The 115,343-nt window shown below is 63.5% G+C and carries 97 protein-coding genes (1 of these 97 running past the window's edge); 67 read left to right on the top strand and 30 right to left on the bottom strand.

From position 1 onward, the window contains the following. The 5 genes from WH303_RS12745 to WH303_RS12725 all read right to left on the bottom strand — a co-directional run. On the bottom strand, positions 1-342 hold the 5' end (the start) of the coding sequence (locus WH303_RS12745) for a P-loop NTPase fold protein (RefSeq protein ID WP_339518906.1). It extends 1,407 nt beyond the left edge of the window; only the first 342 of its 1,749 coding nucleotides appear in the window; it begins with the start codon at positions 340-342; its stop codon lies beyond the left edge, outside the window. Positions 343-369: 27 nt separating this feature from the next. Continuing rightward, positions 370-1,173: a hypothetical protein gene (locus WH303_RS12740; protein ID WP_339518904.1), complete on the bottom strand. Its 804-nt coding sequence runs from the start codon at positions 1,171-1,173 to the stop codon at positions 370-372. A 22-nt stretch (positions 1,174-1,195) separates the two neighbouring features. Continuing rightward, positions 1,196-1,588, bottom strand: coding sequence for a VOC family protein (locus tag WH303_RS12735; protein WP_339518902.1), 393 nt, complete (start codon positions 1,586-1,588; stop codon positions 1,196-1,198). 139 nt (positions 1,589-1,727) lie between these two features. Further along, complete coding sequence (locus WH303_RS12730; RefSeq protein WP_339518901.1) at positions 1,728-2,789, bottom strand: hypothetical protein; 1,062 nt, start codon at positions 2,787-2,789, stop codon at positions 1,728-1,730. 105 nt (positions 2,790-2,894) lie between these two features. Continuing rightward, a complete protein-coding gene (locus WH303_RS12725) occupies positions 2,895-3,395 on the bottom strand; it encodes a helix-turn-helix domain-containing protein (protein ID WP_339518899.1) in 501 nt (166 codons plus the stop codon). Positions 3,396-3,529: 134 nt separating this feature from the next. Here WH303_RS12725 and WH303_RS12720 point away from each other — a divergent pair, with 134 nt between their 5' ends. The 17 genes from WH303_RS12720 to WH303_RS12645 all read left to right on the top strand — a co-directional run bounded on the left by WH303_RS12720 (position 3,530) and on the right by WH303_RS12645 (position 18,910). Next, a complete protein-coding gene (locus WH303_RS12720) occupies positions 3,530-4,300 on the top strand; it encodes a BRO-N domain-containing protein (RefSeq protein WP_339518897.1) in 771 nt (256 codons plus the stop codon). Further along, a complete protein-coding gene (locus WH303_RS12715; protein ID WP_339518895.1) occupies positions 4,297-4,590 on the top strand; it encodes a helix-turn-helix domain-containing protein in 294 nt (97 codons plus the stop codon). Before WH303_RS12720 ends, WH303_RS12715 begins: the two co-directional genes overlap by 4 nt. Beyond that, complete coding sequence (locus WH303_RS12710) at positions 4,571-5,056, top strand: hypothetical protein (RefSeq protein ID WP_339518893.1); 486 nt, start codon at positions 4,571-4,573, stop codon at positions 5,054-5,056. Before WH303_RS12715 ends, WH303_RS12710 begins: the two co-directional genes overlap by 20 nt. A 158-nt stretch (positions 5,057-5,214) precedes the next feature. After that, positions 5,215-5,463, top strand: coding sequence for a hypothetical protein (locus WH303_RS12705; RefSeq protein WP_339518891.1), 249 nt, complete (start codon positions 5,215-5,217; stop codon positions 5,461-5,463). Next, entirely contained in the window at positions 5,463-6,032 is a 570-nt protein-coding gene (locus WH303_RS12700; protein WP_339518889.1) for a hypothetical protein, read from the top strand. The genes WH303_RS12705 and WH303_RS12700 overlap by 1 nt, the downstream gene beginning before the upstream one ends. Next, a complete protein-coding gene (locus WH303_RS12695) occupies positions 6,025-6,477 on the top strand; it encodes a hypothetical protein (RefSeq protein WP_339518887.1) in 453 nt (150 codons plus the stop codon). The genes WH303_RS12700 and WH303_RS12695 overlap by 8 nt, the downstream gene beginning before the upstream one ends. Before the next feature lie 930 nt (positions 6,478-7,407). Continuing rightward, the gene (locus tag WH303_RS23740; RefSeq protein ID WP_445228281.1) at positions 7,408-7,698 is read left to right on the top strand and encodes a zinc ribbon domain-containing protein; all 291 of its coding nucleotides are present in this window, start codon (positions 7,408-7,410) and stop codon (positions 7,696-7,698) included. 80 nt (positions 7,699-7,778) lie between these two features. Next, positions 7,779-13,109: a tape measure protein gene (locus WH303_RS12690; RefSeq protein ID WP_339518885.1), complete on the top strand. Its 5,331-nt coding sequence runs from the start codon at positions 7,779-7,781 to the stop codon at positions 13,107-13,109. Positions 13,110-13,120: 11 nt separating this feature from the next. After that, entirely contained in the window at positions 13,121-14,053 is a 933-nt protein-coding gene (locus WH303_RS12685) for a hypothetical protein (RefSeq protein WP_339518883.1), read from the top strand. Positions 14,054-14,109: 56 nt separating this feature from the next. Beyond that, positions 14,110-15,171 (top strand): hypothetical protein, encoded by a 1,062-nt coding sequence (locus WH303_RS12680; protein WP_339518881.1) that lies wholly within the window; start codon positions 14,110-14,112, stop codon positions 15,169-15,171. Positions 15,172-15,183: 12 nt separating this feature from the next. Next, positions 15,184-15,510: a hypothetical protein gene (locus tag WH303_RS12675; RefSeq protein WP_339518879.1), complete on the top strand. Its 327-nt coding sequence runs from the start codon at positions 15,184-15,186 to the stop codon at positions 15,508-15,510. 1 nt (position 15,511) lies between these two features. Next, positions 15,512-16,207 carry a hypothetical protein gene (locus WH303_RS12670; RefSeq protein ID WP_339518878.1) on the top strand — a complete coding sequence of 232 codons (696 nt, stop codon included), beginning with the start codon at positions 15,512-15,514 and terminating at the stop codon, positions 16,205-16,207. 8 nt (positions 16,208-16,215) lie between these two features. Next, the gene (locus tag WH303_RS12665; protein ID WP_339518877.1) at positions 16,216-16,758 is read left to right on the top strand and encodes a hypothetical protein; all 543 of its coding nucleotides are present in this window, start codon (positions 16,216-16,218) and stop codon (positions 16,756-16,758) included. A gap of 64 nt (positions 16,759-16,822) precedes the next feature. After that, complete coding sequence (locus tag WH303_RS12660; RefSeq protein WP_339518875.1) at positions 16,823-17,065, top strand: hypothetical protein; 243 nt, start codon at positions 16,823-16,825, stop codon at positions 17,063-17,065. Further along, positions 17,062-17,607, top strand: a complete 546-nt coding sequence (locus WH303_RS12655; RefSeq protein WP_339518874.1) for a lysozyme — start codon at positions 17,062-17,064, stop codon at positions 17,605-17,607. The genes WH303_RS12660 and WH303_RS12655 overlap by 4 nt, the downstream gene beginning before the upstream one ends. After that, positions 17,604-18,137, top strand: a complete 534-nt coding sequence (locus tag WH303_RS12650; RefSeq protein ID WP_339518873.1) for a hypothetical protein — start codon at positions 17,604-17,606, stop codon at positions 18,135-18,137. The genes WH303_RS12655 and WH303_RS12650 overlap by 4 nt, the downstream gene beginning before the upstream one ends. 116 nt (positions 18,138-18,253) lie before the next feature. After that, positions 18,254-18,910 carry an SOS response-associated peptidase gene (locus WH303_RS12645; protein WP_339518871.1) on the top strand — a complete coding sequence of 219 codons (657 nt, stop codon included), beginning with the start codon at positions 18,254-18,256 and terminating at the stop codon, positions 18,908-18,910. Here the strand turns inward: WH303_RS12645 and WH303_RS12640 are convergent. Further along, positions 18,907-19,107 carry a hypothetical protein gene (locus WH303_RS12640; RefSeq protein WP_339518869.1) on the bottom strand — a complete coding sequence of 67 codons (201 nt, stop codon included), beginning with the start codon at positions 19,105-19,107 and terminating at the stop codon, positions 18,907-18,909. The genes WH303_RS12645 and WH303_RS12640 overlap by 4 nt on opposite strands. A 47-nt stretch (positions 19,108-19,154) precedes the next feature. Here WH303_RS12640 and WH303_RS12635 point away from each other — a divergent pair, with 47 nt between their 5' ends. After that, positions 19,155-19,649: a hypothetical protein gene (locus WH303_RS12635; protein WP_339518867.1), complete on the top strand. Its 495-nt coding sequence runs from the start codon at positions 19,155-19,157 to the stop codon at positions 19,647-19,649. A 246-nt stretch (positions 19,650-19,895) separates the two neighbouring features. Here WH303_RS12635 and WH303_RS12630 read toward each other — a convergent pair whose 3' ends face one another. After that, the gene (locus WH303_RS12630; RefSeq protein WP_339518865.1) at positions 19,896-20,342 is read right to left on the bottom strand and encodes a helix-hairpin-helix domain-containing protein; all 447 of its coding nucleotides are present in this window, start codon (positions 20,340-20,342) and stop codon (positions 19,896-19,898) included. 129 nt (positions 20,343-20,471) lie between these two features. Beyond that, the gene (locus WH303_RS12625) at positions 20,472-21,572 is read right to left on the bottom strand and encodes a helix-turn-helix domain-containing protein (RefSeq protein ID WP_339518864.1); all 1,101 of its coding nucleotides are present in this window, start codon (positions 21,570-21,572) and stop codon (positions 20,472-20,474) included. A 626-nt stretch (positions 21,573-22,198) separates the two neighbouring features. On the opposite strand from WH303_RS12625, the gene WH303_RS12620 reads away from it, so the two are divergent. The 13 genes from WH303_RS12620 (at position 22,199) to WH303_RS12560 (ending at position 34,896) form a co-directional block, all read left to right on the top strand. Further along, positions 22,199-22,534: a hypothetical protein gene (locus WH303_RS12620; RefSeq protein ID WP_021027438.1), complete on the top strand. Its 336-nt coding sequence runs from the start codon at positions 22,199-22,201 to the stop codon at positions 22,532-22,534. Between the two features lie 334 nt (positions 22,535-22,868). Then, positions 22,869-24,668, top strand: coding sequence for a hypothetical protein (locus WH303_RS12615; protein WP_339518862.1), 1,800 nt, complete (start codon positions 22,869-22,871; stop codon positions 24,666-24,668). After that, entirely contained in the window at positions 24,668-25,741 is a 1,074-nt protein-coding gene (locus WH303_RS12610) for a hypothetical protein (protein WP_339518861.1), read from the top strand. The genes WH303_RS12615 and WH303_RS12610 overlap by 1 nt, the downstream gene beginning before the upstream one ends. 2 nt (positions 25,742-25,743) lie before the next feature. After that, positions 25,744-26,520 (top strand): hypothetical protein, encoded by a 777-nt coding sequence (locus tag WH303_RS12605; protein ID WP_339518860.1) that lies wholly within the window; start codon positions 25,744-25,746, stop codon positions 26,518-26,520. Positions 26,521-26,531: 11 nt separating this feature from the next. Beyond that, positions 26,532-26,741, top strand: coding sequence for a hypothetical protein (locus WH303_RS12600; RefSeq protein WP_312987518.1), 210 nt, complete (start codon positions 26,532-26,534; stop codon positions 26,739-26,741). Beyond that, a complete protein-coding gene (gene cpaB / locus WH303_RS12595) occupies positions 26,735-27,751 on the top strand; it encodes a Flp pilus assembly protein CpaB (protein WP_182345174.1) in 1,017 nt (338 codons plus the stop codon). Before WH303_RS12600 ends, cpaB begins: the two co-directional genes overlap by 7 nt. 159 nt (positions 27,752-27,910) lie before the next feature. Next, on the top strand, positions 27,911-29,503 hold the full coding sequence (locus tag WH303_RS12590) for a type II and III secretion system protein family protein (RefSeq protein WP_339518858.1): 1,593 nt from the start codon (positions 27,911-27,913) through the stop codon (positions 29,501-29,503). Between the two features lie 30 nt (positions 29,504-29,533). Continuing rightward, positions 29,534-31,201, top strand: a complete 1,668-nt coding sequence (locus WH303_RS12585; protein WP_312987521.1) for an ATPase, T2SS/T4P/T4SS family — start codon at positions 29,534-29,536, stop codon at positions 31,199-31,201. Further along, a complete protein-coding gene (locus WH303_RS12580) occupies positions 31,198-32,055 on the top strand; it encodes a type II secretion system F family protein (RefSeq protein WP_021027430.1) in 858 nt (285 codons plus the stop codon). Before WH303_RS12585 ends, WH303_RS12580 begins: the two co-directional genes overlap by 4 nt. A 3-nt stretch (positions 32,056-32,058) precedes the next feature. Further along, on the top strand, positions 32,059-32,946 hold the full coding sequence (locus WH303_RS12575; protein WP_021027429.1) for a type II secretion system F family protein: 888 nt from the start codon (positions 32,059-32,061) through the stop codon (positions 32,944-32,946). 11 nt (positions 32,947-32,957) lie between these two features. Further along, positions 32,958-33,266, top strand: coding sequence for a DUF192 domain-containing protein (locus WH303_RS12570; protein WP_232539557.1), 309 nt, complete (start codon positions 32,958-32,960; stop codon positions 33,264-33,266). A gap of 12 nt (positions 33,267-33,278) precedes the next feature. Next, entirely contained in the window at positions 33,279-34,448 is a 1,170-nt protein-coding gene (locus WH303_RS12565; protein ID WP_339518854.1) for a TadE family protein, read from the top strand. Beyond that, entirely contained in the window at positions 34,435-34,896 is a 462-nt protein-coding gene (locus tag WH303_RS12560; RefSeq protein ID WP_339518852.1) for a hypothetical protein, read from the top strand. The genes WH303_RS12565 and WH303_RS12560 overlap by 14 nt, the downstream gene beginning before the upstream one ends. 3 nt (positions 34,897-34,899) lie before the next feature. Here WH303_RS12560 and WH303_RS12555 read toward each other — a convergent pair whose 3' ends face one another. From WH303_RS12555 to WH303_RS12520, 8 genes are read right to left on the bottom strand one after another with little or no spacing between them, the layout of a single operon-like run. After that, positions 34,900-35,337 (bottom strand): hypothetical protein, encoded by a 438-nt coding sequence (locus WH303_RS12555; protein ID WP_339518850.1) that lies wholly within the window; start codon positions 35,335-35,337, stop codon positions 34,900-34,902. 35 nt (positions 35,338-35,372) lie between these two features. Next, positions 35,373-36,536, bottom strand: coding sequence for an NADH:flavin oxidoreductase/NADH oxidase (locus WH303_RS12550; RefSeq protein ID WP_339518848.1), 1,164 nt, complete (start codon positions 36,534-36,536; stop codon positions 35,373-35,375). Positions 36,537-36,547: 11 nt separating this feature from the next. Continuing rightward, positions 36,548-37,780, bottom strand: coding sequence for an ABC transporter substrate-binding protein (locus WH303_RS12545; protein ID WP_339518847.1), 1,233 nt, complete (start codon positions 37,778-37,780; stop codon positions 36,548-36,550). Positions 37,781-37,795: 15 nt separating this feature from the next. Then, positions 37,796-38,821 (bottom strand): Bug family tripartite tricarboxylate transporter substrate binding protein, encoded by a 1,026-nt coding sequence (locus WH303_RS12540; RefSeq protein ID WP_339518846.1) that lies wholly within the window; start codon positions 38,819-38,821, stop codon positions 37,796-37,798. Between the two features lie 60 nt (positions 38,822-38,881). Beyond that, on the bottom strand, positions 38,882-39,619 hold the full coding sequence (locus tag WH303_RS12535) for an SDR family oxidoreductase (protein ID WP_339518845.1): 738 nt from the start codon (positions 39,617-39,619) through the stop codon (positions 38,882-38,884). After that, positions 39,616-40,791, bottom strand: coding sequence for an acyl-CoA dehydrogenase family protein (locus WH303_RS12530; protein ID WP_339518843.1), 1,176 nt, complete (start codon positions 40,789-40,791; stop codon positions 39,616-39,618). Before WH303_RS12530 ends, WH303_RS12535 begins: the two co-directional genes overlap by 4 nt. Beyond that, positions 40,788-42,485: an AMP-binding protein gene (locus WH303_RS12525; RefSeq protein ID WP_339518842.1), complete on the bottom strand. Its 1,698-nt coding sequence runs from the start codon at positions 42,483-42,485 to the stop codon at positions 40,788-40,790. The genes WH303_RS12530 and WH303_RS12525 overlap by 4 nt, the downstream gene beginning before the upstream one ends. Positions 42,486-42,494: 9 nt before the next feature. Continuing rightward, complete coding sequence (locus tag WH303_RS12520; RefSeq protein ID WP_339518841.1) at positions 42,495-43,577, bottom strand: cyclase family protein; 1,083 nt, start codon at positions 43,575-43,577, stop codon at positions 42,495-42,497. Between the two features lie 136 nt (positions 43,578-43,713). Between WH303_RS12520 and WH303_RS12515 the strand changes: the two genes are divergently transcribed. Further along, entirely contained in the window at positions 43,714-44,511 is a 798-nt protein-coding gene (locus WH303_RS12515) for an IclR family transcriptional regulator (RefSeq protein ID WP_339518839.1), read from the top strand. Here the strand turns inward: WH303_RS12515 and WH303_RS12510 are convergent. Further along, the gene (locus WH303_RS12510; protein WP_339518837.1) at positions 44,508-45,503 is read right to left on the bottom strand and encodes a LysR family transcriptional regulator; all 996 of its coding nucleotides are present in this window, start codon (positions 45,501-45,503) and stop codon (positions 44,508-44,510) included. The genes WH303_RS12515 and WH303_RS12510 overlap by 4 nt on opposite strands. 149 nt (positions 45,504-45,652) lie before the next feature. Between WH303_RS12510 and WH303_RS12505 the strand changes: the two genes are divergently transcribed. From WH303_RS12505 to WH303_RS12465, 9 genes are all read left to right on the top strand, one after another. Next, the gene (locus WH303_RS12505; protein ID WP_339518836.1) at positions 45,653-46,849 is read left to right on the top strand and encodes a (R)-mandelonitrile lyase; all 1,197 of its coding nucleotides are present in this window, start codon (positions 45,653-45,655) and stop codon (positions 46,847-46,849) included. Further along, positions 46,846-47,907: an alpha/beta hydrolase gene (locus tag WH303_RS12500; RefSeq protein ID WP_339518834.1), complete on the top strand. Its 1,062-nt coding sequence runs from the start codon at positions 46,846-46,848 to the stop codon at positions 47,905-47,907. Before WH303_RS12505 ends, WH303_RS12500 begins: the two co-directional genes overlap by 4 nt. A 123-nt stretch (positions 47,908-48,030) precedes the next feature. After that, a complete protein-coding gene (locus WH303_RS12495) occupies positions 48,031-49,038 on the top strand; it encodes an alpha/beta hydrolase (RefSeq protein ID WP_339518832.1) in 1,008 nt (335 codons plus the stop codon). Next, positions 49,038-49,622 carry a flavodoxin gene (locus WH303_RS12490; RefSeq protein ID WP_339518830.1) on the top strand — a complete coding sequence of 195 codons (585 nt, stop codon included), beginning with the start codon at positions 49,038-49,040 and terminating at the stop codon, positions 49,620-49,622. The genes WH303_RS12495 and WH303_RS12490 overlap by 1 nt, the downstream gene beginning before the upstream one ends. A 121-nt stretch (positions 49,623-49,743) precedes the next feature. Continuing rightward, complete coding sequence (locus WH303_RS12485; protein WP_339518828.1) at positions 49,744-50,835, top strand: TerB family tellurite resistance protein; 1,092 nt, start codon at positions 49,744-49,746, stop codon at positions 50,833-50,835. Between the two features lie 520 nt (positions 50,836-51,355). Beyond that, positions 51,356-61,906 (top strand): beta strand repeat-containing protein, encoded by a 10,551-nt coding sequence (locus tag WH303_RS12480; protein ID WP_339518825.1) that lies wholly within the window; start codon positions 51,356-51,358, stop codon positions 61,904-61,906. 705 nt (positions 61,907-62,611) lie between these two features. Continuing rightward, positions 62,612-66,238 (top strand): choice-of-anchor P family protein, encoded by a 3,627-nt coding sequence (locus tag WH303_RS12475; protein WP_339518823.1) that lies wholly within the window; start codon positions 62,612-62,614, stop codon positions 66,236-66,238. A gap of 542 nt (positions 66,239-66,780) precedes the next feature. After that, positions 66,781-67,416 (top strand): DUF6806 family protein, encoded by a 636-nt coding sequence (locus tag WH303_RS12470; RefSeq protein WP_312987545.1) that lies wholly within the window; start codon positions 66,781-66,783, stop codon positions 67,414-67,416. An 83-nt stretch (positions 67,417-67,499) separates the two neighbouring features. After that, complete coding sequence (locus WH303_RS12465; protein ID WP_021027753.1) at positions 67,500-68,048, top strand: YgjP-like metallopeptidase domain-containing protein; 549 nt, start codon at positions 67,500-67,502, stop codon at positions 68,046-68,048. Here WH303_RS12465 and murI read toward each other — a convergent pair whose 3' ends face one another. Both murI and WH303_RS12455 read right to left on the bottom strand, forming a co-directional pair. Then, entirely contained in the window at positions 68,049-68,900 is an 852-nt protein-coding gene (murI, locus tag WH303_RS12460) for a glutamate racemase (RefSeq protein WP_339518820.1), read from the bottom strand. Positions 68,901-68,966: 66 nt separating this feature from the next. Beyond that, the gene (locus WH303_RS12455) at positions 68,967-69,341 is read right to left on the bottom strand and encodes a hypothetical protein (protein ID WP_339518819.1); all 375 of its coding nucleotides are present in this window, start codon (positions 69,339-69,341) and stop codon (positions 68,967-68,969) included. Between the two features lie 223 nt (positions 69,342-69,564). Between WH303_RS12455 and WH303_RS12450 the strand changes: the two genes are divergently transcribed. Both WH303_RS12450 and WH303_RS12445 read left to right on the top strand, forming a co-directional pair. Further along, positions 69,565-70,269 carry a YebC/PmpR family DNA-binding transcriptional regulator gene (locus WH303_RS12450; protein ID WP_021027751.1) on the top strand — a complete coding sequence of 235 codons (705 nt, stop codon included), beginning with the start codon at positions 69,565-69,567 and terminating at the stop codon, positions 70,267-70,269. Positions 70,270-70,447: 178 nt separating this feature from the next. Next, positions 70,448-70,726: a PsiF family protein gene (locus WH303_RS12445; RefSeq protein ID WP_021027750.1), complete on the top strand. Its 279-nt coding sequence runs from the start codon at positions 70,448-70,450 to the stop codon at positions 70,724-70,726. A gap of 129 nt (positions 70,727-70,855) precedes the next feature. Here WH303_RS12445 and WH303_RS12440 read toward each other — a convergent pair whose 3' ends face one another. Then, positions 70,856-71,878: a porin gene (locus WH303_RS12440; RefSeq protein WP_339518817.1), complete on the bottom strand. Its 1,023-nt coding sequence runs from the start codon at positions 71,876-71,878 to the stop codon at positions 70,856-70,858. A 306-nt stretch (positions 71,879-72,184) separates the two neighbouring features. On the opposite strand from WH303_RS12440, the gene WH303_RS12435 reads away from it, so the two are divergent. The 10 genes from WH303_RS12435 (at position 72,185) to WH303_RS12390 (ending at position 84,576) form a co-directional block, all read left to right on the top strand. After that, positions 72,185-72,802: a Crp/Fnr family transcriptional regulator gene (locus WH303_RS12435; RefSeq protein WP_312990429.1), complete on the top strand. Its 618-nt coding sequence runs from the start codon at positions 72,185-72,187 to the stop codon at positions 72,800-72,802. Between the two features lie 204 nt (positions 72,803-73,006). Beyond that, positions 73,007-75,073: a sensor domain-containing diguanylate cyclase gene (locus WH303_RS12430; RefSeq protein WP_339518814.1), complete on the top strand. Its 2,067-nt coding sequence runs from the start codon at positions 73,007-73,009 to the stop codon at positions 75,071-75,073. 144 nt (positions 75,074-75,217) lie between these two features. Further along, entirely contained in the window at positions 75,218-76,165 is a 948-nt protein-coding gene (locus tag WH303_RS12425) for a LysR family transcriptional regulator (RefSeq protein ID WP_021027746.1), read from the top strand. A gap of 62 nt (positions 76,166-76,227) precedes the next feature. Next, positions 76,228-77,820 carry an ABC transporter ATP-binding protein gene (locus tag WH303_RS12420; protein ID WP_339518812.1) on the top strand — a complete coding sequence of 531 codons (1,593 nt, stop codon included), beginning with the start codon at positions 76,228-76,230 and terminating at the stop codon, positions 77,818-77,820. Then, positions 77,813-78,895 carry an ABC transporter permease gene (locus tag WH303_RS12415; protein ID WP_021027744.1) on the top strand — a complete coding sequence of 361 codons (1,083 nt, stop codon included), beginning with the start codon at positions 77,813-77,815 and terminating at the stop codon, positions 78,893-78,895. The genes WH303_RS12420 and WH303_RS12415 overlap by 8 nt, the downstream gene beginning before the upstream one ends. Next, the gene (locus tag WH303_RS12410; RefSeq protein ID WP_312988682.1) at positions 78,895-79,815 is read left to right on the top strand and encodes an ABC transporter permease; all 921 of its coding nucleotides are present in this window, start codon (positions 78,895-78,897) and stop codon (positions 79,813-79,815) included. The genes WH303_RS12415 and WH303_RS12410 overlap by 1 nt, the downstream gene beginning before the upstream one ends. A gap of 78 nt (positions 79,816-79,893) precedes the next feature. Continuing rightward, positions 79,894-81,042, top strand: coding sequence for a BMP family ABC transporter substrate-binding protein (locus WH303_RS12405; RefSeq protein ID WP_339518810.1), 1,149 nt, complete (start codon positions 79,894-79,896; stop codon positions 81,040-81,042). Positions 81,043-81,264: 222 nt separating this feature from the next. After that, positions 81,265-82,413, top strand: a complete 1,149-nt coding sequence (locus WH303_RS12400) for a BMP family ABC transporter substrate-binding protein (protein ID WP_021027741.1) — start codon at positions 81,265-81,267, stop codon at positions 82,411-82,413. Between the two features lie 122 nt (positions 82,414-82,535). Continuing rightward, positions 82,536-83,525, top strand: coding sequence for an aromatic ring-hydroxylating dioxygenase subunit alpha (locus WH303_RS12395; RefSeq protein ID WP_339518808.1), 990 nt, complete (start codon positions 82,536-82,538; stop codon positions 83,523-83,525). Between the two features lies 1 nt (position 83,526). After that, positions 83,527-84,576 (top strand): adenosine deaminase, encoded by a 1,050-nt coding sequence (locus WH303_RS12390; protein WP_339518807.1) that lies wholly within the window; start codon positions 83,527-83,529, stop codon positions 84,574-84,576. A 53-nt stretch (positions 84,577-84,629) separates the two neighbouring features. On the opposite strand, the gene WH303_RS12385 is transcribed toward WH303_RS12390, so the two are convergent. Then, complete coding sequence (locus WH303_RS12385; RefSeq protein ID WP_133857827.1) at positions 84,630-85,094, bottom strand: HIT family protein; 465 nt, start codon at positions 85,092-85,094, stop codon at positions 84,630-84,632. Positions 85,095-85,379: 285 nt separating this feature from the next. Between WH303_RS12385 and guaD the strand changes: the two genes are divergently transcribed. The 4 genes from guaD to WH303_RS12365 all read left to right on the top strand — a co-directional run bounded on the left by guaD (position 85,380) and on the right by WH303_RS12365 (position 90,091). Further along, complete coding sequence (gene guaD / locus WH303_RS12380) at positions 85,380-86,681, top strand: guanine deaminase (RefSeq protein ID WP_339518805.1); 1,302 nt, start codon at positions 85,380-85,382, stop codon at positions 86,679-86,681. 104 nt (positions 86,682-86,785) lie between these two features. Then, the gene (gene dcd / locus WH303_RS12375; RefSeq protein WP_021027736.1) at positions 86,786-87,352 is read left to right on the top strand and encodes a dCTP deaminase; all 567 of its coding nucleotides are present in this window, start codon (positions 86,786-86,788) and stop codon (positions 87,350-87,352) included. 223 nt (positions 87,353-87,575) lie between these two features. After that, positions 87,576-88,454 (top strand): KPN_02809 family neutral zinc metallopeptidase, encoded by an 879-nt coding sequence (gene ypfJ, locus WH303_RS12370; RefSeq protein WP_116924863.1) that lies wholly within the window; start codon positions 87,576-87,578, stop codon positions 88,452-88,454. A 185-nt stretch (positions 88,455-88,639) separates the two neighbouring features. Beyond that, positions 88,640-90,091, top strand: a complete 1,452-nt coding sequence (locus WH303_RS12365) for a DEAD/DEAH box helicase (RefSeq protein ID WP_260719043.1) — start codon at positions 88,640-88,642, stop codon at positions 90,089-90,091. A gap of 52 nt (positions 90,092-90,143) precedes the next feature. Here the strand turns inward: WH303_RS12365 and WH303_RS12360 are convergent, their stop codons facing one another. Continuing rightward, positions 90,144-90,986 (bottom strand): symmetrical bis(5'-nucleosyl)-tetraphosphatase, encoded by an 843-nt coding sequence (locus WH303_RS12360; RefSeq protein ID WP_339518802.1) that lies wholly within the window; start codon positions 90,984-90,986, stop codon positions 90,144-90,146. Between the two features lie 41 nt (positions 90,987-91,027). On the opposite strand from WH303_RS12360, the gene WH303_RS12355 reads away from it, so the two are divergent. From WH303_RS12355 to WH303_RS12335, 5 genes are all read left to right on the top strand, one after another. Beyond that, on the top strand, positions 91,028-92,320 hold the full coding sequence (locus WH303_RS12355; protein ID WP_339518800.1) for a hemolysin family protein: 1,293 nt from the start codon (positions 91,028-91,030) through the stop codon (positions 92,318-92,320). Positions 92,321-92,441: 121 nt separating this feature from the next. Next, on the top strand, positions 92,442-92,729 hold the full coding sequence (locus WH303_RS12350; protein ID WP_021027731.1) for an H-NS histone family protein: 288 nt from the start codon (positions 92,442-92,444) through the stop codon (positions 92,727-92,729). A gap of 502 nt (positions 92,730-93,231) precedes the next feature. Then, on the top strand, positions 93,232-96,156 hold the full coding sequence (locus WH303_RS12345) for an aconitate hydratase (protein ID WP_339518799.1): 2,925 nt from the start codon (positions 93,232-93,234) through the stop codon (positions 96,154-96,156). Between the two features lie 158 nt (positions 96,157-96,314). Then, positions 96,315-99,173: a putative bifunctional diguanylate cyclase/phosphodiesterase gene (locus WH303_RS12340; protein WP_339518798.1), complete on the top strand. Its 2,859-nt coding sequence runs from the start codon at positions 96,315-96,317 to the stop codon at positions 99,171-99,173. A gap of 89 nt (positions 99,174-99,262) precedes the next feature. Further along, positions 99,263-100,471 (top strand): FAD-dependent monooxygenase, encoded by a 1,209-nt coding sequence (locus tag WH303_RS12335; RefSeq protein WP_339518797.1) that lies wholly within the window; start codon positions 99,263-99,265, stop codon positions 100,469-100,471. 36 nt (positions 100,472-100,507) lie between these two features. Here the strand turns inward: WH303_RS12335 and WH303_RS12330 are convergent, their stop codons facing one another. Further along, a complete protein-coding gene (locus WH303_RS12330) occupies positions 100,508-101,782 on the bottom strand; it encodes an MFS transporter (RefSeq protein ID WP_312988668.1) in 1,275 nt (424 codons plus the stop codon). 301 nt (positions 101,783-102,083) lie between these two features. Then, a complete protein-coding gene (gene kynA, locus WH303_RS12325) occupies positions 102,084-102,944 on the bottom strand; it encodes a tryptophan 2,3-dioxygenase (RefSeq protein WP_339518794.1) in 861 nt (286 codons plus the stop codon). Between the two features lie 107 nt (positions 102,945-103,051). Here kynA and ada point away from each other — a divergent pair, with 107 nt between their 5' ends. The 3 genes from ada (at position 103,052) to WH303_RS12310 (ending at position 106,049) form a co-directional block, all read left to right on the top strand. Further along, positions 103,052-104,224, top strand: coding sequence for a bifunctional DNA-binding transcriptional regulator/O6-methylguanine-DNA methyltransferase Ada (gene ada, locus WH303_RS12320; protein ID WP_339518793.1), 1,173 nt, complete (start codon positions 103,052-103,054; stop codon positions 104,222-104,224). Then, positions 104,217-105,041: a 2OG-Fe(II) oxygenase gene (locus WH303_RS12315; RefSeq protein WP_339518792.1), complete on the top strand. Its 825-nt coding sequence runs from the start codon at positions 104,217-104,219 to the stop codon at positions 105,039-105,041. The genes ada and WH303_RS12315 overlap by 8 nt, the downstream gene beginning before the upstream one ends. An 87-nt stretch (positions 105,042-105,128) precedes the next feature. Beyond that, positions 105,129-106,049: a DNA-3-methyladenine glycosylase 2 gene (locus WH303_RS12310; protein WP_339518790.1), complete on the top strand. Its 921-nt coding sequence runs from the start codon at positions 105,129-105,131 to the stop codon at positions 106,047-106,049. Here the strand turns inward: WH303_RS12310 and WH303_RS12305 are convergent. Next, positions 106,043-107,581, bottom strand: coding sequence for an MFS transporter (locus tag WH303_RS12305; protein WP_339518789.1), 1,539 nt, complete (start codon positions 107,579-107,581; stop codon positions 106,043-106,045). The two genes, WH303_RS12310 and WH303_RS12305, sit on opposite strands and share 7 nt — an antisense overlap. Positions 107,582-107,687: 106 nt before the next feature. Between WH303_RS12305 and WH303_RS12300 the strand changes: the two genes are divergently transcribed. Beyond that, complete coding sequence (locus WH303_RS12300; protein ID WP_339518787.1) at positions 107,688-108,596, top strand: LysR substrate-binding domain-containing protein; 909 nt, start codon at positions 107,688-107,690, stop codon at positions 108,594-108,596. Positions 108,597-108,623: 27 nt separating this feature from the next. Here WH303_RS12300 and WH303_RS12295 read toward each other — a convergent pair whose 3' ends face one another. Then, complete coding sequence (locus WH303_RS12295; protein ID WP_339518786.1) at positions 108,624-109,205, bottom strand: helix-turn-helix domain-containing protein; 582 nt, start codon at positions 109,203-109,205, stop codon at positions 108,624-108,626. A gap of 66 nt (positions 109,206-109,271) precedes the next feature. Between WH303_RS12295 and WH303_RS12290 the strand changes: the two genes are divergently transcribed. Beyond that, positions 109,272-110,702 (top strand): L-lactate permease, encoded by a 1,431-nt coding sequence (locus WH303_RS12290; protein WP_339518784.1) that lies wholly within the window; start codon positions 109,272-109,274, stop codon positions 110,700-110,702. Here WH303_RS12290 and WH303_RS12285 read toward each other — a convergent pair. The 4 genes from WH303_RS12285 to WH303_RS12270 all read right to left on the bottom strand — a co-directional run bounded on the left by WH303_RS12285 (position 110,677) and on the right by WH303_RS12270 (position 114,858). Next, a complete protein-coding gene (locus WH303_RS12285; protein WP_339518783.1) occupies positions 110,677-111,378 on the bottom strand; it encodes a 3'-5' exonuclease in 702 nt (233 codons plus the stop codon). The genes WH303_RS12290 and WH303_RS12285 overlap by 26 nt on opposite strands. A 30-nt stretch (positions 111,379-111,408) precedes the next feature. Then, positions 111,409-112,725, bottom strand: a complete 1,317-nt coding sequence (gene kynU, locus WH303_RS12280; protein ID WP_339518782.1) for a kynureninase — start codon at positions 112,723-112,725, stop codon at positions 111,409-111,411. Between the two features lie 73 nt (positions 112,726-112,798). Then, positions 112,799-113,476, bottom strand: a complete 678-nt coding sequence (gene kynB, locus WH303_RS12275) for an arylformamidase (protein WP_339518781.1) — start codon at positions 113,474-113,476, stop codon at positions 112,799-112,801. Positions 113,477-113,490: 14 nt separating this feature from the next. Continuing rightward, positions 113,491-114,858, bottom strand: a complete 1,368-nt coding sequence (locus WH303_RS12270; RefSeq protein WP_021027717.1) for an amino acid permease — start codon at positions 114,856-114,858, stop codon at positions 113,491-113,493. Positions 114,859-115,343: the final 485 nt, after the last annotated feature.

Here is a 115,343-nt window from a genome sequence, read left to right as displayed (position 1 = left end):
ACCTTTTGTTTTTACTGTTGTGGGTTGTAGCCATGGTGCAAGGTTTAAAAGACGAGTTGATTCTGAATATGTCTTTTCAAATTCTTTCTTCAATCTGTCCTCGCTCGTAATCAATCTGCCTGCTTGGAATATTGAAGCGCGCACTTCAGATAGCGATGATTTGCCAAATAAAGAAATATAGCTATAAGCCACTTGCTTAATCTGATTCTCATCTTTTCGGTTGCTGAAGTAATTTGACCAGAAATAAGTTTTTCCTACTCCCCATCCTCCCCGAATTACCAGTACTCTATCATCTCCGTTTAAGAATGCATCTAAAGCTTCAGTGACTTTTGAAGGTGTCATTTTTATCTGTTGGGTAATAATGAAAAGTCAGATTTTTTTGAACTGACCTGTCCAGCGCGGGAAGTTCTCAGCTCTGGGTACAAGTCCATTGTCCATAACACTTCGCCAGTCTGGACTGACAATATATGGCCTTTTGCTGCAGCCAAAGAGACTATGTTCTGTATCCACCAGTCGTTTGGCTCTCGCCGAGAGGTCGATGCTGAGCGTAACTGAGAAATAAATTACTTGGTCGAGGTATTCGCCTAAAGCCTCGATAGACGTTTTGTAAGTGGCGTCTGTGATGCCATTCGTCTGGGGAAGTCCGAAGTAGAGGGCCAATACGTCGGGCTCTTGCATTCGTGGTTCTATTTTCTTTATTGCTTCGAATCTAGTGTCTATGGCACTTTTGTATCGACTTATGCTGTCGATCAACTCCGAAACGGCTGATATTTCCCTGCCTGTTGCAAAGATCTTTGATACTATGATATTTTCAAGAGGAAGTACCGAAGGGCTGAATGATGGCAGATTTTCCAGGTTGAGTTCAAATTGCCATCTGTCAGATTCCAGTAAGTGTAATACTGGTCGTTCGCTTAAGTAGTCTGAAAGTTGCTGGTCATAGTCACGGCATAGCGGAAGGATATGCTGGTTTTTTAAACCAAGTGCAGAATTTGCAATCTGCATTGCCAGTAGCGTTGCAGCATTCAAGTGCTTCAGGTCTTGCTGAACATCTTTGTGACGCAGCGATCTCATCGCAATATATTGAGCGCCCCACGCTCCTCCAGCCGAGCCAAAAAAGCCACCAATTAGAGCGACGCCTAAATTGGAGTTAAAAAATTCAGCGAGGTCAAACATGGCAGTAGAGGGATTAGCGTTATCAGTTAGTTATAGGTGTACACAGCTCTACTAGCGTCCCATCAGGACAGCGGGCATAAGCGACAGTTTGGCCCCAAGGTTTCACCTCCGGCTCTTTGATGGATTTGGCGCCGGCGGCTATCGCAGTCTCGAACGCGGAATGAACATCGGAGGTTGTGAATGCAATCTCTACACCGAGAGGCAAGAGTGAGTCACTTGCTGCTACATAGCCTTTGGGAAGGTTGGCGTGGCCCAGTTCGTGCGACGCGAAGGCGAGGGTGGTTTCACCCGTGACCAGTTCGCCATAGTCGCCAGACTCGTGCAGGAACTTTCGTTGGAGCCCGAACGCCTTCTCAAAAAACTCCAGCGACTTGGAAACCTGCGGGACGTAGATGATGGTGTAGCTGAGCTTCATTTCTTGTGTGTGGAGCATGCCTATTTTTTGACAGAGGGCTTAGAGGTTCCAGATTCCTTTACCGCTTCGATCTTGGGCTACTGGCTAGCTTCAGCAATTTTGAAGAGCTCGAGGCGCTCAGTCAAGTCGCGGAGGAGAGTTAATGCATCGGCGGACTCTCATTAGACTCTTTTTCTCCTAACGGCGTATCTCTTGAGAGATGCAAAGTAGAGTGGTTGCTAATAAAGTTTTTATGCGATTCAGTTCCTACGGATATGGTTTGATCATTTATGGTTATGCTTGGCTGACCATCCAATATCTCCGATAGATTTTTCGAAAGGGCGACTGCAGATTTTGATATATGCTCTTTAATTATAGTTGTATCAATATTTTGTTCTGCTAGACGCTTGCTTAATCCCAGCAATGAATCTATTGCTTCAACTTTTTGAGGGATGGCTGTGATTTTTCCTTCGCTAGTGTAATTTCGGTAGGCCCAGGTTGCTGTACGCTCTAGAAACGAAGTCATTAAATTAATAATTCGTGTTTCACCAATGACCATTGCCCAGAGGCTGCCAGATTCGATTTTTGCAATCCGAAGGGGCTCTGAGGCTTCGGATACCGCCATCAGCATGCATAGCTCTGAATATAATTCTTGTATGGCTAATAGTTTTTTTGCGAAATCCTTCAAAGTTAGGTGCTGAGGGAGTATTACAGTTAATTTAGACTCAGAGGATCCAGGAACTGCTTGCTCAATAAGTTTGTCTTCAAAAAAGCTAAATGCTTTATATAGGACCGAGATTTGCGTGTTCAATTCACGCGCTGCTAGGATAAGTGGTAATGCATTATCAGGATTCTGATGTGATAAAAAATGGTCGTACACATCGGAAAAATTTTCGATGCTTCTCTCGACTGTTGATATTAAAGATGTTGGGTCTTTATTCTCAGGCTCGAATGCTAACAGCGACTTCTGGAAACCTTCTAGGGATCTGAAGAATTGACGATTGTTGATTCCCGCAATTACTGATTTTGTGTTTGCCAAATGACTGTGAAGGCCTGTCCCAGAATTGCTATACTGCGCACTTCCTTTCGGAATAAGTTTTAAAAATTGATCCATGGCATTGGCATAACTGGAAAGGGTATGTAATCCATCAATGAATGCTTTAAATTGCTCGGATTCATCTAGAAAAATTGAAATTCTATTTTTAAATTCTAAGGTGTGCATGTTTTTTAAGATTATTGATTTTCTGGTGAAATTAATCGGCTGAATTTATATTTATGTTTGATAAATGAATTGATGCCGTTTTAACAATCATCTCAAGATAGACCTCTATTTTTTCTTGACCGTCAGTCCGTCTTCAAGAAGAAGTTTCTTTACCTTCTGAGCAATCTCATCGATATCCCCTGGCTCTAGATTGCTGCCATTCTCTTCTTTTAGACGCCTTTTAGCCTCACCGATCAGTGACTCTCTGAGGTAGTCACTGATGGACATGTTACGTGCGTGCGCCGCCGCCTGGAACAGGTCCCGGGTCTCTTCGTCCATGTCTATGGTGACTTCTGCGCCTCCATTTGGAAGTTTTTGAACCGTTACATCCAAAACGTCGCCGTGATGGGTTGTTGGGTCCTTCGTGCCATACATCAACCACTCGATTGAAACACCTAGCGCAGTTGCTAAGCGAGCAATGATGTGCGCGCGGGGCATGTTCTTGCCTGCTTCATAACGGTTGATTTGGCCTGGCGCGACAGCCGCCTTTTGTGCGAGTTCCGTTTGGCTGATGCCCGCTGATACGCGTGCATCTTTGAGGCGTTGGGGAAAGTTGGAATTTTGCATAAAAAGAACTACAACGCTTGCAAATTACATAAAACGCTGTAATATACGTCCCATGCACTTAGCGTTACACAACAATGATGAGTGCATTTTATGACATTGCAGTTCCGCAGTGTTATCACTTAAGGGCTTCACCTATGAGCAACATCGTCCCATTCCAATTTCAAGACCACCACATCACCGTCCTGCTGGATGACCGCGGAGAGCCCTCGTTCATTGGGAAAGAGATTGCCGATGTGCTTGGCTATTCGGAAGCCAGTGCAATGACCCGCACACTTGATGAGGATGAAAAGGGTCTGCAGCTTGTACAGACCCCTGGAGGGAAACAACGGGTTATCACCATCAATGAGTCTGGCCTGTACTCTGCGATCCTGGCCAGCATCAAGCCCGAAGCGAAGCCTTTCAAACGCTGGGTGACGCACGATGTGCTGCCCTCTATCCGCAAGACTGGCTCTTACATTGCCAAGGGCTCGCTGACGCCACTTAAGGCAACTGCTGAGGCAGCCAAGGCTTTTGCGCCCCTGGTACGTGTTGCTCGTCTTCTGGGATGCGACAAGAACGCTGCTGCCATCTCTGCCAACCAGGCCATCTATTCGATGACCAACATCAACCTGCTGCAGCAGTTGGGCCAAGGTCAACTAGAAGCAGAGCATCAAGACAGCCAGTGGTACACGCCTACCGAGCTGGGCAAGCTTGTTGGCACAAGTGCTCGCGGCGTCAACCTCCTTCTTGCAGAGTCAGGCTTGCAGATGAAGATGGGCGAGAAATGGGAAGCAACCGATGCTGGTCGTGATTTCTGCCGGCTCTTCGACACCAGCAAGAAGCACAACAGCGGCGTGCCGATAACTCAGATGAAATGGTCGCGCAACGTGCTCCCAATGCTGGGGGAGCAGAAGGAGGCAGCATGACTTCTGCAGAGTTTGCTCAACGGCTGATCCGGGCGCGGGCAATTGCCGGATTGACGCAATCAGAGCTTGCCGCAAGGAGCGGCATATCGGCGGCGCAGATTAGTCGCTACGAAACGGGGGTTAACGAGCCAAGACCTTATGCGAAGTACCGCCTTGCTGGTGCTCTCGGAATCAAAGGCGATTGGAGCATTGATCCAGATGTCAGCAAGGATGTGCCGATAGAACTAGTGAACTGGGCGGCAATTTCGACAGGAGCTCTGGTAGCAGAGCTTGCTCGAAGGTGCTCATAAGCCACAAAAAGGCGAAAGCCCCGGCGACTCGAACTCGCAAGGGCTTTCTGGTGAATCAATCAAAGGGATCGAAGGACTCGCTATGAATGTTACAGCAACCCCCAACGCGGCGCAAGCCAGGCCCACCTTAGATCAAGTGGCGACCATGTTCCTAGCGGTAGCGACGAAGAAGCTGGAGTCGTTGGAGAGCATTCGGAATAAAGATACAGATTGGCTTGATGCGGATGTGAGTGTCGATATGGCCATCGAATTGGTCTCGGAGCGCGTTCAGGCGATGTCGGGGAAGATGTTCCCAACTGCTGACGCTTTCGCCAGCGAGTGGTACAAGATTTCTTCGGTGGTCAATCTGTCGATGGCTTCATTTAGCCGCCCCTCCAGCTGGTATGGGCGCACCCTGCAAGATGCAGCTCAATTTTTTCAGCAAGTGCCTGACATCTTGCACTATGCGGAAGTAGGTGTGGCATGAGTGCAAAGCGCAGAACTACCGCTACGTCTAAACCTCTCAGCTTGCCTTCTCCAAGTCAGATTCAATTCTTGGCTTGCAAAATGCTTGAGGATCGACTGGAGAGCGCAATACAACACGCATGTGAGCCAGGCATCTGGAGAGACGAATGGCAAGCGCATGTGAACGCAACTGATCTCGTCAGAGAGGGTGTGCAACAGCTTAAGGGCGCGCTCCCGTTGGATTTCGATGAATTTTCGTTCATGCACACCCGCATCCAGTCAACGATCGCACTTGTTGCTGCTGCCTTTCCGGATAAAGGCACTGCCGCATGGCGCAACCTGCATGCAGCTGAAACAGGCTTCACTGAAGTTCTTGAGGCATTGGAGTTGGCTGAGCAGGTTGATGGAGGCGCGAGAGGGGATCAATGATGGAACAACTCAGAATCCGCATCACCGGCACTTCGCCGTTGATGATGCATGCGGACACGTTGGCCAACCCATTAAACCCCGCTACGAAGCTTCACAAAGAGATGACGGGGAAGCGAAAGAAAACTGAGGATGACCATCTAGCCATAGCGAAGAGCGAGTTCATCAGTGGCTGCTACTGGAGTCCTGAGACTGGTTTCTACGTTCCCGGCGCGAACCTCGATGCGACGTTCCTTGGCGGCGCAAAGCTGCAGAAATTGGGCGTGCATTGGAAGCGTGGCGCCTTGGTGCTGGAGAACCATGTGAAGCTCTTGCATGACGGTCCTGGAACGCCGGATGCGCTATGGGAAAGTCCAAGCAATGTGGACTGCAGGGGCGTGAAGGTAGGCAGTTCAAAGATCATGAGATATCGCCCTGTGTTTATGAGTTGGGCTGCTGAGCTGACCGTTGCGATCAATGTTGATGTGCTTGACTTACAGGAGGCGCGCAAGGCTATTGAGGATGGAGGCGCACTCATCGGAACTTGCGAGTACCGCCCGCGCTTTGGCCGCTTTGAGGTGCGCTATGTCTGAGGTCAAGATCAGCCCCAATTGGAGGCAGGCAGTCCATGACTTCCTGGCTGAATTCAAGTACGGCGATATCGTTCCTCATAGTTGGTTGGTTGCGCGGTTTGGGCTGCCTGTACCGGATGCGCACATGTCGGCAGTTGCATTCCAGGCAAGGCAGTTCGAATGGCTGGCGAGCATCGAAGGGTTCAAGGCGGCGTTGCTCCATGACCATCAGGTATTGCTGCAATCAGTTAGGGGTGAGGGCTATCGCTGGTGCCCGCCGGCCGATCAAACTCAAGCAACACTGCGGGAGTTCGAGCGAGATGCTGGACGAGTATTCAGGCAGGCTGGATCGCGTCTAAAGAATGTTCGACATACGGAGCTGACCTTTGATCAGCGGCGCGTCAACTTGGATGCACAGGCAAAGCTTTCGTTATTACGGGGAACAGTCCGAAAGCAGCTCCGCTAACGTAGCTGCAAGCCTATTGCAGAGTAGGCTTGCGGATGCGAAAGCATCGTTGCCTTCGGCGAGGTCTGATGAGGTGCGCTCTGGCGAGCTGAGCTCAGGTATGACATGGCCAGGTACGGTATGGGCTGTCAACAGCGGGAAGCATTTTCACTAGAGAGTGCTTTCCGATGCGATCAGCATCACTTGGTGCGCTGAGCTATGCCATGGCAAGGCAAGGTGGGCTCGGGCTCGGTATGGGCCGAAAACGGCGGCAAGCGTCTTCGATAGAGGTTGCTTGTCGATGCTTTTGGCAAGTAGTGTTTGGAGAGAATTGACTGACTCAAGCTGATCTCGGAACTCGATTCTGGGGTCATGGAGGGCTTGACAGGCATGAGACAATAAATTGGTACTCACCATAAATCTTTCAGGCGAGGGGCAGTATGTGGAGATTTCTCGGTGGGGTGGTTATCGCGGCAACTGCGATAAGCGCATCTGCACAGCAACCGGTGACATTCACCTCACCTGGTGACGCCTTCAAACTCAATTCCACCGCAACTGGAACGGTCTCAAGGACGGGCCCGTTTCTCACAGTACGCCTTGATCGACATGTGATGTGGCAGGGCGATAAGCACGTTGAGCCAACGGACGTTATTGGCTTCAAGGTTTCTGTGGCTGGACGCAACGAGAAAGGGCAATGGGAGCCAGTTAGATCGTCTGGGTTGGTTCCCAGTGCATACAGGATCCGACGCGGCGAGAGCAAGCAGTTGCCCCCTTCCACTGTTCTCATCCCCATCGATAGCCTCAGCTCTCTCAACGATAAATGGCTTGTCATAACCATGGTGATGAAGCATGGCGCAGGCGAGGGTTTCACGTATGCGCACTCTGACAAGTTCAGGGAGGAGTTGATGCGTTGACCTTTGCTAACATGTGCCCATCTTCACGGAGGGGTACATGGAGTATTTGGTCGTTTGGTTGTTTTTCTGTGCGTTGGTCGGCGTCTGGGCGAGTAAGAAGGGACGCTCGGGCGTGGGAGCTTTTTTGATTTCGTGTTTCCTGTCGCCACTGATTGGCGCGATCATCGTTGCGCTCATGTCTCCGGGCGGTGCAGCAGCACTTCCGAGGGATGAGCTGGGGGACCCTATCACGCCGGATACACATGTGAAGTGTCCCGACTGCAAAGAGTTAGTGCGCCGAGAAGCTCGGAAATGTAAACACTGTGGGGCATCCCTTATCCCTCAGTAATTCTTATTGATCCATCGTTGCCCGCTTAGTGCGGGCAATTTCATTTGTAAGCCTCTCGGCGCGAGCCCAGAGGCTTTTTTGTGGCCAACCTCATGACAGATTTAGCAACCATCGGAATTAAGGTCGAGACCGAAGGAGTCCTGAAAGCCTCAAATGCGCTTGGGGATCTCGCTCGCCAAGGGCCAAAGGTAGAGCAATCTATGAGCGGGATTGCAGCCGAAAGCAAGCGGGTAGCCAAGTCCCTTGCCGACTTGGCGTCGGGGTCTGGGGACGGCCTTAAAAGGACTGGAGAGTCGGCGCAAAAGGCTGCAGCCGGCTTGAATGCTGCCGGAGTAGCTGCACGAGAGGCTGTTACCGACACGGCTAGCCTGGCTAGGGCACTCGCGGGCGTAACTGCAGAGGAAGAGAAATTTATCCGCAAGCTGGCCGAAGAGGCCAGCGGTTTACGCCTGTCGAGGGGGGAGATGGAGGCGTATCGTGCCGCACAGAGGGGCATGAGCCAAGGTACGCAAGAGATAGCGCGTGCCATGGGAGCGCGCATCGATGCCATCAAAGCGGAACAGGCAGCCGTTTCCGGGGTAAACGATTCGTTTATCCGGCTGACAACAGTCGGTATCCAGGCTCTGGTCGGATCGTCTTTGGTCAGCTACACCGTCCGCGCAACATCTGCGATGTATGAAGCATCAGCAGCGGCACAACGCCTGCAGACGACGCTGAACTATGCCACCGGTGGCAATGGAACTCAAGAGATAGAGAAGATCCGACAAACAGCTAATAAGCTGGGTTTGGAATTTCAGAGTACTGCAATTGCTTATGGTCAGTTTCAGGCTGCGGCGCGTGGGACAGCCTTGGAGGGCGCCAAGGCGGGGGCAGTATTCGAGTCTGTAGCGAAGGCTTCTGCTGTGCTGGGGTTGAGCGCAGCTGACACCAGTGGTGTTCTCCTGGCCTTGCAGCAGATGATCTCGAAAGGCACGGTGCAATCCGAAGAGCTACGCGGGCAGTTGGGCGAGCGGCTGCCTGGTGCGTTCCAGTCGGCTGCAAAGGCGATGGGGGTCACAACTGCTGAACTGGGCAAGATGCTTGAACAAGGGCAGGTGGTCGCTGACGACTTCTTGCCTAAATTCGCTGCGCAGTTGGAAAAGGACTTTGGTGGTGCGGCTGAGAAGGCGGCAGATCGCCTTGATGCCGCGACAAACCGAATGGCTAACTCATGGTTGACGCTCAAGCAGGTGGGCGGCGACTCTGGAGTTTCGGAATTCATGGCAGGTCAGTATGCAATTCTGACCGATGGCATGAACTCGGTGTCAAATGCGATGCGCATGGCGAAAGCCGAAGGGGATGGATTCTGGGGGCAAATGCTGGCTGGTGGGGGCCAAGTAGCCAAATTCATCAACCCCATGAATGCTTTTGCCTACTCGGCTCAAGAGGTCGGGAATCAGCTCAGCCGTGCGGAAAAAGAACTGGCAGCTCTTGAAGCTCAAGGAGCCAAGAAGTCCTCTAACCTCATGTTGCGAGAGGCCTATGCTCACGCGGATAGGCTGGTGTCGAAGCTTCGCGAAGCAAAGATAGCGCAGGACAACTTGGCTAAAGGTGGGCTGGCAGATGCTTACACCGAGGGGATGGGTAATAGCAAAATCATCCCCCGCCAGCGTCAGAACGCGGCAGACATCGATAAGTACCTGCTGGAGGATGCTCGCCAAACCAAAGCCCAAATTCGCGAAGAGGAGATCGGCAAGGCGCGTAAGCGCAATGCTGAAATGGTTGCGAAGGCTGAAGGCGATACCAATGCGATCTTGAAGCTGCAGGCGGCGCTTAAAACCGAGATCTCCAACATCGAGGACAAGTACGCCGAGAAGAAAAGCAGCACGAAAGGCGTAGATTCCCAGGCGAAGGCTGTATCCGATATTCGGGCACGGATTCTTGCTGAAGAGGAGTTGATCAAACGCCTTCAGGAGCATGGCACTGCTGCGAAAGGACTCACTGAAGCTGACAGGTTGGTAGGAAAGCTGCAGGAGGAAATTGCCGGAACTACCAATAAGCGAACCAAGGCGAATCTTGAAGGCCAACTTTCCGAGGCTCGGGCGTGGCAGGAGGCACAAAAAACCCGGACTGAGCTTGAGAAACAGGTCAAGGCTCAGGCTGATGCTGAGGAGGGTTTCCGCAAGTACATAGACAGCATCTACAAAACAGCGGACGCAATCGGTGATATGGCCGACAAGCAAGAAGCTGCTAACGGCTTCTTTGGAAAATCCAAGGTAGCTATCGAGCAGATGGTCTTAGCTCAAAAGCAGGCCGCAGCAGAGAACCTGAAGAATTCCGGCCCCTGGACGCCAGAGATGCTTGCAGCCATGACCAAGGCAGCAGACGAGCAAAAACGCTACACCGAAGCGCTGATGCAATCGGTGTATCTGGAGCAGGGCCGCAAGTTTGACGAAGGCATCAACGCGGCCCGCCAAGAGTTGCAACTGCAGCAGTATGGGATGTCCCTATTGGGGATGGAAGAGGTCCAGCGCGCCAAGCTAATCGCACAGCGAAAGTCCGAGCTTTCTTTAGAAAAGCAGATCCAGGAGATTCGCAAGGGATCGTTCGCACTTGATCCTATCGAGAACGAGTTGCGTAAAAGCGACCTGATCGATAAGGCGAAAATTGAAAACGCGATAAAGCTACAGGGCGAGTTGAGCCAAATCCAAGATCAGTATGTCAACGAGCAGGTGCAGAAGTACGACCAAATCTTCTCGCAGGGCTTCGCCGACATGCTCAACGGAAATGAAGGTAGCTGGAAGAGCTTCACCAAGAGCCTAACCACGACGTTCAAGACCCAGGTGGCAGACCAGATCTACCAGATGTTTGCACGTCCAATTGTTGTGCAGTTGGTTGGCTCATTCATGGGTATGTTCGGTGGTGGTGGAGGGGCTGCTGCACAGGCTGCCTCTGGGGGCAGTGGCGCCATCGGCATGGCAAGCAACGCCTACAGCATGTACTCCATGTTTACTGGTGGCTTGGCCGCAAGCCTGGGGTCTACCATCGCATCTGCTGGTTCGTTGTTCGGGTCAAGCGCGCTTGGGGCATTCGGCGCAGGCATGCAGGGTGCAACCCTTGGAGTCGGCATGATGGGTCCCACAACAATGGGCGCCGGGGGGGCCATGGGCGCTGGAGCCAATTTTGGCAGCATGCTCAATGCTATCCCCGGGTGGGGCTGGGCCCTGGCTGGGATTGGCTTGTTGTTCGGCGGTGACATCTTCAACGGGTTGTTTGGCCGCAAGCTCAAGGAGTCGGGTGTAGAAGGCACCTTTGGCGGCGACAGTGGCTTTGAAGGGCGTCTGTACAAGTACTACAAGGGTGGGTTGTTCCGGTCGAACAAGACGACCTACGAGGACATGCCCGAGGAAATGCGCTCTGCCCTGGGCAAGCAGTTCCTGGGCATGGATGAATCCATTCGTGCCATGGCGGGGGCTGTGGGCCTGGGTGGTGAGGCTTTGGATGGCTTTACAGCCAAGATCAAGGTCAACCTCAAGGGCCTGAGCGAAGAGGAAGCCACCAAGAAGCTGCAGGAGGAGTTCCAGAAGATCGCTGATCAGATGGGGGCCTTGGTGCTGACGACGGACGAGTACACGCAGGCCGGGGAAACCCAGCTTGAAGCGCTCACCCGCCTGTCCACCTCGATCACGCTGGCAAACGAGTGGTTCAAGGCCATCGGGGACACCCTGTATGACGTGAGCCTGGCCGGTGCTGATATGGCCTCGGAGTTGATGGACGCCTTTGGCGGAGCAGACAAGTTCGCCGCGGCAACCAGCAACTACTACGACAAGTTCTACACAGATCAGGAGAAGGTCGCGAACCAAACGCGGCTTTTGAATGAGGCGCTGAAAAAGCTTGGCGTGGAATCGATGCCAACCAGCCGGGATGCCTTGCGGGAGTACATCAACGGGATCGACCTGTCCACCGAGGCGGGCCGCAAGCTGTACGCGGCAATGATCGGTTTGGCTGATTCGTTCGATGTGGTCTACACCTCTGCCGAGAACATCGCCGCCATGAAGGAAGACCTGAACGTGCAACTCTTGCGCGCCCAGGGCAAAGACGACGAGGCGACGAAGCTCGAGCGTGCAAAGCAGTTGAAGGAACTTGAGAAATACAAGGACCCTGAGCTGGTGCGCATGCAGGTTGAAGTGTGGAACGCCGAGGACAAGGCCAAGAGCGACGCCGCAGCCAAGCAAGCTGCTGAGGATCTGGCTGCAGAGATGGCGGCAGCGCAAAAGGCTGCCAAAGACCTGGCGATGAAGAACCTGGAAGCCGCTGTCTCCCGTGAGAAGGAGTACTGGAATCAGTTCTCCGCAGACGCCAAGGACTCACTGACCAAGGCATCGAGCTACTTCGACCTGGTGACCAATGCGGCTAAGTCGCTGCGCGATTCGGTCGAGGACAGCGCAAGCTGGTCGGCTGCGGCTGGCATGGTGTACATCGAGCAGGCTTTGGACCGAGCCCGTAAGGGTGGGGGACTGTCGGACCTCGACGCCACCAAGTCGGCCATTGAAGCGGCTACCGGTGGCCTCGTCATGGATAACTACGCCACCCAGGCGGAACTTGACTATGACAAGAAGGTGCTGGCAGGGCAGTTGGATGAACTCGGCGGGTATGCAGAGTTGGCGAAGTCGGATGCTCAAAAGCAGATCGACCTGGCCAATGCGCAGATCAAGCGCCTGGACGACACGCTCACGTTCTGGAAGGAATACGGCGAAGAGCAAGTGGATGCGACGATGAGCGTCACTGACGCTGTGAATGCGCTCTACAAGCTGCTGGACCCCAAGGAACAGGAGCGGATCCGCCAGGAAGAAGCGGCCAAGGCTGGTTTGGGTGGCGGGTCTACACCGGGCTACACCCCCACGGGTGGTGGCAGCTTGGGCGGCACAGTCGCTGGATCGAACCGGGTCACGGTGGTTGGACTCACGGCAGACGGCCGGGCCATCTTCAGCAATGGAGAGATCGGCCAGACCCCAGCCGGTCAGACCAGCTACAACAGCACCGGCCAGATGAACAGCAATGGCTACTCCCTTGCGGAGTTCGAGCGGTTCAAGACCAGCGGCGAGTTTGAGTGGGACCCCGAGAAGAACCAGTGGCGTAAGCGGGCATCGTTTGCCATCGGCACGAACTACGTGCCGCGTGACATGACCGCGAACATCCACCAGGGCGAACGGATCATCCCTGCGGCTGACAACCGGGCGCTGATGGCTGCATTGAACACCCAGGGGGGCGGCAATGCAGAGCTGGTGCAAGAGGTCAAGGCTTTGCGCGCCGAGCTTCAAGCCATCAACGCAAATACGGCGGCCGGCGCCGAATATGGTCGCCGCACCAGCAGCGACATCAGCCAGGTCACAGAGGGCGGCAACGCCATGCGTGTCGCCAACATGGCCTAAAAGGGAAATCTATGTACGTGTTAGTCCCCAAGCAGATTGGGGACAGCTCGATGCTGGCCGGGTCCATCCCCGCTGTCGATACGGCAGCCGGGGAGGTGGCCTGGACGGCGGGCGTAGCTGTCACCAAAGATGCAGAGAGGGTGTATGGGCAGCGCGTATACAAATGCGCGGTTGTTCCTACCGATCTCAACAAACCGCCGGATCAGGACCCCATCAGCTGGAACGACATGCGCCCATCGAACCGGTGGGCGCCCTTTGACCCCTATGTGCAAACGACCCAGGTTAACCGCCTTGGCACGCTCACATATGTGTTGAAGGTGCCGTTCATCACCGGCATCGCGCTCCACGGCCTCACCGGAAAGCGCCTGCAGATCACGGTGACCGACGGTGTGGGCGGGCCGAACCTGATCACTCCGGTCGATACCGGGCTGAACCTTCCGCGTGTGGGTTGGTGGAACTACTTCTTCGGAGAGCGGACGGCCATCAAGTCGTTCCGCATCGAGAGCATCCCCAGCAAGTCGTCCACGGTCATCACGGTGACTGTGACAGCTGATCCGACGCAACCGGTGGGGATTGGCTGGATGTCGATTGGCACCTGGACGGCTTTCGGGATGACCAGTGTCGGGATGCCCTCGGGCACTCAGTACGGGGCGAATGCCGAGATCCAGAACTACAGCTACCGCAAGGACTTCGAGGACGGAACCTTCCGTGTTGTCCCTCGTGGTTCGGCGGTGAATCTGTCCTTGCCTGTGATCATCGATGCGGAAGACGCCAATCGGCTGTTCTCGCTCATTGAACGGCTAAAGGACACACCGGTATCGGTCTATGCCAGCTCCATTGGCAAGTACCGCTATCTCGCAACGGTGGGCTTTATCAGCATCGGATGGCAGCCGCACACCACGGTGAGCACATCCATAACAGTGAATGTAAAGGGGGTTGTCTAATGCCAATCGTCGCAGTACCACCAATTCGGGACCTTGGCACCGTTCCGAACAACAACATGGACGAGGCCACGTTCAACGTGACCGCAGAGAACTTCACGACGCAGATGGCGCCGTGGGGCGGTGATGTGAAAGCGGTGGCTGAGTCGGCCAAGACCAACGCCGAGTATTCCAACGAGCGCGCGGTGAACGCGAACACCTCTGCCGAAACGGCAGCCGCCCGCCTTGCCGATGTCCAAACGGCAGCAAATGGCGCCTTTGCAGCAGCGAACTACAAGGGGGAGTGGTCAACGCTCACCGGGGCACTGAACGTGCCAGCCACCGTTACCCACTTGGGGCGGCTGTGGTATCTCAAGCTGAATCTGGCGAACGTCACCAGCCAAGCCCCCGCCCTGGGGTCCACCTACTGGGGCGAGGTGAGCCGCAACGACTTCACCGTGTTGGCGTGCCCTGCAGGAAGTACCAACGCAGCAGATCGCGGTATGTATCGCATGACTGCGGCCACTTCGGTGCTGGTCCTGCCTGCTTCTCCATTCCATGGGATGGTGGTGGCAGCGGTGAATGTGTCCGGCACCCTGGCGCCCGTGATCCAGCGAAACGGCAAGACCATCTGCGGTGATGCCGAAGACTACCTGATGAACCAGTTGGGCTGGCAGATCGTGCTGCAGTACGACTCGACCTCTGGTGACTGGCTGCGGGTGAGCGGCTTCACAGCCTTCACGCCGTTCTCGACCAATCAGCCGTTCAACCAGGCCAACAACTGGACCGGGGCTCAGAACTTCGCCGGCGGTTTGACCCTGAACGGTAGCCCGATCATCGAGACGGGCACCAACGCCAACGGAACATTTACCAAGTTCGCCGATGGCACGCTGCTCATGACAGCAGTGGCCTCGCTAAACATGACCACGCTTGCCGGCCTCACGCAGACCTTCCCGGCCTCGTTTGTGGGTGATCGCCCATGGGTGGGCTTTTGCGGCATTGCTGCGCAGTCTGGCCAAGAAAATCTTCGCAACTGCGCCTGTCTTTGCGGCTCGAATAACTGGCTGATCCGCACCGAAGTTACGGTGGCTGGGGTGACGGCTTACCCAATCAAGCTGATGGCCATTGGCCGCTGGGCATAACAAGGAGAACAAATGGCAAATGCAGCACAACAAGCACAGGCCACGCTGTCCCTGGCGATCACAGGCGGGGCGTGCGATCTCTCCAAGCGCAGCTACTTTCACGCGACCATCACCGGGGCCACTGCGTTCACCTTCATCAATCGGCCGGCAGACTGCATGCTGTTTGAGCTGGAGGTGAATCTGACATCCGGGACCTTGACTTGGCCTGCGAATGTGCGCTGGGTTGGCGGCACGGCTCCACAGAGCCTGCAAACGGGAAAGATCCATATCTTCCAGTTCCGCCGGCCCCAATCAACAGGAGCCAACGAGTGGCTGGGTTCCTATCTGCCGAATTACTGATATGGGATACCGACCACCACTTATCAAAGGCCCGGTGTTTATCACCATCGCGGCCAGCGTCAGGAGCCCGGACATTCGGGCTCTTGCTATTTCTGCGGGTTGGGTTGGCTATGAGCCGCTGTACTGTACCATCAATTCGGGAGTGGATGTGGCAACGCTCACTGTGGCTGACATTCCAGATTACCTGCTCACCATAGTGAACAGGGGGCGCATTGGAGGAACCACCAACAGTGGTACTGGCATGGTTGCCGCCATCAAATTCAACCTGGACAACGCCGGCGGAACGATCTTCGGTGGCGGCGGACTGGGTGGAACCGGCCAGACGGTGACCATCTTCCGAGGCACCGGGTATTCGGCTACGGGTAGCGGCGGATCTGGGGGCAATGGGGCTGGCTTTACTGCTGCCAATCCCCCTGCCTTTCTGTCTTCGCAGGCAGGCGGCAATGGCGGCTCCCAGTCTGTGGGCGGGCCTGTAATCGGCGGCTCATCGTCAGGGGTCGCTAGCGGCGGGCGTGGCGGGACTGGCGGCGCCATCGGTATGAACGGGGAGGGCGGGTACGACGGGAGCACCAGTGGCTCATTCGAGTCGCAGAACCGCACCGGCCCTTCCAGTGGCTCACTGGCGGGCTACGCCATCGACGGCATGGCGAACGTCAACATTCTGGCCGCTGGTTCGATCCTCGGCCGCACACGATAGGAGGGCGCATGTACTTCGACAAAGAAACCCAAGAGTTTGGGCTGAGCCCTGCGGACATCATCGGCCGGCACGCGCACAACATGTCGTTTCCCGTGCCATTTGAGGCGCCGGAGCGCTACGTGCTTATCACGCCGACTGACCCTCAAGGGTTTGATCCAGCAACCCATAAGGCGGTGCCAGTGGAGCCGCAGGAGACAGAGGACGGTTACCTGCAGCAGTGGGAGGTCGTGCCTCTGGATGACGACGAGCTGGCCCAGCTGGAGGCCGAGCGCCTGGCAGCCGAGCAGGCCGCCCGGGACGCTGCGCGGGTGACCGTGACCAAGCGCCAGGCCTTGCTTGCGCTGTTCGACATGAAGGGCATCAAGAACGAGGACATTGAGGCGCAAATCAGCCTGATCCCCGATGAGGTGAACCGCTACCGGGCCCTGGTGGACTGGCAGGGATCGGCGGCCATCGAGTCGGACAGCCCCACGGTGCTCGCGCTGGCGGCGGGCCTCAACTTGACTGAGGCGGATCTGCTCGAGCTATTCGGCTACGCCCAGGCGCTGTAACCCTCTGCCGACAACACACAACACGACCCGCTTCGGCGGGTTTTCTTATTTCTGAGGGGTATGCATGAGCAATGCAGCAGAGAACGCGGCAATCGTGGCGGGCAAATCCGCAGCATACGGCGGCGCTGCAGGGGCCTTCGTGAGCGGGCTCACGGTGTCCGAGTGGGGAGTTATCGGCGGCCTGCTGATCGGCGTACTGGGCTGGGCCTGCAGTCAATTCTGGCTCTGGCGAAAAGACCGGCGCGAAGAGCGCGAGATGGCTATCCGCATGCAACACAAGTTTGGAACAGGATGGGACGAACTATGACCGTACCAATGCCAAAGGCACCGAGCATACCGGCGTCGGTCCTGCGCAAAGGGGCTATCCCTGCTGCGTTGCTGTCCGCGCTGACCAGCCCGCTGGCCTACAACACCCTGGAGCGCTGGGAGGGCAACATCTTGCGGGTGTATGCCGACAGCCTGGCCCGAGGCCTGCCCACCTTCTGCGCCGGCCGCACGGACTGGAATGCCACGGTGGGCGACAAGCTCACCGATGACCAATGCCGGGAGGTGAACAAGACCACCCTTCTGGAGTATGGCTTTGCCGTGCTGGGCTGTGCCAACTGGGATTACCTCACCGCCAAGCGCCTCATTGGCCTGACGATGTTCGCCATCAACGTGGGCAAGACCGCTGCCTGCGGCTCCCAAGCAGTGCAGAACATCAACGCTGGGCGCATAGAGCAGGGCTGCAACCTGATTGCACGCACGCCATCCGGTGCGCCCAACTGGTCGACCGCTGACGGCAAGTTTGTGCAGGGCCTGCAGAACCGCCGCCAGGCTGAGCGCGCACTGTGCCTGGAGGAGCTATGACCACCGGTGTAATTCTGCGAATTTTGGCCTGCATTGCTCTGTTTGCCACCGGTGCGCTGGTCAACGGCTGGCGCATGAGCAGCCAGGTGGCCAAGTGCGAGGCCGAGCAATCCCAGGGCACGGCCACCCGGGCCGAAGCCGCACGCACCGATGAAACCCAAACCGCGATCAAGGAGAGCAAGCATGCCCAAGACACGATCTACAACGCCGACCGCCTGGCGGCTTTCTATACCGGCATTGCTGATGTGCAGCGCCGTGAGCTTGCTTACGCTGAGCGGGTGCAGCGCGGCGCCGCAAGTCGAGCCGCCACTTACAACGCGCAAGCCCAAGCCGACGCAGCTGCCCGCAGCGATCTTGCAGATAAAGCCGCAGCCCTCGACCGCCAGCTTGCAGAAGGCCTCGGCGTGGTCGCAAGCCTCGGAGGCGACCTTAGGCGACGAGACGCCGAAGTAGCCGCGCTGTGCGACCAGGTGAACATCGAGCGCCGGCTGAGCGGTGACGACAGCGACCAGGCCTGCAGCCAGAAATAGAACCAGCCTCCCCGGCGCCACTACGGCACTGGGGAGGCGATTTTTTCGTTTCAGATAGGGTTTCGGATGACACCGGCCGGATGCGTGCCCCTGTACCTTGGCGCCAGGAGGCTCCAATGTGCAATCGCTACCACTCACCAGACGAAGGCTACATCCAGCAGTACTGGCGGCTGAACCCACGGCAGTTGGGGCTTGGTGCCCGAGATGTGTTCCCGCGCTCGGCAGGGGGATTCATTCGGCGCGCCGTGGATGACCCTGGTTACAGCAAAGAGCTTGCCGTGGGGAGATGGGGCCTGATCCCTTGGTTCAGCAAGACGCCCGACATCAAGTACAGCACTAACAACGCCCGGGCTGAGGAGGTGGCGGACAAGGCCAGCTTCAAAGATCCGTGGAAGCGCGGCCAGCGCTGCATCATCCCAGCGACCACCTTTGATGAGCCGAACTTGGAGAGCGGCAAAAACGTGTGGTGGAGGTTTGCCCGGGCCGATGGCGACCCGTGGGGCCTGGCAGGGCTGTGGAACACCTGGAAGGATCCGGTGACCGGCGAGTTGATCGAGAGCTACACCATGCTCACGCTAAATGCTGACGAGCACCCGCTGATGAGCCGCATGCACAAGCCAGACCCGAAGCTCGCTGCTGACAAGCAGGACAAGCGCAGCGTGATACCTATCGAGCTGGTCGATGTGGATCAGTGGCTGGAAGGATCTATCAAGGACGCTCAGGCGCTGCTGAAGCTCGCACCGGTCGAAGTGTTCGCGGCAGGGCCGGTCTAGAACGGAATATCGGGGGCGAGGCTGTCGTACAGATCTTGGTCCACCGCGACCGAAACGGTGTGCAGCACCATTGCGCCCAGGATCGGCATGGCCTCTGGACGATCCAGCTTGATGCCGTCCCAGCGCTCATGTTCCTGGGTCTCGGACCAATCATCACCATCCTTAATGTGCCGCCGCCAGTATCTTGATTGAAACATAGACACCTCTAAAAGACTGTATATTTATACAGTAAATGGAGCAAGCAATGGAAGCAGTCAGGAAATTTGAGCCGGAGGATTTGCCGGGCATCTACAGGACCGTGGCGAGCCCTGGAACGCCAACAGATCTTGATGGCAGGTCTAGGGTTGGGGTGGACCTATACGTGCTGCAGCTTCAGTTTTGCGGCGCGTACCTTTGCTCCTCGCTCTTGAGAGGCAGGGCGCCGACCTTTGGGGTGGTGATTTCATCGCAAACACCCTTTAACGGCTACCAGGCAGGGATCTACAAGCGCGGGGGTCTGATGAAGCTGGTGAACTATCCGCTCGAGCAAGCGGAGGTTTGGAAGAAGCGAGAGGACGGCACCATGCTGTTGCGTGGTGAGCAGTGGGATGAAGGGGAGTTCAATCGGTGGCCGCAGACTTGGATTTGCGGGCGCAATCCTTCGGCGGTCGCCGCGGCGCTTCGCGGGATGTCGGCCTGGCTGGATAGGGAGTACGCGAAGGTGAAGCGGCCGCCCTATGCGAATGACCGGCCGAGGTAGGGGAGCAGCCGCAAGAGTGCAAATGAAATGCACGAATTGTGCACGGAAAGCAAGAATAATGGCGCCAATGCTAGGTTTTCGATCCCGGCTCGAGGCACCATCAACATGATGAATTCCAACAGGAATTCACTCGCCACACAGAGCCCCGTGAAGCTCCAAGAATTCACGGGCATCTCCTGCGGACACATCGCAGAACTCAAGCAAACCCATCAGCAATGCAGCCTCAACTGTGCCGCTGCAGGCAGCCTAACGTTTATCCTTCAGCGGAAACCGCTGACCCGGAAAGAACACGCGCTCAATCTCTCGCAGCGTGCGTGCACCAATCGTGTGGATCTTCAATAGCTTATGCGGATAGGCCTCACGCAGTTGCTCAGGCGTCTTGATGCCGGCGCGGGCAAGTGTGCGCACGGTCACCAGTGGCAACTTGCCATTCAAGGCCGAATCCTGGGCAAACCGGATGGATGGCGGGGCAAAGTCTGGCTCAAAGTACTGGTCCGGGAAGAAGGCCATCTCGATCTTGCGAAAGCGCAGCATGCCGATGCCATGCATGCGCAGCAATCGCAGTGGATAGGCTTGTTTGACGGCTTCCACCGAATGCACGCCATTTTTGGCCAGGATTCGGATGATGCGCTCTGACAAATGACCGTCTAGTGGGGTGTGGGGAGGGGGAGATTTGTTGTATTCATTCGACATCCAGCAAGATCGTAGAACCTGCTAGTACGGAGGAATGACGGTCGGCAGAGGGCATCGGCTGTAGGCCTTGGCAGACAGCAAATGCCAGCGCATTTCAGAGGCGGCCCTCACTGCATCTGCGCTTTGTGCTTAGCGGTCCTGCAAATGTTGTTTTTCCCCGCTGGCCTGGATCCCTTCGCGATCAGTCGATTCGTCCTCTTCCAACGGATGCAGCGGCCCCATCCACCGGAACGGCCTGCGGTTGGGGCTTTGTTGGCGCGCCAGCGCATCGACCGATTGCAGCCACTGGGTGAGTTCTTCGGCCCGCATTGTGGCGCTGCGCTGCGCACCCAAACGGCCCAGAAAGCGGCCCAGTTCCTCGTGCCAAGAGGCATAGTCGCCGCAGCCATGGGTGCACCAGTGTGGGCGCATGCCCAGCCAGGCCTTAATGCTGGGGTGCTGGCTCAGCGCGCTGGTGTCGAGGATGCAATGCACATCGACATGTGGGGGGAACATTGCTTCAACTTCGCGCAGAAACACCAGAAACTCCTGGTGCCGCAGGCGTGGTTTGCACTGCGCGGCGGGGCTTTTGCAGACGCTGTTCAGTGCCTTGCAAAGTGCGGCTGATAACGGATGCTGGCAGCCTTCGCTGCCCAGCAGGGTTGAGACTTTGCTAGGTGTTGCGGGGGCTGCCGGCAGGCTGAGTGGGCTCTTGGTATCCAGGCAGATGACCAGCGCCTTGTCGCTGCCGCTCAGGTAGATCGCGGCGGGCGCCTGCAATTGCTCCAGCAGCAGTGGGTCGCTGAAGAGTGCAAAGTGGGGGCGGGACTTGGTCTTGCCCAGCAGCTGCAGATAGCGGGCCACGCTGCTTTTGGACATGCCCGTGCGTGCAGCCAGGGCACGTACGCTGTCGGATGCGGTGTCCTCAGACGCCAGTGCTGCTTTGGCGGTGGTGGTGATAGCTTGCAGCTGGCGGTCATCGATGGTGCGGGGTTTGCCGGTTCGCATGCTGTCGTACAGACCCAGGATGCGATGGCTCGCAAACCGGCGGCGCCATTTGCCCACTGTCGCCTGGGTCAGCGCCATGCTGTTGGCAATGCTGACATTGCTGTCGCCTTCCACGCTGCGCAGGATGATCCTGGCGCGGGTGGCGATATGGGCGGGCTGGCCGGGCTTATTGGCTAAGTGTTCGAGCTGTTCTCGCTCACGCGCAGTCAGTGTGATCCCTGACTTGGGTCTGCCTTTTTCCATCGTGATTTCTCCGTCTCTCGGAATCTTCTGCAAAGCCTTTGCTGAGGGGAGCGGCTAGGAGTCGGGACGCAGCGTAAGGCGTTTTCGCAAGTCAACAGACAGCTATTGACAAGGAAGAACGAGCAGCGAGTCGCCCGAGCCTGCATCCAGCCGACCCCAGGGTTTTCCAGAAGATTCCTTGCTATGTGTTGAGGCAGCCTTTAATGCTGCTTATTTAATGGACAGATGAAATGATTACCAGCTAATTATGGTAATTTATTTTGGGACAGTATCGAATATCGATTGCATATATATGTTGTGTAGTTATGGGACGGGGCTTCATGTAGATAGCTTGGGTCATGATTTCTATGGAATTATTGTGGAATCTGTGCATCTCTGCCTAGGATTGTTCAATAACCCATGGATGTCATCAATATGACAGTTGAAAAATTTCATCTCGCAACAAATTAATTTTGACAAATAAGCTTATTCGGTCTATTTAGAGCAAGAAACACTTTGTTAACATTTTAATGAAAATGGCATGTACATTGACAAAACAGATAGATACCATTGCGCCGTTCAGTAATTGCGCTGCGCGGTCGCATGGCATGGTTTCTGAAATCACTGAATTTTCATCTGAATGATCCATGAATGAGGAGCTAGCCTTGAATATGACAAATCACACCAATTCCCATAGTGCAACTATTGCCAAGCCCGTCGCCCAACGCAAATCGCGCGGCCAGGGTATGACGGAATACATCATTATCTTGGGCCTGATTGCGATTGCCGCGATTGCTGCTTTCAGCTTTTTTGGCCAAACCGTTCGCAGCCAGGTCGCAGGTATGGCCAAGGAAGTGGGTGGTGAATCGGGCAAGGAAGGTATTACTGCCGCACAGGCTGCTTCGGGTAAGGCGCTGACCAATGCCCAGAAGAATATGAATATGTCGACCTATACCGAAGGCGGTAACGACGGCGCCAAGTAAGAGCCGTTGTCGCAACCCTGGGTACCTTGCTGCAACGTCGCAGGCCTTCGCCTCTGTCGTACGGTGGTAATGTCTGCGGCTTAGGCTGGCTACTCAGTGCAAACCCTTGGGGTATGCCAGGTTGAGATAATGGTTTGAAGTTATCCATGGGAGGGAGGGCCTCCGGAATTCAACGAATTACATAATAGTGGCAATCATGCATAAACCATCTTCGTATCGGTCTGGAGATCGCGTACAAAAAGGGCAGGTGATTGTCTATTTGTTGGCCATAATTCCGGTGGTTTGTCTCAGCATATTCTTGGTCTATAACACGGCCATTGTTGCGCGAGACAAAATGAAGCTGCAAAACAATGCCGATGCGATGACCTATAGCGCGTCCACGGTATTTGCGCGGCAATTGAATTTTCTGGCCTATACCAACCGGGCCATGGCCGCGAATGAAGCGGGCGTGGCGATGCTGGCCAGCTTTCAGACATCGATTGGCATGGTGGTCAGCACGGCGGCCAATATTCAAGTGGCGCGGGTGGAGATCGAAGGGCAGAAGGGCGTCTGGAACCTGGCCCAGGCATCGGCGGCAGCTGCGCGTTATGACTTCATCAGCGCCATCAATTACCTGGTCAAGTGGGGCCGCAATGTACAGGCCGCTGCCAAGTACCAGCGCCAGGCCAACAACATCGCCAAGGCGATCGAGCCCTCGGCCCGGCCGTTCCAGATCATGGTCGATGCACTGCGGGTGCTCAACACCGCCATTTCGCTGGCCCAAGCGGCCACCACGGGTGTCAGCATCCCTGAGGCCATCGTGGTCGCCAAGGATGTGCTCAACGACAACGATGACAAGGCCTATTTGCCGGTGGCGGCCAATGCACCGCTGATTGCCAGCTCGTCGCTGGAGTTTCTCAACTTCATCAAGCTCTACAGCACCACCTCGGACCGCCGCAACGACGAGGACGATTTTTTTGACGCGATGCGCTTTGCCCATGCGGCGCAGGCCACACGCGATGACTTCACCAAGGACCGGCGCATTTTCCCGGGCTTTATCAAGCAGGGCATCACCGGCATGCAAAACGAGGGCGACAGTTTTGACCTCTCCAGCGGCCCGATTGCCACGGCCATGCAAGAGCTGCTCAAAGGCACGGTGTCCTGGAAGGGCGGCACCGAGCTGGTCGCCACGCGGGGCTCGGATGTGCTGGACGAGCGTGGCCGCATCCGTTGGCAATCGGCTGACTCGGTGAACGTGGCCGGCGCTGGCGTGCTGCTGGCCGAGCGCTTTGTGGGCGACTTCGGTCTGGGCGCGGCCACCGCCACGGGCGGCTCGGGCTATGCGGACAAGGGCTGGTCCGGCAACCGCCTGGCCTTGCGCTCTTACGACAAGAACTTCAAGCCGCGCAATGTGGACCCCGAATACCAGAGCGATGAAAAGCGCGACTACGGCAAGCTGACCAAGGACGGCCTGTCCGACAGCGCCATCTATGCGGCGGGCCGCGACCGCGATGGCAATACACTGCTCGTGCCTTTCGCCGTGCTGCAGTTCAACTCGGCCTACAAGTACAAGCCGCGCACCGACATTGGCCTGGTCACCAAGAATTTCTCCTTGCCCCGCTACTGGGATGTGCGCCAGCTGCGCACGCTCAAGGGCCGGGACCAGGACAAGTGGTACGGCGACCTGTCGATGACCAGCATCAACCCGCGCAAGTGGGGCAGCCTGACCGACAAGGGGCCCACGATCTCGGTGATGGTTGCGCGCAAGGGCAGCGATGTGCGCACCGGCGAGCAGGCGGGCTTTGGCTATGCCAAGGATGACTACAGCATTGGCCTGCGCGACCGCATGTTTGGCGGTGACATGAGCGCGCTGTCGTCGGCCCAGCTGTATTTCAAGCGGCCGCAGGACCGCTGGCAACGCCGCGACATGACCAAGGACCAGTACAAGTCGCTGCAGATTGCCGGGCGCACGATCAAGGTCGGCTTTACCGGCGGCTATATCGAGCACAAGAACCTTTTCTCCCCGTACTGGCAGGTCCACCATGTCGAGCCCTCCATCTGGGCGCGTGGCGTGGCCGTGGCTGGCTCGGCCCTGGGCGGGTCGGATGGCCTGTTCGGGGGCGGCGAGCCCGACAACCAGGATGCGGCGCAATGATGTCCCAGACTTCCCCGATGACAACCCTGCGCCGCCGTGCCCGGCGCCGCGCGCAGCAGGGCAGCGCGTTGGTCGAGGTGACCTTGATCAGCGGCTTTGCGGCATTGCTGATGGCGGCTATCCCCTTGATCGCCGATTACGGCCAGGCGCGCATGCAGGTCACCGCAGCGGCCAAGCTCAATGCCTGGCAGCGCTCGGTCTGGTTTCCTGCAGCGACGGAGACCGAGGTCATGTCGGCCGACCAGTACAAGGGCGCGAGCGGGTCCATCCGCAAGTCCGATGCCGAGCTGAGCAATGATTTGCGCCGCCATGTGTTCCGTGATCCGGCGCAGGACACCGACACCGGCGTGCATGGCGAGACCGTGTCCGAGTTCACGTCGGGCCAGGCGCGCATGCCTGATTTCAACGAGTCGCTCACCGCCAAGACCACGGCCGCACCGCTGCCCTCGGTCGCTGCCTTCATGGACACCATCTTCTCCAAGGTCGGTGAGGTGCAGAACCTGGCCAAGGGCGAGTCGATTGCCAAGTTCCGCTTTGTCACCCAGGGCTATATGCGCACCGAGGTGGCGCTGGAGCGCGGTGCCGGTTTTTCTGCCGAGCGTTTTCCCACCGAGTTCGGCAAGGTCGCATCGGCCTTGCACAAGAACGACACGCCGCTGCCGCTCAAGCTGCAGATCAAGGACCATGTGACCATGCTGTCCGAGCCCTGGAGCGCCGGCGGCACCAACCGCGAGGAGTCCAAGATCCAGGGCCTGGTGCCGATGAAGCTGCTGGACCGGCCCGAGTACCAGGACTTCCGCGCGCCGCTGGGGCAGCTGGGCAGCACGCTCAAGTGGCTCTGGCCCACCTTTGACCACAACCTGCTCACCATGGGCCTGGCGCCAGGCGATGCGCAGGAGAAGTCGGTACCGCTGGACCGCTACGAGTGGCTGCAGAAGGTGCCGGCCGACGACACCTACAACGACAACCCGGGCGAGCATGAGTGCGGACCGCTGGAGAAGCCCGACGGCAAGGACTGCTTCCGCTTCTACCGCGCGTTCCCGCCGCCGCCGGTCGTCAACACCTTGCCATGACGATGATGCTGTTGCACCGGCCCAGGCGGGGAGCGTTGGCTGCCCGCCGGCCAGCAGGGCTGTGGGGGCCGCTGGCCTGGTTGCTGTTGGCCGCGCTGGCTGCCGCGATGCCGCTGGCAGCGCGCGCTGCACCCGCCAGCGCCATTGCCTGGCCGGCCATCCTGTTCCCCGACAAGAACCTGTCGCCCTACTGGGTGGCTGAGTTGATCGTGCAGAACAAGATACCGATGCAGATCCAGGCCTTTGATGTCGATGGCGACACGCGTAAGGCCCAGCGTTTCTACCAGGAATGGCTGGGCGGCAAGGCCGATTTTTCAGAGACCACGCTCGACGGCATTCCGATCCTCGGCGCGCGCGACGGCAATTTCCGCATCACGGTTGAATTCCGGCCCCTGCCCAGCGGCAAGCAGCAGGTGCGCATCTCCTCGGCCTGGCTGCACGGCGCCGTGCCGCAACTGGTCAGCGACCAGCTGCAGCGCCGCAGTCACCTGGCCGTGCCGATGGGCAGCGATGAGTTCTCCGACACCTTTTCATTCGATGCAGACCGGGTCAACCGCACCAGCGTCTGGGGCAATACCTTGAGCGTTGAGGCCAATGAGCTCTATATCCGCGAGCAGGCGCTGGTGGCGGGCTGGACGGTGCTGAGCCGCAAGACCATCAAGGGCGGCACGCGCGCCCAGGTGGTGCTGCGGCGTGGCGGGCAGGAGGCGGTGATCGCCATCGCCCACAACGGCGTGGGTTGCTCCATCGTCATCAGCAACACCTTGCCGCAGGCCTAGCCGCGTCCCCCATGCCGATACCCAAGCACCCCACCCCTGTTCCTCGCGCCAGCCGGCAATCCGGGCAGATCATGACCGAGTACGTGATCGTCGCCGGTGTGCTGGCCGCCGTTTTCTTTGCACCGATGCCGGGTGCCGACAAGTCTTTGTTTCAGCTGCTGATTGATGCCTTTCGCGCAGCCTGGGCTTCCTATTCCTACACGATCTCTTTGCCATGGTGACCCCAAACTCTCCCAAACCGAATCGTTTCTCACGGCTGGCCAATGGCTCGCGCCGTGCCGCCCCGCTGATCGCCGCCATTACCCTGGGTGTGGTGGCCGCGGGCCTGGGCTGGTACTACCTCAAGACCTCCGAGGCCGAGATCCAGGCCAACCTGGAGTCCGAAGCCGAGCGCCTGCGCACCGATGTGGTGGTGCCGATCCAGAACATTCCCGCTGGCACCGCGCTCTTGCCCGAGATGGTGGCCAAGCGCAGCGTGCCCTCGGCCTATGTGCATGCCGATGTGCTGACGCCGGACATGATCGACGGCTTTCTGGGGCGCCAGCTGTCGGTGGACATCAGTGCCGGCAAGCCGCTGCTGGCCAACTTTTTTGTCACGCCGCGCAAGCTGTTCTCCGAAGAGCTCGAAGCGGGCGTGCGCGCCGTGACCATTCCGGTCGATGAGGTCAGCACCATCTCGGGCATGCTGCGCGCGGGCGACCATATCGACTTTCTGTTCATTGCCGACAAGGATGGCGGCACCCAGGCCGAGGACGCCATCGTCGTGCCGCTGTTGCAGGACGTGGTGGTGCGTGCGACCGGCCAGATCACCTCCGAGCAGTTCTCCGAGCTGCGCAAGCGCCCTGATATTGCCAACACCGTCGATCCCTACCGCCAGCGCAGCTACACCACGGTGACCGTGGGCCTGCCGCCGGTCGATGCCCAGCGCCTCATCCTGGCGCAGAAGCTCGGCAAGATCGTTGCGGCCCTGCGCAATGCCGATGACCGCCAGAAGCTCGACACCGGCACCAACGCCCAGCAGCTGGCCAGCTATATCGACAGCTTCCGTCCCCAGCAGCCCGTCGTGCGCGCAGCGCCCACCCGCGCCCCGGCGATGGTTGAGTACATCGTGGGCGGTGGCGGGGTCAAGACCCAGATGCAAACCCCGCTGGCGGCCTTGCTGGGCGCTGCGGCCGTGCCTGGCGCTACGGTGCCCGCGCCCCAGGCGCCTGCCGTCACCGGTTCCTACTGATTTCCGCCCCGTCCTGCATTCTTCCCCGGCCACGCTGCGCCATTCGCTCCATAGAGTTGGTAGACCATGAATTCCTCGATGATCTGTATGCCTCGTCCCCGCCCAGCCCTCCCGACCTTGGGGGCAAGGGCTTGCGTTGCGCTCGCCCTGGCCCTGCCCATGGCTCCGTTGCTGGCCGCGCAGGCCTCTACGGGCACCAGCTCGCCCACCGCGGGCGGCGCACTGGGAGATATGCTGCGCGCCGCGCAGCGAGCGTCGCTGCAGGCCGAGGCCGAGCAGCGTGACGGCGATGGCGGTGATTTCGCCCGCGATACCGAAGGGGGCTCGGCGCCTTCCACATCGCCGGGCTTTCGCACCTTGCCCACTGTCAGCGTCAACACCCAGCCCGCCTCCGATGTATCGGGCATCGGCGGTGTGCAGCCCTTGGTCATCAAGCATTTGCCCACGTCGCTGTCGCTCTATGTGGGGCAGATGACCTTGATCGAGCTGCGCGACGTCGTGCGGGTCGCCGTCGGCAATGGCAAGGTGATGGAGGCGCGGGTGGTGGACCAAAAGAGCCTGCTGCTGACGGCGCTGGACGCCGGCGAAAGCACGGTCCATATCTGGCGCAAGGACGGCCAGGTCAGCAGCCTCAAGGCGCGCGTCAACGTGGTCGATCTGGACCGCATCGAAGGCGAGATATCGATGCTGACGGCCGGCATCACCGGTGTGAGCGTCTCCCGCGTGGGCGAGAAGATCATTCTTGATGGCGCCAACCTTGACCCGGCGGCAGTCTCGCGGCTGCGGGAGATTGCGCGCATGTACGGCCCGGCCGTGGTGTCCTTCGCCACCTCCGAGCGCCTGCGCGTGGACCGCATGATCGAGATGGACGTGCGCATTGTCGAGTTCTCGCGCTCGGCGCTGGACGACCTGGGCATGAAGTGGGACACCACGGGCGGTGGCTTCAACTTTGGCCTGTTCTCCGATATCGCCTCCAACGGCGGCTACCGCATCCTGCCGGAGAACTCGCCCTTTCTGAACCTGGACAGCGGCTACGGCCAGGGCTTTTTGGACCAGCGCCGGCGCAAGGCGCGCTACTACTTTGGCCTGAGCACGGCGCTGACCTCGGCCATCAACTTGCAGGTGCAGCGCGGCAATGCGATGCTGTTGGCCTCGCCCAAGCTCACCACCCGCAGCGGCGGCGAGGCGCGCTTCCTCTCGGGCGGTGAAATCCCCTTGCCCGCGATGAGCGCGCTGGGCACCGGCTCGGTCAACTACAAGCCCTATGGCCTGCGCCTGCATGTCAAGCCGATGGCCGATGGCGCGGGCAACATCTCCGGCTCGATCCTGGCCGAGGTCAGCAACATCGACCAGTCGGTCTCGGTCGATGGCATCCCGGGGCTGCTGACGCGCCGCACCGAGAGCGAGTTCAATGTCGATGACGGTGACACCATCATCCTCTCGGGCCTGCTCAGCCGCCAGTCCTCGCGCGCCACCGATGGCCTGCCGGGCCTGCGCAATGTGCCGGTACTGGGCTGGGCCTTCAAGAACAACAACGACAGCGACACCCAGATCGAAACCGTGGTGTTCATCACCCCGCGTGTGGTGACCGCGCGCGATTCGCGCCCCCGCCTGGAGCGCACGCAGCAGATGGAAGAGCAGATCTCCAACGGCTTTACCGACCTGACCGAAGACCTCTACCGCAACTCCAAAAAGGCCGAGCCGCCGATGCCCGAGCGGGGTCTGGACCCCGAGAGCTATTCGCACAACTGATGGCTGCGGCCGCTGATCCCGGAGAAGACCGTGCACAAGTTACTAGTCAATTCGCCCCGCCAGAAAGCGCAGGAGTTCGAGCTCGGCGCCGAGACCTTCACCATCGGCAAATCCAGCGACCGCTCCTTGCACCTGACGGGCTGGAACGTGGCGCGCGACCATGCGGTGGTGATGCTGCATGACGGCGACGTCTTCATCGAAGACCGGGGCAGCCTGTTTGGCACCTGGGTCAACAATGAGCGCGTGACCCGCTATGGCCCCTGCCGAGGGGGCGAGGAGGTGGTGGTCGGCGGGCATTCGATCATCGTCGTGCTCGATGACAAACTGGGCGGGCAGCGCGAAGAAGCGCAGAGCCCGGGCCAGACAGCGCAGCCCGCGCTGGAGCACCAGCGCCCCACGCGCAACGAGCCCCGTCCCGAGGACCCGATGCTGCAGTGGCGCCGCCTGCTGCACCGCCAGTTGCTCGAGCAATTGGAAGCGCGCCGCATCGACACCATCAAGATGAAGGACGATGAGCTGCGCTCCAACGTGCGCGCACTGATTGCCGAAATCATCCGCGACACGCCCAACCTGCCCGAGACCATTGACCGCGCCGAGCTGAGCCAGCAGCTGCTCGACGAAGCCATTGGCCTGGGCCCGCTGGAAGTGCTGCTGCAGGACGATTCGGTGACCGAAGTGATGGTCAACCGTTTTGACGAGATCTGGATCGAGCGGCGCGGGCGCCTGGAGCGCACCGATGTGTCCTTTACCAGCGATCTGGCGGTCAATGGCGCCATCGAGCGCATCGTGACGCCGCTGGGCCGGCGCATCGACGAGAGCTCGCCAATGGTCGATGCGCGCCTCAAAGACGGCTCGCGGGTGAACGCCATCATCCCGCCGCTGGCGATTCGCGGCCCCAGTATCACCATCCGTAAGTTTCCCAAGAAGCGCATGGGCGCCGAGGGCATGGTGCAGTACCAGTCGATCTCGCAGGCCATGGTCGATTTTCTGCAGCTGGCCGTCGAGAACAAACTCAACATCGTGGTCTCGGGCGGTACCGGCACCGGCAAGACCACCTTGCTGAACATGATGTCCAACTTCATCCCCAACGACGAGCGCATCCTGACGGTGGAGGATGCCGCCGAACTCTCGCTGAACCAGCCCAACCTGGTGTCGCTGGAAGCGCGCCCGGCCAACGTCGAAGGCAAGGGCGCCGTTTCGATCCGCGACCTGGTCAAGAACTCGCTGCGGATGCGCCCGGACCGCATCGTCGTCGGTGAGTGCCGAAGCGGCGAAGCGCTGGACATGCTGCAGGCGATGAACACCGGCCACGATGGCTCGCTCACCACCTTGCACGCGAACTCGCCGCGCGATGCGGCTGCCCGTATGGAGGTGCTGGTGACCATGGCGGGCATGAACATCCCCGTCACCGCCATCCGTGAGCAGATTGCCTCGGCCATCCACCTGATGGTGCAGCTCACCCGCTTCCCCTGCGGCAGCCGCAAGATCACCCAGATCACCGAGGTGCTCAACTGCACCGATGGCGTGATCCAGATGCAGGATATTTTTGTCTTCCGCAAGACCGGGCTGGATGCCGAGTTCCGCACCCAGGGCCGCTTTGAGGCAACCGGGGTGATCCCGGACTTTGTTGCCAAGCTGGTCGAGCACGGCGTGCCGGTGAACATGGAGGAATTGTTCTTCCAGGGAGAGCCGGCATGAAGAACTGGCAGTTCCTCGGCTTTTTGCTGGCCGCCGCCGGCTTTGTGGTGCTCTCGGGCTGGCTGGTCTACAGCCGCATGGGCGAGTGGCGCGACAAGTCCAATGTCTACCTGCGCGGCCGTGGCCTCCGGATTCTGGGCATCTCGGAGTTCCATGCGCAAAAGGCGCTGACCCTGGCGACCGGCCATGTGGCCATGGTGGTCGTGGCCGGCATCATCACCTACCTGATTGCGCGCAACTGGTTGCTGGTGGTGGTGGTTTGCGGCGCTGTCTACTTTCTGCCAGCGCGCTGGTTTGCCTGGCAGCGCAAGAAGCGGCGCGAGCGCATCGAGGCCGAGCTGCCCGATGCCTTGCTCTTCATTGCCAGCGCATTGCGCGCGGGCAGTGCGCTGTCGGTGGCGTTGCAGATTCTGGTGCGTGACCAAAAAGGCCCGCTGGGCGATGAGTTCGCGATCGTGCTCAAGGAGCAGCGCATTGGCCTGTCGTTTGACGACGCGGTGCAGAACATGGCGCGGCGCATCCAGATTCCGGACTTCATGCTGGTGGTAGTGGCCTTGCGGGTGGCCAAGGAAGTGGGCGGCAACCTGTCCGAGCCGCTGCAGCTGCTGGCCGAGACCCTGCGCAAGAAAGCGATGCTGGAAGGGCGCATCAAGGCGCTCACGGCCCAGGGCCGTATCCAGGGCCTGGTGATGACCATGTTCCCGGTGGTGCTGGGCGGCATTCTGTACCTGATGCAGCCGACCATGCACCTGCTGTTTGTCACGCCCATCGGCTGGGGGGTGCTGGCCGTGATGGTTGTGATGCTCACCTTGGGCTATATGTCCATCAAGAAAATTGTCGCCATCGACATCTGAGCCATGAAAAACGCCATTCTGCTTGCCGCCATCTTTCTGTCCGCTGTGATGGCCGGCATCATCTTGCTGTACTTCGTCGCCATTGTGCGCAAGGCCCGGCCATCGGTGCGCGAGCACATGGATCCGCTGCCCTGGGGCATTCGCCTCATCTGGCCGGCGGTCAATGTGCTGCAGTTCCATGTCTCGGAGATTGCGCCCACCTCCAGCCTGCTGCGCTGGAAGCGCAAGCTGCAGTTGGCCGGCCTGGAATATGTGCTCAAGGCCGAGGAGATCATCGCCGTGCGCGTGATCGCGATGGCCGTGGTGGCGCTGGCTTTCACGGGCGCTGCGATGGCGCTGAAGATCGATGGCCAGTGGGTGCGCCTGGCCTGCCTGGCAGGCCTGCTGCTGGGCTGGATGCTGCCGGCGATCTGGGTCAATGACCGCAAGAAGCGCCGCGACAAGGAAGTACTGCGCACCTTGCCTGGCTACCTCGACCTGATCACGCTGTGCTGCCAGGCGGGCCTGGGCTTGACGGCGGCGATCTCGCAGGCGGTGCAAAAAGGCCCGCGTGGCGCAATGCACGAAGAGCTCGAACGCCTGCTGCGCGAGATGCGCACCGGCATGAGCCGGATGGATGCCTTCAACGCCATGGCCGAGCGCATGGACAACAAGCATGTGCGCGGCCTGGTCTCCAACCTGACCCAGGCTGAGTCGCTGGGTGCCAGCGTCACCGATACCCTGGTCGCCATCTCCGAGCAGCGCCGTACCGAGCGCTTCCAGCACGCCGAGAAGCTGGCGATGGAGGCGCCCGTGAAAATGCTCGGCCCGCTGGTGATCTTTATCTTTCCGGTCACCTTCATGGTGATCTTTTTTCCACTCGCGGTGCAGATGTACCAGACCTTGAAATGAAGGGGCCAGGCATGCCCGCAGTCAAAGTACAGCTGGCCCGGCGCTTTTCCGAGCGCGCCTTTGGCCTCATTTTTCGCCCGCCACCGGCCAGCGGCGAGGCGCTGGCGTTCGATCGCTGCGCGGCCGTGCACACCTGCTTCATGCGCTATGCGATCGATGTGGTGTTTGTCGATGCGCAGCAGCAGGTGCTGCGCATCAGTGCGGGCCTGGCGCCTTGGCGCATGGCCTGGTGCCGGGGCGCCAAGCGCGTGCTGGAGCTGCGCAGCGGCGAGGCCGCGCGCCTGGGCCTGGCGCCGGGCCAGCGGCTGCAACTGTGTTGAAGGAGCTTTGCCATGTTCTTGAAGAAAACCAAGCCAGCGCGGCAAAGCGGGGTGTCGATGACCGAGACCTTGATCGCGCTGCCGGTGGTGCTGGTGTTCACGCTGTCGCTGATCCAGTTTGCGCTGATCTACCGCGCAAGGCTCACCTTGCAGTACGCCGCCAATGAGGCCGCGCGCGTGGGCTCGCTCAACAATGCGCTGCCGCTGCCCTATGACCTGCGCATTCCGCTGGCCAAGAAGGGCATGCTGGCCGATGTGAGCCTGGGTAATGTCAAATCGGCGCTCACCAAGGGCAGCGTCTGGCAAGGCTTTGTGCGCGGCATGATGCCGCTTTATGTGTCCGAGTCCAGCGTCTCTGGCCTGCTCAAGGGCTGGGTCAACACCAATACCGACCTGATCCAGGGCAGCTGCATCGAGTACGTCAACCCCACGCAAAACACCTTCCTGGACTGGGCGATGGTGGAGAACTATGGCGAGTCGCGGGGCATTGTGCGCATCCCCAACGACAGCCTGCGCTACCGCAAGCCGCTGCCCTATGAGCGCGATGCCCGCACGGGGGCCACCGACACCTACAACGGCGATACGCCGAACCTGGAAGACACGCGGCTGCGCGGTGCCGTCTCCAACAAGACCTTGGGCGAGACCAATATCCTGCACCTGCGCGTGCACTATGGCTACAAGCTCAGTGTGCCGATTGCCGGGCCCATCATCATCAAGGCCATGCAGGGCTACCGCTATGTCTCCAAGCACATCGGCTCGGTGCTGACGACCGGCGACGATGTGCTCAGTGCAGAAGCCACTGACCTCTCGGCCATCGATGCCTTCTTTCTGGCAAGCGACCGCTTTCCGCTGACGCAGGAGGCCTCGGTGGGCATGCAGTCCTCGCTGTACTGGCATCCGTTCTATTCCTTTGGGCCGGCGCGCGATACCTCGGACCTCAATGCCAGCTTCAAATGGGACGTGGCCGACGGCAACAGCGGCCTGGGTGACTACGCCACCCTGGTGCCGGATCTGGTCGGCAATATCCGCAACGGAGCGCAGTGGGTGACCGCCCATGTCGGCAATGCGGCTATGGATGGCCTCAAGGACGTGGTGGGCCTGCGCAATGCTTTTTGCCCGGCGATCTGGGCCAATCCGATGGGGGTGGAGAATGTGCCCAATCCATTCGATGCGGCGCCTTGATAGGTCACTGGCTGATGCGGCTGCGCTGCTGCTGGTAGCTGCGCTGACCGCCGTGCTGGGCGCCGCCCCGGCCTGGGCGCAGACGGTGTGCAAGAGCGAGGGCGTTGAATACATTCTGGGCGGTGCCGCTGCGAGCGGACCCGGCTGCAAGGCCGCAGCCGCCGCTGCACCGCCAGCACGCCGCACCTTGCGCATGGCCGCATCCGCCCCGGCGCCTACCCCGTCGCAAGGCCCGCGCCCGCGTGAACGCGCAGATTTTGGCCAGGACGAGCGCCGCCTGATCCTGGAGACCGAGCTGAAAAAGGCCCAGCAGGTGCTGCAGGGCTTCTCCCAGGCGCTGGGTGGTTCAGCCGGCAGTGCGGCACCGGCAGACAAGAGCCGCGCGCTGGCCGATGTGCGGGCCCTCACGGCCGAGCTGGCCCGGCTGCCGCCGGTGGCAAGCCGCTGAGCGTTAGTCTTGCTCCTCCAGCGATTGCAGCAGCCCGTCCGCATTCGCATAGCCCGCCGCCTTGGACCGCCGTGCCCAGAACCGTGCGCCTGCAGCGTCCTGGGTGTGGATGGCGATTTGTGCCAGGTTGTAGGCGGCGGCGCCATCGCCCAGGTCCGCAGCCAGCACCAGCCAGTCCCGCGCCTGCGCGTCATCGTTGTCTACGGAACGCAGATGCTGGTAGACATTGAGGGCGGCGCGCTTGTCGCCCGCCTGCGCCAGGCGCTTTTGGCGCAGCAGCTCAGACTCCGACATGCGCGCAATGCCGGCGCTGTTGGCGCCGGGCTCATAGCGGATGCCGGTCGGCGGGGCGGGCAGCGGCGCATAGGGGATTTGCTTGCAACCGGCGCTGGCCAGTAGCGCAAGCAATGCCAGGGGAAGGGCGATGGAGGACAGGCGCATCGCCGCATTGTGGCATTCCGGTGCCATCAACGCTTTCAGCGCACAAAGGTGGAGGGCTGCAGATCCGGCGTCGTGGCCTTGCGCCGCTCCAGCCAGAATGCCTCGTTCTTTGTCAGCATCTGGAAGTCCTGCGCATCCTGCAGCTTTTGCGCCGCATCCATCGGCCAGTTCGGGTTGTAGATCAGCTCACGTGCCAGCGCCACCAGGTCCGCGTCGCCGTTGCGCAAAATGGCCTCGGCCTGCTGCGCATGCACGATCAGGCCAACGGCCATCGTGCGCGCGCCGGTGGCGGCCTGGATGGCCGATGCCAGTTCGACCTGGTAGCCATAGCTGGCAGACTCGCCGCCGCGCCGCGGCGAGCCGGCAATGCCGCCCGAGGAGCAGTCGATCACATCGACACCCAGCGGCAGCAGGCGTTTGACCAGCGCGATGCTGTCCTCCAGCGTCCAGCCACCGGGCGCGCCGTCGGTGCAGGACAGGCGCACAAAGAGGGGCAGGCCTGCTGGCCACACGGCGCGCGCCGCATCGACGACGGTCAGCAGCAGCCGGCAGCGGTTGTCAAAGCTGCCGCCCCAGGCATCGCCGCGCTGGTTGGCCAGCGGTGACAGAAAGCTGTGCAGCAGATAGCCATGGCCGGCATGCAGCTCCAGCACCTGGTAGCCCGCCTGCGCGGCGCGGCGGGCAGCGGCGGCAAAAGCCTCCACCACCTGCTGGATCTGCTGCAGCGACATGGGCAGCGGCGTATCGAGGCCCTTGCCTGCGGGGATGGCGCTCGGGCCCATCGGCATCCAGGCATCCCAGTCGGCGATGTCCGGCTGGTAGGGCAGAGCCCCCCGGCCCTGCGCGGGTGTCAGCTGCCGGGCCTTGCGGCCGGCATGCATCAGCTGGATGCCTGGCGTGGTGCCGCAGTCGCGCATCAGCTGCACGATGCGCTGCAACGGCGCGACCATGTCGTCCTGCCACAGCCCGATATCGCCCAAGGTGCCGCAGCCGCGCCGCTCCACACCGGTGCCTTCCTGGAACACCAGGCCGCTGCCGCCGGCGGCCAGGCGCCCCAGGTGCATCAGATGCCAGTCCTGCACCTGGCCGTGGCGGCCCTGGTACTGCCACATGGGGGCGGCGACGATGCGGTTCTTGATCACCACATCGCGCAGCTGCAGTGGGCTGAAAAGCTGGTTCCGGGTTTCGCTGTGGGCCATGGTGCTGCCGCCTACTTCTTGACGAGAGGGCAGGCCGACTCGGACAGCGGCAGGAAGGCCTTGTCGGCCGGCACCGTGCTGATGACCTTGTAGTAGTCCCAGGGGGCCTTGGACTCCTGCGGTGACTTGACCTGGAACAGGTACATGTCGTGCACCATCATGCCGTCCTCGCGCAGACGGCCGTTCTTGGTGAAGACATCGTTGATGGGCATCTCGCGCATCTTGGCCATCACCGCCTTGGCGTCCGTGCTGCCGGCCGCCTCCACCGCCTTCAGGTAGTGCTTGACCGAAGAGTAGGCGCCCATCTGGCTCATATTGGGCATGGCATTGACCTTGGCAAAGTACCTCTTCGAGAAGGCACGCGTCTCGTCATTCATGTCCCAGTAAAAGGCCTCGGACAGCAGCATGCCCTGCGCAGTGCGCAGGCCCACCGAATGCACATCGTTGATGTACATCAGCAGCGAGGCGAGCTTTTGCTTGCTCTCGGGGGTGATGCCGAACTCACGCGCAGCCTTGATCGAGTTGACCAGGTCATTGCCAAAGTTGGCCAGGCCGATCACATCGGCTTTGCTGGCCTGGGCCTGCACCACGGCGGACGAGAAGTCCGAGCCATTGAGCGGGTGCCGGGTCTCGCCAATCACCTTGCCGCCCACGGTGCCAATGGCCTGGGTGGTGGCCTTGACGATGTCATAGCCGCCCGAGTAGTCGGCGGTCAGAAAGTACCACTGCTTGCCGATCTTCTCGGCCGCCGCCTTGCCCACGGTATTGGCCAGTGCATAGGAGTTGTAGGCCCAGTGCGCAACGGTGGGGCCACACATGTCACCGGTGATGCGGTCGCTGGCCGGGCCGCTCATCACCAGCACCTTGCCTTTCTCCTTGGCGATGTTGAGCACCGCGAGCGCGGCGGCCGAGCCGCCCACGTCCTGGATCGCGTCGACGCCGTTGTCATACCATTCGCGCGCCTTGGCCGCTGCCGAGTCGGCCTTGCTCTGGTGGTCGAAGGTCAGCAGCTCGACCTTGCGGCCCAGCACCTGGCCGCCGGCCTCATCAAGCGCCATCTGGGCAGCGGTGATGCTGCCCTTGCCGGTGATGGCCGAGTAGACGCCCGACTGGTCGACGATCAGGCCGATGCGCACCGGCGGGCCCGATTGCGCGCTGGCGCCCAGCGACAGGCACAGCAGCGCTGCGGCCAGGCCCAGTGGTTTGACGGGGGCGCGCAGCGCAAAGAGGTGAGAAATACGCATGGTGGTGTCTCCTGTTCAGCTTTTGGTCAGTACCTGGGATTCGCGGATCATCTGCTGCCAACGCAGGCGCTCGGCCTGCAGGAATTTTTCATAGGCCTCCGGGCCCTGGGCGGTGACCGAGACGCCTTGCTTTTCCAGCAGGTTCTTCAGCGCAGGTGCCTGTAGCTGGGCCACGGTGGTGCGGCCCAGGCGGTCGATGACATCGGCGCCGGTCTTGCGCGGCACAAAAAAGCCGTTCCAGATCGGCGCGGCATAGCCGGGGTAGCCGAGCTCGGCGACGGTGGGGATCTCGGGCCAGGAGGCCATGCGCTGCGCGCTCAACGTGGCCAGCACGCGCAGCTTGCCCGACTGCACCTGCGGGCGGGTGAAGAGCGCCGTCATCATGCCCATGTCCACGCGCTGCTGCAGCAAGTCTGGCAGGGCCGGGGCCTCGCCCTTGTAGGGCGCATGGATCATCTGCGCGCCGCTCAGCTTGCCCAGGTACTCCATCGCCACATGCAGCGGGCCCAGCGGCCCGGTGGACATATAGCGCAGCTTGTCCGGTGCCTTCTTCGCATCGGCCAGCAGCTCGCCCAGGGTCTGGTAGGGGCTGTCTTGCGCCACCACCAGCACATAGTCCACGTTGCAGATCGAGGCCACCGCCGCAAAGTCGCGCTGCGGCCGGTAGCCCAGGTCGGGCATGGTGTGCTCGAGCACGATATTGGTGCCCACGCCGCCCATCAGTATGTTGTAGCCATCGGGTTCGGCATGGGCCACCTGGGTGACGCCGATGGCGCCGGCTGCGCCCACCTTGTTGTCGACCACCACCGGCTGGCCCAGGCCGGGCTCCAGCGCCTTGGCCAGCAGGCGGCCGAGCACATCGGTGGCGCCGCCGGCGGCAAAGGGAACCACCAGCCGCACTGGGCGCGATGGGTAGGAGCTCTGCGCCCAGGCCTGGTGGCCAGCCAGCAGGCTGGCTGCGCCCCAAGCGGTGCTGTGTGCCAGCCACCGTCGTCTGCCGGGATTGACCGGCGCTTGTTGCAGGGAAAGCTTGTCGTTCATGGCATTGTCTCCGTTCCGTTTTCTGTGGTGTGCCGTGTCCTAAGCGAGATGAGAGAGGCGCTACAGCCGGGTGGCGCTGATCGTGAGCCCTCCGTCGATGTGCAAGGTCTGGCCGGTGATGTAGCCAGCCAGCGGGTGCAGCAAGAAGTCGATCGCATGGGCGATCTCCACCGGCTCGGACACCCGCTGCAGCGGCACGGCGGCGAGCAGCGCCTCGGTCTGCGGCGCGCCGGGCGGGCTGGCGGTCTTGAACAGCTCGGTGGCCACGGGGCCGGGGGCAATGACATTGACGGTGATCTGGTCCGTGGCCAGCTCCAGCGCCCAGGTGCGGCTCATGCCGATGACGGCGGCCTTGGTGGCGCTGTAGGCGGTGCGGTTGGGCTTGCCCAGCGCGGCGCGCGAGGAGATATTGACGACCCGGCCGGCGCGCGCCTGGCGCATGCCCGGCAGCAGCGCCTGCATGCAGACCAGGCAGGCGTTCACGTTCAGCGCCATGGCCTCGTTCATGTCGGCCACGCTGGTGTGCGCCAGGTCGGTGGTGTGGGCCAGCGCGGCGTTGTTGACCAGGCCGTAGAAGGGGGCCTGCGCGGCCAGGTCGCTGACCAGCGCCCGCGTGCCGTCGAGGTCCATCAGGTCACAGGCGATGAATTGCTCATCGGCCCGCGCATCGGCGGGGATGCTGCGCGCCAGGCCTATGGTCTGGTAGCCCTTGTCGGCGAGGTAACGCATCGTGGCGCGGCCAATACCCCGGCTGGCGCCGGTGACCAGGACGCGGGGTTGGCGGGAGCTGTCTGTCATGCCAGGCCTTTCAGTAGTTGCCGACCGATGATGGTCTTTTGCACTTCGGTGGCACCTTCGTAGATGCGCATCGGGCGCACTTCGCGGTAGAGGCGCTCGACCACGCTGCCGCAGGTGATGCCCATGCCGCCCCACAGCTGCACCGCTGCATCGACCACCTGGAAGGCGGCTTCGGTGCCCTGCATCTTGGCCATCGCCGCCTCGGTGCTGATGCGGCGCTGGCGCACATCGCGCAGCCAGGCGGCCTTGTGCACCAACAGGCGTGCGGCTTCCAGCTGCGTGGCCATATCGGCCAGCTTGTGCTGCACGGTCTGCATCTCGGCCATCGCCTGGCCATAGAGCTGGCGCTGGCTGACCCGCGCCAGGGTCTCATCGAGCGCGCGCTGGCCCATGCCCAGCGCAGCGGCCCCCACCGAGCTGCGGAAGATATCGAGCACGCCCATCGCCACCTTGAAGCCCTCGCCGGGCTGGCCCAGCAGGCGGTCCGCCGGCACCTTGCACGCGTCAAAATGGATCTCGGCGAGTGGGTGGGGCGCAATGATGTCGATGCTGCGGTGAATGCGCAGGCCCGGGGTGTCGGCATCGACCAGCAGGGCCGACAGGCCGCTCGCGCCCCTGGCCTCTTCGGTGCGGGCGATGACGACGTAGAAGTCCGCAATGCCACCGTTGGAGATATAGGACTTGGCGCCATCGAGCAGGTAGTGGTCGCCCTGCAGCACCGCCCGCGTTTTGGTGGCGGCCACGTCCGAGCCGCCATCGGGCTCGGTCAGCGCAAAGGCTGCCACTTTGCGGCCCTGGCTGCAGGCGTGCACATAGGGCGCCACCAGCTGCGCATCACCCTTTTGCCAGAGCGCGGCACTGCCAATGCCCTGCATGCTGAAGACAAAATCGGCCAGCGGCGCGTAGTAGCCCAGGCATTCGCGCACCAGGCAGATGGCACGCAGGTCCACTGCGGGCGCCATGCCCTCGGCCATCGCCGGCGCTGCGTATTCAAGCAGGCCATGCTGGGCCAGGCTGTGCAGCCAGTGGGCGCATTCGGCCTGCAAATCCTGCGGGGTTTCATCGGCCAGGCGCGCGCGGTTGTGGCCGATCCAGCCGTTGAGCCGGGCGATGACCTCGGCATGCCGCGCGTCAAAAAATGGCGTCTCGGCCAGGGTCCAGCTGTGCTTCATACGCTGGCCTCCTGGGCGAGCAGGCTGTGGGCCAGGTCGCGCAGCTCGTTGCGTTTGACCTTCTTGCCATTGGGGCCCATGGTGTAGGGAAAGGTCTCGACCCGGAAGATGCGGATGGGCACCTTGTAGCGCGCAATCTGCTGCTGCAGCCGGGCCTTGATGGCGGCCTCGTCCCAGCGCCGCTCAGCGCTATCGCTGGGCTCCAGCACAAAGGCCACCGGCCGCGAGCTGCCCGAGGCATTGACCGCTACCACCTGGCAGGCGCTGGCGCCGCACAGCGCCATCACCGACTCTTCGATCTCAGCCGGGTTGACCAAGAAGCCGCCGATGCGCAGCACATCGCCCAGGCGCGAGATATGCGTGAAGCCGCCATCGCCATTGAGGTAGCCCAGATCGCCCGAGCGCGGGTAGCCGTCGTCGGTAAAGGCCTGCTGCGTCGCCTGCGCGTCGTGCAGGTACTGCTGCATCAGGGTGGGGCTGTAGAACTCCAGCTCGCCGGGCTCTTGCGCCTCGGCGAGGGCGCCAGTCTCCAGGTTGCGCACGCGCACCCGCGCCTGCGGGCAGACCGGAAAGCCGCCGGACTGGGCGCGCCGGGGCAAGGGGGCGGCCGGGTCCTGGTGGGCAAACAGCGCAAAGGTCTCGCTCATGCCAAAGCAGCCGACCATGGGGATGCCGTACTGCAAGGCACGGGCGGGCAGCGCATCGAGCCCGGGCACAAAGTTGGCATGGCCAAAAAAGCGCAGCGCCTGCGGCTGCCAGCCGGCGGGCAGGTCGGCGATGAGCTTGTCGACCATGTCGTTGGTGCCAAACATATGGCTGATGGGCTCGTGCTGCAGGCAGGCTGCGGCGCGCGCGGTATCAAACACCTCGTGCAGCACGAGGCATGCGCCAGCGGCCAGGGTGGCCATCGCCGCTGTGTAGCCAAAGGCCCCGCACAGCGGCAAGGCCAGCAGGCTGCGGCAGCCGCTGTCGATGCCAAAGCCGGGTGCCACATCCTGCGCATGCTGGGCCACGCTGGCCTGGCGGTGCACGATGAGCTTGGGCTGGCTGGTGGTGCCCGACGAGGACAGGATGATGCAGGTCTGATCGCCCTGGCAGGCGCTGGGGTGCTGGGGTGTTGCGGGTGCTGCCATCAGCGTTTGCCAGGGCTGGATGGGCAGCGCCGTGCCAGCGACTTGCATTTGGCCCGGGTTGCTGTGGGCCGGGCCCAGGCTGGCATCGATCAGGCACTGCAGGCTGCCGCCTTGCTGGGCCAGGATCTGCTCCAGGCTATTGCCGGGCAGCAGGCTGGCAGCACTCGCGGCAGCGCCATTCATCACGGCCAGCGCATTGGCGGTGGCGCGGTCAAAGGCCAGCGCCTTGCAGCCGGAGCGGTCGATAAAGCTGCTGATCTCCTTGACGCCGAGCTTCAGGTTGAGGCTCAGGGTCGTGATGCCCAGCTCGGCGCAGGCCAGGTGCAGCAGCAGCCAGTGGGGGGTGTTGGGCAGCCACAGGCCCAGCACATCGCCGGCCACCAGGCCTTGCTGGCGCAGGCCGTGGGCGCATTGCTGCACCTGGCTGCGCAGCTGGGCATAGCTGTGGGTGCTGCCGCCAAACTGCAGCGCGGGCGCGTCGTCGGCGCCCAGTGCCAGCAGGCTGCGCACATCATTGGCCCGCGCGCTGCTGGGCGCGCTGGCCATGGGTTGGGATGTCATAGGCGGCCTTTAGACGGTGGCGACCGGGGTCACGGGTGAGCCTACGGCACCGGGCAGGCGCAGCGCCGGCGCGGTCAGCATGAAGCGGTAGCGGCCATGGGCCTCCAGCCACTGCGCCAGCGGGTGCAGGTACCAGAGTTCGCCAAACGGCATGCCGAGCTTGAACAGGCAGAGCTCATGCAGCGGAAGAAAGGCGCAGCTGCCGTCGACCGGCCGGCCGGGTACCGATTCGATGCCGTAGTTGTCGGCCACCAAGGTGGTGATGTGGCTGTCGATGATCCATTGCTGCAGCTCGGGATCGCGCCCATCGAGCACCGCGCCGACGGTCTCGGGCATGTCCGACTTGGGCGGGCCATCGCAGGCAAGCAGCAACTCGCTAAAGCCGGTGTAGAGCGCCACGATGTCGCCACGGGTGACCTCGATGCCATCGGCCTTGAGCACCTCCTTGAGCATCTTGCCCGAGACGAGGGTGTGGCCGTCGCCAAAGTGGCGGCGCAGGTTGACCAGCACGCCCCGGCCCTGGATGGCCTGCTCGGCCAGGCGCTCCACGCCCAGCGCCTTGGCGCGGGACTGGCCGCCCATGTCCGGCAGGTCATCGGGCGCCAGAATGTCGATACCGGCCTGGAAGCCGTTGTAGTAGACCAGCTCGTCGACGCCATCGCCATTGATGTCGAAATGGCTGCCCACGTGTGAGAGCGCATCCCACTGCGTCGAGTACTGCAGGTAGATCTCGGCGTAGTCGTCGCTGACCACGTCGGTGTAGAGCGGGTTCTCACGCGAGAGCGCAAAGTTCAGCCCCGGGCCCAGCGGCCGGCGCGAGGGCTTGATGACCGGCGGGTGGCGGCGCGGGTTGAGCGCGTTGCCGCCGGGCTTGTCCAGCGGCAGGCTCAGGCAAAAGCGCTCGCCCGTCTGTATCTCCTGCGCCGCTTCCTTGACCTTGTCCGCCGTCAGGTAGTTCAGGCGGCCGAGCTGGTCGTCAGGGCCAAAGTCGCCCCAGTTCGATTGCGCGGGGCGCTGGGTCCAGCGCGGTGAGCCGGCGCTGCCGACAACAGGGGCAAGGTGCGGGGCATGTACAGGGCGGTAGGCGTTCATAGGGTTTTCCAGATAACGGGGGAGACAGCGCGCAGCGGCGATCTGCCGTAGCTTGTGCGCACCTCAAGAGGTACCGAGCAACTATGAGACGGGATGTGCCGGGATGGCAAAAGCTGGCAACACGGATGTTCACGATATGAACTCAGGTTTTCCCGGGGCGCAGAGCCCTGCGCGCCTCGTCAAGGTGCTGCGGCTGCTCACGCGCCACCATGTACAAGGCCTGTCGATTGCGGAATTGACCGCGCAGTCCGGGCTGGACCGCTCGACCGCAAGGCGCTTGCTGATGGTGCTGGCCCAATCTGGCTATGCGGCCAAGGATGCGGTCACAGGCCGCTACCGCTTGGGCGTTGAAGCCATGCTGACGAGGCTGGCGGCGATGGCCAAGCCCCCCATCTTTGAGGTCTGCCACCCAGTGATGGTGAACGTGGCCCGGCGCAGCGGCGACACGGTGTTTCTGATCATCCGCGTGGGCGACTTTGCCCACTGCCTGCATGTGCAGCCGGGCAGCACCGTGCTGCATGCCCACAGCCTGATGACCGGCCAGATCCGCCTGCTGGGCCAGGGCACCGCCAGCCTGGCCTTGGCCGCCAGCCTGCGCGATGCCGAGCTGGAGCAGATCTACCAGCGCCGCCGGCTGGACTACGAGGCCGCCGGCATCAGCCAGGAGCGGCTGATGGACATGGTGCGCCAGACGCGCAAACGCGGCCATGCGCTCAGCGTCAACCTGCTCACCTCGGGCGCCACCGGCGTGGGCCTGGCCATCGAGTTCCAGACCGCCCATAGCGCGCACATGGCCGCCATCAGCGTGGCCAACCACGATGCGCAGATGGATGCGCAGCACCAGGCGCAGGCGCTGCAGGTGCTGCGCGAGGAGCTGGCTCAGGCCGGCATTGCGCAGGTGGCCTGCGGCGGGCGCAGTACGGGCAGCGCCTAGCGCGCCGTTCTGGATCTGGATCTGCGCCGGGCTGCGGGCTGGGGCGCGGATGGCGCCAAGCGGCGCAGCTCCTCATCGCTGAGTATGAATGCGGGGTTGTCCACCAGGCGCTCGACCGCCAGATCGATAAAGGCGCGTGCCCGGGCGGGCTGCGAGCTTCGGCTGCCAAAGTACACAAAGTAATGGATGTACTCGGGCGTGTGCTCGACCAGCAGCGGCACGAGGCGCCCGTCGCGCAGGTAGGGCGCAGCGGTCACGCCTGCCAGTTGTCCCAGCACCTTGCCGTGCAGCACCGCCTCCAGCTCGAAGCCTTCGTCATTGCTGCAGAGGGCGGGCACGACGGGGATGTCCACGATCTGCCCGTCGATCAGCACATGCCAGGGCAGCACCTTGCCCGTTGCGGGGTGGCGGTAGGCACTGCAGCGGTGCGCTTCGAGCGCGCTGAGCGACTGCGGCGCGCCGTGCTGCTGCAGGTAGGCGGGCGCGGCGCAGATCACCATCTGCAGCGCCAGCAATTTGCGCGCAATCACCCCCTCGTGCGCCGATGCGCCGAGCCGAAAGCCCACATCCACGCGGTCTTCGACCCAGTTGCCGACCCGGTCTTCGAGCAGCACATCGGGCTGGATGCCGGGGTGCAGGTCACAGAACTCCTCGACCAGGCGCCACAGGATGGGCCCGAAGGTGCTGCGCGGCCCTGCGATGCGCAAGGGGCCTTGGAAGTCGTCCTTGCGCTGGCGGGCATTGTCCAGCGCGCGCTGCATGCCTTGCACCGATGGCTGCACCTCTTCGAGCAAGCGCTGGCCGGCGTCGGTCAGCGACATGACCCGGGTGGTGCGGTGGAACAGGCGCGCATCCAGATGCGCTTCGAGCTGCGCCAGCGCCTTGCTGGCCGCCTGGGGGCTGATGCCCAGGTCCAGCGCGGCCTTGCGCAGGCTGCCCAGCTCGGCCGCCTTGATGAAGGTGGTGACAGATCGCAGTTCGTTGAGGGCCATGCTGTGCTTTCTTGCAGTCCTATTGTCATCAATTTGGTGCTAATAAATCAACCTATTCACCACTATTCAGTATCAACACCCTTGCTTACAGTGGCCCCCCATGGGCGCTGGAATTCGCAGCGCTGCCCTCATCACCGGAGTTATGCACCATGAAATCCTTGCTTTGCATCGCATTGGCTGGCGCCGCCACCAGCGCCGCAGCGCAGCCACAGGGCGGCGAGCCGCGCGCGGCCGTGGTGGAGGTTCGTGCTGCGGCGACCCAGCCGGCATCTACTGGGGCGGCAGACCGCTTTAGCGGTGCCGTGCGCATCACCACGCCGTTCAGCGCGCCAACGCCTGGCCGCGCCGGTGGTGGCACCGTCGCCTTTGAGGCCGCTGCGCGCACGGCCTGGCACACCCATCCGCTGGGCCAGACGTTGATCGTGACGCAGGGCGCCGGTCTGGTGCAGCAACAGGGGCAGCCAGCGCTGGCGATGCGCGTGGGCGATGTCGTCAGCATTCCGGCCCATGTGCGCCATTGGCATGGTGCGGGGCCGGGCGAGGCCATGGTGCATGTCGCCATTGCAGAAAAGCAGGACGGCCAATCGGTCACCTGGCAGGAGCTGGTCAGCGACGACGACTACCAGGCAGCCTGGCAAGGCGCGGGCCTGCAGCAGGCCGCTGCGACGCAGCCGCCAGCACGCCACTACCCCAGCGCAGACAGCCTCAGTGCCCGGCAACGGGCGATCCCCTTGATCGCCGCGTTGACCGCCAGCAGCGATATGGCGCAGCTCGATGCCGCGCTGCGCCAGGGCCTGGATGCGGGGCTGAGCATCAGTGAGAGCCAGGAAGTGCTGGTGCAGCTGTATGCCTATGTGGGCTTCCCCAAAAGCCTGAATGCGCTCGCGCAGTTGATGCAGGTGCTGCAGGCACGCCAGCAGCAAGGCATTCAGGATGCAGCAGGCGCGGCGCCCAGCCGCGCAGTGGTGACCGGTGAGGGCCTGATTGCCGTGGGCCGCAGAAACCAGACAGAAATCTCCGGTGGCCCGGTGCAAGGGCCGGTGATGGCGTTTGCACCGGTCATCAACCAGTTTTTGCAGGCGCATTTGTTTGGCGACATCTTTGAGCGCGACAACCTCGATTGGCAAAGCCGCGAGCTGGCCACCGTGGGCGCCTTGGCTGCCACCCCGGGTGCCGAAGCCCAGCTGCGCTCGCACATGCGCGCCAGCCTGCGCGTGGGGCTGTGTGCCTCGCAGCTGCGTGAGCTTATCCAGGTACTGGCGGCCAGTGGCATGGCCGCAAGTGCCGAGCGGGCGCAGACCGCTCTGGCCCAGGCACTGGCGCTCGCGACGAAAGGACAACCATGAACATCCCCCAACTTTTGTGCGCGACAGTGCTGGTCAGCGGCTGCGCCACGCAGTCCGGCCCGGCTACTGCGCCTCTGCAGATCCAGTCCCAAGGCAGCTTTGCCGTGGGCGGTGTGCTGCAGCAGACCCCTGGGCGCTATGACAACAACCAGCCCACGGCGGCAGGACAGAGTTTTCATGGCGACCATCTGTATGCGTTCTACCAGGTGCCGGTGCAGCCCAAGCCGCTGCCCATTGTCATGCTGCACGGGGCTTTCCAATCTGCACGCAGCTGGGAGAGCACACCAGACGGCCGAGAGGGCTTCCAGACCTTGTTTTTGCGGCGCGGATTCTCGGTGTACCTGGTGGACCAACCGCGCCGTGGCCGGGCCGGCAACAGCACGGTGGCCGCGATGCTGGAGCCCACACCGAATGACCAGCTGTTCTTTGACCAGTTTCGCATTGGGCAATGGCCCAGGCGATTCGACAACGTGCAGTTTGACCCGGCGCCGGAAACCTTGAACCAGTTCCTGCGCTCCATCACGCCCAATACCGGCCCCTATGACGCAGCGGTGATTGCCGATGCCATGTCGGCGCTGTTCTCCCAGGTCGGACCCGGCATCTTGTTCACGCATTCGCAAGGGGGCGGGCCCGGCTGGCTGACCGCCATCCGCAACCCGAATGTGAAGGCCATCGTGGCCTTCGAGCCGGGCAGCGGTTTCATCTTTGCGCAGCAGGATGCCCCTGAGCCCATGCCCAGCGCAGCTGGCACCCTGGCGCCCGAGATCGTGCCGCTGGACGATTTTTTGAAGCTGACCCGCATCCCCATCGTCATCTACTACGGCGACAACTTTCCGACGACACCGACGGCTGCACGGGGGCAGGACAACTGGCGGGTGCGGGTGGCGATGGCCCAGCGCTGGGTCGCTGCGGTCAACCGGCATGGCGGCAAGGCGCAGCTGGTGCACCTGCCCGAGATCGGTGTGCATGGCAACACGCACTTTCTGATGTCCGACCTCAACAACCGCGAGATCGCGGCGCTGGTGGCGCAGTTCCTCTCAGCGCAGCAGCTGGACTGATCGGCGCGCAACATCCTCTCCGCCCCTACCGAAAGGCCTTCTTTTATGACCCTCCTGACCCGACGCACGCTGATGACGCATTCCGCGCTTGGCCTGTCCCTCAGCACCTTAGGAATTTCCACGATGACGACCACCACAGCGGCCGCTGCCGAAGCCCCTAAAAATCCCTTCACCCTGGTCTATGCGGGTGCGATTGCCAAGAACGAACCGGGCAAGGTCAACATCCACCCCGTGACCTACCCGCTCAATGGGCTGGACATCGTCGCCAACGTCTACACCCCTGCCCACTACAACCCCCAGCAGCGCTACCCGGCCGTGGTGGTGGCGCACCCCAACGGCGGGGTCAAGGAGCAGGTTGCCGGCCTCTACGCCCAGCGCTTGGCCGAGCAGGGCTTTATCACGATTGCCGCAGACGCCGCCTACCAGGGCGGCAGCGGCGGCCAGCCGCGCAGCACCGACAAGCCGCAGTTCCGCGTCGAAGATATCCACGGCATGGCCGACTTCATCACGCGCTTTGCCGGTGTCGACCCGCAGCGCCTGGGGCTGTTGGGCATTTGCGGGGGGGGCGGCTATGCGCTCTCGGCGGCCAAGTCGGACAAGCGTTTCAAGTCGATCGCCACCTTGAGCATGTTCAACTCCGGGCGGGTGCGCCGCAATGGCTTTGCCGATTCGCAACTGGCCAGCGTGCAGCAGCGCCTGCAGCAGGCCAGCGATGCGCGGGCTGCGCAAGCGGCGGGCGGCAAGATTGTCTATGCTGGCGATGCCGACATGAGCGATGCGCAGATTGCCGCGCTCCCGTTCGAGATGTACCGCCAGGGCTATGAATACTACTGGCGCAGCCATGCGCACCCGAACTCGACGTTCAAGTACACCAGCAGCAGCCTGTTGGACCTGATGCGCTGGGATGCGACCGACCAGATCGCGCTGCTCGAGCAGCCCTTGCTGATGGTGGCAGGCACTGCCGCCGACAGCCTGTACATGACCGAGGACGCGTTTGCCAAAGCCACCGGCGCCAAGCACAAGGAGCTGTTCAAGATCGAGGGCGCCACCCACATCGAGACCTACTGGGTGCCCAAGTATGTCGATGCCGCCATGGGCAAGCTGGCGCCGTTCTACAGCCAGACGCTGTAATGGCAGCGGCCAACCGCTCCACGCGGCGGGCGCTCTTGGGCACCTTGGCCGGCTTGCCGGTCGTGACGGCAGCCTCTGCCAAGCCGAACCAGGGCTGCGGCAGCAGCGCGGGCCAGGTGCTGGTGGCCTATTTTTCACGCACCGGTAACACCCGTGTCATTGCCGGCCTGGTCCAGCGCAGCCTCAAAGCGCAGATCGCCGAGATAGTGCCAGCCACACCGTACTCCGAGGACTACCTGGAGACGGTGGAGCAGGCCAGGCAGGAGCGTGATGCGGGCCGCAGCCGGCCTCTGGCGCGGCCTATCGATATCGGCGGTTTTGACACGGTGTATCTGGGCTTTCCCATTTGGGGTGAAACCGTACCTCCCGTGGTGCGGGCCTTTTTGGCGGCACAGGACTGGCAAGGCAAATCCCTGGTGCCGTTCCAAACCCATGGCGGTTATGGACTGGGCAACAGCCTGGAGGTGTTGGCCGGCTACCTGGCCCAGGGCCGCCTGCAGCCAGGTTTTGCGATGGAAGCCGACCAGGAGCGGCGCACGATGACCCAGGTGGGGGAGTGGCTGCAGAAAAGCAGCTGCCGCTGAGTGCCTGCGGCGTAGGACAACCGCGCAGCTGGCCGGTGGTATTGCATTTGTGCGGAACCCCGGCGGCGCCATGGGCTCCAAGTGCCTCCTTTGTGCACTTTTTATAGCGGAGCCCTGATCCATGACGACTGAAGAAATTCGTGCCACCTTGACCCTGTGCCTGCTCGCCTCGTTTGCCGATGGCGAGAAGCACGAGCGTGAGCGCGAGCAGATCCGCCAGGTCGCCGAGGGCCTGGCGGCCGACCAGCAGATCAACCTGCCCCACCTCTACCAGGATGTGCTGCTGCGCCGCGTGCAATTGGGCGATGTGCTGGCCCAGCTGCAGACCACCGAGGCGCGCCAGCTGGCCTATGAGATGGCGCTGTGCGTCTGCGAAGCCGATGGCAGCACCAGCCCCAAGGAAGCGGCCTTTTTGGCGCAGCTGCGCGAGGCCTTTGGCACGGCAGGGCAGGCGTCCACCGCGCCCGCTGCAGCTGCAGCGCCCGCTGTAGCTGCGGTGGCTGCCTCGACGGGGATGGCTGCAGCGCCTGCGCTGGCCACGCCGCCCGCGCAGGCGCTGGCCGGCAACCTGGTCGATGCACCGTTGAATGCCGCCTTGCCCGATGCCCCGCTGACGCTGACCGAGCCGGCGCCCCATCCGGCAGCGGCGGACCCGTTGGTGCCGGCGCAGGCCGAGCGCCGGCCCTCGAGCTTGTCGGTCGAGGCCATGGACCAGAAGATCCTCAAGGCCTCGATTCTCAACGGTGCGATCGAGCTGCTGCCCGAGAACCTCTCGACATTGGCGATCATTCCGCTGCAGATGCGCCTGGTCTACCAGATCGGGCAGAACTATGGCTACGAGCTGGACAAGGGCCATATCAAGGACCTGCTGGGCGCGCTGGGTGTCGGCTTGACCTCGCAGTACCTGGAGCAGGCCGGGCGCAAGCTGCTGGGCGGCTTGCTGGGCAAGGCCGGCAAGGGCCTGCTCGGGGGCCTGGGCCGGCAGGCGGTCAGCAGCGGCATGAGCTTTGCCTCCACCTATGCGCTGGGCCATGTCGCCAACCAGTACTACGCCGGCGGGCGCCAGCTGTCGACCGAGATGCTGAAAAATGCCTACCAGCATGTGATGCAGGATGGCCGCCAGTTGCAGTCGCGCTACCAGGCGCAGATGCAGGAGACGGCCAGCGGCCTGAACACCGCCAAGATCCTGTCGATGGTGCGCGGCGGCCAGTAAACATATATCTAAATGTAACCATCTCTGTAGGCTAAAGCCTGGAGTTTATGCAGGACGATACCGTCAGTATTGTCGGAATATATTGATTGCTGTATTTGGTTTTTGTGACTGAGATAAGCCCAACTCGCCTTCATCGGCGGGTTTTTTTGTCTGAGCGCTACGCCATGAAATGTCTTACAGAAACCAGCACTTATCCCAAATTTCTCCTCTGAAGGAATGCCAATAACAACCGATGAATTTGGCTTGCATTCCGAAGTTGGGGCGGAGATTGGTACGCCTTTCTCAGGCAGTGGGACAGGCGCGCGGAGCTGGCTTTGCTTATAGACCGGAACTAGTCGCGGTTATATGTTATTTCAATAAATTAATTTTAGATTTACCAAAGGTTCGCAGTACGGTTGCCCTTGTGAATAGTTGTGTTGGCATGAGTAATCAGCGGCACCTTTCCTCGCGCGTCGGTTGGTATGGCCTGAGTTGATCTCTCCCCATCCTGGCGTCTTGGCACGGTGCACAAGGAGACGCTATGAACCCGATTGGTGCGCAGAGGACACTCCGCCGTCTGCTGTTTGGAGGGCTCGCGAGCCTGGCTCTCGTCTGCAGTTTTAACGCTTCGGCGGCATCGGCCGGATCCGGCCGGGCCTATGGCCTGCAGGTCACCGCCGATGTGGTGGGGGTGGGGCTCGGCGTCCCGATTGCCGATACCGGGCAGAAAACGGCACCACCGGATTTCAATACCCCCACCTCGGTCGTCAATGCGTCTGTCGCTGCAGGCGTCGGTAATTTGCTGACCGTGCGTACGGGCGTTCTCAACGCCGCCACGCAAAGCAAGCTGGCGCAAAACAGTGTCATGTCTTCGTCCTCCGTCAGCGGCTTGGCCCTCAAGCTCGCCGGGCTGGCGCTGGGGGCAGACACGATCAGTTCGCAAGCCAAGATGTCCTGCGTCAATGGGGTGCTGACGCCAGAGGGCAGTGCGCAAATTCTGGGTGCCTCGGGATCGCTCGCCGGCGTCAGTGTGGCGGCAAACACCCGGGTCGATCTGACGATTGGTGTGCCCACTCTTGGGACCATGGTCGGGGTCGTTCTCCACACCAATGAGCAAACTCTGAGCCCAGACGGCAAGACCCTGAACGTCAATGGGCTGCGTGTGGAGCTCGTGGCGTCTGCGCTCGGTATTCGCTTGCTCGGCGCATCGGTCATCGTAGGCAACTCCACGGCCACGATGGCCGATTGCGCGCCCACGGTCACCTTGGGTTCCTTGCCCTTGATTACCACCAGCAACCAGGCCGCTATCCCCGTCAGCGGAAGCTGCAGCGCCGGCAGCGGCAATGTGGCCATCAGCTCCACGCCCGCCGGCGTGACCCAGTCGCTGCCTTGCTCCGCCACGGGCAGCTATTCCGGTTCGGTGAACACCACAGCGCTGGCCGACGGCCCCGTGACGCTCACGGCATCACAGAGCCCCGCAGGGCCCACCAGCGCGGCGAGCCAGGCCACGACCAAGAACACGGCCCCGGTATTGCAACCGCCGGTTGTGACGGTGGTGTCTGCGCCCCATATCACCCTGGCCAACCAGGCGTCCTATGGCGTCTCGGGCACCTGCTCGGCGAATGGCGCGGGTGTTGCCATCACCATCGGCGGCGTCGGAGGAGTTACGTCTACTGCGCAGTGCAGTGGCGGCCTCTGGTCCTCTACGGGCCTGAATGTCGCCAGCCTGGCCAATGGGCCAGTCACCGTTGCGGCTTCTCAAACGGTCAGTGGTCTGACCGGCACGGGCAGCCTGCTGACCAGCAAGGACTCGACCGGGGGTGTGCCCGTGGTGGTGGTGACCTCGGCACCTGCGATCACGGCGACAAACCAGACCTCCTACACTGTCTCGGGCACTTGCTCGGTCAATGGCAGCAATGTGACTGTGTTGATCGACACCGTCACTGCCTCGGTACCTTGTACCGGCAATATCTGGGCTGCCGCAGGCCTGGATGTCAGTGGCTTGCTCGATGGCGCCCTCACGGTCACGGCCACGCAAACCGCCAATGGTCAAACAGGAACGGGCAGTCTGGGGACCACGAAGGACTCGGCCGGGGCTATCCCGGTCGTGACCATCAGCCTGGCTCCCGCCATCACGCTGGCCAACCAGGCTGCCTATAGCGTTTCGGGCAGCTGTTCGGTTAATGGCAACAACGTGGCCGTGCTGGTGGGCTCGGTCGCTGCCTCTGCGCTGTGTACGAATGGCAGCTGGTCCACGGCCGGCCTGGATGTCAGTGGCTTGCCCAATGGGGCCGTCACGGTCATGGCTTCGCAAACGGTGGGCGCGCAGACCGGATCCGCGACCCTGGTGACCAGCAAGGACGTGACGGGCGCCGTACCCGTGGTAGCGGTGACCTCGGCCCCCGCGATCACGGCGCTGAACCAGGGCTCCTACACGGTCTCTGGTACCTGTTCGGCCAGCGGCAGCAACGTGGCCGTGCTGATCGGCTCCGTCGCTGCTGCAGCGCCTTGTAATGGCGGCCTCTGGTCCACCGCAGCGGTGGATGTCAGTGGCCTGCTCGATGGCACGGTCACGGTGACGGCGTCGCAGACGGTGGGCGGCCAGACGGGATCGGGCAGCCTGCAGACCAGCAAGAACACGGTGGTGGATGCCCCCGTGGTGACCATTAGCTCGGCACCTGCCATCACGGCGCTCAATGAGGGCGCCTATACGGTCTCGGGCACCTGCTCGGCCAATGGCACGAACGTCGCTGTGCTGGTCGGCTCCGTGGCGGCCGCGGCGCCCTGTACGGGCAACATCTGGTCCAGCTCGGGCCTCGATGTCAGCGGCTTGGCAGATGGGCCGGTGCTGGTCTCGGCCTCGCAAACGGTAGGCACGCAAACCGGGTCGGGCACGCTGGTGACAGCCAAGGACACCGCGGGTGTCGCACCCGTGGTGACCATCAGCGCTGCACCCGCCATCACGGCGCTGAACGAGGCAGCCTATACCGTCTCGGGCACTTGCTCGGTCAACGGTACCAACGTCAGCGTCCTGGTCGGCTCCGTCTCTGCATCAGCGGCCTGCGATGCCGGCCTCTGGACCACCTCGGCGCTGAATGTCGCGGCCTTGCCGGATGGCGCGGTCACGGTGACCGCTTCGCAAACCGCCAATGGCCAAACCGGATCGGGCACGCTGGTGATCGCCAAGGACACGGCCGGGGTCGCTCCTTCCGTGGCCGTCACCTCGGCACCCGCCATCAGCGCTGGCAACCAGGCGTCCTATGTCGTTTCGGGCACCTGCTCGGCCAACGGCAGCAACGTGGCCGTTTTGGTCGGCTCCATCGCTGAATCGGCCATGTGCGACGGCGGTGTCTGGGCCACTGCGGGCCTGGATGTCAGTGGCTTGCCCGATGGCGCGGTCACGGTCACGGCCACGCAAACCGTCGGGGGGCAAACCGGATCGGGCAGCCTGGTGACGAGCAAGAGTTCGGCGGGGGTTGCTCCGGTGGTGAGCATCACCTCGGCGCCTGCGATCACGGCAGCGAACGAGTCGTCCTATACCGTCTCGGGCACCTGCTCGGCCAATGGCACGGGGGTGGATGTTCAGGTCGGCACCGTCACTGCCTCGGCGCCCTGCAGTGGCGGCATCTGGTCCACCACGGGCCTCAATGTCAGTGGCCTGGCCAATGGTGCTGTTTCGGTCGTTGCCGCGCAGACGGTGGGCGGCCTGACCGGCTCGGGGAGCTTGGTGATCACCAAGGACTCGCAGGGACTTGCCCCGGCGGTCACCATCACCTCGGCGCCTGCGATCACGGCGGCCAACCAGTCGGCCTATACCGTCTCGGGCACCTGCTCGGAAAACGGCGTGGTGTTGATGGTGCATGTCGGTGACGTTGCAGCGGTGCCGCAGCCTGTGTGCAGCGGTGGCATCTGGTCGACCGCAGCGATGGATGTCAGCGGCTTGCCCGATGAAATAGTGCTGGTGACGGCCTCGCAGACGCTGAACGGCCAAACCGGATCGGGCAGCGTGGTGACGGCCAAGGACACGGCCGGCATTGCGCCGGTGGTGGCCATCAGCTCGGCACCGGCCATCACGGCAGCCAATGCATTGGCCTATACCGTCTCGGGCACCTGCACGGTGGACGGCAGCAATGTGGCGGTACTGGTCGGCTCGGTGGCGGCTTCGGCCCCCTGCAGTGGCGGCATCTGGACCAGCGCAGCGTTGGATGTCAGTGGCTTGCCCGATGGGTCGGTCACGGTGACGGCCTCGCAAACGGCCGGCGGCCTGACGGGATCGGGCAGTTTGGTGACCGCCAAGGACACGGCAGGCGTTGCCCCCTCGGTGGCCATCACCTCGGCAGCGGCGATCACGGCGGCCAACCAGTCGGCCTATGTCGTATCGGGCACCTGCTCGGTCAACGGCATGGATGTCTCCGTTCTGGTGGGTCAGGTCGCGGCAACGGCGCCCTGCAACAACGGCGCCTGGACCAGCGCCGCGATGGATGTCAGTGGCTTGCCCGCTGGGGCGGTGACGGTCATGGCCTCGCAATCAGTCGGTGGCCAAACGGGCTCGGCCAGCCTGGTCGTCACCAAGGAGTCGGGGGGCAGCGCACCTGTGGTGAGCATCACCTCGGCGCCTGAGATCACGGCGGCCAACCAGTCGGCCTATACGGTCTCGGGCACCTGCTCGGTCAACGGGGCGGGCGTCGCAGTCCAGATTGGCACCATCTCCGCGTCTGCAGCCTGCAACAGCGGCAGTTGGACCACTGCAGCGCAGGATGTCAGTGCCTTGCCGGACGGCTTGGTGACCCTGACCGCCTCGCAAACCGTGGGCGGCGGAACGGGGGCGGCCAGCCTGGTCATCGGCAAAAACGCGGCCGGCGCGGCGCCGGTGGTGACCATTGGCTCGGCACCCCCCATCACGCTGGCCAACCAGGCGTCCTATAGCGTCTTTGGCAGTTGCTCGGCCAACGGTACGAATGTGGCGGTCCAGGTCGGCAATGTCTCTGCCACTCCCCTGTGTGACGGCGGAAGCTGGTCTGCGTCGGGCCTGGATGTCAGCGCCTTGCTCGATGGCGTGGTCGTCGTGACGGCTGAGCAAATCGTAGGCGGCCTGTCTGGCTCCGACAGCGTGGAGACCACCAAGACCACGGCAGTGGTGGTTCCTGTGGTGGTCATCACCTCAGCCCCTGCAATTACCGCTTCGAATGAGGCCGCCTATACCGTCTCGGGCACTTGCTCGGCCAACGGCCAAGCTGTGAGCGTGCTTGTCGGCACGCTACCTGCAACGGCACCGTGCAGCGATGGCATCTGGGCCACCGCTCCCATTGATGTCAGCGGCCTGGACGATGGACAGATCACGGTGCAGGCCTCGCAAGATGCTGGTGGTCAAACGGGAGGGGTCAGCCTGGTGATCAGCAAGGACACGGCTGGCGCAGCACCTGCCGTGAGCGTGACCTCGGCACCCGCGATCACGGCAGCCAACCAATCGGCTTACACCGTCTCGGGCACCTGCTCGGCCCATGGTGAAGCGGTAGCGGTTGAAATCGGTACGGTGCCTGCATCGGCGCAGTGCAATGCGGGCATCTGGTCGAGCGCGGCCGTGGATGTCAGTTCCTTGCCCAATGGCCCGGTCACGGTGAAGGCCTCGCAGACGCTGAACGGCCAAACCGGCTCGGGCAGCCTGGTGACCAATAAGGACGCGGCTGGGGTGACACCCGTGGTGAGCGTGACCTCGGCACCGGCGATCACGGCGGCGAACCAAACAGCCTATACCGTCTCGGGCACCTGCTCGGTGGACGGCAGCAACGTGGCAGTCCTGGTGGGCTCGGTGTCGACATCGGCACTGTGCAACGCGGGCATCTGGTCCTCGGCGGCCGTGGATGTCACGGCCTTGCCCGATGGAGCGGTCACAGTGATGGCCTCGCAAACTGCCAATGGACAATCGGGATCCGGCAGCTTGGTGACATCCAAGGACTCGGCAGGCGTCGCTCCTGTCGTGGCCATCACGTCCGCCCCTGCGATCACGGCATTGAATGTGTCGGCGTACTCCGTCTCGGGCAGCTGCTCGGCCTATGCGGAAGCGGTGACCGTCCAGGTTGGCTCGCTGTCCACTTCGGCGCAGTGCAACCTCGGCATCTGGGCCACGCCAGCCATCGATGTCAGTGCCCTGGCCGATGGCTCGGTCACCGTGACGGCCTCGCAGCTGGTTGGCGGCCTGACAGGGTCCGGCAGCCTGGTGATTGGCAAGGACACCGCAGGCACGGCCCCCGTGGTGAGCGTGACCGTGGCTCCCACGATCACGGCGGCGAACCAGGCCTCGTATGCCGTCTCCGGTACTTGCTCGGCCAATGGCAGCCCCGTGGCGGTTCAGGTGGGCTCGGTCGCTGCGACGGCCTCCTGCGCGGGCGGCAACTGGGCCGCTACCGGCCTGAATGTCACTGCGCTGGCTGATGGATCCGTCACCGTGACAGCGGCGCAGACCGTCGGCAACGTGATCGGATCGGGCAGCCTGCTGACCCTCAAGGACACCGCAGGCGTCGCCCCCGTGGTGACTGTGACCTCGGCACCCGACATCACCGCAGCCAACCAGGCTTCGTATGTGGTCTCGGGCAGCTGCTCGGCCAACGGTAGCAACGTGGCGGTTCAAGTCGGTGCGGTGGCTGCATCGGCGCCATGTGCTGGCAACAACTGGGCCATCCCCGGCGTGGATGTCAGTAGCTTGCCCGACGGCGTGGTGACCGTGACCGCTGCGCAGACGGTTGGCGCCCTGCAGGGATCGGGCAGCCTGGTGACCAACAAGACCACCGGCGCAGTCCAACCCGTGGTGACCATTACGTTCGCATCCGACATCACGGCAAGCAACCAAGCGGCCTATACCGTCGCGGGCACCTGCTCGGTCAACGGCACCAACGTGGATGTCGAGGTCGGCTCGGTGTCCGCATCGGTGCCCTGCACCAGCAACAGCTGGACGACCGCCGCGTTGAATGTCAGCACTTTGCCCGATGGAACGGTGACCGTGACGGCGACGCAAACGGTTGGCGGACAGTCCGGGTCGGACAGTGTGGACATCAACAAGGCCACGGGTGGAGCCATACCGGTGGTGACCATTACGTCGGCACCTGCCATCACGGCAGCCAATGCGTCGGCGTACTCCGTCTCGGGTACCTGCTCGGTGGGCGGCAGCAATGTGGATGTGGAGGTCGGCTCGGTGGCTGCCACTGCGCTGTGCAATGGCGGAATCTGGGCGACCGAGGGCATGGACGTCAGCGGTCTGGCGGATGGATCGGTTGAGGTGACGGCTACGCAAACGGCGGGCGGCCAGACGGTCACCTTCACCACCAGCAAAGATGTGGCAGGCGTCGCACCTGCGGTGGCGATCACCTCGGCTCCTGCGATCACGGCAGCCAACCAGTCGGCCTATACCGTCTCGGGCACCTGCTCGGCCAATGGCGCCAATGTGGATGTGCTGATCGGCGGCCTCGCTGCATCGGCGGTTTGCAACAGCGGCATCTGGGCCAGCTCGGCGATCGATGTCAGTGGCTTGGCCAATGGGCCGGTCTCCGTGTCGGCGTCGCTGACGGTGGGTGGCCAGACGGGCAGCGGCGGTTTCACGACCAGCAAGGACGCTGCGGGCGTGGTACCTGTGGTGTCCATTAGCTCGGCACCTGCGATCACCGCATTGAACCAGGGGGCTTACACCGTCTCGGGCACCTGCTCGGCCGATGGCGCCACTGTGACCGTGCTGATCGGCTCCATTGCTGCATCGGCACCGTGCAATGCAGGCATCTGGGCTAGCGCGGGTGTGGATGTCAGTGGCCTGGCCGATGGTGCAGTCACCGTCATGGCGTCGCAGACTGCGGGGGGGCAAACGGGATCGGGTAGCCTGGTGACCACCAAGGATTCGGCAGGAGCTGCCCCTGTGGTCGCGATCACGTCGGCTCCATCGATCACTGCAGCCAACCAGACGGGCTATACCGTCTCGGGCACCTGCTCGGCAGAGGGTGCCAACGTCAGCGTGCTGGTCGGCGCCATCGCTGCATCGGCAGTGTGCAATGGTGGCATCTGGGCGAGCGCGCCCATCGATGTCAGTGGCTTGCCTGATGGACCGGTTTCCGTGACGGTGTCGCAGACTGCGGGTGGTAAGACGGGCACCGGCGGCTTTGTCACCAGCAAGGACGCGGCCGGCGCCGCACCTGCGGTGGCCATCACGTCGGCCTCGGCGATCACGGCAGCCAACCAGACGGGCTATACCGTCTCGGGCACTTGCACGGCCGACGGCAGCAATGTGGCGGTCCTGATTGGCTCGCTGTCTGTTTCGGCTACTTGCAACGGCGGCATCTGGGCGGCTCCGGCTGTGGATGTCAGTGGCTTGCCTGATGGACCGATCACAGTGACCGCTTCGCAGACGGCGGGCGGTCAGACGGGCAGCGGCGGCTTTGTGACCAGCAAGGATTCGGCTGGCACCAAACCATCGGTGGCCATTACGTCGGCCCCGGCGATCACGGCAGCCAACCAGACGGCCTATACCGTCTCGGGCAGCTGCTCGGTCAATGGCAGCAATGTGGTGGTGCTGATCGGCTCGCTGTCGGTTACCGCATCCTGCAATGACGGCACCTGGACCACCGGACCTGTGGACGTCAGTGGCTTGCCCAATGGACCCATCACGGTGACGGTGTCGCAAACGGCAGGTGGCCAGACCGGAACCGGTGGTTTTGTGACCAGCAAGGACTCGGCAGGCAGCGTCCCCGTGGTGACCGTGACCTCGGCACCGGCGATCACCTTGGCCAACCAGTCGGCTTATGCCGTCTCGGGCAGTTGCTCGGCGGCTGGCACCAACGTGGCCATTCTGGTCGGATCCGTCCCTGCATCGGCACCGTGCAACGCTGGCGCCTGGTCCGCATCGGGCCTGGATGTCAGCAGCTTGCCCGATGGTGCGGTCACGGTGACGGCTGCACAGACGGTGGGCAGCCTGACCGGCTCGGGCAGCCTGGTCACCAGCAAGCAGGGCACGACCGCCTCCGTGACGGTCACTGCGGCGCCGCGTATCAGCAGCGCCAACCAGGCCAGCTATGGTGGCGTCTCCGGCAACTGCAGCGCAGCAGCTGGCGCGGTGACGGTGGCCATCGGCAGCATCAGCAACACGGTGGCCTGCACGGGTGGCAACTGGACCTTGGGCGCTGTCGATGTGCGCAGCCTGCCCGAGGGCACGGTGGTGGTGACGGCATCGCAGGCAGTCGCTGGCACGGTCATCTCCGGCACGCGCAATACCGTCAAGGACACGACGGCGCCTGCGGTCTCGATCACCACGGCAGCGAACATCGACAATGCAAACCAGGACGCCTACAGCCCTGCAGGTACCTGCAGCACCGGTGACGGTATCGTGACGGTGAGCGTAGGATCCATCCCGGCGACGGCGGCCTGTGCCAGCGGTAGCTGGACAGCGCCTGGCATGCGGGTAGGGGCCCTGCTCAATGGCCAGGTGACGGTGACGGCGTCGCAGACCGATGAGGCCGGCAATACCGGCAGCAGCACGCGCCAAGTCACCAAGAGCTCCGACTCGGGTGGCGAGCCGCCCGAGCCGCCTGCCGGCCGGATTGCGGCGCAGAGCGGCACCTGGATCGTCAGCGACGAGCTCAATGGGGAGCCAGGTCGCGGCATGGGCATCGATATCCAGGATGGCGTGCTGTTCATGCAACTCTTCGGCTACCGCGAATCGGGTGAACCCACCTTCTTCACGGCACTGGGTAGCTTGCGGGACAACACCGTGACCGCGCCGCTGTACTACTACGAAGGCGGCCGATTCTTTGGCAGCGAGCAGCGCGATGGCCATGAGGCAGGCAGCCCCGGCAATGTGGTGATCACCTTTACCAGCCGCACCACCGGCACGATCCAGTTCCCGGGCGAGCCAGCCAAAGCCATGCAGCGCTTTGACTACGAAGGCACACCAGCGGGTGTCTTCTCTGACCCGGCCTTTGTCGACCGCTGGGCCATGGTCGAGCTCAACAGCAGCAACCAGCCGGTGCGCAGCTGGTGGGCCGATATCGGCACGAGCGAGCAGGTGGCCATGAGCGAGGACTGGGCGGCGACCGCGATGGACTGGCCTTATCCGCCTGGCGTGGCGACGACGGTGCACGGCTTTGGCGGTACCTTGTCGGGCCAGGTGGTGGCGCAATGCAGCTACGGAGGTACCGGTGTGGTGTTCAACTGTTCCGGCCAGCGTGATGGGGGTGCAAATGCTGGCCTCTCGGTAGCACTGCGCCTGCAGCGTGATGTCGACCAGCTGAGCGGCACCCTGCAAGAGGGCGGTGGTGAGGCTCGGCGCCTGGTGGGCTTCCGCGTGGGGCGTGCAGCCTACAGCTGGCAGGACAACCAGAGTGTGCGCACCAGCTACTACGCACCAGGTTATGCCCCTGAGTCGGGTACCTGGGTGGTCAGCAGCGAGCTGCGTGGCCTGCCTGGACGCGGTCTGTCGATCGAGCTGCAAAAGCCCATCAACAACGAGGACCATATGTTGTTCATGTCGGTCTACGACTATGAAAGCGACGGCAAAGCCACGTTCCACAGTGTGTTGGGCGCGCATGACGCATCCACCACGCCAGAGCCCCATACGCCCGATCTGTCCACGGTCCAGTACCAGGGTGGGCGCTACTTTGGTGGACCGGCTGCGATTGCCCGCTTCAAGGCCGATGCCGGTCCGACCAGTGCGATCCACTTCAGCGCGCCATCGGTGGGGACGCTGGCCTTTCCGGGTGAAGATCCGGTGCAGATCGAGCGCTTCTACTACGGTGTGAACAAGGGCTCGGCCCAGTCGCTGCGCGGATCCTGGGTGCTGCTGTCGCAAACGGATGCGATGCCCAGCCGCAGCTTCCGCTTCCAGACGCGCGACGCCAACTCGGTGATCGATACCGAATCGGGCTATGTCTGTGTTGCCCAAGTGCTGCGCCAGTTCAACTTCCACTGCACCGGCCCCTCGGGCTCCCCGGCCTTCCGCTTTGTGGCCGGCTTCTACGGCGCCAGTACCGGCATTGTGGGAGACGCCGAGGATGCACCGGCCATCACCGTGGTGCGGGTGACCGATCCAAACGGCGAGAGGGTGCAGGCAGGCGACTGAGGAGGGGGCACGGCTGGGCCGGCCGGGCCTGAACCGGCCGGGCCTAACCCGGCCGGACCTCACCCGGCGGGACCTCACCCGGCGGGACCTCACCCGGCCGGACCTAACCCGGCCGGACCCTGCAGCGGCCTCTGACCCCGCATCACCGGACGCGGGGATGCTGCCTGATCGGCATGAAATCTATGCCGGCAGCTAAGGCCCACTGTAAGCCGAGGCCTTGATTTGGAGGTGGACGGCGCTGTCAGTGCTGTCAGACAGCGCCGAATCGCGCACAGCCTGTGGCCTGCCTGGGTGAGTGCCAGCGACCCTACCCGCCCTCCGTGGCGGGTTTTTTTGTGTGAACGGCCGCCGCTGGATCGCCTTACAGAAAACTGCACTTAACCGCGATTTCTCCTCTGAAAACCGGCGGCCAAGGACGGGGAAATACGGCCAGAAATCGCGGGTTTGGCCAGGAGCTGTGCCGCCGCCGATAGGGCAGCCGCCGACCGGCGTTGCTGTAACAGACCATAGGCCAGAACTAGCTGTGCTTATAAGTTAGTCCAATAAATTAATTTACCGTTTACCAAAGATTCGCAGTACCTTCGCCCTTGTGAGTAGTTGTGTCTGTATGAGTAATCAGCGGCACCGGTCCTCGGCCGTCGTTTGGTAGGGTCTGCGTCGACCACACCACATCTGGCGTTCTGGCATGGTGCAGAAGGAGACGCTATGAACCCGCTTGGTGCACAGAGATCCCTACGCCGTCTGCTGTACGGAGGGCTCGCGAGCATGGCCCTGGTCTGCAGCTCCGCCGCCCTTGCGGCATCCTCAGGCGCCGGGCGGGCCTATGGCCTGCAGGTCACGGCCGATGTGCTCGGGGCCGGGCTGGGAATCCCATTTGCGGATACCGGATCAAAGACCGCACCACCGGATTTCAACACGCCCATGTCGGTTGCCAGTGTCGGGGTGACGGCCGGGGTCAATCTTCTGAGCGTGGGGACGGGCGTCATCAACGCCTCCACCCAAAGCAATCTGGCGCAAAACAGTGTGGTGTCGGACACCTCCGTGGACGGCTTGAACCTGTCGCTGGCGATGCTGTCCCTGGGTGCCAATACCATCAGCTCGCAAGCGCGCATGGCCTGTGTCAACGGTGTGCCTGTGGGCTCGGGTGATGCCCAGATTCTGGGCGGAACGGGTGCGCTCAGCGGCGTCAGTGCTGCGGTCAACGGCCTGGTCAACCTGACCGTTGGTGTGCCGGGCTTGGGCACCGAAGTCGGCGTCAAGCTCTACACCAATGAACAAAGCCAAAGCGGCACTACCATGAGCGTGACGGCGCTGCGCATCGAGTTGGTGGCCAAGGCACTGACCCTTCCCTTGCTCAGTGCGTCCGTCGTCGTGGGCAACTCCACCGCGTCGATGCCCGACTGCAAGCCCACCGTCACGCTCAATCCGCTGCCGGCGATCACCGCCAGCAACCAGTCGTCCCTGCCCATCAGCGGCAGCTGCAGCGCCGGCAGCGGCAATGTGGCCATCAGCTCCAACCCTGCAGGGGTGAGCCAGTCGCTGCCTTGTTCCGCAGGCGGCAGCTATGCCGGTGCAGTCAACGCGCAAGGCTTGCCCGATGGCACGGTGACGATCACCGCCACGCAGACGGCCTCCGGGCAAAGCAGCTCGGCGAGCCAGTCGACCAGCAAGAACACGGGCTCGGTGCCGCAGCTGCCGGTGGTGGCTGTCGTTGCGGCGCCCCAGATCACGGCAGCGAACCAGGCCTCCTACACGGTGTCGGGCACCTGCTCGGCCAACGGTGAAGCGGTGGCTGTCATGGTGGGCTCCGTGTCCGCATCGGCGCTGTGCGGTGGTGGTGTCTGGTCGGCCTCGGGCATCAACGTAAGCGGCCTGCCCGATGGCGCGGTGACCGTGACGGCATCGCAAACCGTGGGTGGCCAGACCGGATCGGGCAGCCTGGTGACCGGCAAGGATGCGACCGCCCCTGCGGTGGCGATTACCTCGGCGCCGGTGATCAATGCGGCCAACCAGTCGTCATACGGCGTGGCGGGCAGCTGCTCTGAAAACGGGGCGGCGGTCACGGTGCGCGTGGGGACGGTGGCCGCTGTGCCGCAGCCGGTCTGCAGCAGCGGTATCTGGTCCACCTCGGGCATGGATGTCAGCGGCCTGCCGGCCGGCGCAGTCACGGTGACGGCGATGCAGACCGATGCCGCGGGCAACACCGGCAATGCCAGCCGCACCACCAGCAAGGACAGCAGCGCAGCCGCCGTCACGGTGGTGGTGGCGCCGCGTATCAATAGCAGCAACCAGGCCAGCTATGGCGGCGTCTCTGGCGCCTGCAGCGCCGCTGGTGGCGCGGTGACGGTGGCCATTGGCAGCATCAGCAACACGGCGGCCTGCACCGGCGGCAACTGGACCTTGAGCGCTGTCGATGTGCGCAGCCTGCCCGAGGGCACGGTGGTGGTGAAGGCCTCGCAGACGGTGGCCGGCGCGGTCATCTCCGGCACGCTCAACACCGTCAAGGACACGACGGCGCCTGCGGTCTCGATCAGCACCGCGCCGACCATCGATACCTCGAACCAGAATGCCTACAGCCCAGCGGGCACCTGCACCAGCGGCGACGGCGCGGTCACGGTGAGCGTGGGATCCATCAAGGTGACGGTGGCCTGCGTCAACGGCAGCTGGACGGCGCCTGGCATGCAGGTGGGTGCCTTGCCCAAGGGGCCGGTCACGGTGACGGCGTCGCAAACCGATGAGGCTGGCAATACCGGCAGCAGCAGCCGCGAGGTGACCAAGACCTCGGACCCCAATGGCGAGCTGCCTGCCGGTCTGATCGCAGCCCAGAGTGGCACCTGGATCATCAAGGACGAACTCAATGGGGAGCCGGGTCGCGGCATGGGCATCGACATCCAGGACGGCGTGCTGTTCATGCAGGTCTACAACTACCGTGCCACGGGTGCGCCCACCTTCCACACGGCGCTGGGCAGCTTGCACGACAACACGGTGACCGCGCCGCTCTACTACTACGAAGGCGGGCGCTTCTTTGGCAGCGAGCAGCGCGACGGCCATGAGGCGGGCAGCCCTGGCAATGTGGTGATCAGCTTCACCAGCCGCAGCACCGGCACGATCCAGTTCCCAGGCGAGCCCACCAAGGTGATGCAGCGCTTTGACTACGAGGGCACGCCTGCGGGCGTCTTCTCCGACCCGGCCTTTGTCGACCGCTGGGCCATGGTCGAGCTCAACAGCAGCAACCAGCCGGTGCGCAGCTGGTGGGCCGATATCGGCACGGGCGAGCAGGTGCCCATGAGCGGCGAATGGGCGGCAGCAGCCATGGCCTGGCCCTATCCCGCCAACGCGGCGACGACCGTTCATGGTTTTGGCGGCACCTTGTCCGGCCATGTGGTGGCGCAGTGCAGCTACAGCGGCGCTGGCCTGGTGTTCAACTGCGCGGGCAACCGCACAGGCGGCGCAGGCAGTGGTGCCGTGGTGTCGCTGACGCTGCAGCGTGGCGTGGACCAGATCAGCGGCTCACTGCAAGAGGGCGGTGGTGATGCCCGGCGCCTGGTCGGTTTCCGCGTCGCTCGCGCGGCCTACACCGCCCAAAACAACCAGAATGTGCGCACCAGCTACTATGCACCGGGCTATGCTCCTGAATCGGGCACCTGGGTGGTCAGCAGCGAGCTGCGCGGCCTGCCCGGGCGAGGTCTGTCGATCGAGCTGCAAAAGCCTGTGACCAGCGAGGACCATATGCTGTTCATGTCGGTCTATGACTATGAGAGCGATGGCCAGGGCAGCTTCCACAGCCTCCTGGGCGCGCATGATGCTTCCACCACGCCAGCGCCCAATACGCCCGATCTGTCCACGGTGCAGTACCAAGGGGGGCGCTACTTTGGTGGCCCGGCTGCGATTGCCAGCTTCAAGGCCGATGCCGGTCTGACCCGGTCGATCCACTTCACGGCGCCATCGGTGGGAACGCTGGCCTTCCCCGGCGAGCAGCCGGTGCAGATCGAGCGCTTCTACTATGGCGTCAACAAGGCCTCGGCCCAGTCGCTGCGCGGATCCTGGGTGCTGCTGTCGCAAACGGATGCGATGCCCAGTCGCAACTTCCGCTTCCAGACGCGCGACGCCAACTCGGTGATCGATGCGGACTCGGGCTATGTCTGTGTTGCCCAAGTGCTGCGCCAGTTCAACTTCCACTGCACCGGCCCCTCGGGCTCCCCGGCCTTCCGCTTTGTGGCCGGCTTCTATGGCGCCAGCACCGGCATTGTGGGCGATGCCGAGGATGCGCCAGTCATCACCGTGGTGCGGGTGACCGATCCAAACGGCGAGATGGTGCAGGCGGGCGACTGAGGAGGGGAACCGCTGGTCTGGCCGGACCTCAACCGGCTGGACCTCACCCGGCCGGACCTCACCCGGCTGGACCTGACCCGGTGGTAACTCAGCGGCGGCCGCTGACCCCGCAGGGCCAGGCCCGGGCCGGACCTGTTAAAATGCCCCGGCGCCATGCACTACAGAGCAACGGTTTCGCAGAAAAAGCCTGCAAACCGTTGTTTTTTATTGCCTGCGCCACAAACGCGGGCCGGGCATCGCTCATGCATGCTGGCAGCGACGAAGACCGTTTCGCATCCCGGGCTTGTGCCCGCTGGGGTGCGGGGCGTGAGCCAGCAGGCCTCCTGCTGGCTTTTTCTTCGTCTGTGGTCGACAAACCGGGCACAATGTCCGATATTGTGGATATTGCGCCGCTCGGGTGGGTGGCGCATGGAGAGTCGCCAACCTGGCCCCGCATTGGTGGCTGTGCTGGCGCCTTGTGCAGAGCGATGCGGCGTGCCGTGTCATCAGGCGTGGGGTTGGCGAGCGCAAGCGGGCGGCCCCCATTTAGGAAGGTACAGAACATGCCCAGTTACAACCCACCCTTTGAGATCCATGTCCACGGACAAGTGCTGCTGCGTGCCGATGTCGGCTTTGACCAGCTGCAAGAGGCCTTGAAACCGCTGTGGGCCTATGCGGGCGCCAAGTCGCTGGTCGATGGATCCGAAAGTGCCTACGACGAAGAGCCGGGTATCTTGTTCGAGCCCAAGGACCATGTGCTGCAGATGTGCTGGACGGTGCGCGGCGATGATGATTTTCGCCAGTCGCTGGACGACATGTGCATGAACCTCAACGAGCTGGCCGACCAGGGCGCGGCGATCGAGGTCACCTTCTACGACGCCGAGTTCGACGACGAAGAGCAGGACCGCAGCGCCGAGTCGCGCGACGACTTCATGATGCTGTTTGTGGGCCCGACGCCGGCGGCCATCATGCAGGTGCAGCGCGACATGCTGGTGCAGGATGTGGTGAGCACGATGGAGCGCCACTTCGATGCCGGCGAGCTCGTTGGTGTGGTCGGCGAGATCGACAAGCTGTTCAGCCAGCGTTTTGATGCGCTGGTCGATTCGCTCGAGATCGGCAAGCCGCCACGCGGCACTGGTGGCCCAGGAGGCCCCGGCGGCCATGGGGGTGGCGGACGCCGCCCGCGCCACCTGCACTGAAAATAGCGCTGCGTCCACTGGGCGCGGCATATCTTTGGAATCCCAAGGCAGCCGCTGTGCTGCCTTTGCTGTTTGCTTGAACCATGTCCAGCCCTGTCTTGCTTCCCTATCTGCAGTCCTACCCCGCCAGCTTGCAGCAGCAGGCGGGCAATCTGCTGCAATCGGGCAAGCTGGGCCAGTGGCTGCTGCAGCGCCACCCGCAGCCGCACCAGATGCGCTCGGACAAGGCCTTGCATGCCTATGTGATGGGCCTTAAGGGCGAGCACATGCGCAACAGCGCGGGCCTGGCCAAGGTGGTGTATGACAGCAAGCTGCAGCTGGTCTACCAGGCGCTGGGCATCCATGTGCGCAGCGGCAAAAACCATGGCGGCAAGACGCAGTCGCGCCATGAGATCCGCATTGGCAGCCTGTTCAAGCATGCGCCCGAGGCCTTTTTGCGCATGATTGCCGTGCATGAGCTCGCGCACCTGCGCGAGTCCGACCACAACAAGGCTTTCTACCAGCTGTGTGAGTACATGGAGCCGTCCTACCACCAGCTGGAGCTGGAGGTGCGCCTCTACCTGACCTGGCTCGACCAGGGCGGCCACCGGCTGTGGCAGCTGGGGGCGGATGCGGCGGACAGCGCCGGCTGATCAGTCCGCAGCCTGGCAAAGCTGCGGCGGCAAGCCCAGCCACTGCGCAGCGGCGTATTGCAGCGCCGCCAGCTCGCCGGTCGTCGTCAGGCGGCAGGCCTCGTCAGCGCTGGGCGCCTGCGCGGGCTTGCGCAGCATGCCGGTGGCATGCAGCAGGCTGTAGGTGCGGCGGGCCACGGGCGTGGCCGTGTCGATCAGCGCCACCTGGTCACCCACCAGCGCGCGCAGGGTATCGGCGGCAAAAATATAGTGCGTGCAGCCCAGCACCAGGGTGTCGATCTGGCCGGGTTGTGCGCCAAAGTCGCCCATCGCGGCCAGGTAGGTCTGGCACAGGCCCTGGATATGCGCGGCATCGGCGGCTGCATCGCGCCCGGGCCGGGTGCTGTCTTCAATCGCGCGCGCCAGCCCATTGCAGGCCTGCACCACAAAGCGGGTTTGCGTGGCATGCGCTGCCTGCAAGGTGGCAAAGCGGCTGCTGCTGACGGTGCCCTGGGTGGCGATCACGCCCACCACATGGGTCTGGCTGTGCTGGGCGGCGGGTTTGAGCGCGGGCTCCACACCGATGATGGGCAGGCCGGGGTGCTGCTCGCGCAGGCCTTCAATCGCCGCTGCGGTGGCCGTGTTGCAGGCAATCACCAGCGCCTTGATGTCGTGGCGCTCGCGCATCTGCTGGGTGATGTGGGCGCAGCGCTGCTGCACAAAGGCGTCGCCACGCTCGCCATAGGGGGCGTTGCCGCTGTCGGCCACATAGACGAACTGCTCATCGGGCAGCACATCGCGCAGTGCACGCAGCACACTCAGGCCGCCGATACCGCTGTCAAAAACACCAATGGGGGAGAGAGGGTGGGGCATGGAAGCGTGCAGGGTCAAAGCTGAGAAAAAAGCGTGGGCGCCGTGATTGTAGGCAGGCTGCGGCTTTTATGCATCGACCGCAGCGAGCAGCATCAGGCAGGTGCAGACAATGCTGATGAGCCAGACCCCGAGCACGACGCCCAGCACATGGGGCCAGCGCGCCAGGCCCGGCCAGCAGCGCCGCAGCAGGCAGTGCAGCGGCGTGATCAGCAAGGCCTGCAAAAAGCTCGCCGAGATAAGAATGGGCCAGAGGCTGTCGCCATGGATGGCCTGGAGCAGCGCGCCATCGCCCGCCCAGACAAAGAGCTGTTCGGCCGGCGCATAGCTGGCAAAGCCGGGCAGGCCCAGCAGTACAAAGGACAGCACGAGGCCGCCCAGGCTCCAGAGCAGGGGGGTGCGCTGGGCCTGGGTCCATCGCCAAAGTCGCTGCAGAACTTGCATGGCGCCATTGTGCCCTTGAACGGCGGGCGCAGCCCGCGCGGCGCCGTCGCCCCAGCGTCGCCTGGCCGCAGCGATGCCCCAGGTTTTTGGCACAGATTTCCCCTTATGCTCAGCACAGCCTTGGACGGCAGTGTATAAATTTGCCCTGTCAATCTGGGCTTTGCCCGGCATTGTTGCCAGCAGCGACCGCTGCTGCCCAACCAACAACTAGGAAAACGCAGCCATGGGCGCGCAATGGAAAGCAAAGGGCAAGGCGCTGGTCGCTGATGCCAAGGGAAAACTCTTTGGCAAACTGGTCAAGGAAATCACGGTCGCAGCGCGTTTGGGTGGGGGTGACCCGGCCAGCAATTCGCGCCTGCGCATGGCTGTGGAAGCGGCCCGCAAGGCATCGATGCCCAAGGACACCTTGGAGCGCGCGATCAAGAAGGGCTCGGGCGCTGGCGCCGATGCCGTCAACTACTCGACCGTGCTGTTCGAAGGCTATGCGCCGCACCGCGTGCCGGTGATGGTCGAGTGCCTGACCGACAACCCCAACCGCACGGCACCCAATATGCGCGTGTGCTTCCGCAAGGGCCAGCTGACGGCCGTGGCCTGGGATTTTGACCATGTGGGCATGGTCGAAGGCGAGCCAGAAAACGGCGCCGATGTGGAGCTGGCCGCGATCGAAGCGGGCGCGCAGGATTTCGAGCCGGCGGAAGAAGAGGGCGTGACCCTGTTCATCACCGAGCCGACGGACCTGGACACCGTCAGCAAGGCCTTGCCAGAGCAGGGCATCAAGGTGCTGTCGGCCAAGCTGGGCTACAAGGCCAAGACCCCCATCAGCATGGCCAGCCTGCCTGCCGAAGCGCAGGAAGAGGTGCAAGCCTTCCTGGCCGGTCTGGAAAACGACGACGATGTGCAGAACATCTATGTGGGCCTGGTGGACTGATCCCAGTCCCTGCCCACCCGCTTGAGAACGGCCGCGCAGGCCGTTTTTTCATGGGCGCTTGTGAGGCTCTCGTCAGCAGTTTGCGCTTCTTTATCATCTGCCCATTGACAGGGCGGGCCAGATATGCAGAAATTCGCATGCGCTGGTCGTCGGCGCAGTTTAGATAAGAGCCCATACCATGAAAAAACTCATCGTCCTTGCCAGCATCGCGCTGGCATCCCAGTTTGCGCTGGCAGCCGACAAGACCCCCACGGCCCAGCAGCAGCTGATGGGTACCTGCAACACCGAGGCCAAGACCAAGGAGCTCAAGGGCGATCAGCGCAAGGCTTTCATGTCCAGCTGCCTGTCCGACGGCCGCAAGCGCCAGCAAGAACGCATGAAGACCTGCAACGTCGATGCGACCGGCAAGAAGGGCGACGAGCGCAAGGCCTTCATGAGCGAGTGCCTGAAGAAGTAAAGACTTCTCTCGATCCGGCGCTAAGGCGCTGGGTCTGCCGAACCGGCAAGAAAAAACGCCAAGCATGCACACATGCTTGGCGTTTTGCGTGCTGGGCCCGAAGGCCGCACAGATCGCTACAGAAACCGTTTAGAAGCGGTGGCGGATGCCGACGCCAAAACTGGTGCCATTGCCGAAGTCCTTGACCTTGTCGTACATCACGATGGCGTAGCCGTCGGTGCGCTTGGAGAAGTCGTAGTTGTAGCCGACGGAGACGGTGTCACGCTTGGCATTGCTGTCCTGCAGCTTGCTGTGGGCCCAGCCAGCAAGGATGCGGCTGGTGGCGCCCAGCGGCACGGTCGCGCCCAGGCTGGCAGTCTTGATCTTGAAGTCGGTGTCCTTGCCGGTCGTCTGGCCGTAGGTCGCATAGGCCTTCACAAAACCGGCGTCATAGCTGCTGCCCAGCATCCAGTTGCGGTGGTTCTCGGCCAGCACGGCGGGGACGGGGTTGCTCATGTCCACGTCTTCATAGAAGCCGGTGATGGCAAAAGGACCGTTGGCGTAGGTGGCGTTCAGGCCGATGTTGTTCTTGCCGCCTTGGCCGGCCTGCTCACCAAACTGGTAGTGCAGGTTGCCGCTGAAGCCGCCGACCTTGGGCGTGCTGTAGATCACCTGGTTGCTCCAGCCGGTGTCGGAGGGGTTGCTGCTCTGCCAGCCGCTCTTGTTGAACAGCGACACGTTTTGGTGCAGCACCAGCGGCGAGAAGGTGAAGGAATCACCAAAGGGGTTCATCGAGATCGATGGCACGAAGTTGGGCGCCACGGTGCGGCCCAGGGTCACGGCACCAAAATCGCCGGACAGCGAGACCAGCGCATCGCGCGACCAGAAGACGTCGCCGGTGAAGCGGCCGGGCGTGCCGGTGTCGGCACGCATGAAGCTGGTCAGCAGGAAGCTGGCCTTGAGGCCGCCGCCCAGGTCTTCGGTGCCCTTGAAGCCGAACCAGGAGGTGGTCATGCCACCGCTGCCCAGCGTGGATGTGCGGCCATCATCGCCGGGAGCTTTCATCGAACCGATATACATATCGACCAGACCGGTGGCGGTCACCGACGATTGGGCCTGCGCTGCGGAGGCGCAGGCGGCCATCACGGCCAGGGCGAGCAGTTTGTTGTTCATGGCATTCCTTTGTTACAAGCGTGTGAATTTGTGATAGCGGTGAATTGTGAAGTCAGTGCCGACCGCTCTGAGCAATATGTGTGCCAAAAGCTAAAAAAACCGCTGGTAAAGACCCGAGGTGTGGCGTGGACGCCGCATATTGGGGGTATATGGTTTTTGCAAGGAGTTAAGGCAGGTTCTTGGCCGCTGATGCCTGATGAGGCCGCTGGTTTGGGGCTGAAGCGGCCGCTGCGGGGGCTGCCGATCGCTGGCAAGGATTGATGTAGCTCAATGTGCGCAGGCGGCAATCGGGGCAAAGTGCGGCCCATGCCTGACTTACTCTGCCTGGATGAATTTGCCCCGAACAGCGCCGGCGCCGGTGCCTTGCTGCGCCAGCGCCACCAGCCCTTGCTGGATGTGCTGTACCTGGAGCGGGGCTCGGTTGCCTTTGGGGTGCAGGAAGAGGGGCGCATGCGCCACCTGCTCGGGGTGATGGAGGGGCCCTGCTGGCTCGATGCCGCGCCGGCACTGGCCGACCAGCCCTGTGCGGTGGACATGGTGGCGCGCACTGCCGTGCAATGGCGTGCGGTGCCGGTGGCGCAGCTGCGCGGCTACCTGCTGCAATGGCCCGCGGAGGCCCAGGGCCTGGTGGCCAGCATGGCCCAGGGCTACTGCCAGCAGGCGGCGCTCGCGGTCAGCCGGGTGGCGCAGGACGCTGTGGCGCGCTGCGCCGAGTGGCTGCTGCAGCATGCCGAGCCCGGCGACCAGGGCCTGCGGGTGCAACTGGCGCAATCCAAGCGCCAGATTGCCGCCCACCTGGGCATTGCGCCCGAGACGCTCTCGCGCGTGCTGCGCCAATTGCGCGACCAGGGCCTGCTCGACGGCCTGGGCAAGAACCTCTGGCTGCCGCAGCCCGAATCGCTGCGCCAGCTGGCCAAGTCCTAGACAGCCCGATTGGCGCCCCCGCACTGGATCGGCCGGGCCAAACGGTGACCCGGGTTTTCTCGGTCCGGTTTTGTCCTGATACCGGCGCCGGTACATAAGCGCCAAGATGTGGCACCTGAAAGGAGGTGCCCTGTGCCAAAGACGATGACTTGCCCTTGCCGGATCGGCTGGTGCCTCCGGGCCCTGCGGGCCAGGTAGCCCGGCATGGATGACAGGCCGGTGCATTGGCAGCCCGATCCCGCCCCTCCGGTAGACGACCTGCGTGATACGGCCGGGCCCTGGCTGTGGCGGCTGTGGGTGGTGGTGCCCTTGATGGTGCTGATGGGCACGGCGCTGGTGCAGTGGCTGGCAATCCATGCCAGCCAGCAGACGGTGATCACCCAGCTGTCGGCCCAGCAGGCCGACGAGACCGAGATGCTCGCCAGACTGATGGGCAGCAAGCTCGAGCAAAGCCAGAAGGTGCTCGGCGCCCTGGCCGAGGCGGCGGCGCCCTGGGTGCAGGGCCCCGCGTCCCAGCATCCCCCGCTCCTGGAGCAGGGCCTGGCGGCCACGCGCTATTTCGACAGCCTGGTGTATGCGCGCGGCGCCGAGGTTTTCCGGCGCCATGTGCGCGATGCCAGCGAGGGCGATGAGGCCGTGGAGCCGGCGGAGCGGGATCTGCTGCGCCGGGTGATGGTCGACGGCAAACCGCTGGTGTCCGAGCCCTTCAAAAGTGCGTCCGGCGGGCCCAGCATTGCGCTGGGCATTCCGCTGCGCGACAAGCAGGGCACGGTGCAGGGCGCGATGGCCGGGGTGTTGCGCCTGCAGTCGCAAAGCCTGCTGCCGGTATCGCTGGCCGCTACCCCGCCCGACAGTGGGCAGCTGGTGCTGATGACGGCCGCAGGCGTGCTGATCTCCCACCCCGACCCGGCCCGCATTCTGGGCCCGACCGACGATGACCCCTTGCTGGCCCCGGTGCTGCAGCGCTGGCAGGAGCGCGCAGCCCGTGGCGGCGCCCAGACTGCGCAGTCCTGGTGGCTGGCGCCCAACCTCGTCAGCGTCGCGCAGATGCCCGCAGCCCGCTGGCTGGTGGTGCGTGTGATGCCCCATGACCAGAGCCTGCAAAGCTGGGGACGCCAGTGGCGCAGCTGGTGGTGGCTGCTGCTGATGCCGCTGGCCCTGGCGGCACTGACCTGGCTGTGGCTGTGGGGGCACAGCCGGCGCTTCAAGCAGTTGGTGGCGCAGACACCGCTGCCCGTTGCGCCCGCACCGGTGCTGGCACTGGCCTCGGGCCCGGTGCAGGCGGCCGACCCAGCCAGCGGCCCGCCGCCCGATGAGATTGACCGCATGGGCATGCACTTGCAGGAGCTGGGGCAGCAACGCGAATCGCTGGCCGAGCAGTTGCGTGAGCAGCAGCAACTGGCCGAGAGTGTGCTCGCGCATGCGCGCTTTTCCTTTTTGCTGCTGCAGCGCGATCAGATTCAACAGGTCTCCCAGGCGCTGGCCCATTTGCTGGGCTACAGCCGCCAGGACTTGCAAGGCCAGCCGGTGCACATGCTGGCCATGGCCGACCAGGATTTTGACCAGGCCTGGGCGCAACTGGCCCCGGACCTGGAGCGCCTGGGCAGCGCCGAGACCAGCGTGGTGCTGCGCCACCAGTCGGGTGCGCCGGTCATGGTCAGCCTGCACCTGGTGAACATTGCGCAGGCGGGGCCCGATCTGCGCTGGTGCTTTGTGCGCGCCGGCCAGGCCCGCGTGGCCGCGCAGTCGCCCAGCCGCATGGACAAGCTCACCCTGCTGCCCAACTACGAGGCCTTGCTGCTGCACCTGACCGCCTTGCTGCAGGCCCGGCGCGAGGGGCTGGACCAGTCCTCGCCCAGTGCGCCGGTGCTGTTCTATGTGAATGTCGACAATATGTCGGCCATCAATGCGCTGGCCGGCCATGCGCAGGGCGATCTGGTGCTGCAGCATGTGGCGCGCCAGCTGCAGCTGCTGCAGCCCTTCCAGGGCTATGCGGCGCGGGTGGCGGGCGACAAGTTTGCGCTGGTGCTGCGCCAGTGCAGCCCGGAAAAGGCCCATGAGCTGGCCGCCCAGCTCTGCGACACCTTGCAGAACTGGCAGCCCCAGTTGCGCAGCAAGCATTTTGTGGTCACCGTCAGCATCGGTCTGCTGCAGATGGATGCCTCGTTTTCCGATGCGCTGCAGGCGGTGCGCGCGGCCGACATGGCCAGCTACAGCGCCAAGCGCCAGGGAGGCAACCGCGCCTGCTGGCGTGAGGCCAAGGTGGCCTGAAGGGAGGGGGCGCAGGGCGGGGAGACTTTGAACAGGTTCTGAAGGCAAGGGGCTGAGGGACATCCGCCACAGCTTGGGGTAACAACCGGGATAGGCGACAGGTCGCGGCTGATAAGCTTGAATGTCCAGATTCAAAATACCCGCATGCGCGACCAAGCCCTGTTTGACAAGATTGACCTGCACCTGATCCGGGTGCTGCACACGGTGCTGACCGAGCGCAGCGTCTCGCGGGCCGCCTTGCGCCTGGGCATGTACCAGCCGGCGGTGTCGGCCGCACTCAAGCGCCTGCGCGACCTGGTGGGCGACCCTTTGCTGGTGCGCTCGGGCGCGGCCATGATGCCCACCGACAAGGGCCAGCGCATGGTCGAGCCCGCAGCGGCCATCCTGCGCGCTGCCGAAGGCCTGTTCAGCGATGCCCGCGATTTTGCCCCGCAGACGGCGACCCGCACCTTCCGCATAGCAGCGAGTGATTACTTCGATCCGCTGTTTTTGCCCGCGCTGGTCGCGCGCATCAAGTCCGAGGCGCCGCTGTGCGTGGTGGAGATCTACCCGCTGTCGTCCGAGACCCATTACCACGCCCAACTCGCCCAGGGCGATATCGATGTGGTGGTGGGCAACTGGCTGCAGCCCACCGGTGACCTGCACATGACCAGCCTGATGAGCGACGACGTGGTGAGCCTGGTCAGCCGCCGCCACCCGGCGGTGCGGCGGGGCTGGGATGTCGAGGCCTGGCTGCAGGCCGAGCATATTGCGCCCACTGCCACGCACCCGGGCGCGCGCGGCATCATCGATGCCCGGCTCGATGCGTTGGGGGTGGAGCGGCGCATCATGGCGCGCTGCGCCCACTTCAGTGCGATTCCGGCCATGGTGGCATCGAGCTTGCTTGTGCTGACCACGGGGCGCCAGTTCTGTGAGCGCTTTGTCGACACGCATGCGCTGGCTATCCTGGACTGCCCGCTGGCGCTGCCGCCGCTCGATTACTACCTGCTGTGGCACGCCCGAACCCATGCCTCTGATGCGGCCATCTGGCTGCGCAGCTGCCTGAAAAAAACCGCGCTCTCGCTGCGAAGCCCGGCGGGCTATTCGCCGTGAGTGAGCGCATCTTCGCGTTTTATCCCGCGCTCGGGTAACAATTTGAGGGACAATTGCCGCCCATGAAAGAACAGACCCCGACACCGACAACCGATGGCGCGGCCGCGCCCCGGTTACAGCTGATCGGCATCACCAAGCGCTACCCAGCGGTTGTAGCCAATAACAAAGTATCGTTAAAAGTGCGCGCCGGGGAAATCCACGCCGTGCTGGGCGAGAACGGCGCGGGCAAGTCCACGCTGATGAAGATCATCTACGGCTCGGTCAAACCCGATGAGGGCCAGATCCTGGTCAATGGCCAGCCAGTGCAGATCCGCAACCCCCAGGAGGCACGCCAGCTGGGCATCAGCATGGTGTTCCAGCATTTCAGCCTGTTTGACACGCTGACGGTGGCCGAGAACGTCTGGCTGGGCCAGAACAAAAGCATGTCGCTGGCAGAAGTGACCGCTCGCATCACCGAGGTGGCCAGCGAGTATGGCCTGGACATTGATCCCCAGCGGCCGGTGCACAGCCTGTCGGTGGGCGAGATGCAGCGGGTGGAGATCATCCGCGGCTTGCTCACCCGCCCCCGCGTGCTGATCCTCGATGAGCCGACCTCGGTGCTCACGCCCCAGGCGGTGGAAAAGCTGTTTGTCGTGCTGCGCAAGCTGGCCGCCGAGGGCTGCAGCATTCTCTATATCAGCCATAAGCTCCATGAAATCCGCGCGCTGTGCACCGCCTGCACGGTGCTGCGTGGTGGCGAGGTGACCGGTGAGTGCGACCCGCGTGAGCAAAGCAATGCCTCGCTGTCGCGCATGATGATTGGCGCAGAGCCGCCGATGCTCAAGCTACGCCCCAGCCAGGCAGGGGCCACGGTGCTCAGCGTGCAGCAGCTGCGCCTGGCCAAGCAGGACCCGTTTGGTGTGGACCTGGATGGCATTTCGCTGCAGGTGCGGGCCGGCGAGGTGGTGGGGATTGCCGGTGTTTCGGGCAATGGCCAAAAGGAGCTGCTGTATGCGCTCTCGGGCGAAGACATGCGCGCCGAGCCGCAGGCCGTGCTGATGGATGCCACGCCGATGGGGCGCATGGGCCCGGGCCAGCGCCGCGCGCTGGGCCTGCATTTTGTGCCCGAAGAACGCCTGGGCCGGGGCGCCGTGCCCAGCATGAGCCTGGCGCACAACCTGGTGTTGACGCGCAATGAGATGCTGGGCGCCGGTGGCTGGCTGCGCATGGGCCAGCTCGACCAGATGGCGCGTGGCATCATCACGCGCTTTGGTGTCAAGGCTGGTGGCCCGCAGGCCAGTGCGCAGTCGCTCTCGGGCGGCAACCTGCAAAAGTTCATCGTGGGCCGGGAGATCGATGCCAAGCCCCGCCTGCTGATCGTCTCGCAGCCCACCTGGGGGGTGGATGTGGGCGCGGCAGCACAGATCCGGGGCGAGATCCTGGCGCTGCGCGATGCGGGCTGCGCCGTGCTGGTGCTCAGTGAGGAGTTGGAAGAATTGTTTGAAATCAGTGACCGCCTGCATGTGATTGCCAAGGGCCGCCTGTCGCCCTCGGTGGCGCGGGCCGATGCCTCGGTGCAGTTGATCGGCGAATGGATGAGTGGCCTTTGGGAAGGCCGCAATGCCGCCCCGGCTGCCGCTGCTGCCGCTCTCGCCGAGGAGGGCCACCATGCTTAAACTCGAGCAACGCCCCCAGGCCTCGCGCTTTTGGACTTTTGGCTCGCCGGTGCTGGCCTTGCTGATCACGGTGCTGATCGGGGTCGGCCTGTTTGTGCTGCTGGGCAAGGACCCGGTCAAGGGCCTGCAGGCCTTTTTCTGGGAGCCCATCAAGTCCGGCTACGCGCTGGGCGAGTTGACGATGAAGGCCACGCCGCTGCTGCTGATTGCGCTGGGCCTGGCGGTCTGCTTTCGCTCCAATGTCTGGAACATTGGTGCCGAGGGCCAGTTTGTCATCGGCGCCGTGGCCGCGGGCGGCATGGCCTTGCTGGCCGACAAGAACACCGGCCCCTGGATTGTTCCCGTCATCCTGCTGGCCGGCATGCTCGGCGGCATGGTCTGGGCCGGCATCGTGGCCTGGCTGCGCGACCGCTTCAATGCCAACGAGATTCTGGTCAGCCTGATGCTGGTCTATGTCGCCACCCTGGTGCTGGGCTACCTGGTCTATGGGCCCTGGAAAGACCCGATGGGCTACAACTTCCCGCAGACCAAGAGCTTCGAGAAGATCACGCAAATCCCCAAACTGGTGCAAGGCATGCGCATGAACATCGGCGTGCTGATTGCGCTGGCCGGGGCTGCGCTGCTCTGGGTCTACCTGTTCCGCACCCGCGCCGGGCTGGCCCAGCAGGTGGGGGGCCTGGCGCCCTCAGCGGCCCGCTATGCTGGATTTTCGTCGCGCAAGGCCTTGTGGACGGCGCTGATGATCTCGGGCGCCACCGCCGGCCTGGCCGGCGCGCTGGAAGTGGCCGGCCCCCTGGGCCAGCTCACGCCCTATGTGCCCGCCGGCTATGGCTTTGCGGCCATCATCGTCGCCTTTGTCGGTCGCCTGCATCCCGTGGGCATGGTTTTCTCCGCGATTCTTATGAGCATGTTCTACATCGGCGGCGAGCTGGCGCAGTCGCGCCTGGGCCTGCCCAAGGCCCTGACCGGCGTCTTCCAGGGGCTGCTGCTGTTCACCTTGCTGGCCTGTGACACCTTGGTGGTCTACCGCCTGCGTTGGGTGGCATCGCGCGCCGCAGTGAAGGGAGGCCTGTGATGGAATCCTATGCACTGCTTTTGGGCGCTACGCTGAGCGCTGGCACCGTGTTGGCGCTGGCAGCGCTGGGCCTGCTGATCAACGAGAAGGCCGGCATCGTCAACCTGGGCGCCGAGGGCATGATGCTGTGCGCCGCGATTGCCGGTTTTGCCACCGTGGTCCACACCGGCAGCACCTGGCTGGGCTTTGGCGCGGGTATGCTCGCTGGCGCCGTGCTGGCCGCCATCTTTGGCGTGCTGGTGATCTGGCTCAACACCAACCAGTACGCCACTGGCCTGGCACTTTCACTGTTTGGCGCCGGTTTCTCGGCTTTTGTCGGCCTGTCCTATGTGCAGGCCAAGCTGCCCAGCCTGCCCAAGTATGCGATCCCGGGCCTGGCCGATATCCCGCTCTTGGGCCCGGCGCTGTTTACCTTGCACCCGCTGGTGTATGGCGCCATGGCGCTGGTCTTGCTGATGATGTGGTTCCTCTACCGCACGCGCGCAGGCCTTGTGCTGCGCGCCGTGGGTGAATCGCCCACATCCGCCCATGCGCTGGGCTACCCGGTGCGCCGCATCCGCCTGATGGCGGTGGTGTTTGGCGGCGCGATGTGCGGCCTGGCCGGTGCCTATATCTCGACCGTCTACACGCCGCTGTGGGTCGAAGGCATGGTCTCGGGCAGGGGCTGGATTGCGCTGGCGCTGACCACCTTTGCCACCTGGCGCCCCGCGCGGGTGCTGCTGGGCGCCTACCTGTTTGGCGGTGTGACCATGCTGCAGTTCCATCTGCAGGCCAGCGGCGTGCAGCTGGCCAGCCAGCTGCTGTCCATGCTGCCTTACCTGGCCACCATCGTGGTGCTGGTGCTGATCTCGCGCAATCCAACCTGGATTCGCGCCAATATGCCGGCTTCGTTGGGCAAGCCTTTCTATCCCGGGTCATAAGCGCGTGTCAGCACGCGCCCATAACGATAACAGCGGCCCGCTTTTCGTCCGTTCTTTATAAAAACCAAGGATTCATCCATGCAAACCATGCGCAAGCGCTCCGTGATCAAGTTGATCGGCCTGTCGGCCCTGTCGTTGGCGACCCTGGCCGCCTGCGGCAAGAAGGAAGAGCCCGCCGCCCCGGCAGCTCCTGCGCCGGCTGCCGCCGCCCCTGCTGCCGACAAGCTCAAGGTCAGCTTCATGTATGTGAGCCCGATTGGCGACGGCGGCTGGACCTTCCAGCATGAGCTGGCCCGCAAGGCGATTGCACAGAAGTTTGGCGACAAGATCGAGACCTCGATGGTCGAGAGCGTGCCCGAGTCGGCCGATGCCGAACGCGTGCTGCGCGACATGGCAGGCCAGGGCAACAAGCTCATTTTTGCGACCAGCTTTGGCTACCAGGAGTTTGTGCAAAAGGCCGCTGCCGACCTCAAGGAGGTGAAGTTCGAGCACGCCACCGGCTACAAGCAGGCCGACAATGTCGCGGTCTACGACACCAAAACCTTTGAAGGCGCTTACCTCGCCGGTATCGTGGCCGGCTCGATGACCAAGACCAAGACCGTCGGTGTGGTGGCCTCGGTGCCGATTCCGGAAGTGGTGCGCAACATCAACAGCTTTGTGCTGGGCGCGCAGAGCGTGGACCCCAGCATCCAGGCCAAGGTGGTCTGGGTGAACGAATGGTTTGCACCGCCCAAGGAGTCGGAAGCGGCCACCAGCCTGATCAACGGCGGCGTGGACGTGATGTACCAGAACACCAACTCGCCCGCCGTCCTCAAGACCGCCGAAGAGCGCGGCGTCTACGCCTTTGGCAAAGACGGCGACATGAGCGCTTTCGCACCCAAGGCCCACCTGGGCTCGGCCGTGATCGACTGGACGCCTTACTACAGCAAGGTGGTCGAAGACAGCTTGGCCGGCCAATGGCAGTCGGGCAACTTCTGGTGGGGGGTGAAGGAAGGCGCAATGGACCTGGTCAAGATCGCCGACCAGGTGCCCCAGGACGCCAAGGACAAGGTTGAAAAGGCCAAGCAAGGCATGAAGGACGGCAGCTTCGCGGTCTGGACCGGCCCGATCGTGGACAACAAGGGCCAGGAAGTGCTGGCCAGCGGCACGGTGGGCGATGATGCTTTCCTGCGCGGCATCAACTTCTATGTCAAGGGCATCGAAGGCGCCGTGCCCGGCGCGAAGTAATCCGGGCTGCAGCGCCCGGTAGCCTTAGGTCGCGCTAGCCAGCGCCAAGCAGGGGCTGCCGGGCCTGCAGGCAAACAAACAACAGTGCAGCGCGGCGGCGCCGGCTGCACTTGGAACCTGGCCCGATTTATGCATATATTGGCCGGGCGATGTTCTACCCGCTGCAGGCCGGCATAGTGGCTTGTAGAGCTCGGCATTCCAACAACATTCGAGGACACACAGATGACTGATTTCCATAAGCGTTCGCTGATCAAGGTGGCCGCGCTCTCCGCGCTGGCCGCTGCCGCCGTGGTGGGTTGCAGCAAGAAGGAAGAGGCGCCAGCGCCCGCACCGGCTGCTGCCCCAGCAGCTGCCGCGCCTGCAGCCGATCCGCTGAAGATCGCTTTTGCCTACGTGGGCCCGGTGGGCGACGGCGGCTGGACCTTTGCGCACGACCAGGCGCGCAAGGCGCTGGAGAAGGAATTTGGCGACAAGATCCAGACCAGCTTTGTGGAAAGCGTGCCCGAAGGCGCGGACGCCGAGCGCGTGCTGCGCGACATGGCCACCCAGGGCAACAAGCTGGTGTTTGGCACCACCTTTGGCTATATGGACGTGATCCAGAAGCTGGCGCCCGAATTTGCCGATGTGAAATGGGAACACGCCACCGGCTACAAGGTGGCCGGCAATGTCAGCACCTATGACAGCCGCACCTACGAAGGCGCGTATCTGGCCGGTATCATCGCCGGCTCGATGACCAAATCCAACACGCTGGGTGTGGTGGGCTCGGTGCCGATCCCCGAAGTGATCCGCAACATCAACAGCTTCACGCTGGGCGCACAAAGCGTCAACCCCAAGATCAGCACCAAGGTGGTCTGGGTCAACGAATGGTTCAGCCCTCCGAAGGAAACCGAAGCGGCTACGAGCCTGATCAATGGCGGCGCGGACATTCTGTTCCAGAACACCGACTCGCCGGCCGTGCTCAAGACCGCCGAAGAAAAGGGCAAGCGCGCCTTTGGCTGGGACTCGGACATGACCGCCTACGGCCCCAAGGCCCACCTGGGCTCGGCCATCATCAACTGGGCGCCGTACTACATCGACACCACCCGCAGCGCACTGGAAGGCAAGTGGACCAGCCGCCAGACCTGGTGGGGCGTGAAGGAAGGCACGATCGACCTGGTGTCCATGGCTGACGATGTGCCGGCCGAAACCAAGGCCAAGGTCGAAGAAGTCAAGAAGGGCCTCAAGGACGGTACCTTCAGCATCTGGAAGGGCCCCATCCTGGGCCAGGACGGCAAGGAAATCCTGGCAGCCGACAAGGTGGCCGACGACGACTTCCTCAAGGGCATCAGCTTCTACATCAAGGGCGTGGAAGGCCAGGTTCCTGGCAAGTGATGCGCGGGCCTTGCGCCCCGCCTAAACGCGAGTAGCACAGGTGTTCTTTACGCCAGTGCTAACATCGCAACCCAAGGCTGCCCCAGGGCAGCCTTGTCATTTATACCAAGAGATTTCCCCCGATGATCGAAGCCCAACAATGGCACCCGGTTGCCTTGTCTGATGTGGTGGTGGATGCCCCGCTGCCGGTGCGTCTGCTGGACCAGGAACTGGTGCTGTGGCGCGATGCGCAAGGCCAGGTGCAGGCCTTTGTCGACCGCTGCCCGCACCGCGGTGCCCGCCTGTCGCTGGGCCGTGTGCAGGATGGCCAGCTGGAGTGCCCCTACCATGGCTGGCAGTTTGCCAGCGGCGGCCAGTGCGTGAAGGTGCCGGCCGTGCCCGCCTTTGTGCCGCCTGCCAAGCACTGTGTCGCGTCCTACGGCGTGCAGGAGGCCCATGGCCTGGTGTGGGTGCAGCTGGCGCCCGATGCCGAGGGCCAGCCCGCCACGCCGCTGCCGGTGTTCGAGGCCGAGGCCGATGAGCGCCTGCGCAAGCTCAACTGCGGCCCCTACGATGTCGACGCCAGCGCACCCCGCATCATCGAGAATTTTCTCGATATGTCGCACTTCGGCTTTGTGCACGAAGGCTGGCTGGGCAGCCGCGATGCGACCGAGATGTCGCACTACGAGGTCGAGGCCACGGAGCGGGGCGTCAAGGCCACCGGCTGCAAGGCGATCCAGCCTCAGTCGAACCTGCACTCGACCAAGCCGGCCGAAGTGGACTACACCTATGAGGTGACCGCCCCCTATACCGCCTTGCTGACCAAGGTACCCGAGAGCGGATCGAGCAAGCAGGGCTGGCGCGAGGCGATTGGCCTGTTTGTCTGCCCGATCACGCCCGAGCGCAGCCGCGTCTGGTTCCGCCTGGCCGTTGCCGATTTCGACAGCACCGATGCGCAGCTGCAGCAGTTTCAGCATACGATCTTTACCCAGGATCAGCCCGTGCTGGAGTCGCAGATGCCCAAGCCGCTGCCGCTCGATGCCAAGGCAGAGCTGAACTCAGCGGCCGACCGCATGTCGGTGGCCTACCGCCGCTACCTCAAGGCCAGTGGCGTCACTTTTGGAGTGTGTTGAGATGTACACCGTCCCACAAATCGATGCCGCCCGCCTGCCGGGCCTGCTGCGTGCCATGCCCAAGGCCGAGCTGCATATGCACATCGAAGGCTCGCTGGAGCCCGAGCTGATCTTTGCACTGGCCCAGCGCAATGGCGTGGCCTTGCCCTATGCCGATGTCGAGAGCCTGCGCGCCGCGTATGCCTTCACCAACCTGCAGAGCTTTCTCGATATCTACTACGCGGGCGCCAGTGTCTTGCTGACCGAGCAGGACTTCTACGACATGGCCATGGCCTACCTGGAGCGCGCCGTGGCCGACAATGTCGTGCACACCGAGATCTTCTTTGACCCGCAGACGCACACCGCCCGTGGCGTGGCGATGGCCGATGTGGTCCATGGCCTGCACAAGGCCTGTGTGGATGCGGAAAAGCGCTGGGGCATCAGCGCGCAGCTGATCCTGAATTTTCTGCGCCACCTGAGCGAAGAAGAAGCGCTGCAGACCCTGGACGAGGCCCTGCCTTACCGCGCCTATTTCAGCGGCGTGGGCCTGGACAGCAGCGAGGTCGGCAACCCGCCGGAGAAGTTTGCCCGTGTTTTTGCGCGCTGCAAGGACCTGGGCCTGCGCCGCGTGGCCCATGCCGGCGAAGAGGGGCCACCGGCCTATATCTGGGGCGCGCTGGATGTGCTGCATGCCGAGCGCGTGGACCATGGCGTGCAAGCGGTGCACGATGCCGCGCTGATGAAGCGGCTCAAGGACGAGCGCATTCCGCTCACCGTCTGCCCGCTGTCCAACCAGAAGCTGCAGGTCTTCCCCGATCTGGCCGACCACAATATGCCGCAGCTGCTGGCGGCGGGCCTGGTGGTCACCGTCAACTCGGACGATCCGGCCTACTTCGGTGGCTATATCAACGAGAACTTTGTGCAGCTGTTTGCCGCCACCGGTATGCACTCCGAGCAGGCCTACCAGCTGGCGGCCAACAGCTTTGAGGCCAGTTTTGTGCCAGCCAGCCGCAAGCAGGCCTGGCTGGGGCAGCTGCAGATGGCCTTTGCCGAGGCCGCCCGCCAAGGCTAAACGCAACAAGGGCGCCGCAAGGCGCCCTTGTTCTTTGGTGGGTGTACAGAAACTTAAGCTGCCACCGGCACCGATTCCGACAGCATCGCATTGCGCAGCTGCAGCGCATAGCCTTCCAGCACGGCGCCACCGGGTTCCTTGCGCGGCCAGCTGAAGCTCACGCCATCATCGGCATGGCGCGGCACCACATGCAGGTGGAAGTGCGCAACGGTCTGGCCGCCTTCGACGCCATTGGCCTGGAGCAGGGTGAGGCCTGCGGGCTCGAAAGCGATCTTGGCGGCCAGCGCCACCTTGCGCGCCGTCTGCATCACGGCCGCCGATTCTTCGTCGGTGATCTCGAAAATATTGGCCGCATGGCGCTTGGTCGCGACCAGCACATGGCCGGGGTTGACCTGGCCCAGATCCATAAAGGCGATCGTCAAGGCATCTTCATACACCTTGGCTGAGGGAATTTCTCCTTGCACGATTCGGCAGAAAATGCAGACACCGGCAGGGGACGGATCAACAAAATGCGGCATGGGCCAAGCCTCCTCCTTGGGCTTTGGCAGCGGCTGCTGCCAGTGCAGCGCCGCTACCAGTGGATTTAACCAACAGGTAAAACAAACACTATAGACTGCAGATATGACCTGCGCATGCATCTCAGCCTGGGGTTTTCCCTGCGTCACCACGGCGCTGCTGTCAGCGCACAGCCCGTGTTGCCACGCGGTCAGCAGCCAGCCCTGCCAAAGGCGCAGTTGCAGCGCATAGAAACTATTGCTGCGCTTGTATAACGGCAGTCCTTGGCAGACGCTAAGCTTGGCACCATGCATATCTACCGATCCGCCCTGTTGCGCTTTGCCGATGACGGCCAGGCACTGTATGAAGAAGATGGCCTGCTGGCCGTGGCGCCGGGCGCCGATGGCCGTGAGCGCGTGCTGGCCGCCGGCAGCTGGCAGGCGCTGTCGGCCCCATGGCTGGCCCAGGCGGGGGCTGATGCCGTGGTCGAGCAACTGCCAGGCCGCATCATTGCGCCGGGTTTTGTCGACATGCACATCCACTACCCGCAAACCGATGTGATCGGCTCGCCCGCCAGCGGCCTCTTGCCCTGGCTCAATGACTACACCTTTCCCCATGAGTCGCGTTTTATCGATGCCGCCTACGCGGCGGAAGTCGCGCAATTCTTTGTCGATGAGCTGCTGCGCAATGGCGTGACCACGGCGCTGACCTTTGCGACCTCGCACCCGGCATCGGCCGATGCGCTGTTTGCCCAGGCGCAAAAGCGCCAGATGCGGCTGATCACCGGCAAGGTGCTGCAGGACCGCCATTCGCCCGACGGCGTGCGCGATGAGACCGAGCAAAGCCTGGTCGACACCGAGGCGCTGATCCGCCGCTGGCATGGCGTGGACCGCCTGGGCTATGCGATCACGCCGCGCTTTGCGCCCACCAGCAGCGAGGCGCAACTGCGCGGTGCCGGTGAGCTGGCAGCGCGCTACAGTGATGTCTGGATCCAGTCGCATGTGGCCGAAAACCTCGACGAGATTGCCTGGGTGCGCGCGCTGTTTCCGGACAGCCGCAGCTACCTGCAGGTCTATGCCGACCGGGGCCTGATGCGCGAGCGCGCCGTCTATGCCCATTGCATCCACCTCGATGCGCGTGACCGCGCGCTGATGCACGAAACCCGCACCGCCGCCGCGGTGAGCCCGACCAGCAATCTGTTTTTGGCCAGCGGCTTTTTTGACTATGCCCAGGCCGACGCCGCGCAGATGCTGTACGGCCTGGCCAGCGATGTGGGCGGCGGCACGAGCTTCAGCCCCTTTCGCACCATGCTGGCGGCCTATTTTGTCGGCCGCGAGGGGCGCGACAAGCAGGGTCTGTCGCTGGCGCCCAGCCATCTGTGGTGGCAGCACACGGCCGGTGCGGCGCAGGCGCTGGGCCTGGCGGGCGTGGTCGGCAACCTGCAGCCGGGCTGCGAGGCCGACTTTGTCGTGCTCAACCCGCAGGCCACACCGCTGATCGCCCGCAAGACGGCGCAGGCCCGCCATCTGGAGGAGCTGCTGTTCAGCCTCATCGTGCTGGGCGATGACCGCCTGATCGAGCGCAGTCGGATTGCGCAGACGCTGGCCTGATCCTGGTGCAGCGCTAGTGCAGGGGCAGGCCCCGGGGCGGCAGCAGATGCCGCCCGCCGGGGCGACGCCTTTCGCTACAATGCCGCCTAGGAGTTATTTCAGACATGAGCATTCAAAGCGACAAGTGGATTCGCCGCATGGCGGAACAGCACGGCATGATCGAGCCCTTCGAGCCCGGTCAGGTGCGCCAGGTGGATGGCAAGAAAATCATCAGCTATGGCACCTCCAGCTATGGCTATGACATCCGCTGCGCCCGCGAATTCAAGGTGTTCACCAACATCCACAGCACCGTGGTCGACCCCAAGAATTTCGATGAAAAAAGCTTTGTCGATTTTGAAGGCGATTACTGCATCATTCCGCCCAACAGCTTTGCGCTGGCGCGCACCGTCGAGTACTTCCGCATTCCGCGCGATGTGCTGACCGTCTGCCTGGGCAAGAGCACCTATGCGCGCTGCGGCATCATCGTCAACGTGACGCCGTTCGAGCCCGAGTGGGAAGGCTATGTAACCCTGGAGTTCTCCAACACCACGCCGCTGCCGGCCAAGATCTATGCGGGTGAGGGCTGCGCGCAGGTGCTGTTCCTGCGCGGTGATGAGCCCTGCGAGGTGAGCTACAAGGACCGCAATGGCAAGTACCAGGGCCAGCATGGCGTCACCTTGCCAAAGGCCTGACAACGCCGCGCTGAGCCCCGCAGCCACTCCCGTTTTGGAGTGGCTTTTTTACTGGAGGGTGGCAGCGTCGCCAGGGCCTTTGCAAATTTTCTTCAATGGGGGCGCTGCAGGCAGATTTTCTGCGCGCTCGGGAGCCGGTCTTACGCGCTGGGCCACCGCAAATGCGCTACTGTAGACGGATCAATAACAGAGGCAGTGCCAGGGCACTGCAAGGAGAGCGACCATGAAATGGGAAGGCAACCGCGAATCGAGCAATGTGGAAGACCGCCGCGGCAGTGGTGGCGGGGGCGGCGGAGGCTTTGGCCTGGGCGGGCGCAGCATCGGCATTGGCACCGTGGTGCTGGCGCTGATTGGCTGGGGGGTGTTTGGCATCAACCCGCTCACCACCATCGGCGTGCTTTCGGGCGGCGGCTCGCCCGCGCCCACGCAGCAAGGCCCGGCCAAGGCGCCACCGGCCAATGACCAGGGTGCCAAGTTTGTCTCCACCGTGCTGGCCTCGACCGAAGATGTCTGGAGCGACATCTTCACCAAGGGTGGCGCCCAGTACCGCGCGCCGCGCCTGGTACTGTTCACTGGCGTCACGCGCACCGCCTGCGGCACCGGCCAGTCGGCGATGGGCCCGTTCTACTGCCCTGGCGACCAGAAGGTCTACCTGGACATGGATTTCTTCAACACCATGAGCCGCCAGCTGGGCGCGCCCGGTGAGTTTGCGCGCGCTTATGTGGTGGCGCATGAGGTGGGCCACCATGTGCAGAACCTGCTGGGCATCTCGGGCAAGGTCGATGCGATGCGCGGCCGCATCAGCGAGCGCGAGCAAAACGCGCTGTCGGTGCGGCTGGAGCTGCAGGCCGACTGCTATGCCGGTATCTGGGCCAACCATTCGCAGCAGGCCAAGAGCTGGCTGGAGCAGGGCGATATCGAATCGGCCGTGAATGCCGCCCAGCAGATCGGTGACGACAAGCTGCAGCGCGAAGCCACCGGCACCGTGCGCCCCGACAGCTTTACCCATGGCTCCAGCGCCCAGCGCGTGCGCTGGTTCACGCAGGGCTACAAGACCGGCAGCGTCCAGTCCTGCGATACCTTCCAGGCCGGCAGCCTGTGATGCAGCCGGTCCAGACCGCCAAAAATCGGGCTGGGCCGCTGCGCTGCGGCAATCTGCTGCAGGCTGGCGGCGCCCGTTGCTACGCTGGCCAGCCCGGATTTTCAGGGGCCGTGTGCGAATCCGTAAGGCAAGACAGGGTTAAGCCAAGCGCCGATTTGTCTGCAGTGCGACAATAGGGGGCTTACATGACAAATTCTTTCTCCAACCTTCATCTGGCCGAGCCCCTGGCCAAAGCCATCTCCGAGATGGGCTACGCATCCATGACTCCCATTCAGGCACAGGCCATCCCTGTGGTGCTGACTGGGAAAGACGTCATGGGTGCTGCACAAACTGGCACGGGCAAGACAGCTGCTTTCTCATTGCCGCTGCTCCAGCGGATGATGGTGCACGAAAACAGCTCGGCATCGCCTGCCCGCCATCCGGTGCGTGCGCTGGTGCTGCTGCCTACGCGTGAGCTGGCCGACCAGGTCGCCCAGCAGATTGCCCAGTTCGCCAAACACACCAAGCTGCGCAGCACCGTGGTGTTTGGCGGCATGGACATGAAGCCCCAAACCCTGGAGCTCAAAAAGGGTGTGGAAATTCTGGTGGCCACCCCCGGGCGCCTGCTGGACCACATCGAAGCCAAGAACGCGGTGCTCAACCAGGTGGAGTATGTGGTGCTGGACGAGGCCGACCGCATGCTTGATATCGGTTTTCTGCCCGATCTGCAGCGCATCCTGTCCTTCCTGCCCAAGAAGCGCACCACCTTGCTGTTCTCGGCCACGTTCTCGCCCGAGATCAAGCGCCTGGCTGGCAGCTACCTGCAAGACCCGGTCACGATCGAGGTTGCACGCCCCAACGAAACCGCATCCACCGTCGAGCAGCGCTTCTACGCTGCCTCGGACGATGACAAGCGCCGTGTGCTGACCAAGGTGCTGCGCGAGCGCCAGATCCGCCAGGCCTTTGTGTTCGTCAACAGCAAGCTGGGTTGCTCGCGCCTGGCCCGTACGCTGGAGCGTGAAGGCCTGCGTGCCGCAGCGCTGCATGGCGACAAGAGCCAGGACGAGCGCCTCAAGGCGCTCGAAGCCTTCAAGCAAGGCGAAGTCGATCTGCTCGTCTGCACCGATGTGGCCGCCCGTGGTCTGGACATCAAGGATGTGCCTGCCGTCTTCAACTTTGATGTGCCCTTCAATGCCGAAGACTATGTGCACCGCATTGGCCGTACCGGCCGTGCTGGCGCATCGGGTCTGGCCGTCACGCTGGTCTCCCATGCCGATGCCCGCCATGTGTCGGACATCGAGAAGCTGATCAAGAAGAAGATCGACGTCGAGAACTTTGCACTGGACGAGCAGCCCCAGCGCGAGCGCTTCAACGATGGCAACCGCGAGCGCCGTGAGCGTGAAGCTGGCCGTGAGCGCGACAGCTCGCGCAGCCGCGACCGCCGCGCGCCGCGCGAGGACGATGCGCAGGACCGCCGTGAGCGCTACCGCCCGGCACCCGTCTCGCGTGATCCCTTCTTTGACAAGCCTTACGAGCCCAAGGCGGCCGAGCCCGCTGCCTGGGATGCGAACGCCAAGCCGGCGCCAGCACGTGGCCCCGGCATCAAGCCGCGCCGCAAAGTCGCTGCGCTGTTCAAGCCGTCGCCAGCATCTGAATAATCTCGGTAACGACGATGGACCAAGGCCTCAGCCACCCGCTGAGGCCTTTTTTTCAGCCCGGCTGCTGGGCCTGCTCGCAATCGACATGGATCAGCTCGCGCTCGGCCAGCGTGTCGCCAAAGCGCACTGCGCTGAGGCAGCCGCCCCAGACGCAGCCGGTATCGAGCGCCAGCAGGTGGGGGCGCTGCAGATCGCCCAGGGTGGACCAGTGGCCAAAGGCGATGGTGGTGTTGGCAGTGGCGCGGCCGGGCAGGTCAAACCAGGCAGTCAGGCCTTCAGGAGCTTCGGCCAGGCTTTCGGTGCTGTCAAAATCCAGGCTGCCATCGGCATGGCAAAAGCGCATGCGCGTGAGCACGTTGGTGATCATGCGCAGGCGCTCCATGCCGGTGAGCTGCGGATCCCATTGCGCAGGGGTGTTGCCGTACATGGCCTGCAAGAAGCGGGTCAACTCGTCGCTGCGCAGCACCGCTTCCACCTCGGCCGCATGGCGCAGCGTATCGGCCGCATCCCAGCTGCGGTGCACGCCGGCATGCACCATCAGCAGCTGCTCGCCGCCCAGTGTGTGCCTGCGTGCCAGCGGCTGCTGGCGCAGCCATTCCAAGAGCTGCGCGGCATCGGGTGCCTGCAGCACTTCCAGCAGGGTGTCGCGGCGGGAGAACTTGCGCCGGCCATGCGCCGCCGCCAGCAGGTGCAGGTCATGGTTGCCGAGCAAGGCCAGGATGCTGCCGTCCGAGGCCATGCAGCGGCGCAGGGTCTGGGCTGAGTCGGGGCCCCGGTTGACCAGGTCGCCGAGCAGATAGACCGTGTCGCGGCTGGGGGAGAAGTCGATTTTGGCCAGCAGACGGCCCAAAGCGCTATCGCAGCCTTGGATATCGCCGATACAGTAAAGTGACATGCTTGTAGAACTACCTGTGAACTATTTTGTTAGACGTACTCTTGATCGCGCTTTTGACCTTGCTCAACGGGGTCTTTGCCATGTCCGAGCTGGCGCTGGCCAGCAGCCGCAAGTCCCGTTTGCTGGCCATGGCCGAAAGTGGCGACAAGGGCGCCAAGGCGGCGCTGGATCTGCTCAGCAATCCTACCCAATTTCTATCCTCGATTCAGGTGGGTATCACCTCGATCGGCATGCTCAACGGTATTTTCGGTGAGGCGGCGTTCAGCGATGGGCTGGCGCAATCGCTGATCACCTGGGGTATGCCGGCCTCGGTTGCCTCGGTGGTGGCCACGACCACGGTGATCATTGTCATCACCTTCATGACCATTGTGTTTGGCGAGCTGGTGCCCAAGCGCATTGGCCAGATGTACCCCGAGGCGTCGTCGCGCATCATTGCGCTGCCGCTCACCTGGGTGTCGCGCATTGCCAAGCCTTTTGTCTGGCTACTGGCCATCTCTGCGCAAGGCGTGCTGCGCCTGCTGCGCATCAAGGATGAATCGGACCGCGCGGTGACCGAAGAGGAAATCGTCGCCAGCCTGGACGAGGGGCGAGACGCCGGCGTGATCGAGCACCACGAACACCAGATGGTGCAGAACGTGTTCCATCTGGATGACCGGCCGCTGATCTCGATGATGGTGCCCCGGGGCGATGTGGAATGGCTCGATGCCCATCTGACGGTGGCCCAGGCCTTGCACGAGGTGCGGGCCTCCAGCGGCAAGGGTGCGCATTCCTGGTATCCGGTCTGCCGCGAATCGCTGGACAATGTGGTGGGCCTGGTCAGCGTGGCGCAGCTGCTCGACGTCGTTGATACGCACAACACCGCGATTGCCAAGGTGGCCGTGGCAGCCAGCTATGTACCCGAAACGCTCAGCGGCTTTGAACTGCTGGAGCAATTCCGCGCCCGTGCGGGCCGCATGATTTTTGTCGTTGATGAATACGGGGTGGTGCAGGGCATCATCACGCCGCGCGATGTGCTCGAAGCCATTACCGGCGAGCTCAAACCCGGCGCTGCCAGCGAGGCCTGGGCGGTACAGAATGACGACGGCTCCTGGTACCTCGATGGCCTGATGCCGGTGTCCGAATTGAAGGCGCGTTTGGAAATCAAGGAGTTGCCCGATGAGGACAAGGGCCGCTATAACACCTTGGCCGGCATGCTGATGGCGGAATCAGGCCATCTGCCACCTTTGGGGGAAAAGATTTATTGCGCGGGCTGGGTATTTGAGGTGCTGGCGCTGGAGGGCAAGCGCGTCGACAAAGTAATCGCGAGGCTGGACGCGATGGCACTTGATTACTAAACGTTACAGATGTGTAGATCCAGGTTTACCATTCCTTTAAATATAAAAATGTGTGGACTTACTCGGTTATTGCATTTTTAGGTATACTGCAAGCGTTAACTGAATTGAATGGATATTAAACATGCCTACTTTGAAGGAAATCGATGCCCAACTGGCAGCCCTGCAACAACAGCGTGAAGAAGTTCGTCGCAACGAACTGAAGACCGCTGTAGACCAGGTGCGCAAGCTGGTGGCAGATTACGGCCTGACCGAACAGGATGTATTCCCTCCTGCACGCGGCCGCTCGGCTTCCGCAGGCTCCAAGGTCGCTCCCAAGTACCGCGATCCCGCTACGGGCGCTACCTGGACGGGCCGTGGCAAGGCGCCAAAGTGGATTGAAGGCCAGGATCGTGAAAAGTTCGCGATTTAAGTTGGACATCCTTCAAAGAAAAACCTGCTTCGGCAGGTTTTTTTTCGTTGCGGAGTCGACGGGTTGGGCAGCTTTATAAAAATTAGCACATATCTTCTTAATTTCTCCTATTTTTGTAGGAGTGGATTGTTGCTAACTATCCGCCCATCCATCCGTCATATCTGAGCGGTGCTAAATGTATGCAATTGCTCATAGTGCCTTACTATAATTGCATTTAACAATCTATAGGCTTATTCATTTTTTTTACGATTTTGTAGATTCTGTGGAGATTGGGTTGCGGGTGGACGGCTGCTGGAGTGGTTCGCATTTCGCTGGCTTGGCAACCGGCCTGGATGCTTAACCGGCCTGGATGCTTAATCGGAATGCGCAAATCGTATGGCGATCACACCTGCGATCGCAGAGGCAATTGCAGGGCTTAGCCTTTGGATGACATATGCAAGACCTGGCCCGGGAGTAGACTGTTTGCAGCGTTCAGTCTAATACCCGCAAAACAGGAGTCACGATGAAATCAGGTGCTCATGAGACAGCGCAGCATGCGTTCGCCTCGACCTTCAAATCCCTCTCGATCCCTTCGTCCAAGAAGTCGGAAAAAGGCAGCAAAGGCAAGTTCTACTCGCTGCCCGAACTGAGCAAGCAATTCCCCAATATCCAGCGCCTGCCGATGTCCCTGCGCATCGTGCTGGAGTCGGTGTTGCGCAACTGCGATGGCCAGCGCGTGCTGCCCGAGCATGTCGAGCAGTTAGCCAACTGGAAGCCGCAGGCCGAGCGCACCGAGGAGATTCCTTTTGTTGTCGCGCGCGTGGTGCTGCAGGATTTCACCGGCGTGCCGCTGCTCGCTGACCTGGCGGCCATGCGCAGCACGGCCGAGCGCATGGGCAAGAACGCCAGCGCCATCGAGCCGCTGGTGCCCGTCGATCTGGTGGTGGACCATTCGATCATGGTGGACTACTACGGCAGCAAGAACGCGCTGGACCTGAACATGAAGCTGGAGTTCGAGCGCAACAACGAGCGCTACCAGTTCATGAAATGGGGCATGCAGGCCTTTAACACCTTTGGCGTGGTGCCGCCGGGCTTTGGCATCGTGCACCAGGTCAATCTGGAATACCTGGCGCGCGGCGTGCACCAGGACAAGCAGCATGTCTACTACCCCGACTCGCTGGTGGGCACCGACAGCCACACGACGATGATCAATGGCGTGGGCGTAGTGGCCTGGGGCGTGGGCGGTATCGAGGCCGAGGCGGCGATGCTGGGCCAGCCGGTCTACTTCCTCACCCCCGATGTGGTGGGCTTTGAGCTCTCGGGCAGCTTGCGCGAAGGCGTGACCGCCACCGATCTGGTGCTGACCGTCACCGAGATGCTGCGCCGCGAAAAGGTGGTGGGCAAGTTTGTCGAGTTCTTTGGCGAGGGCACGCGCAGCCTGTCGGTGCCCGACCGCGCCACCATCGGCAATATGGCGCCCGAGTACGGTGCCACGATGGGCTTTTTCCCGGTCGATGACAAGACCATGGACTACTTCAAGGGCACGGGCCGCAGCAAGGCCGAGATCGCAGCGTTCGAGGCCTACTTCAAGGCCCAGGGGCTGTACGGCGTGCCCAAGGCGGGGGATATTGACTACTCTCAGGTCGTGCGTCTGGACCTGGCCACGGTGGCGCCGAGCCTGGCGGGTCCCAAGCGGCCCCAGGACCGTATCGAGATCGGCCAGGTCGCTGCCAAGTTCGATGCGCTGTTCAGCGCGCCTGTCGCGCAAAACGGCTTCAACCTGCCAGCAGACCAGCTGGCTCGCCCGGTCAAGGTGCATATCAATGGCGCTGGCGAGACCGCCGAGCCGTCTGCCAAGCCCTTGCCAGCCGGCTCGCCGCGCAATGCGGTCGAGATGGTGGCCAACAAGCCGGCCGTGGTGGATGCAGAAGCGGCACTGGATGCGGCCGATGCCCATGCCGAGCGCATCGAAGGGCGCGATGTGGACCTGCACAACGGCGATGTGCTGATTGCCGCCATCACCAGCTGCACCAACACCTCCAACCCCAGCGTGATGCTGGCTGCGGGCCTGCTCGCCAAGAAGGCCGTCAAGGCCGGGCTGCGTGTGCAATCGCACATCAAGACATCGCTGGCCCCTGGCTCGCGCCTGGTAACCTTGTATTTGACCGAGTCGGGGCTGCTGCCCTATCTGGAGCAGCTGGGCTTCAATATCGCCGGTTATGGCTGCACCACCTGCATCGGCAATGCCGGTGATCTGCTGCCCGAATTCAACAGCGCCATCCAGCACCATGACCTGGTCTGTGCGGCCGTGCTGTCGGGCAACCGCAACTTCGAGGCGCGCATCCACCCCAATATCCGCGCCAACTTCCTGGCCAGCCCGCCGCTGGTGGTGGCCTATGCGATTGCCGGCAATGTGCGCAAGGACCTGATGACCGAGCCGGTCGGCCAAGGCAAGAACGGCCGCGACGTCTATCTGGGCGATATCTGGCCGACGACCGACGAGGTGCAGAAGCTGATGAAATTTGCGATGAACGGCAAGGCTTTCCGTGCCAACTACGAAAAGGTCAGCAGCGAGCCGGGCAAGCTCTGGGAGAAGATCAAGGGCGTGACCGGCGCCACCTACACCTGGCCGGACAGCACCTATATTGCCGAGCCACCCTTTTTCAAGGATTTCTCGCTGGCAGCGCCCGAGCCCGGTGCCGAGCAGCGCGACAATGCGGTGCGCAAGGCCCGGGTAATGGCGCTATTTGGTGATTCGATCACCACCGACCATATCTCGCCCGCTGGCTCGATCAAGGACAGCTCACCGGCCGGCCAATGGCTGCTGGCCAACGGCGTCAAGAAGAGCGACTTCAACAGCTACGGATCGCGCCGGGGCAACCATGAGGTGATGATGCGCGGCACCTTTGCCAATGTGCGCATCAAGAACCAGATGCTGGCGGCTGGGCCGGACGGCTCGCGCGAAGAGGGTGGCCTGACGCTTTACCAAAATCCGGGCGAGGAACAGGGCAGCAAGCTCTTCATTTACGATGCCGCCATGCGCTATATGGCAGCGGGCACGCCCACCGTGGTGTTTGCCGGCGAGGAATACGGCACCGGCTCCAGCCGCGACTGGGCGGCCAAAGGCACCCAGTTGCTGGGCATCAAGGCGGTGGTGGCGCGCAGTTTTGAGCGCATCCACCGCGCCAATCTGGTGGGCATGGGCGTGCTGCCGCTGCAGTTCAAGCAAGGCGAGAGCTGGGAGACGCTGAAGCTGCGCGGGGACGAGCTGATCGACATCGTGCCCGACCCCTCGCTCGCGCCGCGCAGCAAGGCCAAACTGGTCATCCAACGCGCGGATGGCAGCGTTACTGAAGCCGAGCTGGTGTTGCGTATTGACACGCCTATCGAGGTCGAATACTACAAGGAGGGCGGTATACTGCCCTTCGTTTTACGCCAGTTGCTGTAAGAGTTGACCTACGCGCGACTAACACGGGCCTTGTTTGCAACGAGGCCCGTTTGCATTTGTTGACCGTTACTGGTCAAATAGATGGACGTTAGTTTACTTTTAATTACATTTAGCCAACTATGGCCCACCCCTACACCCCCTTGTCGCTAGGCAGGCGCATGCACGAGATCCACACGCGGATCATGTGGTGTTTGCTCGCTGGCGGGGTGCTGTTGGCGGGGCTGGTGTCTACCGATGCGCAGGGCGTGGGCTTTGCCCGGGCGCTGCAGACCTGGGTGCAGGTCTTGCTGCTGCTCGCTGCCCTGGCCACCCTCGGCTGGGGCGGGCGCCTGCTGCTGCAGGGCAGCGGTGGCAGTGCGTTCATGGGCCGCCCGCTGTGGGTCTGCAGTGCCGTCGCGTTGGGCGGTTTTGCGGTGGTGCTGGCACTGCCGCTGCGCTTGTCTGAACACGGCAGCCGGCCCGCCTTGTGGATGGAGCTGGCAGTCAACCTGTTGCTATCAATAAGCCTATTGATAGTTTCCATAGATTTATTGTCGTCTGCGCGGCGCAACAGCCCGGGTACCGTGGCCCGGGCCAGCCAGTGGCTGTACCTGCAAAGCAATAGCGCGGTGCTGACGGCGACGGCGCTCTTGGTGGCGGTGACGGCGGTGGTCGCGCAAGGCCTGGTCGATCTGGACGGCGTGCGCCGCTATGTCTTGCCGCTGGGTATGCTGGCCTGCTGCGCCTGGGCTGCGGTACAGAGCCGCCATTTTGCCGGCCAGTCCGGCCGCTGGACGGTGTTGAGACTCGCGGCCGCCTTGGCCGTGGGCGCAGCGGCCATCCTGCTGGGCGCGGGCAGCCACTGGGCGATGCTGCTGGAGCAGGCGGCCTGGTGCTATGCGCTGTCGGTGCTGGCTCTGGTGTTGATCATGGCCTCGCTGCGCCACAGCCTGGTGGGCTGGGCCTCGGCCCACCCGGCGCGCCTGCAGGGCGAGGAATGGCTGGAGCAGGCCCCCATCGGTGTGGTGCGGGTTGACGGCGCAGGCGCCATCGTGCATGCCAACCGCACCCAGCTGGACTGGCTGGGCGTGTCCAGCCTGGTGGACCAGCCCTGGACCGCGGCGCTCGCCCCCAGCCTGCGCAGCCAGGCCCCCGATTGGCTGGCACGCTTGCGCGCAGGACAGTCGCTCGCCTTTGAGCAAAGCATTGATACACCCCAGGGCCTGCGCCACTTCCAGACCGATATCCTGGTCGCCCCGCAAGGGCGCGATGCGCATGCCTTCATGCTGCTCTCGCACGATGTGTCGATGCAAAAGCTGATGGTCGGCCGCGTGCAGGAGCAGCAGTCGCAGCTGGTGTCGCTGGTCAGTGCCATCCCGGACCTGGTCGTGCTCAAGGGGGCCGATGGGCGCTTCTTGCACTGCAACCAGGCGTTTGAGCGCCTGGTGGGCCTGGCACACGCGCAGATCATTGGCCGCACGACTTCGGACCTGGGCCTGCAAGGGCGCATGCCCTCTGACTGGGAAACCGACCTGCGTGCGCGCAACAGCAACACGCCCGTCGTCTACGAAGAGACCTTGCAGTTTGCCGACAATGGCTACCAGGGCCGTTTCGAGATCACCAAATCGGCCATTCGCGCCGCCAATGGCGAGGTCACCGGCCTGCTGTGCATCTGCCGCGACCTGGCCGAGCGCAGCCGCGCGCGCAAGGAGATCGAGCGCCTGGAGTTCTTCGATGTGCTCACCGGCCTGCCCAACCGCCGCATGCTGATGGACCGGCTCGAATGGTCGATCATCGCCTGCAAGCAGCGCGGCACCTATGCGGCGCTGCTGTTCATCGATCTGGACAATTTCAAGGACCTCAACGATTCGCTGGGCCACCAAAAGGGTGACCGGCTGCTGTGCGAAGTGGGCAAGCGCCTGATTGCCAGCGTGCGCAGCGGCGATGTGGTCGCGCGCTTTGGCGGCGACGAGTTTGTCGTGCTGGTCGAGAACCTGGGCGCCGAGCGCGTGCAGGCCGAAGCCCATGTGCGCTCGGTGGTCGAGCATGTGATCACCCGTTTCAAGCAGCCCTTTGTGCTCGACGGCCAGTCCCACCACAGCACGCCCAGCATTGGCGTGACGGTGTTTGGCGACCATGAATCGCTGACGGTGCAGGAGCTGCTCAAGCGCGCCGACCTGGCGATGTACGAGGCGAAATCGGCCGGCCGCAACACGCAGCGCTTCTTTGATCCGCAGATGCAGGCCATCGTCAACGCGCGTGCCAATCTGGAAAGCGACCTGCGCCAGGCCATCCACGACGGCGAGCTGCAGGTCTACTACCAGCCGGTGATGAATGGCAGCGGCAGCCTGGTGGGCGCGGAAGCCTTGGTGCGCTGGCGCCACCCGGCGCGTGGCCTGGTCATGCCGATCGAGTTCATCGACCTGGCCGAGCAGACCGGGCTGATTGTCGACCTGGGCAACTTCGTGATGCGCACCGCCTGCGAGCAGCTGGCGCTGTGGGCGGCCAGCCCCTCCACCCAGGCGCTGACCATGTCGGTCAATGTGAGCCCCCGGCAGTTCCACAACCAGGGCTTTGTCGATGAGGTGCTGGGCATTGTGGCGCAGACGGGTGCCAACCCCGCACGCCTGAAGCTGGAGCTGACCGAGAACCTGCTGCTGGGCGATGTCAATGAAACCGTCAACCGCATGCGCCAGCTCAAGGAGCGCGGCGTGGGCTTCTCGCTCGATGACTTTGGCGTGGGTTATTCGTCGCTGTCCTACCTCAAGCGCCTGCCGCTCGACCAGCTGAAGATCGACCGCAGCTTTGTCAGCGATGTGCTGAGCGACGTCAGCGATGCGGTGATTGTGCGCACCATCCTGGCGCTGGCCCAGAGCCTGGAGCTCGAAGTGGTGGCCGAAGGTGTGGAGAACTCCGAGCAGGTGGACTTCCTCGTCAGCAACGGCTGCAAGCGCTTCCAGGGCTTCCATTTTGGCCGTCCGGTGCCGATTGGCGAGTTCGAGCGCCTGCACGGCTTCGCCAGCTTCCGGCCGGCTTGAGCTGCCCCATCGCCGGGTGCTGAAGCCAGCCACGAGGGCTGTTGCGCTAGCGCACAAGGCGGGCCCTGCAATCTGGGCACAATGGCGGTATGCATGAACAGATTTTGATCGCTGGCGGCGGCATCGGCGGCCTGGCCGCTGCGCTGGCCGCCATTCGCGCGGGCACCGAGGTGCGCCTGTTTGAGCGTGCTGCGCAGTTCAGCGAAGTGGGCGCCGGTGTGCAGCTGGGCCCCAACGTCGTGCGGCGCCTGCAGGCCTGGGGCCTGCAAAGGCCGCTGCAGGCGGTGGCAGCCTTTCCGCAGGCGCTGGTCTCGCGCAATGCCATCAGCGGGCAGGAGCTGGCCCGGCTGGACCTCGGCGCGCAAGCGGTGGCGCGTTACGGCGCAGCCTATGCCACCATCCACCGCGCCGACCTGCACCAGCTGCTGCTCGATGCGGTGCGGCCCAGCGCCGATCTGCACCTCAACCTGTACAACGCCGTGGACTACCACGAGGACAACGGCCGCGTCGTCACCATCACCACCAAGCAGGGCAAGCAGATCGAGGGCGATGCGCTGGTGGGAGCCGATGGCATCTGGAGCCGCACGCGGCTGCGCCTGCTCCATGATGCGCCCCCGCGCGTGACGGGCCACCTGGCCTACCGGGCGCTGGTGCGCCAGAGCGATCTGCCGGCGGCCTGGCGCACCGACGTGGTCAGCGCCTGGATGGGGCCGCGCTTTCATGCGGTGCAGTACCCCGTGCGCGGCGGCGACATGCAGAACCTGGTCATCATTGTCGAGGGCGCCGCGCCCGATGACCTGGAGCACTGGGACCATGCCGGCAACGGCGCCGATCTGCAGCGGTGCCTGGCCGGTGCGCACCGCCAGCTGCTGGGCCTGGTGGATGTGGTAAATGCCACAGGCGCTGCCTGGCGGCTCTGGCCGCTGGCAGACCGCGCACCGATGACTGGCCCCCAGGAGATGGCGCAAGGCCTGGTCGCGCTGCTGGGCGACGCCGCCCACCCGATGCGGCCCTACCTGGCCCAGGGTGCGGGCATGGCGATTGAAGATGCGGCCGAGCTGCAGCGTGCCTTGACCATGCACGACCTGGAGATGCCGCTGCGCCTGCGGCGCTATGCGCTCAACCGCTGGCAGCGCAATGCCCGGGTGCAGGCGCGCGCGATCCGCAATGGTGAGATTTTCCATGCACGCGGCCTGGTGGCCCTGGGGCGCGATACGGCGCTGCGCGCCATGGGCGCCAAGCTGATGGATGTGCCCTGGCTGTACCGGGGTGATGGCTCATCGGCCTCGGCGCTGTAGCGCGGGCGCGCCAAGCCGCGCCAGGCCCGATGGGGCCTAATGGCGTGCCGGGGCCTGTTGCGCCAGCAGCAGCGGTGACTGCGGCAAAAAGCGGAAGGCCAGGCAGCCCAGCATCAGCATGCCGGCCACAAACAGCATCACATACTGGTAGATCTCGCCGCCGTGCTGCTGCGCGTAGGACGCGACGATGCCCGAGAGCCACTGCATCAGCGCCACACCCAGGAACATCGCCATCGTGTAGACCGACAGCGCGCGGCCGGTGGTCTCCTTGGGGTAGGAGGAGCGCACATCGGCGTACTGCAGCACCGAGTAGCCCGAGGCCAGGCCCATGAACATGATCAGCGCCACGGTGGCCGCAGCATGGTGCACAAAGGCCAGCGCGCAGAAAGTGCAGGCCATCACGGCCGCCCCGGCGATGATGCGGCGCCGGCGGCGTGCCGGGCCCGGGTCCAGCCGGCCAAAGACCGATGGCGTGAACAGCGAGATCATCGACACCACCAAGGCCACATTGCCGGTCGCCACCAGCGAGAAGCCATAGCGGTCGATCAGCATCGGGCTGAGCCAGAGCCCGCGCACCGTCAGAAACGAGGCATAGCCCACCATGCCCATGATGGCGATGGCCCAGGTATGGGGCACCAGCAGCAGGCCGCCAAAACCCTTGACGGCCGTGAGCCAGCTGGGCTTGGGCAGGTCATCGCTGGGCAGATGCGGTTCGTGCACGCGCAAAAAAATCGCTATCCAGGACAGCGCGCAGAGCACGGCCAGCAGGCCAAAGCCCCAGCGCCAGCCGTAGTGCTGCACCAGCCAGGCCAGCGGCGTGCCGGTAAACAGCAGGCCCAGGCCGCCCACGCCCATGCCGACGCCGGACATGAACGCAAAGCGGTCGCTCGGGAAATGGCGCGCAATGAACATCGTGCAGGCCAAAAAGGCCGGTGAGCAGCCAATGCCGATCAGCAGCTGGCCCAGCATCAGCCCGTGGTAGCTGGGCGCGAGCGCCGAGATCAGCGAGCCGGCAATGGCCAGCGGGAAGGCGGTGAGCACGGTCTTGCGCAGGCCATACAGGTCCATGCCCACGCCCATGAACAGCTGCGTGACGCCGAATGACAGGCCAAACAGCCCGGCAAAGGCGCCCAGCGACTCCGCTGACAGCCCGAAATCGGTGCGCAGCCCATCGGCAATGATGGAGGTGACGGTGCGGAAAGCCTGGCTCAGTGAGAAGGCCGACAGCAAGGTCAGCAGCATGGCCCAGAGCAGGGTGGACGAGGGCGCCGCAGGGCGCCCGGTGGGGGAGGGTGTAGGTGGGACCGGCATGGCTGAGAGTGCGGGCAACAAGCCAGGGCCAGAGGGTGCCGGTCCTAATAGAGTCACCAACATAACCTTTGATACGTCGTTCTCAAGCCTTGCCGTACCTCTGTACTGTCTGCGGCTTGATGCCTCGTCTCAACCGCAAACCTTCGGTTTGCTGGGTGATGTCAGTGCCTCTTAATATGCGCCATTGGCCAGCAGGGGGCTGGCGCGGCTTGTTATATGCGACTGCCACTATAGAGGACTCTGGCCGGCTCTGCACGGCGCAGTGTCACTTGGGGCAACCCCTGGGTGGGGTTGAGGCAGCTTACAGGTTGGTGCGCAGCGACCAGATCTCGGGGAAGAGCACGACATCAAGCATTTTCTTCAAGTAGCTCACGCCGCCGGTGCCACCGGTGCCGCGCTTGAAGCCAATCACGCGCTCGACGGTGGTGAGGTGGCGGAAGCGCCAGAGGCGGAAGGCATCTTCGATATCGGTCAGCTTCTCGCCCAGCTGGTAGAGGTCCCAGTATTTGTGCGGATCGCTGTACACGGTGATCCAGGCCTGCTTGACCCCTTCGCTCTCGGCGTACGGCTGCGTCCAGTCGCGCTGCAGCGCCTCGGCCGGCACGGCAATGCCTTCACGTGCCAGCAGCTGCAGCGCAATGTCGTACAGCGATGGCGACTCGTAAGCCGCCTGCACCTGGGCCAGCAGGTCTGCCCGGTGTGCATGGGGCTTGAGCATGGCGGCGTTCTTGTTGCCCAGCGAGAACTCGATGCAGCGGTACTGCGCGCTCTGAAAGCCGCTGGAATTGGCCAGGTAGGGGCGCATGGCCGTGTACTCGGGCGGGGTCATGGTCGAGAGCACGGTCCAGGCATTGACCAGCTGTTCCATGATGCGCGAGACGCGCGCGAGCATCTTGAAGGCCTCGGGCTTGGTGTTGTCTGCCGGGTTGGCCATGGCCTGCATGGCAGCGCGCAGCTCATGGAGCATCAGCTTCATCCACAGCTCGCTGGTCTGGTGCTGCACGATGAACAGCATCTCGTCGTGCGCGGGCGACAGCGGGTGCTGGGCGTTGAGGATCTCGTCCAGGTGCAGGTAGTCGCCATAGCTCATGTCTTTGCTGAAGTCGAGCTGTGCGCGCTCTTCATGCACAATGGATTCGGGCTTGCTGGGGGTGTCTCGCATGGTGTGTGGGGCAGTGCAAGCGGCGTCAATTGCAGCGCAAGAATGGCACTGCACAACCGGGCCGCAAGGCCTAAAGTGGCTGCATCGATTGTACTGAGGTGATTCGCATGAAACCGTCTGCCCCATCCACACCCAGCGCCACTTCGGAGGCCGTGCCGGCGCGCGGCGCTGCCGCTTTGGCCGCCTCCCGCGCGCAGCAAACCCTGGCCGATCCGCGCTGGGCCGATGTACAGGGCCGCCAGGCTGCAGCCGATGGCCGCTTTGTCTATGCGGTGCGCAGCACCGGCGTTTTTTGCCGGCCCTCTTGCAGCTCGCGCCTGGCCAAGCCCGAAAACGTGCAATTTTTCGACACCGCAGCGCAGGCCCAGGCCGCCGGCTACCGCGCCTGCAAGCGCTGCCAGCCCGAGGCGGCAGCCAAGCCCGGTCATGTGGCCTTGATGACCCAGCTCTGCGACTGGATCGCCACGGCGGAAGACGAGCCCAGCCTGGCCGAGTTGGCCGAGCGTGCCGGCATGAGCCCCTTCCATCTGCAGCGCGTCTTCAAGGCGGCCGTCGGTGTATCGCCCAAGGCCTATGCCAAGGCCCAGCGCCGCCAGCGCCTGCAAACCGCGCTGGGCGATGCGCAAGAGGCGCCCCGCGTCATCGATGCGATCTTTGATGCCGGCTTTGCCAGCACCGCGCAGCTCTACCGCGACAGCCAGGCCGTGCTGGGCATGACCCCGCGCCAGTACCGCACAGGGGGCGCCGCGCAGCAGATCCGCTTTGGCGTGGCCGAATGCAGCCTCGGCCCCATCCTGGTGGCCGCCACCGCGCAGGGCATTTGCGCGATCTTGCTGGGCGACGATGCCGATGCGCTGGTGCAGGACCTGCAGCAGCGTTTTCCCAAAGCCCAGTTGGCCGGGGGGGATGCCGCCTTTGAGCGCTGGATGGCCCAGGTCATCGGCTTTGTCGACGAACCCACGCGCGGCCTGGCGCTGCCGCTGGATGTGCGCGGTACCGCTTTTCAGCAGCAGGTCTGGCAGGCGCTGCGGCGGATCCCCGTCGGCAGCACTGTCAGCTACAGCGAGCTGGCGCGCAAGCTGGGCATGCCCCAGGCCAGCCGTGCGGTCGCTGGCGCCTGCGCGGCCAATGCGATTGCCGTCGCCATTCCCTGCCACCGGGTGGTGCGCAATGATGGAGGCCTCTCCGGCTACCGCTGGGGCGTGGACCGCAAGCGCGCATTGCTGCAGCACGAGGCCGAGCTGGCACCGCAGGCGCCACGGGTGGCGCGCCATGGCTAAGCGCCTGGCCAGCGCTGCACAGGTTGCGCTGCCGCTGGAGGCTGAGGCCAGCGCAGCGCTGCCGCAATCCGCTGCCCCGGCACAACCCGATGCAGATGGCGCAGATGTAGCCAGTGAGGCAAGCCTGCCGCGCTATGACTGGGCCGCTGTGGGCAGCCAGCTGGACCGCCAGGGCTGGGGCCTGCTACCCGGTTTGCTGGATGCCGCGCAATGCCAGCAGATGGCCGCGATGTATGACGAAGCGGCGCATTTTCGCAGCCGCATCCAGATGCAGCGCCACGCCTTTGGCCGGGGCGAGTACCAGTACTTTGCCTACCCGCTGCCAGCGCTGCTGCAGGCCTTGCGCACGGCACTCTATGCCCGCTTGCAGCCCGTGGCGGAGCAATGGCGCGCGCAGCTCGCAGCCGCCGCGCCGCCTTGGCCTGCGCAGCATGCGGCCTTGCTGGCGCAGTGCCATGCAGCGGGCCAGCGGCGGCCCACACCGCTGCTGCTGCGCTATGGCGCGGGCGACTACAACTGCCTGCACCAGGACCTGTATGGCGAACTGGTGTTTCCGCTGCAGGTGATCGTGCTGCTGTCGCAGCCGGGCGAGGATTTTGACGGCGGCGAGCTGGTGCTGACCGAGCAGCGCCCCCGCATGCAGTCGCGCGTGCAGGTGCTGCCGCTGCAGCGCGGTGATGCGGCCATCATTGCGGTGCGCGAGCGGCCGGTGCAGGGCACACGCGGCAGCTACCGGGTGCAGCACCGCCATGGGGTCTCCACCGTGCTGCGGGGCGATCGCCATACCTTGGGCATTGTGTTCCACGATGCAGAGTAAGCGCTGAAACAGCCCTGACTTTATCGCCCGCAGTCCATCCTCTATAGTGGGGATCCACGGCAGCCGCCGCCATCTACCGACCACGCCATGTCCCTGGAACTGACGACCCAAGTCGCCCTGCCTGCCAACTACCGCCCGCAGGACATGCTGGCCCTGCATGCCCGCGATGCCTTGCAGGCGTCCGAGAAAGTCGAAGGGCTGCGTGTCAGCAAGGGCTTGGTCTGGCAGGGCCAGCCTGCGCTGCTGCAGCTGGAGATGGTGGATGGCGCAGCGCGCGCGGTCGCCAGTTTGGCGGTCGATGGCACAGCGCCGACCGGCAACGACCCCGCTGCACTCGATGCGATGCTGGCGCGCATGCTGGGCCTGGGTGACGGGGCGGACCAGCTGGCGCTGCAGCATGGCCAGCACCCGGTGCTGGGCCCCTTGCTGCTGGCCCAGATGGGCTTGCGCGTGCCCGCCAGCAGCAGCCCCTTCGAGGCCCTGGTCTGGGCCATTACCGGCCAGCAGATCAGCGTGGCGGCGGCGATTGCGCTGCGCCGGCGCCTGATTGCGGCCACGGCCTTGCAGCACAGCAGCGGCATGCTCTGCCACCCCGATGCCGCCGCGCTGGCGGCGCTGACGCCCGAGCAATTGCGGGCAGCGGGCTTCTCGGTCAGCAAGATCGCGACCCTGGAGCGCGTCTGCGCCGCCGTGCTGGACGGCAGCCTGCCGCTCGATGCCTGGGCCGCCCAGCCCTTGCAGGCGCAAGACGCCCAGGCGATTGAAGATGCGCTGCTGGCCATCAAGGGCATTGGCCCCTGGACCGTGCATTACGCGTTGCTGCGTGGCTTTGGCTGGCTGGATGGCAGCCTGCATGGCGATGTGGCGGTGCGCAATGCGCTGGCCCGCTTGCTGGATGTGCCCAGCGTCTCCCAGCGCGAGGCCGAGCAGTGGCTGGGTGCATTTGCGCCCTGGCGGGCGCTGGTGGCGGCCCACCTCTGGGCCAGCCTGTCGGCCAAAAGCTACTGAGGACTGGCTTCAAGGGCCTGCAGCGTATCGCCACTGGCCGGGCGCAGCAGGCCCAGCACCACCAGGGCGGAGACCGTGGCTATCGCCGCCAGCACATACAGCAGCTGGGCAAAGGCCTGGCCATAGGCATGTTGCAAACCCAGCGCAGCTGCCGCATCGGGCTGGGCGGGCAGCCAGGCCAGCGCCTGGCGCAGCTCGCCCATCGCCAACTGCTGGGCGGCGGTTTGCAGGCTGGCCGCATCCAGCACCGCCGGCAGATGTGGGGTGATCAAGCCGGCTAGCATCGCGGTCACCATTGCCAGCGCAATGCCTTCGCCGGCCACCCGCACGGTGCTGAAAATGCCGGTGGCCATGCCCGCGCGCTCCTGGGGCACGAGGCTTACCGACAGCCCATCCATCAGGCCCCAGGGCAGACCCGCGCCGCTGCCGATCAGCAAGAGCGGCAGCACCCTTGCCATGCCCCCGGCATCCACAGGCACCTGCGCCAGCCACACCAGGCCCCCGGCGGCCAGCAGCAAGCCAGCGGCTGAGATAGGGCCGGCGTGGAACCAGCGCGTGAGCCAGGCTGCTACCAGCGGCACCACCAGCATCGGGGCCGACAGCGCCAGCATCCACCAGCCCGCTGCCACCTCGCTGTAGCCGGCAATGCCGATCAGCTGCAGCGGCAGCAGCACCAGCAGCACCACATAGCAGTAGCAGGTCGCAATAGGCAGCACCTGCACACCGATAAAGCGCGGGTAGCGGAACAGGCTCAGGTCCAGCATCGGCCGGGCCACGCGCCGCTCCACGGCGATGAAGAGCAGCAGCGCAAGGATGGATGCCAGCAGCAGCGCGATGACCTGCGGACTGCGCCAGCCCAGCGCGGCGGCCTGCACCATGCCCAGCGTCAGCAAGACCAGCATGCTGGTGAACAGCAGCGCACCGGGCCAGTCCAGCCCCTGGGCCTGCGGGTCGCGCGACTCGCGCATCGCCACCATGCCCACCAGCAAGGCGACCAGGCCCAGGCCAGCGCAGAGCGCAAATCCGGCCTGCCAGCCGGTCTGCTCGATCAGCCAGCCTGTCAGCAGTGGCCCAAAGGCCAGGCCGGTGCCAAAGGTGGTGCCCAGCAGGCTAAAGGCCTGGGCGCGCTGGGCCGGCGCAAACTCCTGCGCCAGTGCGGCCGTGCCGCCGGCCAGCGTTGCAGCTGCGGCCACCCCTTGCAGCGCACGCAGCAGGTCAATCTGCCAGACGCTGCGCGCCAGCACCAATGCCAGGCCCGCGAGGCAAAAGGTCGACAGACCCAGCAAAAACAGCCGCTTGCGCCCCCACTGGTCGGCCAGTGCGCCAGCGGCCATCAGGCAACTGCCAAAGCCCAGCATGAAGGCATTGGTGATCCAGCCCAGGCTGGTGGCGCTGCCGCCCAGTGCACGGCCAATCGCAGGCGTGGCCACGGCCCCGCCAGAAAAGCTGAGTGGCAGCACCAGCGCTGCCAGACAAACGGATGCCAGAACCATCCAGGGCCCGCGCCAGGCGGAGGGTAAAACACGGTACATAGCCAACTCCTGCAAAAACACGCTGTGGAGCTTAATGAGGAATAGATTGCCAATAAACAGGCCGATCGTTGTTTGATTAACAACCAAATTTCCGTAATATGTGCGCATGGACAACATGAACCACATCGCCGCCTTTGTGCAGGCGGCCGAGCGCCGCAGTTTTGTGGCCGCTGCCCGTGCCTTGGGCATCTCGGCATCAGCCGTCGGCAAAAGCGTGGCCAAGCTGGAGGCGCAGCTGGGCACGCAGCTGCTGGTGCGCACCACGCGGCGCGTGTCGCTGTCGCATGAGGGCGAGCTGATGTACACGCACTGGCGCCGCATCCTTGATGACCTGCAGGATGCGCAGGCGCTGCTGTCGAGCACGCAAAGCAGTCCCCGGGGCCTGTTGCGCATTGGCCTGCCCACCATTGGCTACCGCTTCTTGCTGCCGGTGATTCCAGACTTCCGTGCGCGCTACCCGGATATCGCGCTGGACCTGGACTTCAACGACCGGCTGGTCGATGTCGTCGAGGCGCGCCTGGATGCGGTGATCCGCAGCGGGATGCTGGCCGACTCCAGCCTCAGCGCCCGGCGCCTGGGCCTGTTCCGCTTTGTGCTCTGCGCATCCCCCGCCTATCTGGCGCAGCGCGGCCGGCCCCAGCGCCCCGAGGAGCTGGCGGCGCATGACTGCCTGCGTTTTCGCTTTCCCACCTCGGGCAAGCTGCAGCCCTGGCAGATGGGCGGTGACACGGCCGAGGCGCAGCAGGATGCCGCTGCCCACCCGCCGGCGCTGACCTGCAACAACATGGAGGCCTTGCGCGGCGCGGCGATCGGGGGCCTGGGCATCGCCTATATGCCCGATTTTCTGGCCCGCGATGCGCTGGCCGATGGCAGCTTGGAGACGGTGCTGGACGACTGTCTTACCTATTCCGGCCAGTTCAGCATCCTCTGGCCTTCGGGCCGGCTGATGTCGCCGCGCCTGCGCGTGTTTGTGGACTTTGTGGCCGAGCGGCTGTTCCAGCCCCCGTCGCCATAAAGCCCATCGAGGCCAGGCGCCGGGGCATCAGCCGCCGTGTGCCGGAGCTGCCACCAGCAGGATGAAATGCGCAACGCCCCGGCCTTCGTTGGCAAAGTGGTGCTCGGTGTCCATCGCCAGCTGGGCGCTGTCACCCGCCTGCAGCAGCACGGAATCAGCACCGGTAAAGACGCGCAGGCTGCCGGTCTCGACATAAAACACCTCGCGCGTGCCCGGGCGGTGCGGCGCGAAGTGGCTGGAGGTCTGGCCCGGCGGCACCGCATAGTGCAGCAGCTCCAGCCCCGGCAGCGGGCGGGCCAGCGCCAGGCGCACGATACCGGTGTCCTCATGCACAAAGCGCGCATGTTCGCCCGCGCGGGTGATCTGCGCAGGGGCAGGGCTTTGCACCAGATCGCTCAGCTCGCAGCCCAGGCCGCGCGCAATGGCCATCGCGTTGCGCAGGCTCACGCTGAGCAGGCCCCGCTCCACCCGGGACAGCGCCCCGGAAGTCACGCCACTGGCCTGCGCCAACTGGTCCAGGGTGATGGCCAGCTGGGCGCGGCGGGCGCGCACCGCCAGGCCGAACTGCAGGTCGGAGTCCGCGCTGGGTGGGGAGTTTTCAGTCGACATGGATTGACTATATTTCGTGTAGGAAATATTATTTGCCTATATGCAATTTCAACAAGAGCTCTCCCAATGTACCTGTTCTTGAGTGCGTCACCGGTCCTGGCTGTCATCGCGGGGCTGCTGCTGGGGCTGCGTTCGCTGTATGCGGCGCTGATCGGGGTGGTGCTGGCGCTGGCCGGCTGCCTGCTGGCTTTTCCGCTTAGCGGGCCTGCGGCGCTGCAGGCCGTGACCAGCTGGCTGCCGGTGCTGGTCGAGGTGCTGCTGATTGTGGGCGGGGGCCTCTTGCTGTCCGAAGTGCTGCGCGCTGCCGGAGCACAAAAGGCGCTGGCGCAGTGGGTGATGGGCCGCACCGGCGAAGGCGTGGGCGCCGTGCTGCTGGTGGTGCATGGGGTCACGCCCTTTGCCGAGTCGCTGACCGGCTTTGGCATTGGCATCACCATCGGCATCCCGCTGCTGGCGCACAGCGGTTTGCCGGCACGCAAGGTCGCGCTGATTGGCCTGCTGGGCCTCTGCGCCGTGCCCTGGGGCTCCATGGGCCCGGGCACCTTGATTGCGGCCACCATGGCCGGGCTCGGCTTTGATGCGCTGGGCGTGGCCTCGGCGGCGGTGAGTGTGATTCCGATGGTGGTCGTCGGTGTGGTCGCAGCGGGGCTGGCCAGTGCGCCGGGCCGGCGTGCGGGGGCCATGCTGCAGGGTGCGCTGTCGGGCCTGGTGCTGGCGCTGGCCATTGGGCTGAGCAATGCGCTGGCAGGCACCTCGGCCGCTGGTGCGCTGGGCGCCTTGCTGATGACCGTGCTCTGGCTCTGGCTGGGCCGGCGGGGTGCCGCTTCCGTGGGCCAGGCTGCTGCGCCGCTGGGCCCTTTGGGTTGGCGCGCGTTGGCCGCCTATGGTTTGTTGCTGCTGGGCGTGCTGGTGGCGGGTGCCGTGCTGCGGGCCTTGCAAGGCGCAGGCGCCTGGCATTTGCTGGCATCACCCGCACTGTGGCTGTTTGTGGCGGCAGCCTGGTTTGCGCGAGGCCTGCCGGCGGCCAGCAGCCTGCAGCGGGTGTGGCAGTCCTGGCGCCAGGTGGCACCCGTGACGGGGCTGTTCATCGTGCTGGGCGTCGTGATGGCGGTATCTGGCATGGCCGCGCAACTGGCCCATGCCTTGGCGCAGGGCGGTAGCGCCTATGTGTTTGCGGCGCCTTTTGTGGCTGCCCTGGGCGGCTTTTTGACTGGCTCCAACACGGGGGCCAATGCGATGTTTGCCGCCACCCAGGCCGAGATTGCGCAGGCCTTGGGCGTCGCGGTGCTGCCCTTTATGGCGGTCCACAATGTCAGTGCAGCGCTGCTGCTGATGGCATCGCCCGGCAAGGTGGAGATGGCCTGCCAGCTGGTGTCCGGGACGGCACAGACTGAGCGCGCCTGGGTGCAGTCCCAGGTGCTGCTGGTCACCGGGCTGGCGGTGCTGCTGATGGCGGTGCTGAATGTGCTGCTCAGCGCTGTGCTGCTGCAGACTTAGGCGCCAAGCTGCCAGCCAGCTCGGGCAGCTGCGGCTGGATTTGCCGGGCCGAGGTGTTGCTGAGCCAGCGGCCCAGGTGCTTGCGCTGGCAGACCTGCAGCTCGCTCAGCAGTGCATGGCTGGGGTCGGGAATATGCCAGCGGCTGCGCAGGTCGGCCTGCATGCGCAGCAGCAAATGGGCGGTCATTTCTGCATCGGCCAGCGCCCGGTGGGCCTTGTCGGCCGGCGGCAGTTGCAGATGGCGCACGATCTTGCCCAGCGAGTGGCTGGGCGCCTCGGGGTAGAGGCGGCGCGACAGCAAGACCGTGCAGGCAAACAGGCTGCCGACAGGCGCTGCGGCCGGGCTGGCTGCGCAGCCTGCGCGCTCCAGCTCATCCAGCCAGAACTTGCTGTCAAACGATGCGTTGTGTGCCACCAGCGGCGCCGTGCCGACAAAGTCCGCTGCCTCGCGCATCACCTGCTCAGCGGGCGCCGCCGCCTGCAGCATTGCGGTGGTGATGCCGGTGAGCTGCGTGATAAAGCTGGGCATGCGCTGGCCGGCATTCATCAGGTTCTGGTAGCGGTCCACAATGCGGCCGTTCTCGACCATGACAATGCCGACCTCGGCCGCCCGCGCGCCATGCGCCGGGCTCATGCCGGTGGTTTCAAAGTCGAGAATGGCGATGCGTTCGGACATGGCGGGGCGGGTGCTGGGCGTGGTCGGCAATCAGGTCACCGCATGGATGCGGTTGAACTCGGGCTTTTGCCATTCGCCCGATTCCAGCACCTGGCGCAGGTGCTCGACCGCGTTCCACACGTCCTCAAAACGGGTGTAGAGGGGGGTGAAGCCAAAGCGCAGAATGTCCTTGTGCGGGCCGTTGCCGCCATCGCCCTTGCGGAAGTCACCGATAACGCCCCGGGCGATCAGCGCCTGCACGATGGCATAGGCGCCGCTGCCCTGGCCGTCCACGCCCGCGCCGTCGTCGCGCGTGAGGCACACCTGCGAGCCGCGCGCAAAGATATCGCGCGGCGTGGCCAGGCCCAGGCCGTAGCCGGCGCAGCGGGTCTCCACCAGCTCGATGAACAGGTCGGTCAGTGCCACGGACTTGCGGCGCAGCGCCGTCATGCCGCCGTATTTCTCGGCTTCGGTAAAGATGTCCAGGCCGCACTGCAGGGCCGACAGCGCAATCATCGGCTGGGTGCCGCACATGTAGCGGCGGATGCCGGCGGCTGGCTGGTAGCCGCTGTTGAAGGCAAACTGCTCGGCATGGCCAAACCAGCCCGACAGCGGCTGCCAGAACTTGTCGGTATGGCGTGCATGCACCCAGACAAAGGCCGGGGCGCCGGGGCCGCCATTGAGGTATTTGTAGCTGCAGCCCACGGCGTAGTCGGCGTTGGCGGCATTCAGGTCCACCGGCACGGCGCCGGCCGCATGGGCCAGGTCCCAGACGGTCAGCACGCCCTGGGCATGCGCATCGCGCGTGACCTGGGTCATGTCGTGCATGTGGCCGGTGCGGTAGTTCACGTGGCTGAGCAGCAGCACGGCCACGTCGGTGGTCAGGCAGGCGGGCAGCTCCTCGGGCTCGATCAGCACCAGCTCCAGGTTGTGCTGCTTGCACAGCGACTCGGCGATGTACAGATCGGTGGGGAAGTTGCTGCGCTCGCTGATGACCTTGGTGCGCGGCGCCGGGTCGGAGAACTCTTGCTGCGACAGGCGGATGGCCGCGCTCAGCACCTTGTAGAGGTTGACCGAGGTGGTGTCGGTGAACACGACTTCGCCGGGCTTGGCGCCTATCCAGGGCGCAAACTGGTCGCCCAGGCGCTGGGGCAGGTCGATCCAGCCGGCATCGTTCCAGCTGCGGATGAGGCCCTGGCCCCATTCACGCTGCACCACATCGGCCACGCGCGCGGCCGTGGCCTTGGGCAGTGGGCCCAGCGAGTTGCCGTCCAGGTAGATCACGCCGTCGGGCAGGTCGAACAGATGGCGCAGCGGCGCCAGCGGCTCATGCTGGTCAACGTCGCGGCAGGCTTCCAAGGTGGTCATGGCTATGTCTCTTTGTCAAGGGTGGCGGGCAGGCGCTGGTGGGTCAGGCGCCTGCCGCAAGGGATGGGGTGGTTCAGACCGAGGCCTGATTGTAGGTGCCGGGCAGCGAGCGCAGCGCGGCGCGCACCGGCGAGGCATCGGCCTGCACGAGCTTGAGCGGCAGCGCGATCAGCTCGTAGTCGCCTTCGGGCACGGCGTCCAGCACCAGGTTCTCCAGCACGCGCATGTCGTGGCGGCGGATGGTCTGGTGGCTGGGCAGGGCCTTGCTGTCGGCCGGGTCGATGCTGGCGGTGTCAATGCCGATCAGCCGCACGCCCAGCGCAGCCAGGCGCTCTACGGTCTCGGCCGCATAGCCGGTCAGGCCCGCATCCCATTGGGTTTGCGGCATCTGCTGGTAGGTGCGCACCAGCACGCGCTCGGGCAGGTCGTCGCGTATCGCGTGTTCGATGTGCTGCCACTCAATCAGCGGGCCGCAGCCAATCGCATGGACCACACGGCAGCGGCCCAGATAGGGCGCCAGATCGACCTGGCCGATGGTGGCGCCATCGGGCGCATAGTGCAGCGGCGCATCGGCGTGGGCCCCTGCATGCGGGGTGCTGGTGATGCTGGCCACATTGACCGGGCAACCCGGCCCGATACTGGCCACCCATTGCTGCTGGTAGGGCGTGTCGCCGGGGAACACCGGCATGCCGACGTAGACGGGCGGCGAGATGTCCCACAGGGTTGGCTCGGAATGAGGCGTGTTTGGCATAGCTATGCAATGTATCAGCGCTTGCGGTACCAGATCAGGTAGACGGCGGTCATCACCAGCAGCATGGGCACGCCGATCAGGGTGGTCATGTGGAACACATCGGTGAAATAGGTGGTGATGATCACGGCCAGCATCAGCACGGCGCCCAGCAGGGTCAGCACCGGAAAGCCCCACATGCGGAACTGCAGGCGCTCGCCCGGATGCTCGCGCTGCCAGCGGCGGCGGAAGAAGAGGTGGGTGACAAACACCATGAACCAGGCAAACATGGCGCCGAACATCGAGATCGACATCATCAGGGTGAGCGACTCCTCGGGCTTGAGCACGTTGAGCACCATGGCCACCGCCATGCCCAGGCAGGAGATCGCAATCGCGCCCATCGGCACGCCCCGGCTGTTGACCTTGCCCAGCGCTGCTGGCGCATAGCCGCCGCGCGAGAGGCTGAACATCATGCGCGAGGTGACATAGAGCTGCGCATTCATCGCCGAGAGGCTGGCCACCAGCACCACAAAATTGAGCACGCTGGCCGCGCCGGGAATGCCGACGATCTCCATCACCTTGACGAAGGGGCTCTTGTCGGTGCTGGCATGGCTCCAGGGCACGATGGCCAGCATCAAAGCCAGCGACAGCAGGTAGAACAGCACCAGGCGCAACACCGTGGTCTTGAACGCCGAGGTGACCGCCTGGCGCGGGTTCTGCGCCTCACCGGCGGCAATCGCGATCGACTCCAGGCTGAGGTAGCTGAAGATGGCGATGATCACCCCCACCCAGGTGCCCCACCAGCCATTGGGGAAAAAGCCCCGGTCTGCGGTGTAGTTGGAAAAACCCACACCTTCGGGCCGCGAGCCGAACACCACATAGGCGCCGATCAGGATAAAGGCGACGATGGCCACGACCTTGACCATGGAGAACACATACTCCATCTGCCCAAAGGCCTTGACGCTGGTGGCATTGACGGCGGCCAGCACGACCGAGAACAGCGCTACCCAAACCCATTGCTCCACCTCGGGGAACCAGTACTTCATGTACTTGCCGACGGCGGTGACTTCCATCCCCACCGCCAGCACCACGGCCGCCCAGTAGGCATAGCGCACCACAAAGCCGGCGAGCGGGCTGAGGTAGTGCTCGGCATAGGCGCCAAACGAGCCGCTGGTCGGGTGCGCGACGGTCATCTCGGCCAGGCACCCCATCAGCAAGAGGCCGATGAGCGCGCCGATGGCGTAGCTGATGAGCACGCTGGGCCCGGCAAAGCCGATGGCAAAGGCGCTGCCCATGAAGAGGCCGGTGCCGATGGCGCCGCCGATGGCGATCATCGTCATTTGGGCTGCAGTGAGTTGCTGCAGCAGCCCGCGTTCGCGGCGGGCAATCGATTCAAAAGGGGACACGGGTGGTTTTGCCTGTTATGCCTGTGGTGGCGCTGGGGCGGCTTTGCGGGCCGCTGGTGCGCGGGGAAGGTGGGGATTTTAGGATTTGTGGGAAATCCATGTTGTCTGGTTTTTGGTTGCCGCCCGATTTGGCCTTATCTTGTTGCTTGCTTGCTTAGCTAGCAGCTGCTGGCCGGGTCTCGCCCCGGCAGGCGAGGTACTTTTCTTGCGCGGCCAAGAAAAGTACCCAAAAGAAGGCCGCCCCTGCTGCTTGCGACCCTTCGCGTTGCGAAGGGCAACCTGTGTCGTGGCGTTTGCGGGGTGTGCCGCGAAACTCTCTACGCGCCAAGGCGCTCCGTTCGGACAGACGCGGCAAGCTAGTTGACGAAGCGGGGGGGCGCGTAGGGGGCCGCGCCCCCCCCCCAACCCCCCCCCCCCCGCGCCAGCAAAAAGGGGGGTTTTGGTTTTCGTGGTTGATGGTGGTGGGTTGGGGGTTTTTTTTGTGG

This window comes from Comamonas sp. MYb69 (assembly GCF_037479315.1).
Classification (GTDB): Bacteria; Pseudomonadota; Gammaproteobacteria; order Burkholderiales; family Burkholderiaceae_C; genus Comamonas.
The sequence above is the reverse complement of the archived record's forward strand: the minus strand, read 5'-3'. Positions and strand labels throughout refer to the sequence as shown.

Coding starts and splice junctions, on each gene's coding strand:
- WH303_RS12660 (WP_339518875.1), top strand. CDS start 16,823: ATGAGCAATGCAGCAGAGAACGCGGCAATCGTGGCGGGCAAATCCGCA.
- WH303_RS12440 (WP_339518817.1), bottom strand. CDS start 71,878: ATGAACAACAAACTGCTCGCCCTGGCCGTGATGGCCGCCTGCGCCTCC.
- WH303_RS12295 (WP_339518786.1), bottom strand. CDS start 109,205: ATGTCGACTGAAAACTCCCCACCCAGCGCGGACTCCGACCTGCAGTTC.
- WH303_RS12530 (WP_339518843.1), bottom strand. CDS start 40,791: ATGAAGCACAGCTGGACCCTGGCCGAGACGCCATTTTTTGACGCGCGG.
- WH303_RS12350 (WP_021027731.1), top strand. CDS start 92,442: ATGCCTACTTTGAAGGAAATCGATGCCCAACTGGCAGCCCTGCAACAA.
- WH303_RS12330 (WP_312988668.1), bottom strand. CDS start 101,782: ATGCCGGTCCCACCTACACCCTCCCCCACCGGGCGCCCTGCGGCGCCC.
- WH303_RS12700 (WP_339518889.1), top strand. CDS start 5,463: ATGGAACAACTCAGAATCCGCATCACCGGCACTTCGCCGTTGATGATG.
- WH303_RS12300 (WP_339518787.1), top strand. CDS start 107,688: ATGGACAACATGAACCACATCGCCGCCTTTGTGCAGGCGGCCGAGCGC.
- WH303_RS23740 (WP_445228281.1), top strand. CDS start 7,408: ATGGAGTATTTGGTCGTTTGGTTGTTTTTCTGTGCGTTGGTCGGCGTC.
- WH303_RS12600 (WP_312987518.1), top strand. CDS start 26,532: ATGCCGATACCCAAGCACCCCACCCCTGTTCCTCGCGCCAGCCGGCAA.
- WH303_RS12415 (WP_021027744.1), top strand. CDS start 77,813: ATGCTTAAACTCGAGCAACGCCCCCAGGCCTCGCGCTTTTGGACTTTT.
- WH303_RS12590 (WP_339518858.1), top strand. CDS start 27,911: ATGGCTCCGTTGCTGGCCGCGCAGGCCTCTACGGGCACCAGCTCGCCC.
- WH303_RS12535 (WP_339518845.1), bottom strand. CDS start 39,619: ATGACAGACAGCTCCCGCCAACCCCGCGTCCTGGTCACCGGCGCCAGC.
- WH303_RS12465 (WP_021027753.1), top strand. CDS start 67,500: ATGTCCAGCCCTGTCTTGCTTCCCTATCTGCAGTCCTACCCCGCCAGC.
- WH303_RS12625 (WP_339518864.1), bottom strand. CDS start 21,572: ATGGAAAAAGGCAGACCCAAGTCAGGGATCACACTGACTGCGCGTGAG.
- WH303_RS12550 (WP_339518848.1), bottom strand. CDS start 36,536: ATGGCCCACAGCGAAACCCGGAACCAGCTTTTCAGCCCACTGCAGCTG.
- WH303_RS12470 (WP_312987545.1), top strand. CDS start 66,781: ATGCCCAGTTACAACCCACCCTTTGAGATCCATGTCCACGGACAAGTG.
- WH303_RS12730 (WP_339518901.1), bottom strand. CDS start 2,789: ATGCACACCTTAGAATTTAAAAATAGAATTTCAATTTTTCTAGATGAA.
- WH303_RS12560 (WP_339518852.1), top strand. CDS start 34,435: ATGCGGCGCCTTGATAGGTCACTGGCTGATGCGGCTGCGCTGCTGCTG.
- WH303_RS12455 (WP_339518819.1), bottom strand. CDS start 69,341: ATGCAAGTTCTGCAGCGACTTTGGCGATGGACCCAGGCCCAGCGCACC.
- WH303_RS12515 (WP_339518839.1), top strand. CDS start 43,714: ATGAACTCAGGTTTTCCCGGGGCGCAGAGCCCTGCGCGCCTCGTCAAG.
- WH303_RS12475 (WP_339518823.1), top strand. CDS start 62,612: ATGAACCCGCTTGGTGCACAGAGATCCCTACGCCGTCTGCTGTACGGA.
- WH303_RS12695 (WP_339518887.1), top strand. CDS start 6,025: ATGTCTGAGGTCAAGATCAGCCCCAATTGGAGGCAGGCAGTCCATGAC.
- WH303_RS12635 (WP_339518867.1), top strand. CDS start 19,155: ATGGAAGCAGTCAGGAAATTTGAGCCGGAGGATTTGCCGGGCATCTAC.
- WH303_RS12340 (WP_339518798.1), top strand. CDS start 96,315: ATGCACGAGATCCACACGCGGATCATGTGGTGTTTGCTCGCTGGCGGG.
- WH303_RS12480 (WP_339518825.1), top strand. CDS start 51,356: ATGAACCCGATTGGTGCGCAGAGGACACTCCGCCGTCTGCTGTTTGGA.
- WH303_RS12385 (WP_133857827.1), bottom strand. CDS start 85,094: ATGCCGCATTTTGTTGATCCGTCCCCTGCCGGTGTCTGCATTTTCTGC.
- WH303_RS12505 (WP_339518836.1), top strand. CDS start 45,653: ATGAAATCCTTGCTTTGCATCGCATTGGCTGGCGCCGCCACCAGCGCC.
- WH303_RS12725 (WP_339518899.1), bottom strand. CDS start 3,395: ATGCAAAATTCCAACTTTCCCCAACGCCTCAAAGATGCACGCGTATCA.
- WH303_RS12540 (WP_339518846.1), bottom strand. CDS start 38,821: ATGAACGACAAGCTTTCCCTGCAACAAGCGCCGGTCAATCCCGGCAGA.
- WH303_RS12615 (WP_339518862.1), top strand. CDS start 22,869: ATGAAGCTGCAAAACAATGCCGATGCGATGACCTATAGCGCGTCCACG.
- guaD (WP_339518805.1), top strand. CDS start 85,380: ATGCATATCTACCGATCCGCCCTGTTGCGCTTTGCCGATGACGGCCAG.
- WH303_RS12445 (WP_021027750.1), top strand. CDS start 70,448: ATGAAAAAACTCATCGTCCTTGCCAGCATCGCGCTGGCATCCCAGTTT.
- WH303_RS12490 (WP_339518830.1), top strand. CDS start 49,038: ATGGCAGCGGCCAACCGCTCCACGCGGCGGGCGCTCTTGGGCACCTTG.
- WH303_RS12285 (WP_339518783.1), bottom strand. CDS start 111,378: ATGTCCGAACGCATCGCCATTCTCGACTTTGAAACCACCGGCATGAGC.
- WH303_RS12605 (WP_339518860.1), top strand. CDS start 25,744: ATGATGCTGTTGCACCGGCCCAGGCGGGGAGCGTTGGCTGCCCGCCGG.
- WH303_RS12400 (WP_021027741.1), top strand. CDS start 81,265: ATGACTGATTTCCATAAGCGTTCGCTGATCAAGGTGGCCGCGCTCTCC.
- murI (WP_339518820.1), bottom strand. CDS start 68,900: ATGCCCCACCCTCTCTCCCCCATTGGTGTTTTTGACAGCGGTATCGGC.
- WH303_RS12520 (WP_339518841.1), bottom strand. CDS start 43,577: ATGAACGCCTACCGCCCTGTACATGCCCCGCACCTTGCCCCTGTTGTC.
- WH303_RS12410 (WP_312988682.1), top strand. CDS start 78,895: ATGGAATCCTATGCACTGCTTTTGGGCGCTACGCTGAGCGCTGGCACC.
- kynA (WP_339518794.1), bottom strand. CDS start 102,944: ATGCGAGACACCCCCAGCAAGCCCGAATCCATTGTGCATGAAGAGCGC.
- WH303_RS12565 (WP_339518854.1), top strand. CDS start 33,279: ATGTTCTTGAAGAAAACCAAGCCAGCGCGGCAAAGCGGGGTGTCGATG.
- WH303_RS12495 (WP_339518832.1), top strand. CDS start 48,031: ATGACGACCACCACAGCGGCCGCTGCCGAAGCCCCTAAAAATCCCTTC.
- WH303_RS12365 (WP_260719043.1), top strand. CDS start 88,640: ATGACAAATTCTTTCTCCAACCTTCATCTGGCCGAGCCCCTGGCCAAA.
- WH303_RS12675 (WP_339518879.1), top strand. CDS start 15,184: ATGGCAAATGCAGCACAACAAGCACAGGCCACGCTGTCCCTGGCGATC.
- WH303_RS12685 (WP_339518883.1), top strand. CDS start 13,121: ATGTACGTGTTAGTCCCCAAGCAGATTGGGGACAGCTCGATGCTGGCC.
- WH303_RS12360 (WP_339518802.1), bottom strand. CDS start 90,986: ATGTCACTTTACTGTATCGGCGATATCCAAGGCTGCGATAGCGCTTTG.
- ada (WP_339518793.1), top strand. CDS start 103,052: ATGAAACCGTCTGCCCCATCCACACCCAGCGCCACTTCGGAGGCCGTG.
- cpaB (WP_182345174.1), top strand. CDS start 26,735: ATGGTGACCCCAAACTCTCCCAAACCGAATCGTTTCTCACGGCTGGCC.
- WH303_RS12435 (WP_312990429.1), top strand. CDS start 72,185: ATGCCTGACTTACTCTGCCTGGATGAATTTGCCCCGAACAGCGCCGGC.
- WH303_RS12620 (WP_021027438.1), top strand. CDS start 22,199: ATGAATGAGGAGCTAGCCTTGAATATGACAAATCACACCAATTCCCAT.
- WH303_RS12715 (WP_339518895.1), top strand. CDS start 4,297: ATGACTTCTGCAGAGTTTGCTCAACGGCTGATCCGGGCGCGGGCAATT.
- WH303_RS12335 (WP_339518797.1), top strand. CDS start 99,263: ATGCATGAACAGATTTTGATCGCTGGCGGCGGCATCGGCGGCCTGGCC.
- WH303_RS12485 (WP_339518828.1), top strand. CDS start 49,744: ATGACGACTGAAGAAATTCGTGCCACCTTGACCCTGTGCCTGCTCGCC.
- WH303_RS12420 (WP_339518812.1), top strand. CDS start 76,228: ATGAAAGAACAGACCCCGACACCGACAACCGATGGCGCGGCCGCGCCC.
- dcd (WP_021027736.1), top strand. CDS start 86,786: ATGAGCATTCAAAGCGACAAGTGGATTCGCCGCATGGCGGAACAGCAC.
- WH303_RS12720 (WP_339518897.1), top strand. CDS start 3,530: ATGAGCAACATCGTCCCATTCCAATTTCAAGACCACCACATCACCGTC.
- WH303_RS12640 (WP_339518869.1), bottom strand. CDS start 19,107: ATGTTTCAATCAAGATACTGGCGGCGGCACATTAAGGATGGTGATGAT.
- WH303_RS12655 (WP_339518874.1), top strand. CDS start 17,062: ATGACCGTACCAATGCCAAAGGCACCGAGCATACCGGCGTCGGTCCTG.
- WH303_RS12575 (WP_021027429.1), top strand. CDS start 32,059: ATGAAAAACGCCATTCTGCTTGCCGCCATCTTTCTGTCCGCTGTGATG.
- WH303_RS12430 (WP_339518814.1), top strand. CDS start 73,007: ATGGATGACAGGCCGGTGCATTGGCAGCCCGATCCCGCCCCTCCGGTA.
- WH303_RS12425 (WP_021027746.1), top strand. CDS start 75,218: ATGCGCGACCAAGCCCTGTTTGACAAGATTGACCTGCACCTGATCCGG.
- WH303_RS12645 (WP_339518871.1), top strand. CDS start 18,254: ATGTGCAATCGCTACCACTCACCAGACGAAGGCTACATCCAGCAGTAC.
- ypfJ (WP_116924863.1), top strand. CDS start 87,576: ATGAAATGGGAAGGCAACCGCGAATCGAGCAATGTGGAAGACCGCCGC.
- WH303_RS12650 (WP_339518873.1), top strand. CDS start 17,604: ATGACCACCGGTGTAATTCTGCGAATTTTGGCCTGCATTGCTCTGTTT.
- WH303_RS12395 (WP_339518808.1), top strand. CDS start 82,536: ATGATCGAAGCCCAACAATGGCACCCGGTTGCCTTGTCTGATGTGGTG.
- kynU (WP_339518782.1), bottom strand. CDS start 112,725: ATGACCACCTTGGAAGCCTGCCGCGACGTTGACCAGCATGAGCCGCTG.
- WH303_RS12525 (WP_339518842.1), bottom strand. CDS start 42,485: ATGACATCCCAACCCATGGCCAGCGCGCCCAGCAGCGCGCGGGCCAAT.
- WH303_RS12315 (WP_339518792.1), top strand. CDS start 104,217: ATGGCTAAGCGCCTGGCCAGCGCTGCACAGGTTGCGCTGCCGCTGGAG.
- WH303_RS12570 (WP_232539557.1), top strand. CDS start 32,958: ATGCCCGCAGTCAAAGTACAGCTGGCCCGGCGCTTTTCCGAGCGCGCC.
- WH303_RS12680 (WP_339518881.1), top strand. CDS start 14,110: ATGGACGAGGCCACGTTCAACGTGACCGCAGAGAACTTCACGACGCAG.
- WH303_RS12405 (WP_339518810.1), top strand. CDS start 79,894: ATGCAAACCATGCGCAAGCGCTCCGTGATCAAGTTGATCGGCCTGTCG.
- kynB (WP_339518781.1), bottom strand. CDS start 113,476: ATGCCAAACACGCCTCATTCCGAGCCAACCCTGTGGGACATCTCGCCG.
- WH303_RS12580 (WP_021027430.1), top strand. CDS start 31,198: ATGAAGAACTGGCAGTTCCTCGGCTTTTTGCTGGCCGCCGCCGGCTTT.
- WH303_RS12735 (WP_339518902.1), bottom strand. CDS start 1,588: ATGAAGCTCAGCTACACCATCATCTACGTCCCGCAGGTTTCCAAGTCG.
- WH303_RS12310 (WP_339518790.1), top strand. CDS start 105,129: ATGTCCCTGGAACTGACGACCCAAGTCGCCCTGCCTGCCAACTACCGC.
- WH303_RS12290 (WP_339518784.1), top strand. CDS start 109,272: ATGTACCTGTTCTTGAGTGCGTCACCGGTCCTGGCTGTCATCGCGGGG.
- WH303_RS12670 (WP_339518878.1), top strand. CDS start 15,512: ATGGGATACCGACCACCACTTATCAAAGGCCCGGTGTTTATCACCATC.
- WH303_RS12390 (WP_339518807.1), top strand. CDS start 83,527: ATGTACACCGTCCCACAAATCGATGCCGCCCGCCTGCCGGGCCTGCTG.
- WH303_RS12610 (WP_339518861.1), top strand. CDS start 24,668: ATGTCCCAGACTTCCCCGATGACAACCCTGCGCCGCCGTGCCCGGCGC.
- WH303_RS12740 (WP_339518904.1), bottom strand. CDS start 1,173: ATGTTTGACCTCGCTGAATTTTTTAACTCCAATTTAGGCGTCGCTCTA.
- WH303_RS12500 (WP_339518834.1), top strand. CDS start 46,846: ATGAACATCCCCCAACTTTTGTGCGCGACAGTGCTGGTCAGCGGCTGC.
- WH303_RS12345 (WP_339518799.1), top strand. CDS start 93,232: ATGAAATCAGGTGCTCATGAGACAGCGCAGCATGCGTTCGCCTCGACC.
- WH303_RS12510 (WP_339518837.1), bottom strand. CDS start 45,503: ATGGCCCTCAACGAACTGCGATCTGTCACCACCTTCATCAAGGCGGCC.
- WH303_RS12545 (WP_339518847.1), bottom strand. CDS start 37,780: ATGCGTATTTCTCACCTCTTTGCGCTGCGCGCCCCCGTCAAACCACTG.
- WH303_RS12555 (WP_339518850.1), bottom strand. CDS start 35,337: ATGCGCCTGTCCTCCATCGCCCTTCCCCTGGCATTGCTTGCGCTACTG.
- WH303_RS12630 (WP_339518865.1), bottom strand. CDS start 20,342: ATGTCGAATGAATACAACAAATCTCCCCCTCCCCACACCCCACTAGAC.
- WH303_RS12665 (WP_339518877.1), top strand. CDS start 16,216: ATGTACTTCGACAAAGAAACCCAAGAGTTTGGGCTGAGCCCTGCGGAC.
- WH303_RS12450 (WP_021027751.1), top strand. CDS start 69,565: ATGGGCGCGCAATGGAAAGCAAAGGGCAAGGCGCTGGTCGCTGATGCC.
- WH303_RS12305 (WP_339518789.1), bottom strand. CDS start 107,581: ATGTACCGTGTTTTACCCTCCGCCTGGCGCGGGCCCTGGATGGTTCTG.